The organism is Pedococcus sp. P2_E4 (genome assembly GCF_056403935.1).
In genome coordinates this window covers 1-94,117 of sequence record NZ_JBFUEO010000012.1, presented here as the reverse complement: position 1 = coordinate 94,117, position 94,117 = coordinate 1, and the positions used below count along the sequence as shown (strand labels likewise).

The 94,117-nt window shown below is 71.7% G+C and carries 96 protein-coding genes and 1 pseudogene; 20 read left to right on the top strand and 77 right to left on the bottom strand.

The features are described 5' to 3' along the window. Together AC1DV7_RS08425 and AC1DV7_RS08420 are read left to right on the top strand one after the other, a co-directional pair. Positions 1-804 (top strand): HNH endonuclease signature motif containing protein (locus tag AC1DV7_RS08425; protein WP_477596468.1); only part of this gene is annotated, 804 nt, incomplete at its 5' end. Positions 805-1,037: 233 nt separating this feature from the next. Next, a complete protein-coding gene (locus AC1DV7_RS08420) occupies positions 1,038-1,424 on the top strand; it encodes a hypothetical protein (RefSeq protein ID WP_477596467.1) in 387 nt (128 codons plus the stop codon). 99 nt (positions 1,425-1,523) lie between these two features. Here AC1DV7_RS08420 and ispG read toward each other — a convergent pair whose 3' ends face one another. The 14 genes from ispG to AC1DV7_RS08350 form a co-directional block, all read right to left on the bottom strand. Continuing rightward, positions 1,524-2,684, bottom strand: coding sequence for a flavodoxin-dependent (E)-4-hydroxy-3-methylbut-2-enyl-diphosphate synthase (gene ispG / locus AC1DV7_RS08415; RefSeq protein ID WP_477596465.1), 1,161 nt, complete (start codon positions 2,682-2,684; stop codon positions 1,524-1,526). Positions 2,685-2,731: 47 nt separating this feature from the next. Next, positions 2,732-4,096, bottom strand: a complete 1,365-nt coding sequence (locus AC1DV7_RS08410) for a M50 family metallopeptidase (protein ID WP_477596463.1) — start codon at positions 4,094-4,096, stop codon at positions 2,732-2,734. Further along, complete coding sequence (gene dxr / locus AC1DV7_RS08405) at positions 4,093-5,340, bottom strand: 1-deoxy-D-xylulose-5-phosphate reductoisomerase (protein ID WP_477596461.1); 1,248 nt, start codon at positions 5,338-5,340, stop codon at positions 4,093-4,095. The genes AC1DV7_RS08410 and dxr overlap by 4 nt, the downstream gene beginning before the upstream one ends. Positions 5,341-5,406: 66 nt before the next feature. Then, positions 5,407-5,760 carry a barstar family protein gene (locus AC1DV7_RS08400; RefSeq protein WP_477596459.1) on the bottom strand — a complete coding sequence of 118 codons (354 nt, stop codon included), beginning with the start codon at positions 5,758-5,760 and terminating at the stop codon, positions 5,407-5,409. Beyond that, positions 5,757-6,227: a guanyl-specific ribonuclease gene (locus AC1DV7_RS08395; protein WP_477596457.1), complete on the bottom strand. Its 471-nt coding sequence runs from the start codon at positions 6,225-6,227 to the stop codon at positions 5,757-5,759. Before AC1DV7_RS08395 ends, AC1DV7_RS08400 begins: the two co-directional genes overlap by 4 nt. 30 nt (positions 6,228-6,257) lie before the next feature. Then, the gene (locus tag AC1DV7_RS08390; protein WP_477596455.1) at positions 6,258-7,334 is read right to left on the bottom strand and encodes a DnaB-like helicase C-terminal domain-containing protein; all 1,077 of its coding nucleotides are present in this window, start codon (positions 7,332-7,334) and stop codon (positions 6,258-6,260) included. A gap of 116 nt (positions 7,335-7,450) precedes the next feature. Next, the gene (locus AC1DV7_RS08385; RefSeq protein ID WP_477596453.1) at positions 7,451-8,911 is read right to left on the bottom strand and encodes an NAD-dependent succinate-semialdehyde dehydrogenase; all 1,461 of its coding nucleotides are present in this window, start codon (positions 8,909-8,911) and stop codon (positions 7,451-7,453) included. Further along, positions 8,911-10,044, bottom strand: a complete 1,134-nt coding sequence (gene speB / locus AC1DV7_RS08380; protein WP_477596451.1) for an agmatinase — start codon at positions 10,042-10,044, stop codon at positions 8,911-8,913. The genes AC1DV7_RS08385 and speB overlap by 1 nt, the downstream gene beginning before the upstream one ends. A 34-nt stretch (positions 10,045-10,078) precedes the next feature. Then, the gene (locus AC1DV7_RS08375) at positions 10,079-11,356 is read right to left on the bottom strand and encodes a saccharopine dehydrogenase family protein (RefSeq protein WP_477596449.1); all 1,278 of its coding nucleotides are present in this window, start codon (positions 11,354-11,356) and stop codon (positions 10,079-10,081) included. A 4-nt stretch (positions 11,357-11,360) separates the two neighbouring features. Then, positions 11,361-12,164 (bottom strand): ABC transporter permease, encoded by an 804-nt coding sequence (locus AC1DV7_RS08370; protein ID WP_477596447.1) that lies wholly within the window; start codon positions 12,162-12,164, stop codon positions 11,361-11,363. Beyond that, positions 12,164-13,078, bottom strand: a complete 915-nt coding sequence (locus AC1DV7_RS08365; protein ID WP_477596446.1) for an ABC transporter permease — start codon at positions 13,076-13,078, stop codon at positions 12,164-12,166. Before AC1DV7_RS08365 ends, AC1DV7_RS08370 begins: the two co-directional genes overlap by 1 nt. Then, a complete protein-coding gene (locus AC1DV7_RS08360; protein WP_477596444.1) occupies positions 13,078-14,187 on the bottom strand; it encodes an ABC transporter ATP-binding protein in 1,110 nt (369 codons plus the stop codon). The genes AC1DV7_RS08365 and AC1DV7_RS08360 overlap by 1 nt, the downstream gene beginning before the upstream one ends. Continuing rightward, a complete protein-coding gene (locus tag AC1DV7_RS08355) occupies positions 14,187-15,416 on the bottom strand; it encodes an ABC transporter substrate-binding protein (RefSeq protein ID WP_477596442.1) in 1,230 nt (409 codons plus the stop codon). Before AC1DV7_RS08355 ends, AC1DV7_RS08360 begins: the two co-directional genes overlap by 1 nt. 38 nt (positions 15,417-15,454) lie before the next feature. After that, positions 15,455-16,912 carry a gamma-aminobutyraldehyde dehydrogenase gene (locus AC1DV7_RS08350; protein ID WP_477596440.1) on the bottom strand — a complete coding sequence of 486 codons (1,458 nt, stop codon included), beginning with the start codon at positions 16,910-16,912 and terminating at the stop codon, positions 15,455-15,457. A 170-nt stretch (positions 16,913-17,082) separates the two neighbouring features. Here AC1DV7_RS08350 and AC1DV7_RS08345 point away from each other — a divergent pair, with 170 nt between their 5' ends. From AC1DV7_RS08345 to AC1DV7_RS08330, 4 genes are all read left to right on the top strand, one after another. Continuing rightward, on the top strand, positions 17,083-17,568 hold the full coding sequence (locus AC1DV7_RS08345) for an Lrp/AsnC family transcriptional regulator (protein WP_477596438.1): 486 nt from the start codon (positions 17,083-17,085) through the stop codon (positions 17,566-17,568). A gap of 47 nt (positions 17,569-17,615) precedes the next feature. Next, positions 17,616-19,001 carry an aspartate aminotransferase family protein gene (locus AC1DV7_RS08340; RefSeq protein WP_477596482.1) on the top strand — a complete coding sequence of 462 codons (1,386 nt, stop codon included), beginning with the start codon at positions 17,616-17,618 and terminating at the stop codon, positions 18,999-19,001. 165 nt (positions 19,002-19,166) lie between these two features. Continuing rightward, a complete protein-coding gene (locus tag AC1DV7_RS08335; RefSeq protein ID WP_477596436.1) occupies positions 19,167-20,435 on the top strand; it encodes an NAD(P)/FAD-dependent oxidoreductase in 1,269 nt (422 codons plus the stop codon). 14 nt (positions 20,436-20,449) lie between these two features. Further along, positions 20,450-20,839: a pyridoxamine 5'-phosphate oxidase family protein gene (locus AC1DV7_RS08330; RefSeq protein ID WP_477596435.1), complete on the top strand. Its 390-nt coding sequence runs from the start codon at positions 20,450-20,452 to the stop codon at positions 20,837-20,839. A 53-nt stretch (positions 20,840-20,892) separates the two neighbouring features. Here the strand turns inward: AC1DV7_RS08330 and AC1DV7_RS08325 are convergent, their stop codons facing one another. Together AC1DV7_RS08325 and AC1DV7_RS08320 are read right to left on the bottom strand one after the other, a co-directional pair. Beyond that, the gene (locus tag AC1DV7_RS08325) at positions 20,893-21,174 is read right to left on the bottom strand and encodes a hypothetical protein (protein WP_477596433.1); all 282 of its coding nucleotides are present in this window, start codon (positions 21,172-21,174) and stop codon (positions 20,893-20,895) included. Between the two features lie 19 nt (positions 21,175-21,193). Then, entirely contained in the window at positions 21,194-22,192 is a 999-nt protein-coding gene (locus tag AC1DV7_RS08320; protein WP_477596431.1) for an aminoglycoside phosphotransferase family protein, read from the bottom strand. 33 nt (positions 22,193-22,225) lie between these two features. On the opposite strand from AC1DV7_RS08320, the gene AC1DV7_RS08315 reads away from it, so the two are divergent. Then, positions 22,226-23,371, top strand: a complete 1,146-nt coding sequence (locus AC1DV7_RS08315; RefSeq protein ID WP_477596429.1) for an LOG family protein — start codon at positions 22,226-22,228, stop codon at positions 23,369-23,371. Positions 23,372-23,400: 29 nt separating this feature from the next. Next, positions 23,401-23,790 (top strand): VOC family protein, encoded by a 390-nt coding sequence (locus tag AC1DV7_RS08310; protein WP_477596427.1) that lies wholly within the window; start codon positions 23,401-23,403, stop codon positions 23,788-23,790. Between the two features lie 182 nt (positions 23,791-23,972). On the opposite strand, the gene purU is transcribed toward AC1DV7_RS08310, so the two are convergent. From purU to pyrH, 6 genes are all read right to left on the bottom strand, one after another. Continuing rightward, positions 23,973-24,857, bottom strand: coding sequence for a formyltetrahydrofolate deformylase (gene purU / locus AC1DV7_RS08305; protein WP_477596425.1), 885 nt, complete (start codon positions 24,855-24,857; stop codon positions 23,973-23,975). A gap of 9 nt (positions 24,858-24,866) precedes the next feature. Then, a complete protein-coding gene (locus tag AC1DV7_RS08300) occupies positions 24,867-26,090 on the bottom strand; it encodes a monooxygenase (RefSeq protein ID WP_477596423.1) in 1,224 nt (407 codons plus the stop codon). Between the two features lie 19 nt (positions 26,091-26,109). Then, a complete protein-coding gene (gene rlmN / locus AC1DV7_RS08295) occupies positions 26,110-27,342 on the bottom strand; it encodes a 23S rRNA (adenine(2503)-C(2))-methyltransferase RlmN (protein WP_477596422.1) in 1,233 nt (410 codons plus the stop codon). A 62-nt stretch (positions 27,343-27,404) separates the two neighbouring features. Beyond that, positions 27,405-28,415 (bottom strand): phosphatidate cytidylyltransferase, encoded by a 1,011-nt coding sequence (locus AC1DV7_RS08290; RefSeq protein WP_477596420.1) that lies wholly within the window; start codon positions 28,413-28,415, stop codon positions 27,405-27,407. Between the two features lie 61 nt (positions 28,416-28,476). After that, positions 28,477-29,034 (bottom strand): ribosome recycling factor, encoded by a 558-nt coding sequence (frr, locus tag AC1DV7_RS08285; RefSeq protein ID WP_477596418.1) that lies wholly within the window; start codon positions 29,032-29,034, stop codon positions 28,477-28,479. Between the two features lie 84 nt (positions 29,035-29,118). Continuing rightward, positions 29,119-29,811, bottom strand: a complete 693-nt coding sequence (gene pyrH / locus AC1DV7_RS08280) for a UMP kinase (protein WP_477596480.1) — start codon at positions 29,809-29,811, stop codon at positions 29,119-29,121. Positions 29,812-30,035: 224 nt separating this feature from the next. On the opposite strand from pyrH, the gene AC1DV7_RS08275 reads away from it, so the two are divergent. Next, a complete protein-coding gene (locus tag AC1DV7_RS08275; protein WP_477596416.1) occupies positions 30,036-32,000 on the top strand; it encodes a M13 family metallopeptidase in 1,965 nt (654 codons plus the stop codon). A 2-nt stretch (positions 32,001-32,002) separates the two neighbouring features. Beyond that, positions 32,003-32,854 (top strand): arylamine N-acetyltransferase family protein, encoded by an 852-nt coding sequence (locus AC1DV7_RS08270; RefSeq protein WP_477596415.1) that lies wholly within the window; start codon positions 32,003-32,005, stop codon positions 32,852-32,854. Between the two features lie 58 nt (positions 32,855-32,912). Here AC1DV7_RS08270 and AC1DV7_RS08265 read toward each other — a convergent pair whose 3' ends face one another. The 3 genes from AC1DV7_RS08265 to rpsB all read right to left on the bottom strand — a co-directional run bounded on the left by AC1DV7_RS08265 (position 32,913) and on the right by rpsB (position 35,155). Further along, entirely contained in the window at positions 32,913-33,107 is a 195-nt protein-coding gene (locus AC1DV7_RS08265; protein ID WP_477596413.1) for a hypothetical protein, read from the bottom strand. A gap of 170 nt (positions 33,108-33,277) precedes the next feature. After that, positions 33,278-34,105, bottom strand: coding sequence for a translation elongation factor Ts (gene tsf / locus AC1DV7_RS08260; protein ID WP_477596411.1), 828 nt, complete (start codon positions 34,103-34,105; stop codon positions 33,278-33,280). A 48-nt stretch (positions 34,106-34,153) separates the two neighbouring features. Next, the gene (rpsB, locus tag AC1DV7_RS08255; RefSeq protein WP_477596410.1) at positions 34,154-35,155 is read right to left on the bottom strand and encodes a 30S ribosomal protein S2; all 1,002 of its coding nucleotides are present in this window, start codon (positions 35,153-35,155) and stop codon (positions 34,154-34,156) included. A gap of 289 nt (positions 35,156-35,444) precedes the next feature. Between rpsB and AC1DV7_RS08250 the strand changes: the two genes are divergently transcribed. The 4 genes from AC1DV7_RS08250 to AC1DV7_RS08235 all read left to right on the top strand — a co-directional run bounded on the left by AC1DV7_RS08250 (position 35,445) and on the right by AC1DV7_RS08235 (position 39,655). Further along, positions 35,445-36,308, top strand: coding sequence for an SGNH/GDSL hydrolase family protein (locus tag AC1DV7_RS08250; protein WP_477596408.1), 864 nt, complete (start codon positions 35,445-35,447; stop codon positions 36,306-36,308). 157 nt (positions 36,309-36,465) lie between these two features. After that, positions 36,466-37,701, top strand: a complete 1,236-nt coding sequence (locus AC1DV7_RS08245) for an MFS transporter (RefSeq protein WP_477596478.1) — start codon at positions 36,466-36,468, stop codon at positions 37,699-37,701. Between the two features lie 22 nt (positions 37,702-37,723). Continuing rightward, positions 37,724-38,881, top strand: a complete 1,158-nt coding sequence (locus AC1DV7_RS08240; RefSeq protein ID WP_477596406.1) for a pyridoxal phosphate-dependent aminotransferase — start codon at positions 37,724-37,726, stop codon at positions 38,879-38,881. A 126-nt stretch (positions 38,882-39,007) separates the two neighbouring features. Further along, positions 39,008-39,655 carry a murein hydrolase activator EnvC family protein gene (locus AC1DV7_RS08235; protein ID WP_477596404.1) on the top strand — a complete coding sequence of 216 codons (648 nt, stop codon included), beginning with the start codon at positions 39,008-39,010 and terminating at the stop codon, positions 39,653-39,655. Between the two features lie 48 nt (positions 39,656-39,703). Here AC1DV7_RS08235 and AC1DV7_RS08230 read toward each other — a convergent pair whose 3' ends face one another. From AC1DV7_RS08230 to AC1DV7_RS08175, 12 genes are all read right to left on the bottom strand, one after another. Then, positions 39,704-40,489 (bottom strand): DUF3152 domain-containing protein, encoded by a 786-nt coding sequence (locus tag AC1DV7_RS08230; RefSeq protein ID WP_477596402.1) that lies wholly within the window; start codon positions 40,487-40,489, stop codon positions 39,704-39,706. A 231-nt stretch (positions 40,490-40,720) separates the two neighbouring features. Next, on the bottom strand, positions 40,721-41,611 hold the full coding sequence (locus AC1DV7_RS08225) for a tyrosine recombinase XerC (protein ID WP_477596476.1): 891 nt from the start codon (positions 41,609-41,611) through the stop codon (positions 40,721-40,723). Positions 41,612-41,690: 79 nt separating this feature from the next. Next, positions 41,691-42,812, bottom strand: coding sequence for a DNA-processing protein DprA (dprA, locus tag AC1DV7_RS08220; protein WP_477596400.1), 1,122 nt, complete (start codon positions 42,810-42,812; stop codon positions 41,691-41,693). Then, on the bottom strand, positions 42,809-44,344 hold the full coding sequence (locus AC1DV7_RS08215) for a YifB family Mg chelatase-like AAA ATPase (RefSeq protein WP_477596398.1): 1,536 nt from the start codon (positions 44,342-44,344) through the stop codon (positions 42,809-42,811). Before AC1DV7_RS08215 ends, dprA begins: the two co-directional genes overlap by 4 nt. Further along, complete coding sequence (locus AC1DV7_RS08210) at positions 44,341-44,712, bottom strand: YraN family protein (protein ID WP_477596396.1); 372 nt, start codon at positions 44,710-44,712, stop codon at positions 44,341-44,343. The genes AC1DV7_RS08215 and AC1DV7_RS08210 overlap by 4 nt, the downstream gene beginning before the upstream one ends. A gap of 151 nt (positions 44,713-44,863) precedes the next feature. Next, positions 44,864-45,181: a DUF2469 domain-containing protein gene (locus tag AC1DV7_RS08205; protein ID WP_477596394.1), complete on the bottom strand. Its 318-nt coding sequence runs from the start codon at positions 45,179-45,181 to the stop codon at positions 44,864-44,866. Beyond that, positions 45,178-45,924: a ribonuclease HII gene (locus AC1DV7_RS08200; protein ID WP_477596392.1), complete on the bottom strand. Its 747-nt coding sequence runs from the start codon at positions 45,922-45,924 to the stop codon at positions 45,178-45,180. Before AC1DV7_RS08200 ends, AC1DV7_RS08205 begins: the two co-directional genes overlap by 4 nt. Positions 45,925-45,928: 4 nt before the next feature. Continuing rightward, complete coding sequence (lepB, locus tag AC1DV7_RS08195; protein WP_477596390.1) at positions 45,929-46,981, bottom strand: signal peptidase I; 1,053 nt, start codon at positions 46,979-46,981, stop codon at positions 45,929-45,931. Next, positions 46,978-47,721: a signal peptidase I gene (gene lepB / locus AC1DV7_RS08190; protein WP_477596388.1), complete on the bottom strand. Its 744-nt coding sequence runs from the start codon at positions 47,719-47,721 to the stop codon at positions 46,978-46,980. Before lepB (AC1DV7_RS08190) ends, lepB (AC1DV7_RS08195) begins: the two co-directional genes overlap by 4 nt. 71 nt (positions 47,722-47,792) lie before the next feature. Further along, positions 47,793-48,152 carry a 50S ribosomal protein L19 gene (rplS, locus tag AC1DV7_RS08185; protein WP_477596386.1) on the bottom strand — a complete coding sequence of 120 codons (360 nt, stop codon included), beginning with the start codon at positions 48,150-48,152 and terminating at the stop codon, positions 47,793-47,795. Between the two features lie 310 nt (positions 48,153-48,462). After that, positions 48,463-48,687 carry a hypothetical protein gene (locus AC1DV7_RS08180; protein WP_477596384.1) on the bottom strand — a complete coding sequence of 75 codons (225 nt, stop codon included), beginning with the start codon at positions 48,685-48,687 and terminating at the stop codon, positions 48,463-48,465. Between the two features lie 53 nt (positions 48,688-48,740). Continuing rightward, positions 48,741-49,811: a LacI family DNA-binding transcriptional regulator gene (locus tag AC1DV7_RS08175; protein WP_477596383.1), complete on the bottom strand. Its 1,071-nt coding sequence runs from the start codon at positions 49,809-49,811 to the stop codon at positions 48,741-48,743. 189 nt (positions 49,812-50,000) lie between these two features. On the opposite strand from AC1DV7_RS08175, the gene AC1DV7_RS08170 reads away from it, so the two are divergent. Next, positions 50,001-50,759 carry an ABC transporter permease gene (locus AC1DV7_RS08170; RefSeq protein WP_477596381.1) on the top strand — a complete coding sequence of 253 codons (759 nt, stop codon included), beginning with the start codon at positions 50,001-50,003 and terminating at the stop codon, positions 50,757-50,759. 80 nt (positions 50,760-50,839) lie between these two features. After that, on the top strand, positions 50,840-51,679 hold the full coding sequence (locus AC1DV7_RS08165; RefSeq protein WP_477596379.1) for a ceramidase domain-containing protein: 840 nt from the start codon (positions 50,840-50,842) through the stop codon (positions 51,677-51,679). On the opposite strand, the gene trmD is transcribed toward AC1DV7_RS08165, so the two are convergent. The 24 genes and pseudogenes from trmD to ftsY form a co-directional block, all read right to left on the bottom strand. Beyond that, positions 51,663-52,886, bottom strand: a complete 1,224-nt coding sequence (gene trmD, locus AC1DV7_RS08160) for a tRNA (guanosine(37)-N1)-methyltransferase TrmD (protein WP_477596377.1) — start codon at positions 52,884-52,886, stop codon at positions 51,663-51,665. The two genes, AC1DV7_RS08165 and trmD, sit on opposite strands and share 17 nt — an antisense overlap. A gap of 2 nt (positions 52,887-52,888) precedes the next feature. Further along, positions 52,889-53,530 (bottom strand): ribosome maturation factor RimM, encoded by a 642-nt coding sequence (gene rimM, locus AC1DV7_RS08155; protein WP_477596375.1) that lies wholly within the window; start codon positions 53,528-53,530, stop codon positions 52,889-52,891. An 87-nt stretch (positions 53,531-53,617) separates the two neighbouring features. Beyond that, on the bottom strand, positions 53,618-54,463 hold the full coding sequence (locus AC1DV7_RS08150; RefSeq protein WP_477596374.1) for an alpha/beta fold hydrolase: 846 nt from the start codon (positions 54,461-54,463) through the stop codon (positions 53,618-53,620). 127 nt (positions 54,464-54,590) lie between these two features. Beyond that, positions 54,591-54,833, bottom strand: a complete 243-nt coding sequence (locus AC1DV7_RS08145; RefSeq protein WP_056915145.1) for an RNA-binding protein — start codon at positions 54,831-54,833, stop codon at positions 54,591-54,593. A gap of 2 nt (positions 54,834-54,835) precedes the next feature. Further along, the gene (gene rpsP, locus AC1DV7_RS08140; protein ID WP_477596372.1) at positions 54,836-55,396 is read right to left on the bottom strand and encodes a 30S ribosomal protein S16; all 561 of its coding nucleotides are present in this window, start codon (positions 55,394-55,396) and stop codon (positions 54,836-54,838) included. 201 nt (positions 55,397-55,597) lie between these two features. Next, a complete protein-coding gene (locus tag AC1DV7_RS08135; protein WP_477596370.1) occupies positions 55,598-56,602 on the bottom strand; it encodes a phosphotransferase enzyme family protein in 1,005 nt (334 codons plus the stop codon). Then, entirely contained in the window at positions 56,599-58,140 is a 1,542-nt protein-coding gene (locus tag AC1DV7_RS08130) for an SDR family NAD(P)-dependent oxidoreductase (protein ID WP_477596368.1), read from the bottom strand. Before AC1DV7_RS08130 ends, AC1DV7_RS08135 begins: the two co-directional genes overlap by 4 nt. Beyond that, a complete protein-coding gene (locus tag AC1DV7_RS08125; protein WP_477596366.1) occupies positions 58,137-58,601 on the bottom strand; it encodes an RrF2 family transcriptional regulator in 465 nt (154 codons plus the stop codon). The genes AC1DV7_RS08130 and AC1DV7_RS08125 overlap by 4 nt, the downstream gene beginning before the upstream one ends. Before the next feature lie 68 nt (positions 58,602-58,669). Then, entirely contained in the window at positions 58,670-58,996 is a 327-nt protein-coding gene (locus AC1DV7_RS08120) for a TOBE-like domain-containing protein (protein WP_477596474.1), read from the bottom strand. 30 nt (positions 58,997-59,026) lie between these two features. Then, positions 59,027-59,680: pseudogene (locus tag AC1DV7_RS08115) on the bottom strand (sulfate/molybdate ABC transporter ATP-binding protein); the annotation flags it as partial. Further along, a complete protein-coding gene (gene cysW / locus AC1DV7_RS08110) occupies positions 59,677-60,483 on the bottom strand; it encodes a sulfate ABC transporter permease subunit CysW (RefSeq protein ID WP_477596364.1) in 807 nt (268 codons plus the stop codon). The gene cysW and the pseudogene AC1DV7_RS08115, both read right to left, overlap by 4 nt. After that, positions 60,480-61,361, bottom strand: a complete 882-nt coding sequence (cysT, locus tag AC1DV7_RS08105; RefSeq protein ID WP_477596360.1) for a sulfate ABC transporter permease subunit CysT — start codon at positions 61,359-61,361, stop codon at positions 60,480-60,482. Before cysT ends, cysW begins: the two co-directional genes overlap by 4 nt. 3 nt (positions 61,362-61,364) lie before the next feature. After that, positions 61,365-62,414 carry a sulfate ABC transporter substrate-binding protein gene (locus AC1DV7_RS08100; RefSeq protein ID WP_477596358.1) on the bottom strand — a complete coding sequence of 350 codons (1,050 nt, stop codon included), beginning with the start codon at positions 62,412-62,414 and terminating at the stop codon, positions 61,365-61,367. Positions 62,415-62,627: 213 nt separating this feature from the next. Continuing rightward, positions 62,628-63,719 (bottom strand): amidohydrolase family protein, encoded by a 1,092-nt coding sequence (locus tag AC1DV7_RS08095; protein WP_477596356.1) that lies wholly within the window; start codon positions 63,717-63,719, stop codon positions 62,628-62,630. A gap of 23 nt (positions 63,720-63,742) precedes the next feature. Continuing rightward, on the bottom strand, positions 63,743-64,564 hold the full coding sequence (locus AC1DV7_RS08090; protein ID WP_477596354.1) for an alpha/beta fold hydrolase: 822 nt from the start codon (positions 64,562-64,564) through the stop codon (positions 63,743-63,745). Then, positions 64,561-66,183, bottom strand: a complete 1,623-nt coding sequence (ffh, locus tag AC1DV7_RS08085) for a signal recognition particle protein (protein ID WP_477596352.1) — start codon at positions 66,181-66,183, stop codon at positions 64,561-64,563. Before ffh ends, AC1DV7_RS08090 begins: the two co-directional genes overlap by 4 nt. 78 nt (positions 66,184-66,261) lie before the next feature. After that, on the bottom strand, positions 66,262-68,637 hold the full coding sequence (locus AC1DV7_RS08080; protein ID WP_477596350.1) for a [protein-PII] uridylyltransferase: 2,376 nt from the start codon (positions 68,635-68,637) through the stop codon (positions 66,262-66,264). 143 nt (positions 68,638-68,780) lie between these two features. Beyond that, positions 68,781-69,119, bottom strand: a complete 339-nt coding sequence (locus tag AC1DV7_RS08075) for a P-II family nitrogen regulator (RefSeq protein ID WP_477596348.1) — start codon at positions 69,117-69,119, stop codon at positions 68,781-68,783. Continuing rightward, positions 69,116-70,534 carry an ammonium transporter gene (locus AC1DV7_RS08070; RefSeq protein ID WP_477596346.1) on the bottom strand — a complete coding sequence of 473 codons (1,419 nt, stop codon included), beginning with the start codon at positions 70,532-70,534 and terminating at the stop codon, positions 69,116-69,118. The genes AC1DV7_RS08075 and AC1DV7_RS08070 overlap by 4 nt, the downstream gene beginning before the upstream one ends. Before the next feature lie 229 nt (positions 70,535-70,763). Further along, positions 70,764-71,411, bottom strand: a complete 648-nt coding sequence (locus tag AC1DV7_RS08065) for a maleylpyruvate isomerase N-terminal domain-containing protein (protein WP_477596344.1) — start codon at positions 71,409-71,411, stop codon at positions 70,764-70,766. A gap of 51 nt (positions 71,412-71,462) precedes the next feature. Next, positions 71,463-72,353, bottom strand: coding sequence for a hypothetical protein (locus tag AC1DV7_RS08060; protein ID WP_477596342.1), 891 nt, complete (start codon positions 72,351-72,353; stop codon positions 71,463-71,465). Continuing rightward, complete coding sequence (locus AC1DV7_RS08055) at positions 72,350-72,811, bottom strand: hypothetical protein (protein ID WP_477596340.1); 462 nt, start codon at positions 72,809-72,811, stop codon at positions 72,350-72,352. The genes AC1DV7_RS08060 and AC1DV7_RS08055 overlap by 4 nt, the downstream gene beginning before the upstream one ends. Positions 72,812-72,962: 151 nt before the next feature. Beyond that, complete coding sequence (locus AC1DV7_RS08050) at positions 72,963-73,991, bottom strand: WD40 repeat domain-containing protein (protein ID WP_477596338.1); 1,029 nt, start codon at positions 73,989-73,991, stop codon at positions 72,963-72,965. Positions 73,992-74,064: 73 nt separating this feature from the next. After that, a complete protein-coding gene (gene ftsY, locus AC1DV7_RS08045; RefSeq protein ID WP_477596336.1) occupies positions 74,065-75,279 on the bottom strand; it encodes a signal recognition particle-docking protein FtsY in 1,215 nt (404 codons plus the stop codon). A gap of 160 nt (positions 75,280-75,439) precedes the next feature. Here ftsY and AC1DV7_RS08040 point away from each other — a divergent pair, with 160 nt between their 5' ends. Beyond that, positions 75,440-77,590: a SpoIIE family protein phosphatase gene (locus AC1DV7_RS08040; RefSeq protein WP_477596472.1), complete on the top strand. Its 2,151-nt coding sequence runs from the start codon at positions 75,440-75,442 to the stop codon at positions 77,588-77,590. After that, positions 77,587-77,937: an STAS domain-containing protein gene (locus tag AC1DV7_RS08035; RefSeq protein WP_477596335.1), complete on the top strand. Its 351-nt coding sequence runs from the start codon at positions 77,587-77,589 to the stop codon at positions 77,935-77,937. The genes AC1DV7_RS08040 and AC1DV7_RS08035 overlap by 4 nt, the downstream gene beginning before the upstream one ends. Positions 77,938-77,942: 5 nt before the next feature. Here AC1DV7_RS08035 and AC1DV7_RS08030 read toward each other — a convergent pair whose 3' ends face one another. From AC1DV7_RS08030 to AC1DV7_RS07980, 11 genes are all read right to left on the bottom strand, one after another. Beyond that, on the bottom strand, positions 77,943-78,218 hold the full coding sequence (locus AC1DV7_RS08030; protein ID WP_477596333.1) for a hypothetical protein: 276 nt from the start codon (positions 78,216-78,218) through the stop codon (positions 77,943-77,945). A 62-nt stretch (positions 78,219-78,280) separates the two neighbouring features. After that, complete coding sequence (gene smc, locus AC1DV7_RS08025; RefSeq protein ID WP_477596470.1) at positions 78,281-81,850, bottom strand: chromosome segregation protein SMC; 3,570 nt, start codon at positions 81,848-81,850, stop codon at positions 78,281-78,283. 235 nt (positions 81,851-82,085) lie between these two features. Next, entirely contained in the window at positions 82,086-82,445 is a 360-nt protein-coding gene (locus AC1DV7_RS08020; protein WP_477596331.1) for a chorismate mutase, read from the bottom strand. Then, the gene (locus AC1DV7_RS08015) at positions 82,442-82,633 is read right to left on the bottom strand and encodes a hypothetical protein (RefSeq protein ID WP_477596329.1); all 192 of its coding nucleotides are present in this window, start codon (positions 82,631-82,633) and stop codon (positions 82,442-82,444) included. The genes AC1DV7_RS08020 and AC1DV7_RS08015 overlap by 4 nt, the downstream gene beginning before the upstream one ends. 148 nt (positions 82,634-82,781) lie before the next feature. Next, positions 82,782-83,078: an acylphosphatase gene (locus AC1DV7_RS08010; RefSeq protein WP_477596327.1), complete on the bottom strand. Its 297-nt coding sequence runs from the start codon at positions 83,076-83,078 to the stop codon at positions 82,782-82,784. Positions 83,079-83,180: 102 nt separating this feature from the next. Then, positions 83,181-84,062 (bottom strand): bifunctional DNA-formamidopyrimidine glycosylase/DNA-(apurinic or apyrimidinic site) lyase, encoded by an 882-nt coding sequence (mutM, locus tag AC1DV7_RS08005; protein WP_477596326.1) that lies wholly within the window; start codon positions 84,060-84,062, stop codon positions 83,181-83,183. Positions 84,063-84,096: 34 nt separating this feature from the next. After that, a complete protein-coding gene (gene rnc, locus AC1DV7_RS08000) occupies positions 84,097-84,897 on the bottom strand; it encodes a ribonuclease III (RefSeq protein WP_477596324.1) in 801 nt (266 codons plus the stop codon). Positions 84,898-84,931: 34 nt separating this feature from the next. Beyond that, positions 84,932-85,126, bottom strand: coding sequence for a 50S ribosomal protein L32 (gene rpmF, locus AC1DV7_RS07995; RefSeq protein ID WP_477596323.1), 195 nt, complete (start codon positions 85,124-85,126; stop codon positions 84,932-84,934). A 1-nt stretch (position 85,127) separates the two neighbouring features. Then, a complete protein-coding gene (locus AC1DV7_RS07990; RefSeq protein ID WP_477596321.1) occupies positions 85,128-85,721 on the bottom strand; it encodes a YceD family protein in 594 nt (197 codons plus the stop codon). A gap of 136 nt (positions 85,722-85,857) precedes the next feature. After that, on the bottom strand, positions 85,858-86,355 hold the full coding sequence (gene coaD, locus AC1DV7_RS07985; RefSeq protein ID WP_477596319.1) for a pantetheine-phosphate adenylyltransferase: 498 nt from the start codon (positions 86,353-86,355) through the stop codon (positions 85,858-85,860). A gap of 40 nt (positions 86,356-86,395) precedes the next feature. Beyond that, positions 86,396-86,950 carry a hemerythrin domain-containing protein gene (locus AC1DV7_RS07980; protein WP_477596317.1) on the bottom strand — a complete coding sequence of 185 codons (555 nt, stop codon included), beginning with the start codon at positions 86,948-86,950 and terminating at the stop codon, positions 86,396-86,398. Positions 86,951-87,097: 147 nt separating this feature from the next. Between AC1DV7_RS07980 and AC1DV7_RS07975 the strand changes: the two genes are divergently transcribed. Continuing rightward, on the top strand, positions 87,098-87,394 hold the full coding sequence (locus tag AC1DV7_RS07975) for a hypothetical protein (protein WP_477596316.1): 297 nt from the start codon (positions 87,098-87,100) through the stop codon (positions 87,392-87,394). Positions 87,395-87,581: 187 nt separating this feature from the next. On the opposite strand, the gene rsmD is transcribed toward AC1DV7_RS07975, so the two are convergent. The 4 genes from rsmD to AC1DV7_RS07955 form a co-directional block, all read right to left on the bottom strand. Then, entirely contained in the window at positions 87,582-88,157 is a 576-nt protein-coding gene (gene rsmD, locus AC1DV7_RS07970; protein ID WP_477596314.1) for a 16S rRNA (guanine(966)-N(2))-methyltransferase RsmD, read from the bottom strand. A gap of 49 nt (positions 88,158-88,206) precedes the next feature. Beyond that, positions 88,207-88,995, bottom strand: a complete 789-nt coding sequence (locus tag AC1DV7_RS07965; RefSeq protein WP_477596312.1) for an alpha/beta fold hydrolase — start codon at positions 88,993-88,995, stop codon at positions 88,207-88,209. 82 nt (positions 88,996-89,077) lie between these two features. After that, complete coding sequence (locus AC1DV7_RS07960) at positions 89,078-91,438, bottom strand: ATP-dependent DNA helicase RecG (protein ID WP_477596310.1); 2,361 nt, start codon at positions 91,436-91,438, stop codon at positions 89,078-89,080. Between the two features lie 2 nt (positions 91,439-91,440). Beyond that, positions 91,441-93,126 (bottom strand): DAK2 domain-containing protein, encoded by a 1,686-nt coding sequence (locus tag AC1DV7_RS07955; protein WP_477596308.1) that lies wholly within the window; start codon positions 93,124-93,126, stop codon positions 91,441-91,443. Between the two features lie 237 nt (positions 93,127-93,363). Here AC1DV7_RS07955 and rpmB point away from each other — a divergent pair, with 237 nt between their 5' ends. After that, entirely contained in the window at positions 93,364-93,558 is a 195-nt protein-coding gene (gene rpmB / locus AC1DV7_RS07950; RefSeq protein ID WP_055814433.1) for a 50S ribosomal protein L28, read from the top strand. A gap of 65 nt (positions 93,559-93,623) precedes the next feature. On the opposite strand, the gene AC1DV7_RS07945 is transcribed toward rpmB, so the two are convergent. Further along, positions 93,624-94,117 (bottom strand): thiamine-phosphate kinase (locus AC1DV7_RS07945; protein ID WP_477596306.1); only part of this gene is annotated, 494 nt, incomplete at its 5' end.

Genomic DNA, 94,117 nt, shown 5'->3' with positions numbered 1-94,117 from the left:
CGCCGTCTGCGGCCCGCGCTGCTGGCCAAGTACGGGCGGGACGGTCAGCTGCAGCTCGAGCAGGACGCCGCGGCCCGGTTCGTGAGCTTGTCGCAGCCGGTCGAGGACGGCACCGGGATCGCGGAGTACCGGCTGGTGCTGGATGTCGCGGGCAGGGCGGTGCTGGAGGCGGCGCTGGGGCCGTTGTCGGCGCCGCGGCCGGTCGACGGCGAACGCGACCTGCGCAGCTCCGACCGGCGCCGCGGCGACGCCCTCATCGCGCTGGTGCGCCGGGCGGTGGCCGCCGACGTCAGCGTGGGCAAGAACAGCAAGACGACCCTGTTCCTGACGATGGACTGGGCGTCCCTCCGTGAGACGACCGGGGCCGCGACCACGCTCGGTGGGCTCGACACCGGCACCCACCTCGCGCCCGAGACGGTCCGCCGGCTCGCCTGCGACGCCTCCGTGGTCCCGGTCGTGCTGGGGTCAAGGGGTGAGGTGCTCGACCTGGGCCGCACGGTCCGGTTCTTCACCCCGGCCCAGACCAGACGCCTGTGGCTTCGCGACGGCGGCTGCACCTACCCCGGCTGCGGAGCCCCACCCGCCTGGACCGACGGTCATCACCTGGTGCACTGGGCCGACTTCGGCGCCTCGGACCTGGCCAACGCCGCCCTGTTGTGCGAGCGGCACCACACCACCGTCCACCAGCGACGCCTCGCCGGGCAGGTCGTCACGGGTCCCGAGGGTGAGCGGGTGCAGTGGGACCTGACCCGCGGCTCCTACGACCAGCTGCTCGCCCGGCGTGCCGCGCAGGAACCAGCGTGACCCCGCCCCACACCCCGCCCACCCCGGCGGGGCAGCCGGCATGCCACGACGACGCTCTGATGAGCCGACATCTGCGCCCGTGGGGGCTACCGCCGGTCGTGGCCCGGGCTCGATGGCGGTGGAGCACTGTTGGCTTCACCACGCCCGTGCCGCCGCGGCCCGGACAGCGGCCTGGGCGGATGTCCAGAGGGGTGGCGACAGACTCCTCCTGCCGTACCGCGATCATGAACCTCATGGAGGAGCAACAGGCGCCGCAGTCGGCCGAGGGTGAGGCGAAGGTCATCACGCTCTGCGGCTCGACCAGGTTCGAGGCTGAGTTCGCGGAGGTCAACCGGCGGCTCACGATGCAGGGCTGCGTCGTGATCAGCCTCGGGATGTTCAGCCTCCCCGAGCTCCCGGACTACGACTGGGCGACCGACAGCTCGGACCTGAAGGGGCGCCTCGGCGCCCTGCACTTCCAGAAGATTCGCATGGCCGACGAGGTGTACATCGTCGATCCGGGCGGCTACGTGGGTGAGTCGACCCGACGGGAGATTGCCTACGCGGAGTCACTCGGCAAGCCGGTGCGGTACCTGAGTCGCGAACGGTCGGCTCGAATGGGAGACAGCCCCCACGAGTGAGTCCGACGGGCCCCGCGTCCCGGCCGCCACACGTCAGCTCGCCGCAGCGTTGGCTCGCCCGCAGCGTTGGCTCGCCGCAGCGTCAGCGAGCGGGGTGGATCAGCCGACGGTGACGCTCGGTGCGCCGGCGCTCTCCCCGTCGATGGGCTCGCCCATCTCCTCGGCGATGCGCATGGCCTCCTCGATGAGCGTCTCGACGATCTGGCTCTCGGGAACGGTCTTGACGACCTCCCCCTTGACGAAGATCTGGCCCTTGCCGTTGCCGGACGCGACGCCGAGGTCGGCCTCACGGGCCTCCCCCGGGCCGTTGACGACGCAGCCCATGACGGCGACGCGCAGCGGGACCGTCATGCCCTCGAGCCCGGCGGTGACCTCGTCGGCGAGCTTGTAGACGTCGACCTGCGCCCGACCACACGACGGGCAGGACACGATCTCGAGCTTGCGGGGCTTGAGGTTCAGCGACTGCAGGATCTGGTTGCCGACCTTGACCTCCTCGACGGGCGGTGCGGACAGCGACACCCGGATCGTGTCACCGATCCCCTTGGAGAGCAGGGCGCCGAAGGCCGTCGCCGACTTGATCGTCCCTTGGAACGCCGGTCCCGCCTCGGTCACCCCGAGGTGCAGCGGCCAGTCGCCCCGCTCGGAGAGCATCTCGTACGCCTTGACCATGACGACCGGGTCGTTGTGCTTCACGGAGATCTTGAAGTCGTGGAAGTCGTGCTCCTCGAAGAGCGACGCCTCCCAGACGGCCGACTCGACGAGCGCCTCCGCGGTGGCCTTGCCGTACTTCTCCAGCAGTCGCGGGTCGAGCGACCCGGCGTTGACGCCGATGCGGATCGAGACGCCGGCGTCCTTGGCCGCCGCGGCGATCTGCTTGACCTGGTCGTCGAACTTGCGGATGTTGCCCGGGTTGACGCGCACCGCCGCACAGCCGGCGTCGATCGCCGCGAACACGTACTTGGGCTGGAAGTGGATGTCGGCGATGACCGGGATCTGCGACTTGCGGGCGATGGCCGGCAGCGCCTCGGCGTCGTCCTGGCTGGGGCACGCCACGCGCACGATGTCGCAGCCGGATGCCGTGAGCTCGGCGATCTGCTGCAGCGTCGCGTTGATGTCCGTGGTCGGGGTGGTGCACATCGACTGCACGGAGATGGGGGCGTCGCCGCCGACCTCGACCTTGCCGACCTTGATCTTGCGCGTCTTGCGCCGGGGGGCGAGGACGGGAGCAGGAGCGGACGGCATACCGAGCGAGATGGTCATGGGTGGAGTATCCCCCAGCGCGATGCGGGAGACCGAACTGGGCGGCGTTAGCCGCCCAGCTTGATCGGCTTGACGAGGTCGGCGTACACGAGCAGCACGGTCATCACGATGAGCACGGACGACACGGCGTACGCGAGCGGCATGGCCTTGGCGACATCGACGTGACCGGGGTCCGGGCGGCGCAGCAGCTTGGACGCGCCGCGCTTGAGGCCCTCCCAGAGCGCGCCCGCGACGTGACCGCCGTCCAGCGGGAGCAGCGGGATGAGGTTGAACACGAACAACGCCATGTTGAGCGAGACGAGCAGCTGGAGCAGGAAGGCGAACGGCGCGATGCCGTTGTCGCCGATCCACGAGATGCGCCCCGAGCTGGCCTCGCCGGCCATCCGGCCCACGCCGACGACGGAGACCGGGCTGTTGGGATCGCGCTCGCCCGACCCGAACGCGGCCTGGAACACCCCGGTCATCTTCTGCGGGATGTGCAGGATGACGCCTGCCGTCTGGCTCAGGCCGGTGCCGACGAGCTCGGGCACCACCGTGATCGGCTGCCGCTCGATGGCGGTCGGGGTGGCCGAGCTGACGCCGAGGAACCCGGCGTCCACGACCACGGGCTGCCCGTCGGCGTCGACCAGTGGGGTGCCGTCGGGACTCACCTGCTGCACGGTGTTGCGCACCGGCGTCGCGGTGAGCGTGACCTGGGAGCCGTCGCGCTCGACGACGATGGGGACGGACCGGCCGACCAGCGGGCGGATGATCTTGCCGACGTCGACGGTGCGCTCGATGGGCTGGCCGTCGATCGAGACGAACCGGTCGCCAGGGCGGATGCCCGCGGCAAAGGCCGGCGTCTTGGGATCGGAGGCGGCACAGGTGGTCTTGGTGTCGGCCTGGCTCGCGGGCACGACGCACTCGCTCACCGAGGCCACCTCGGCGCCCTTCTGGGGCGTGAGCACGCCGTACAGCGTGACCAGCCCGGTCAGCAGCACGACGGAGATGACGAGGTTCATGAACGGGCCGCCGAGCATGACGACGACCTTCTTCCAGACCGGCAGCTTGTAGAAGACGCGGTCCTCGTCGCCGGGCCTGATCTCCTCCAGGCTCAGCTGGCGCGCCTCGTCAGCGAGCTGGGAGAAGCGGCCGGTGCTCGAGACCCGGATGGTGCCCGCAGCGTCGCCGGGTCGCGGCGGGAACATGCCGATCATCCGGATGTAGCCGCCGAGCGGGATCGCCTTGAGCCCGTACTCGGTCTCGCCGCGGCGGGTCGACCACACGGTGGGGCCGAAGCCGACCATGTACTGGGTGACCTTGACCCCGAACTTCTTGGCGGGCACCAGGTGGCCGATCTCGTGCAGCGCGATCGAGGCGCCGACGCCGAAGGCGACGAACAGCACGCCGAGGATGTACAGCAGGACGGTCACGCAGTGCTCCCATTGGTGGTGCCGACAGCCGTGGCGGCGGCCGAATCTGTGGTGGGCAAGCCGAGGACCTTTCGTGCGCGTTCGCGCGCCCAGGCATCGGCGCGCATCACGTCCTCAACGGTCAGGTGCGCGGTTTCGCTCCCGGAGTCGTCGGCGTGCTCGGCCACGACCCGCTCGACGGTGTCGACGATCTCGACGAACCCGAGGTGCCCGTCGTGGAAGGCGTCGACGGCGACCTCGTTGGCGGCGTTGTAGACGGCCGGATAGGTGCCGCCCGCCATGCCCACCTGACGTGCAAGGCGCACCGCCGGGAACGCCTCGTCGTCGAGCGGCTCGAAGTCCCACGACTGCGCCTGCGTCCAGTCGACCGGAACGTCCACGTCGGGCAGCCGCTCGGGCCATGACAGGCCGAGCGCGATCGGGACCAGCATCCGCGGCGGCCCGGCCTGCGCGATCGTCGACCCGTCGACGAACTCGACCATCGAGTGGATCATCTGCTGCGGGTGGACGACGACGTCGATGCGGTCGAAGGGGATGTCGAACAGCAGGTGCGCCTCGATGACCTCGAGCCCCTTGTTGACCAGGGTGGCGGAGTTCGTGGTGATGACCCGTCCCATGGAGAAGTTCGGGTGGGCCAGCGCATCGGCGGGCGTCACGTCGCGCAGCGAGGGGCGGCTGCGCCCACGGAACGGACCGCCGCTCGCGGTCACGACCAACCGCCGGACCTCCTCGGCGCGCCCCCCGCGCAGGGACTGGGCGATCGCCGAGTGCTCCGAGTCGACCGGCACGATCTGGTCGGGACGCGCCGCAGCCTTGACCAGCGGTCCCCCGACGATGAGCGACTCCTTGTTGGCCAGCGCCAGCGTGGACCCGGCGGCGAGCGCCGCGAGCGTCGGGCGCAGCCCGATCGCGCCGGTGATCCCGTTGAGGACCACGTCGGCCCCGGACCCCGCGGCGGTCACCGCCGCGTCGTCCCCCACCACGACGTGAGGGCGGTATGCCGGCCTGCCGGCTGCCGCGGCATACGCACCGATCGCTGCGGTCACCGACTCGGTGGTGCCGGTGGCCACTGCCACGAGGGGCACGTCGAAGGCGACCGCCTGCTCGGCGACGAGGGCCAGGTTGGACCCGGCCGACAGGGCGGTGACCCGGAAGCGCTCGGGGTTGCGCGCGATCACGTCCAGGGCCTGGGTGCCGATGGAGCCGGTCGAGCCGAGGACGGCGACGGTGCGCGGGGAGGTCACTGCTTCATTGTCCCACGGGCGAGTGGGCCCGGAGGGCGCGTCGGGTGACCCGGCGGCCGACCACGGTCACTCGACCACCGTCACGTGCAGCCTGGGGTGGTCCTCGGCCACCTCGTCGAGCACACCGCAGATGCCCTCGTAGGCGCGCGGGTGGTCGGCGCGCATCGTCGCGACGCCGGCCCAGACCAGGTGGCGTGGAGGGCCGTCCCGGCTGACCGCCTCGGCCAGGTCGTGCAGGGAGTCGGCGAGGGCGTCGAGGTTGTGTCCGAACCACTCGGGCAGCCGAAGGGCCACACCGAACTCGGCGATGCTCTCGCGCTTGGTGGGCCGCGCCGAGACGACGACCACGTCCTCCCCCGCGTCGCGAGCCTCGTCGATGACCTCGCGCAGGCTCGTCCCGGGTCCGAGCACGCGCATCATGGCTCCTCCTGGATCACGCTGAACGAGTCGTAGTGGTCGTCGCTCCAGTAGCGCAGGCCGTCCTTGCCGGTGACGATGCGCCGGGCCCCACGGTCGTCCTCCTCCGGTGTCGGGACGGTGTACTCGTGGTACCAGCCGGTCGCCCTGCGCGGCAGGATCCGCTCGCGGTTCTGGAAGACCACGCCGTCCCGCGAGTACGGGAAGGGCCCGCCCGCGGCGATGAGCACGAGGGTCTCACGGGCCTCCACCGGTAGGGCTGACACGGCGACCACGGGCAGCCCGCTGGCGTCGCGCGGAGCCGACGACGACGACTGCGCCAGCGACGGCGACAGAGACGGCGACGACGACAGAGACGGCGACGACGATGGACCCTGACCCTGACCGGACCAGAACCACAGCCCGACGAGCAGCACCGCCGCGACGGCCAGGAGGCCGATCCCGGCGGTGCGGCGCTGGCTCGCGGACATGCGGTCACGCTATTGCACGCGGCCGACGGCTCACTCGCGGAAGACGCGCTCCTCGATCAGCTGCTCCTCGACGACCCGGCCCTCGGGCTCGAACCGACCCTGTTCGAACCGCTTCTGGAACTCCAGCTCGAGGTGGTCAGCACCACTGCGGTTCTTCTCGATCGACATGACGACCCAGTGGCGGAACCGCTCGGCGTTGCCGAGGTGGTAGACGAGGTGGTGCTTGGCGACGATGTCGTACTTGTCGTTGAGGAGCAGGACGACGTCGGACTCGTACGCGAGGGCCGACGAGCCACGGAGGTCGTGGACGCGCATCCGCTTGCCGGACGCCAGGCTGCCCTTCTCGGCTGCCACGATCGCGAGGACGGGGACCTGCAGCTCGAGGGCCATGTCCTTGAGGCGCTCGACCACGACCGACACCCGCTCGTCCTCGCCACCGGCGATGCCGGGTACCGGGACCTTCTGCAGGTAGTCGACCAGCACGAGCGGGGGGCGCCCGTCGCGCCGGGTCACGTCGATGACGGCGGAGCGGATCACGTCGAGCGTCGTGTGGGAGCCGCTGGAGGTGTGCACGTGCAGGCGGTCGCCGTACCGCTCGAGCGCCGCGACGGCCTCGGACCCACCGACGGTCTCGGAGAACCGCTCGGCCATGCTGTGCGCGACGCTGTGACGTGCCTCGAACCCGGCCCGGATCTTGGCGAGGCCGACCGCGTCGGTGCCGGCGATGGTCCCCGCCTCGATGGCGAGCAGTCGCTCGAGGATGCTGTGGGCGTCGTGCTCGTAGGAGAAGAGGATGGCCGCCCGGTTGGCCACCACGGTGTTGCGCAGCATCTGCAGCGCCATCGCGGTCTTGCCCAGTCCCTGTGGGCCCCCGAGCAGGACGAGCTCACCGGAACGGAAGCCCCCGGACAGCGCGACGTCGAGCGCCCCGAACCCTGTCGGCCACACGCGGGCGCCGGCGGAGCGGCCACTGCGCAGCTTGTCGTCGGTCTCGGTGAGCACGTCGGTGAGCGAGCGCAGCCGCCCTCCGCGGTCGATCCGGTGGGTGTCCACACCGTTGACCGGTGTCGGCTCGGCGCCCGTTGCGGCTTCCTCGGCGATCGTCATGGGGCCGATTGAACCCCTGTTGCCGTCGACTGGAGGCGTTTTCCCGGCAACATCCACCGTTCGTCCAAGGGGTGCCCGAGGTCGGGCCTCCTTGCTCGAAGACAGCAGATCCGGTCTTACGGGGCGATCCCGACATAGGTGGTCTCGAGGTACTCCTCGATGCCCTCGAAACCACCCTCGCGGCCGAAGCCCGACGCCTTGACGCCACCGAACGGGGCGGCCGGGTTGGAGATGATGCCCTGGTTGATCCCGATCATCCCGTACTCGAGCGCCTCGCTGACCCTGATGACCCGGCCGAGGTCGTTCGTGAACACGTAGGACGCGAGGCCGTACTCGGTGCTGTTCGCCTTGCGGATGGCCTCGGCCTCGGTCCGGAAGGTGCCGATCGGGGCGACCGGACCGAAGATCTCCTCGCTCATCATCCGCGCCGACATGGGCACGTCGGTGATGACCGTGGGCTCGAAGAAGTAGCCCCGCCCCTTCACCTGGCTGCCGCCCGTGAGGACCGTGGCGCCCTTCCCTCGGGCGTCCTCGACGAGCTCACTGACCCCGTCGCGCGCCTTGGCATCGATGAGGGGGCCGACGTCGACGCCCTTCTTGGTGCCCTTGCCGACGGTGAGCCCGGCCATCCGGGCCGCGAACTTGCGCGCGAACTCCTCGGCGACGTCCTCGTGGACGAAGAACCGGTTGGCAGCGGTGCAGGCCTCGCCGATGTTGCGCATCTTGGCGAGCATCGCCCCGTCGACCGCCTTGTCGAGGTCGGCGTCCTCGAACACGATGAAGGGGGCGTTGCCGCCGAGCTCCATCGAGACCCGCAGGAGCTGCTCGGCGGACTGCTCGACCAAGCGCCGCCCGACACCGGTCGACCCCGTGAACGTGAGCTTGCGGAGCCGGGGGTCGCGGATGAGCGGCTCCATGACCTCACCGGTGCGGTGGGTGGTGACGACGTTGAGGACACCGTCCGGCAGTCCGCAGTCACGCATCAGCTGTGCGAGCGCCAGCATGGTGAGGGGGGTCTGGCTGGCGGGCTTGACCACCATGGTGCAGCCAGCTGCGATCGCCGGGCCGATCTTGCGGGTTCCCATGGCCAGCGGGAAGTTCCACGGCGTGATCATCAGCGTCGGCCCGACGGGCTTCTTCATCGTCAGCAGCCGGGTCGCGCCGTTGGGCGCCGTCGACCAGCGACCGTGGATGCGCACCGCCTCCTCCGAGAACCAGCGGAAGAACTCCGCGCCGTACGTCACCTCGCCCCGGCTCTCGGCGAGGGTCTTGCCCATCTCGAGGGTCATGAGCGTGGCGAACTCCTCGGCGCGCTCGGTGATCGCCTCGAAGGCCGCGCGCAGGATCTCGCCGCGGTCACGCGGTGGGGTCGCCGCCCAGTCGGCCTGTGCCGCCACCGCCGCGTCGAGCGCGGCCAGGCCGTCGGCCACAGTGGCGTCGGCCACGTGGGTGATGGTCGCCCCGCTGGAGGGGTCCTCCACCGCGATGGTCGCGCCGTCACTCGAGTCGCGCCAGGCGCCACCGATGAGCAGTCCCTTGGGGACCGAGTCGATGAGCGCCTTCCGGGTCGTGGCCATCAGTCCGTGCCTCCGTCGTGGTCGTGGGAGTCGTCGTGGGAGTCGTCGCGGGAGTCGTCGTGGGAGTCGTGCGTGCCGTGGGTGTGGTGGTGCGGGATGTGGCCCTGCGGTATGGCGCCGTTGCGTCCGGCGAGCAGGGGCTGGGAGGGGTCCCAGCGGGTCCCGTCGCGCTCGTCCTGGCGCTTGCGCGCGATGGCCGACAGGGCCTCCAGCACCACGCGGTTGGCCAGTGCTGCCGTGATGTCGGCGTGGTCGTAGGGGGGACTGACCTCGACGAGGTCGACGCCCACCACGGGGAGCTCGAGGCAGATCCGCCGCACGGAGTCGAGCAGCTCGCGGGCGGACAGGCCACCGGGCTCGGGCGTGCCGGTGCCCGGGGCATGGCCGGGGTCGCAGACGTCGATGTCGACCGAGAGGAAGACTCCCTCGCACTCGTCCGTCGCGATGGCGAACGCCTCGGTGAGGCACTCCTGCAGGCCGCGGTGGACGATCTCGGTCATCTCGAAGGACCGCATCTGCTGCCCGGCCATCCAGTCGAGCGTCTCGGGCGGCGGCCAGTAGCCGCGCAGCCCGACCTGGAGGAACCGGTCGCCGCGCAGTGCACCGGACTCGATGAGCCGCCGCATCGGCTGGCCGTGCCCCCAGAGCGACCCGAACTCGATGTCGCCGGTGTCGGCGTGCGCGTCGAAGTGGATCATCGAGACCCGGCCGTGGCCCAGCGCGTTGGCGACCCCCTTGGCGTCGGGGAACGCGATCGAGTGGTCACCGCCCAGGACGACCGGGATCGCGCCGGCGCGGGCGACCTTCTCGACGGCCGCCTCGAGCTTGGGCAGCGACGCCTCGATGTCGCCGGAGTACATCTCGACGTCGCCCGCGTCGACGACCCTGAGGTCGACGAGCCCATCGGTGCGCAGGGCGAGGGACGGCCGCGACCCGTCGTGGGGCAGGTAGTCGGTCATCCGGATCGCCTGCGGTCCGAACCGCGTCCCCGGCCGGTGCGAGGTCCCGCCGTCGAACGGCGCACCGAGGATCACGACGTCGGCGTCGGCATACGAGCTCGCGTCGTCGAGGTCGCAGCGGTCGACGCCGAGGAAGGTGAAATCGGGGCCGTACTGCTGGCCGTATCTCGTCATGGAACCAACCTAGTCCCGTTGCAGGCCATGGGGATCAGCGGTCTTCCATGCCCCAGGGTGAGCCGTATCCCTCGGGCTTGGGTGCCTTGAGGAGGTCGAGGAAGGGGACGGCGTCGAAGGCCTCGGGGCCGAGGACGCCGCTGCCGGACCACGTGCCGTTCGCGATGAGCTCCAGGGCCACGACGGGGTTGACGGCGGTCTGCCAGACGACGCACTGGGCACCGTAGTCGCGCATCGTCTCCTCGTTGTCGGACACGTGGTACAGGTAAGTCGAGCGGGGCTCGCCGTCCTTGCCGGTGCCGGTGACCCACACGCCCGCGCAGGTCTTGCCCTTCATCTGCGGGCCGATGGTGGCCGGGTCGGGCAGCACCGCGGCGACCACGTCGCGCGGCGACACCTGGACACCCTTGACGGACACCGGGTCGGTGCGGTCGAGGCCCAGCGTGTGCAGCGTCCTGAGGATGGTGATGAGCTCGTCGCCGAGGCCGTACTTGAAGGTGACCCGCCGCGCGTCGAGCCAGCGCGGCATCAGCAGGACCTCCTCGTGCTCGACGTGGACGCACTCGACCGGGCCGATCCCCTCGGGGAACTCGAACACCTCCGGCTCGCTGAACGCGGGCAGCGTGAAGAAGCCCGCCTCGCGGTCTCCCCCGGCCGCCTGCGCGCGGTCCCTCTCCCAGACGACGGGCGGGTTGAGGCACTCCTCGATGATCGTCCACATGGAGAACCCCGGCGCGAAGGTCTCGTTGCCGTCGGCGTCGTGGACGGCCAGGTTGGCGCCGTCGCGGGTGCCCAGCTCGTCGATCTCGGAGAACAGGTGGTCTGCGGCATAGCGCGCGAAGACGTCCGAGAGGCCCGGCTCCACCCCCATGCCGAGCAGCGCCAGCCGACCCGACTGCTCCCACTCCCCCGCCATCGCGAACTGCTCGTCGCCGAGCTTGACGTGCGCCTTGGCATACGGCTCGTCCGGGTGCCGGCGGGACAGGCTCATCGCCATGTCGAGGTAACCGGCGCCGGCCGCCAATGCGCCGCGGAAGATCGGCATGACGAACCGCGGGTCGACCGCGTTGAACACGTGCGTGGCATCGTGCTCGCGAGCCAGCGCCGCCACGGCCTGCTCGTCCGAGGCGTCGACCCGGGCAGCGACGAGCCGGGACTCCCCGGGGCGACGGGCGGTGGCGGCAGCCACCGTCGCCTCGGCCCGCGACAGTTCGTAGTCGGCGACGACGAGCAGCTCGAAGAAGTCGCGTTCGACGGCGATGCGCGCGGCAGCGTCACCGACGCCACCGGCGCCGATCATGAGGATGCGCATGGGCTCAGGCTTCCTTCTTCTGACGACGCGCACCGAAGACCTGCCCGCCGAGGACGATGAACAGTGCGAGGAGGAACATGACCGTGCCGATGACGTTGACCTGCACGGGCGCACCGCGCTGCGAGGCGCCCCAGACGTACATGGGGAACGTGATGGAGCTGGGCGAGGCGTTGAAGTTGGTGATGATGTAGTCGTCGAAGCTCAGGGAGAACGCGAGCAGCGCACCTGCCGCGATGCCTGGGGCGGCCAGCGGGAACGTCACCCGCAGGAAGGTCTGCACCGGTGAAGCTCCCAGGTCCGCGGCGGCTTCCTCGAGCCGTGGGTCCAGTGTCGCCACGCGGGCCTTGACCGCCACCACGACGAACGAGACACAGAACATGATGTGGGCGATGAGGATCGCGGTCGCTCCGGCCGGGATGCCCATCATGAGGAACAGCGTCAGCAGGCTGGAACCCATCACGACCTCGGGCGTCGCCATCGGCATGAAGATGAGCAGGTTCGTGCCGGAGCGGCCGCGGAAGCGGTAGCGCCCCAGCGCGAAGGCGATCATGGTTCCGAGCAGCGTGGCGGACAACGAGGCGATCACCCCGATCCGGAGGGAGAGTCCGAGCGACTCGCAGATCCCCTGTGCGGCGCACGGATGCGCCCACGCGTCCGTCGAGAACCGCTCCCAGTTGTAGTTGTAGCGACCCACCGGGTCGTTGAACGAGAACACGGCGACCACGAGGTTCGGGATGAGCATGTACGCGAGGATGACCAGCGCGACGAAGGCCAACAGGTGGCGACGCACCCAGGTCACGGCGCCCATCAGACCAGCTCCTCCGTGCCGGCCTGGCGAACGTACAGCGCGACCAGGGTGACGATCAGGACGAGCAGCACGAACGACAGGGCCGCAGCGAGCGGATAGTCGAGCACCCGGAGGAACTGGCTGTCGATGACCTGTCCGATCATGACCGTCTGGGTGTTGCCGAGCAGGCGGGAGTTGATGAAGTCACCGGCTGCGGGGATGAAGGTCAGCAGCGTGCCGGCCACGACACCGGGGAGGGACAACGGCCAGGTGACCCGGCGGAAGGCCTGCCAGGGCGAGGCGTACAGGTCACCGGCAGCCTCCACGAGGCGCGGGTCGAGGCGTTCCAGCGAGGCGTAGAGCGGAAGGATCATGAACGGCAGGAAGTTGTAGGTCAGTCCGCAGATCACGGCGAACTTCGACGCCAGCAGGGTGTCGTTGTTCGTGAGGCCCACCGCCTGCAGCAGCGTCGTGAAGCCGGTGGACTGGGCCAGCTCGGTCACGGGACCGTTGTCGGACAGGATCGTTCGCCAGGCCAGCGTGCGGATGAGGAAGCTGGTGAAGAACGGCGCGATGACCAGCACGAGCAGGATGTTCTTCCACCTGCCCGCCTTCTGGGCGATGAAGTAGGCCAGCGGGTAGCCGATCAGGAGCGTGAGCACCGTCGCCAGCCCGGCATACCCGAGCGAGCGCAGGAGGTGCGGCCAGTAGCGCTGGATGGCGTCGGCATAGATGCCGACGTTGCCCGTGAACACGTACCCCTCGTCGACGTTGCCTTCCTGCAGCGACTGGGACCCGAGCGTGAGCATGGGCACCACGAAGAAGACGAACAGCCACAACAGACCCGGGGCCAGGAGGGCGTAGGGGACCCATCGCCCGCGTCGGACCGGCTTGTTGACCTTGGTGCCGGCGCCGATCGCCGCGACCTCGGCCACTACCCCTCCTCCTCGACGCCCGCGTCGGCGGCCTGGGCGGCGTCGAGGGCGAAGCCGTGCTCGGCCGCCCACGAGATGGTGACGTCCTCACCGTGCCTGGCGCGGCTCGACCCGTCGTTCTGCTGGACGACGGTGAGCTCCTTGCCCCACGGCATACGCACGAGGTACTGCGTCGCCACGCCCGTGAACGACACGTCGGTGACGGTCCCGCGCAGCCGGTTGGGTCCGCCGTGCTCACCGATCCGCAGCTTCTCCGGCCGCACGCCCAACCAGATGTCCTTGGTGGAGTCGGGCAGGTGGTCGGCCGCGACCGTCAGCTGGTGGTCGTATGCAGTGACGGGCACCTCACCGTTGCTCGCCGCCCCGGTCACGGTCGCGCGCAGGAGGTTGGACTGGCCGAGGAAGTTCGCCACGAACGTCGACGCGGGGTTCTCGTACAGGGTGGCCGGATCCCCGAGCTGCTCCACGCGGCCGGCGTTCATCACCGCGATGGTGTCGGCCATCGTCATGGCCTCCTCCTGGTCGTGGGTGACGTGGATGAACGTCAGCCCCACCTCCTGCTGGATGCGCTTGAGCTCGATCTGCATCTGGCGGCGCAGCTTGAGGTCCAGGGCTCCCAGCGGCTCGTCGAGCAGGAGCACGTCGGGGCGGTTGACGACGGCCCTGGCCAGCGCGACCCGCTGCTGCATGCCGCCGGACAGCTGAGCCGGCTTGCGTCGAGCCACCTCGCTCAGCTGGACGAGCTCGAGGGCCTCCTTGGCCTTGGCCATGGCGTCCTTGTCGCCGCGACGCTTGAGCCCGAACGCCACGTTGTCGATGACGCTCATGTGCGGGAAGAGGGCATACGACTGGAACACCGTGTTGACGTTGCGCTGGTGCGCCTTGGTCTCGGTGATGTCGGTGCCGCCGATGTGGATGCGGCCACCGGTGGGCTGCTCCAGCCCCGCCACCATCCGCAGCGTCGTCGTCTTGCCGCAGCCCGACGGACCAAGGAGCGCGAAGAACGACCCCTCCGGAATGGTCAGGTCCATGGGGTGCACCGCGGTGAAGGAGTCGAACGCCTTGGTGAGCCCGACAAGCCTGAGGTCGCCGCTGGTCTGCTGCGCCATCAGCCGGTGGTGAGGGTCGAGAACTGCTGGTTGTACTTCGTCTCTTCGGCCGACGACAGCCCCCGGAACACGTGAGACCGGGAGAGCACGTCCTCGCTCGGGAAGATCAGCGGGTTGTCGGCGGTGTCCGGGTCGTCCTTGGTCAGGGCCTCCTTGGTGCCCTTCACCGGCGGGATGTAGTTGACCCAGGCCTCGACCTGCGCCATGACGGCCGGGTCGTAGTAGTAGTCGATGAGCTTCTCGGCGTTCTTCTTGTGCTTGGCGAGCGCCGGGATGACGAAGTTGTCGGACCAGAGGGTGAATCCCTTCTCCGGCAGGGCGTATCCGACGTCCTTGTTGGAGAACTGCAGCTGGACGACGTCACCGGTCCAGGCCACGCAGGCGGCGATGTCGCCCTTGGTGAGGCCGTCGGTGTAGTCGTTGCCCGTGAAGCCCTTGATCTGGCCTGCGTCCTTCGCCTTCTGGATCATCGCGATGGCGGCCTCGAAGTCCGCGTCGGTGAACTTGGCCGGGTCCTTGCCCTGCTCGAGCAGCACCAGCCCGACCGTGTCGCGCATCTCGGTGAGCAGCGTGACCTTGCCCTTCAGGGCGGGGTCGGTCAGCAGCTGGGTCATCGTCTCGATCTTCTTGCCACCGGTCGCCTTGAGGTTGTAGGCGATGCCGGCGAAACCGCTCTGCCAGGGCAGTGAGTACACGCGGCCAGGGTCGAACTCGACGTTCTTGAGCGAGGCCTCGAGGTTGGCCTTGCCGTTGGGGATGTTGGCGTAGTCGAGCTTCTGGACGTAGCCCTGACGGATCAGGCGCGCAACCATCCAGTCGGTCGAGCACCAGACATCACGTCCGGTGTCCTGTCCCCCGGCCAGCAGGGGCCGGACCTTGGCGTAGAACTCGTCGTTGTCGTTGTAGTCCTCGGTGTAGTTGACCTTGATGCCGCTCGCCTTCGTGAAGGCGTCCAACGTCGGTCGGCTCTTCTCGTCCTCGGAGACGTCGATGTACTCCGTCCAGTTCGACCAGTTCACGACCTTCTCGGTGTCGGACATGTCCTGGGCTGCCTTGGCCGACGGGGCGGCGCTGGCGCTGCCCGAGCTGGCGGGGCTGCGCCCCTCGGACCCGCAGGCGGCCAGGGCCATGGCCCCGAGCCCAGCGGCGCCTGCCATGAGCGAGCGACGCGTGACGAGGCCGCGGATGAGGGCCGGCGACAGCGTAGGCGGGGGGGTCTGGTCGTTCATGGTCACTCCTGCAGGGTGTGGGCGATGAAGGGTCGGGGTCAGCTGTCGATGTTGGCCATGACGTGCTTGATGCGGGTGTAGTCCTCGAACCCGTACATCGACAGGTCCTTGCCGTAGCCGGACTTCTTGAAGCCGCCGTGCGGCATCTCGGCGACGATCGGGATGTGCGTGTTGATCCACACGCAGCCGAAGTCGAGGGCCTTGGACACCCGCATGGCACGACCGAAGTCCTTGGTCCAGACGCTGGACGCGAGGCCGTAGTCGACACCGTTGGCCCAGGCGATCGCCTCGGCCTCGTCGGTGAACCGCTGCACCGTGATGACGGGTCCGAAGATCTCGTCCTGGATCGCCTCGTCGTCCTGCCGCAGGCCCGACAGCACCGTGGGCTCGAGGAAGAAGCCGTCCCCGAGGCCGGTCAGCCGGTTGCCGCCCGCCGCGACCTGGGCGTGGGAGGGCAGGCGGTTGATGAACCCCTGGACGCGCTCGAGCTGGTTCGCGTTGTTGACCGGGCCCAGCAGGGCGTCCTCGTCGTCGGGCAGACCGACCTTGGCCGAGCTCTTGGCGTACTCGCCGAGCGCCGAGACGAAGTCGTCGTGGATGTGGGGGGCCGCGAGCACGCGGGTGGCCGCGGTGCAGTCCTGCCCGGCGTTGAAGTAGCCCGCGACGGCGATGCCCTCGACGGCTGCCTCGATGTCGGCGTCGTCGAAGACGATCACCGGCGCCTTGCCGCCCAGCTCGAGGTGCACGCGCTTGAGGTCGCGGCTGGCACTCTCGGCGACCTGCATCCCCGCCCGCACCGAGCCCGTGATGGCGACCAGCGCGGGGGTCTTGTGCTCGACGACCGCCCGGCCGGTCTCGCGGTCGCCCGTGACGACGTTGAAGGTGCCTGCCGGCAGGAACTCCGAGGCGATCTCGGCCATGAGCAGGGTCGTCTCGGGCGTCGTGTCGGACGGCTTGAGCACGATGGTGTTGCCCGCGGCGAGGGCGGGACCGATCTTCCAGACCGCCATCATCATCGGGTAGTTCCACGGCGTCACCTGGCCCACGACGCCGATCGGCTCGCGCCGGACCCAGCTCGTGTGGCCCTTCATGTACTCCCCTGCCGCGCGGCCCTCGAGCACGCGCGCGGCGCCGGCGAAGAAGCGCAGCTGGTCGACCATCGGGGGAACTTCCTCCGACGCCGTCAGGGCCCAGGGCTTGCCGGTGTTCTCGGCCTCGAGCCTGACGAACTCGTCGGCCCGCTTCTCGATGGCGTCGGCGAACTTGAGCAGCGCCTGCTGCCGCTCGCTGGGGGTGGTCTGTCCCCACTCCCCGAAGGCCTTGCTGGCGGACGCGTATGCCGCGTCGACGTCGGCCGGCGTCGAGACCGGGGCCGTGGCGACCACCTGGGCGGTCACGGGGCTGACGAGGTCGGTGGTCGCGTCGGTCTGCGCCTCCACGTACTCGCCGTTGATGAAGTTGCGCAGGACGCGGGGGGCCGCGGACGTGGCAGTCACTGGTGCTCCAATGCGGATCGGGTACTGATTCCGGTGCTCGAACTGTATCCACACCACGATGGATTTCAATAGGTTGAGGCAGAGTTTCTGCTGAAACCGTGGCCAAGTCGGTATCAGTGCCACTGATTCCGTCGTGTTGGGACTTGCGCAGACGCGCCGGGAGGGACACCATGACCAGCGTGACCCGACCTACTGGCAACAGCACCGATGTGCGCCTCGACGACGTGTCGAAGGCGATCATCGAGCAGCTGCAGGAGGACGGGCGGCAGTCCTACGCGACGATCGCCAAGCGCGTGGGGCTGTCCGAGGCGGCGGTGCGCCAGCGGGTGCAGCGCCTCCTCGACCAGGAGGTCATGCAGATCGTGGCGGTCACGGACCCGCTCCAGGTCGGGTTCCACCGCCAGGCCATGATCGGCATCCGGGTCGACGGCGACCTCCTGCCGGTGGGCGACGCCCTCACCGCGATGTCGGAGGTGTCCTACGTCGTCACGACGGCCGGCTCGTTCGACCTGCTCGCCGAGGTCGTCTGCGAGGACGACGCGGAGCTGCTCGAGCTCCTGACCCGCCGCATCCGCACCCTTCCCGGGGTGCAGACCACCGAGACGTTCGTCTACCTGAAACTCAACAAGCAGCACTACAACTGGGGTACTCGATGACCACTGACCTGTCCATCTTCGAACCGTCCAGCGACTCGCACACGCCGATGGGCACACTGCACAGCGAGGCGGCGCGCGACCACCTCTGGATGCACTTCACCCGCCACTCGGTGTTCGAGGACCGCTCGGAGGGAGGCCTCGGCCACAGCGTGCCGATCATCACCCGCGGCGAGGGCCACAAGATCTGGGACGACCGCGGCAACGAGTACATCGACGGCCTCGCCGGGCTGTTCGTCGTGCAGGTCGGCCACGGTCGGGCCGAGCTCGCCGAGGCGGCCGCCAAGCAGGCCAAGGAGCTCGCCTTCTTCCCGCTGTGGTCGTACGCCCACCCGCGCGCCATCGAGCTCGCCGAGCGCCTCGCCGCGGGCGCCCCGGGCGACCTCAACCGCGTCTTCTTCACGACCGGTGGTGGCGAGGCCGTCGAGACGGCCTGGAAGCTCGCCAAGCAGTACTTCAAGCTCACCGGCAAGCCCACCAAGCACAAGGTGATCAGCCGTGCGGTGGCCTACCACGGTACGCCGCAGGGAGCCCTGTCCATCACCGGCATCCCCGCCGCCAAGGAGATGTTCGAGCCCCTCGTGCCCGGCGCCTTCAAGGTCCCCAACACCAACCACTACCGCGCGCCGGAGCACCTGCGCGACGACGAGAAGGCCTTCGGCCGCTGGGCTGCCGACCGCATCGCCGAGGCCATCGAGTTCGAGGGCCCCGACACCGTTGCCGCCGTCTTCCTCGAGCCGGTCCAGAACTCCGGTGGCTGCTTCCCGCCGCCGCCCGGGTACTTCGAGCGGGTCCGCGAGATCTGCGACGAGTACGACGTGCTGCTGGTGTCCGACGAGGTGATCTGCTCGTTCGGCCGCATCGGCTCGATGTTCGCCTGTGACGACTTCGGCTACGTCCCCGACATCATCACCTGCGCCAAGGGCATGACCTCCGGCTACTCCCCCATCGGCGCGATGATCGCGAGCGACCGGCTGTTCGAGCCGTTCAAGCAGGGCACCACCTACTTCCCGCACGGCTACACCTTCGGTGGCCACCCGGTCAGTGCGGCGGTCGCCATGGCCAACCTCGACATCTTCGAGCGCGAGGGCCTCAACCAGCACGTCAAGGACAACGCCCCGAAGTTCCGGGCGACGCTCGAGAAGCTCCTCGACCTGCCGATCGTCGGCGACGTGCGCGGCGCCGGGTACTTCTACGGCATCGAGCTCGTCAAGGACAAGGACACCCGCGAGACCTTCAACGACGCCGAGGCCGAGCGGCTGCTGCGCGGCTACCTCTCCAAGGCTCTCTTCGACGCCGGCCTGTACTGCCGGGCCGACGACCGGGGCGACCCCGTCATCCAGCTCGCTCCCCCGCTGATCATCGGCCAGACCGAGTTCGACGACATCGAGTCGAGGCTGCGCTCGGTGCTCAAGGACGCGCAGCAGCACCTCTGACCGGCCACCGCCGTGACCCAACCTGTCTGGTGGGGTGAGGGGCAGGAGGGTCCGGATGCCGCATCGCTGGCATCCGGGCCCTCCTCGCGACCGCAGCCCCACCCGCCCACCCGCGCGTCCGGGCCTGCCTCGGCCGCGGTCCCCCCGCGCGCCGACGTGGTGATCGTGGGCGGCGGGTTCACTGGGCTCTGGACGGCGCACTACCTGCTCCAGGCGGAGCCGTCACTCGACGTCCTCGTCCTGGAGGCCGAGCACGTCGGGTTCGGCGCGAGTGGCCGCAACGGTGGCTGGGTCTCGGCACTGTGGCCGGTCGGCCCGGAGTCGCTCGCGCGTCGACACGGGCGCGCCGGCGCCCTCGCCATGCTGGAGGAGCTGCGCCACACCGTCGACGAGGTCGGGGCCGCCACGGAATCCGCGGCGGTCGACTGCGGATTCCGCAAGGGCGGCACGCTGTCGCTCGCGCGCTCGTCCGCGCAGGTCGCCAGAGCCCGCACCGAGGTCGCCCACTCGGACGGGTGGGGCATCGGCACGGTGTGGCTCGAGGCGGCGGCAGCCCGCGAGCGCCTGGCCGCGAGCGACGTGCAGGGGGCGACGTTCAACCCGCACTGCGCCCGCGTCAACCCTCGGCGGCTCGTGGACGGGCTCGCGGACGCCGTGCGCGCCCAGGGGGCGCAGGTGGCCGAGGGGGTCCGCGTCACGCGCATCGAGCCCGGGCAGGTGCACCTGGACGGTGGCGGCCGCGTGGCTGCCCGGCACGTCATCCGCGCGACGGAGGCCTGGACCCCGTCCCTCCCCGGTGAGCGGCGGACGGTCGCGCCCGTCTACTCCCTCATGGTGGCCACCGAACCCCTGTCTGCAACGCAGTGGGCCGAGATCGGCCTGGCCGAGCGCGAGGTGTTCAGCGACCACCGGCACGTCATCATCTACGGCCAGCGCACCGTCGACGACCGGCTGGCGTTCGGCGGCCGGGGGGCGCCCTACCACTACCGGTCGCGGATCCGTCCGGAGTTCGACCACGATGCCCGCGTGTTCGCCGACCTGCGCGCGACCCTGACCGGCCTGCTTCCCCAGCTCGACGGTGTGGAGTTCACCCACGCGTGGGGCGGACCCCTGGGCATCGCGCGTGACTGGAACCCCTCCGTCGGCCACGATCCGTCGACCGGGCTCGGCTGGGCCGGCGGCTACGTCGGTGACGGCGTCGCGGCGACCAACCTCGCTGGGCGCACCCTCGCCGACCTCGTGACCGGCCGCCATACCGCGATCACGCAGCTGCCGTGGGTGGGGCACCGGAGCCGGCGCTGGGAGCCCGAACCATTGCGCTGGGCCGGGATCAACGCCGGGCTGCGCCTGGCCCAGGCGGCCGACCACGAGGAGGCGCGCACGGGCCGACCCGCCAGGGTCGGCCGGCTGCTCAGCGCCCTCACCGGGCACTAGGCCAGACTGGCGCCGTGTCCACCGATCCCGCCGACCTGTCCGCCGCGGCCCTCGACTTCGTCACCGTGCGCCATCTCGCGACGCTCACCACCCTGCGACCGGACGGGTCGCCCCATGTCGTCCCCGTGGGCTTCACGTGGGACCCAGACCGGTTGGTCGCGCGCGTCATCACGAGCGGCAGCAGCCGCAAGGCCAGGCACGCCGCGCAGGGCGGTCGCGCCGTGCTCTGCCAGGTCGACGGGCGCCACTGGCTGTCCTTCGAGGGAACGGCCAGTGTGCGCACCGACGAGGCCTCGGTGCGCGAGGCAGAGCAGCGGTATGCCGCGCGCTACCGGGTGCCGCGCGACAACCCCGAGCGCGTGGTGGTCGAGATCGCCGTCGACCGCGTCCTCGGGAACGTCTAGGGCTCTGCTCCCCGGCGTCGGGTTTCGGCGTCCCCGGGACTGGTGGGCCGCCCTCAGGCGCCGTCGAATCCGCTGAGCAGGAGGAAGTACACCACTACGCCCACGGCGGCCGCGGCCACGCCATACGCCGCCCCGACCAGGACCCGCCTGCGTGTCGTGCCGGCAACGAAGCCGGGCAGCGCCGCACCGAGGACACCTCCGAGCAGCGCCACCACGGCCACGTCGACGGGCAGGATCCAGTTCTCGTTGCCCTGGTCGTCGAGGAAGGTGGCGGCCAGGGGAAGCGCGAGGACACCGGCCGCCAGCAACAGCACCCACCCGAGAACCTTCGTCACGGTCTCAGGCTAGTGCCCGTCACGGCCCCTGTTCCGGGTCTTCCGGCGGGAACGGCTCGTGCGCCAGCCGCAGGTAGTACAGCGGCGAGTCACCCCACTCCTGCAGCTCGGCCGGCTGCGCGCCCTCGACCGCTCCGAGCCACGTGAACGAGCGGTTCACCGCGTGCGTGACCATGGCCGGCACCATGAGGGCCTCGAGGGAGTCCCGGTCGACGACGTCGGACCAGACCTCGGCATACGCCCCGAGCAGTGACTCCCACGGATGGTGGGTGACCCGGGTGGAGTAGCCGTACGGCACCGCGAGCACCTCCAGGACGTGGGCCCACTGCGCGTCCCCGAAGTCGAAGAAGCGGAGCCCGTCGCGCGTGGCGAAGACGTTGCGCGGGTGCAGGTCGCCGTGCTGGAGGCTCGACGGCAACGGGGCCTCGAGCAGTGCCTCGACGGCCTCGTCGACGACCCGCGAACGCGAGGTCAGCGAGTCGGCCTCGTCCACCGTGAGGTGTGACGGGTGGTCGGGGGCGAGAGAGGCCAGCTGCTCGATGAGCCAGGCGTAGCGCTCGGGCACGGTGGCGGGTGAGCAGTCGGGCAGCCCGTCGCCGACGAGCACGGCACCGTGCCCGGCGAGCTGCCGCTGCAGTCGCGCTGCCCCGGCGACGACGTCATGCCAGTCCTCCAGGGACGCCTCGTGGCTGTCGCCCAGCGTGAGGCCACGGTCGGCGGTCAGCATCCAGCCACGGGCCGCGTCGATGGCGAGCGGCGCCTCGACCTCGTGCGGCTCGAGCTGCGAAAGTCGTTGGTGCACAGCGGGTTCGAAGGCTGCGCTCGGGCAGTTGGCCTTGAACCAGACCAGCCCCTGGTCGGTGCGGACCACGAGCTGGGTCGCCCACGGCCGGACCCGCCGCTGCTCGATGTCCCCGGTCACCTGGCGCCCGACGCGGTCCAGCTCGGCCGTGATCCACTCGCCCGCCTCCCGGCGCCACCCAGCCGACGCCACGTGCTGCGAGAACGCCTCGGTCATGGCGGCCAGCCTAGAGCCGTCTATTGTCGCGACATGGCTGCGCCGCAGGGGCACCCCGGGAACGAGATCGAGAGCCTCCTCGACCTCGACGCCGCGCTGGCCTCGGGTCAGCCACTCACCGGGTACCGGTTCCAGGACCTCGACCTCACGGCCTACGCGGACCAGCTGATGCAGCGCACCGACGTCGCGGGCCTCGTGGTCCTCGGCGGGCGCCTGCCGCCCGAGCTCGACGCCCACCTGCGTGCCCATCGCGCGCTGATCTTCCCGACCGACCCCGCGGCTCCGGTCAACCCCTACCGGGCCTCGCTCTACTCGCCCGACGAGCTCTACGCGGGGCTCGCCGAGCACGGGTACGACTCCACTCCTGACGCCCTCGCGTACCACTGGTTGCGTGACGGTGCGGTGCGACGCGACGCCTTCGTGACCCTGCTGCGCGCGATCCACGACGACTCGATCGGCGACGCCCTCGACGAGTTCGTGGGTGGGCGGCCGGTCGTCGGCGTCATGGGCGGGCACGCGCTGGCGAGGGGCACGAGCGCGTATGCCGGTGCGGCAGGGCTCGGTCACGACCTCGCCGCCGCCGGGCTCGTGGTGGTGACCGGGGGTGGCCCGGGTGCGATGGAGGCGGCCAACCTCGGAGCCTTCGCCCAGCAACGGCCGGCCCTGGACGAGGCGCTGGGACAACTGGCCGCGGTCCCGTCGTTCCGGCCAGACATCGCCGCCTGGGCCTCCTTGGCGCTCCAGGTGCGGGCCGACCTGCGGGCGGCCCACGCCGTCGAGCGCACCGCGAGCAGCCTCGGCATCCCGACCTGGTTCTACGGGCACGAACCGCCGAACGTCTTCTGCGACGGCATCGGCAAGTACTTCTCCAACGCCATCCGCGAGGACGGCCTGCTGGCCCGGTCGACCGCAGGACTCGTGGTGCTCGAGGGCGCGGCCGGCACGGTCCAGGAGATATTCCAGGCCGTCACTCCCCTGTTCTACGCCGCGGCCGACGCCCCCCTCGCGCCGCTCGTCCTCGTCGGTCAGGAGTACTGGACCGACACGGTGCCTGTCTGGTCGGCCCTTCGAGCCCTGGGGCAGGGCCGCGACATGGCCACCGTCGTCCACCTGGTCGACACCTCCGACGAGGCCACCGCGATCGTGCTCTCGGACCCGGCCCCGCGCCGGACCACCTGACCGCACCGGGGGTGCGCAAGGATGCAGGGATGCCGATGCGTCTCAGCCTCGTGACCCTCCTCGTCCGCGACTACGACGAGGCCCTCGAGTGGTACTGCGACCGAGCCGGGTTCGAGCTGGTCGAGGACACCGACCGAGGTGATGGCACGAGGTGGGTCGTGGTCCGTCCGCCCGGCTCGGCCGGCACTCAGCTCTTGCTCGCCCGGGCGAGCAGCCCCGAACAGCTCGCCAGGGTCGGCGACCCGGGTGGCGGTCGGGTCATGCACTTCCTCGCGACCGACGACTTCGCCGGGGACCACGCGCGGATGGTGGCCGCCGGCGTCCAGTTCCGCGAGGAGCCACGCCACGAGCCCTACGGCGACGTGGCCGTGTTCGAGGACCTGTACGGCAACCCCTGGGACCTCATCCAGCCCCGCTGAGCGTGCGGCCCCGCGAGACCCGCGGAGCGAGGGGTGCGCCCGGAGGGCCGTGGAGGGCCTGCCGGGAGCACCGGAGCGAAGCGGAGGTGCGGATGGAGCCCCGAGGGCGCACCCCTCGCGACAGCTTGACCGCTGGACCTGAGTCAGTTGCTGCCCAGTCAGCGGCCTGAGTCAGTGGGCGCTCAGTCGAAGACGATGGTGCGCCGCCCCCGCAGCACCACGCGGTGCTCGGCGTGCCAGCGCAGCGCGCGGGCGAACGCCATCGCCTCCAGCTCCTGCCCGACCGAGGCGAGCTCGGCCGGGCTCATGCGGTGGTCGACCCGCCGGAAGTCCTGCTCGATGATCGGCCCCTCGTCGAGGTCGGCCGTCACGTAGTGCGCCGTCGCGCCGATGACCTTGACCCCGCGGTCGTGCGCCTGGGTGTACGGCTTGGCCCCCTTGAAGCTGGGCAGCAGGGAGTGGTGGATGTTGATGATCCGGCCCGGGAAGTCGGCGCACAGGCCGGCCGAAAGGATCTGCATGTACCGCGCGAGCGCGATGGTGTCCGCCTCGTAGTGCGTCACCAGCCGGCGCAGCTCGGCCTCCGCCGCAGGCTTGGTGTCGCGCGTGACCGGGACGTGGTGGAACGGGACGCCGTGCCACTGTGCGAGGTCACGGAAGTCCTCGTGGTTCGACACGATCGCCGGCACCTCGATGGGCAGCGACCCGCTCTCGACCCGGAACAGCAGGTCGTTGAGGCAGTGCCCCTGCTGGCTCACCATCACGAGGACCCGGCGGCGGCGCGAGAGGTCCTGCACGGCATACGTCATCGCGAACTCGGCGGCGACGTCGCCCATGGCGGCGCGCAGTGCGTCGATCGGCAGCGGTGAGCCCTCGCGCAGCAGGTGCATCCGAAGGTGGAACTCCCTCGAGCTCGTGTCGGCGAACTGCTGGCTGTCGAGGATCGTCATCGACTGCTCGAGCATCACCCCCGACACGGCATGGACGATGCCACGACGGTCGGGGCACGAGACGGTGAGGACGAACTCGCGTCCCCCGGTCGGCGGGGCGCTCTGCTCTGGCTGCACGCGGACAGCCTAGGGGCGGGTGACCATCACGATGCCGAGGCACATCTCGTCGGTGGTCCCCTCGCCCCACACGACGTACCGCTCGGGCTGCCCGGCGAACGCCGGCAGCTTGTCGCGCAGGCTCTGGTCGTGGGTGCACGACACGGTGAGGGTGTCGCCGGGACCGACCTTGACCGCGGGGTCGACGGGGCGGCTGCCCTGGTCGTCGAAGTCCCAGATCGGGATGTCGAGGATGGTCCGCTCGTCGGCCTTGCCCTGGTTGACGGTGACCGAGATCTTGGTGCCGAGCAGGTGCATGTGGCCGGCGACCGCGCGGATGGTCTGTTCCTGCGTCACCGGCCGGGTGCAGGTCTGCGTGGGGCCGGCCTTGTTGCCCGGGCAGAGCAGGTGCAGCCCGTCGCCGGTCCGGCCCGCGAGGGGCCCGAAGCGCTGCTGCACGTCGGCCATCGCGGCCTCCCGGTCGCACAGCCGACCCGTCTTGCCGCGACGGCAGGGCACCTCCACGGGTGCAGGCATCAGCACGGTCTGCAGCGTGCTGCGCGTGGCGTCGTCCTTGACGATGCGCAGCTTGGCCGCGCTCGTGTCGGGCGACCGCCCGGCGAGCAGGTTGTAGTGGACCTGCATGACGATCCTCGAACCGGCCGCGAGCGGCATGCCGAGATCGGGGGCGAGGACGCGTTCGCCTCCGCCCGGAGCCCAGGCGCCGAGCCACGGAGCGCTGTTGAGGCCCGCGCCCTGGCTCTCGATGCCGGTGCCGCCGAAGCACGTCCAGCCCTGGCCCGCCTGCTGGCGGTCCCGTTCCTCGGCGGCGGCCACCTTGTCCGGCGGCACCCGGAACAGGATGACGTGGTGGACGACCTGGGGGTTGCCGGGCAGGACGTTGATGCCGGTCACCATGGAGCGGGTGGTGATGCCCGGGTCGAGCAGGAAGCAGCGGTAGTCGTCGGTGCCCGGGGCCGCCGGCGCCTTGGGCGTGTAGGCCGAGGGCATCCGGAGCGTCACGAAGCGCTCGCCCTTGCGCAGGGCGGCCTCCGGCGGGGCCGTGGCCGAGCCGTGGTCGTGACCGCTCGTCGTGCCCGACTGCCCCTCGGTTGCGGTGTCGGTCGCCGTGCCGGTCACCGTCGAGGACGACCCCGCGGAGGGTGCGGCGGCGGGCTCGGTGGCGGGGCCGGCGCACGCTGCCAGCAGCACCACGCCGAGTATGGCGCCGAGGCGCGTGGCAGTGGACCTCACCGCCCGAGCATAGGCAGGTTCAGGCGGTGGCTGCTGCGAGTTGGCCGCAGGCGCCGTCGATGTCCTGCCCGCGCGTGTCCCGGATCGTCGTCGGGATGCCGTGCGCGCGCAGCCGCTCGACGAACTGCTGCTCGACGCCGGGCCGGGAGGCGGTCCACTTCGAGCCCGGCGTGGGGTTCAGGGGAATCGGGTTGACGTGCACCCAGCCGCGGCCACGGGCGTTGAGCTTCTTCCCGAGCAGGTCGGCGCGCCAGGCGTGGTCGTTGATGTCCCGGATGAGGGCGTACTCGATGCTGACCCGGCGGCCGGTGGCCTCGTAGTAGCGGTGGGCGGCGTCGAGTGCCTCGTCGACGCTCCAGCGCGTGTTGATGGGCACCAGCTCGTTGCGGAGCTCGTCGTCGGGGGCGTGCAACGACAGGGCGAGAGTCACCGGGATGCCCTCGGCGGCGAGCTTGTCGATCGCCGGGACCAGCCCCACGGTGGACATCGTGATGCCCCGCGCCGACATGCCGAGGCCGTCGGGGGTGGGGTCGGTGAGCCTGCGGATCGCGCCGATCGCCGCCTTGTAGTTGGCCAGGGCCTCCCCCATCCCCATGAACACGACGTTGGAGATGCGGGTCGGGCCGCTCACCTCCGGGGCGACGTCGTCGGCGTCGCCGAGGCCTGCGTCGTCGGCGTCGCCGAGGGCGGCCTCGTCAGAGGTGCCCACACCGGTGGCGAGCTCGCCACGCCGCAGCATCCGCGCGGCATACACGACCTGCTCGACGATCTCGGCGGCACTCATGTTGCGCGTGAGGCCGGCCTGGCCGGTCGCACAGAACGGGCAGTTCATGCCGCACCCGGCCTGGCTGGAGATGCAGATCGTGACCCGCCTGGGGTAGCGCATCAGCACCGACTCCACGATCGCCCCGTCGTGCAGGCGCCAGGCCGACTTGATCGTGGCGCCGTCGTCGGCGGTGCGCTGGACCAGGGGGCTGAGCAGCGTCGGCAGAAGGTCGGCGACGAGGTCGTCGCGGATCGCCTTGGGCAGGTCCGTCATCTCGTCAGGCGACTCGACGAGCCGCTCGAAGTAGTGCGTCGACAGCTGCTTGGCCCGGAATCCCTTGTGCCCCAGTGCCTCCACGGCCTCCTTGCGCTCGGCCGGTGAGAGGTCTGCGAGGTGCCGCGGCGGCTTGCCGCGACGGGGGGCGCTGAAGGTGAGCTGGCCCGGCTGGGGCCGCTCGCTCGTGGGCTCGGGGAGGTCCGTTGTCATGGTCCGCCCAGTTTCGCAGTTGGCGGGGCGGTCCGCCCAATCGCGGGCTGGGTGCGGGCGTCTCAGGTGACGGGGACGATCGCGGCGAGCAGCGCCCAGGCGATCGGCGCCACGAGCACGAGCGAGTCCAGCCGGTCCATGATGCCGCCGTGGCCGGGCAGGATCTGGCTCATGTCCTTGATGCCGAGGTCACGCTTCACCGTGGACTCGGTGAGGTCGCCGACGGTGGCGGCGACCGCCACGCATGCCCCCAGGACCGCCCCGCCCCACCAGGGGCCGTCGATGAGCTGCGGCACCGCGATCGCGCCGCCGACCACACAGGTGAGGACCGAGCCGGCGAAGCCCTCCCAGGACTTCTTCGGGCTGACCGACGGCGCCATCGGGTGCTTGCCGAACAGGACCCCGAAGGCATATCCGCCCACGTCGCTCAGCACGGTGACGAGGATGAACGACACGACCCGTCCGACCCCGTCGTCCGGTGCCAGGAGCAGCGCGGCGAAGCCGGCCAGGAACGAGGGGTAGACCGCGACGAAGAACCCACCTGCGATGTCGCGCACCGCATCCAGCACCCCGTCGGCGATCCGCCAGAGCAGGATGCCCACACAGGTCAGCCCGAGCGTCACGACGAGCGCCTGCCCGCCACCGACGTAGGCCGACATGATCATGCTGACCGACCCGACGAGGCTCGGCACGAGGGGCACGTTGATGGCGACCTGGGCCAGGGCCCGGCGCAGCTCCCACACGCCCAGGCAGATCGCGATCGCGATGATGCCGAGCATCAGCTCCTTGCGCAGCAGCAGCGACCCGACGATGAGGATGCCGAGGCCGACCCCCACGCCGATGGCCGCGGGGAGGTTGCGACCCGCTCGCGACGGCTTCGCCTCGGGTCCGCGACCGGCCCCAGTCCGCCGTGCCCCCTGGGCCGATGCATCGCGAGCGGTGTCGTCGCCGGTGCCGTCGCCGGTGCCGTCGCCGGATCCGGAGCCGCCGGAACCGCTGCCACCCGGACCCGCGGACGCCGAAGTGCCGTCGCGCGCTTGGCGACGGGCGCTGCGGGACTCGGGCGCGTTCACGGTCGGGTGCTCACCTGGGCGTCGTTGGCTGGTGGAGTGGGTCTGGTCGGTCGAGGCTTCCTCAGATCTCGCGGAGCTCGGCTTCCTTGCCCTTGAGCAGCTCGTCGATGCTGTCGATGTACTTCTTGGTCGTGGCGTCGAGCTCCTTCTCGCCACGGCTGCCGTCGTCCTCGCCGACCTCGCCGTCCTTGACCAGCTTGTCGATCTCGTCCTTGGCCTTGCGGCGCACGTTGCGGATCGACACCTTGGCGTCCTCGCCCTTGTGTCGCGCGAGCTTGATGTAGTCCTTGCGGCGCTCCTCGGTGAGCTGGGGCAGGACGCAGCGGATGACGTTGCCGTCGTTGCTGGGGTTCACGCCCAGGTCGGAGTCGCGCAGCGTCTTCTCGATCTCGTGCATCGCCGACTTGTCGAACGGGGAGATGAGGATCGTGCGAGCCTCCGGCGTCTGGAACGACGCGAGCTGCTGCAGCGGCGTCGGGGCGCCGTAGTAGTCGACCATGAGCTTGTTGAACATGGCCGGGGTCGCGCGACCGGTGCGGATGCCCGCGAAGTCCTCCTTCGCGACCTCGACGGCCTTCTCCATCTTCTCCTCGGCCTCGAGGAGGCTCTCTTCGATCATGTTCGGCTCCTTCGGTGGCGGCCCCGTGGGGGCGCGCCGGTCATGGTGTGGTCAGTCTGGTGCACGGGGCGTATGCCGGGGGGTTCACCCTGCGGTGACCAGCGTGCCGATCCTCTCACCACGCAGCGCCTTGACGACGTTGCCCTCGCCCTCCATGCCGAAGACGACCATCGGCAGCTTGTTCTCCATGCAGAGGCTGAAGGCAGCCGCGTCGACGACGCGCAGGCCCTGCTGGAGCGCCTGCGAGTAGGTGATCTCGTCGAGCTTGCGGGCATCGGGGTTGGTGCGGGGGTCGGAGTCGTAGACGCCGTCGACGCCGTTCTTGCTCATGAGGACGGCGTCGCACTTGATCTCGAGGGCGCGCTGGGCGCTCACGGTGTCGGTCGAGAAGAACGGCATGCCCGCACCGGCGCCGAAGATGACGACCCGGCCCTTCTCGAGGTGGCGGATGGCGCGGCGCGGGATGTACGGCTCGGCGACCTGTCCCATCGTGATGGCCGTCTGCACGCGCGTCTCGATGCCTTCCTTCTCGAGGAAGTCCTGCAGCGCGAGGCAGTTCATGACGGTGCCGAGCATGCCCATGTAGTCGGCTCGGGTGCGGTCCATGCCCTGCTGCTGCAGCTCGGCGCCGCGGAAGAAGTTGCCCCCACCGATCACGACGGCCACCTCGATGCCGCTGCGCACGGACTTCGCGATCTGCTGGGCGATGCCGCGGACCACGTCGGGGGCGAGCCCGACCTTTCCGCCACCGAACACCTCGCCGGACAGCTTGAGCAGGACCCGGCGGCGGTGGGACGCAGGAGCGGTGACGGAGGGCGACTCGGGCCTCTCCTCGAGGGTCTGCTCCGGGGCAGCGGTCACGGCGGTCCTCCTGGGTGGTGCGGGCGGTCACCCGATCTTTCCACACGAGACCCGGGCTCCTGTCGGGGACGCCGCACGACGTGGCAGGGTTGCCCTGACGCCCACCGGCCCCACGGACCCCACCGAAGGAGAACCACCCCATGGCGAAGTCAGGCATCCTCCCCGGCCACCGCGACGACTCGGTGCGCCCTCAGGACGACCTGTTCGGGCACGCGAACGGCACGTGGGTCCGCGAGACCGAGATCCCGGGCGACCGCGGCCGGTACGGCACCTTCGACATGCTCCGCGAGCAGTCCGACGAGCGGGTCCGGATCATCATCGAGCGGGCTGCGGCCGACGAGACGGCCGAGGCCGGCTCCCCCGCCCGCAAGGTCGGCGACCTGTACAACTCGTTCATGGACGAGGCCCGCGCCGAGGAGCGCGGCCTCGACCCGATCCGCGAGCACCTCGCCCGCGTCGACGCCGTCGGGAGCACCGGCGAGCTGTGCCGCACCATGGGCGCGCTGCAGCGCATCGGCGTCCCCGGGCTCGTCGAGATGGGGGTCGCCCCGGACGCCAAGAACCCCGACGAGTACGTCGTCTACCTCGGCCAGGGCGGGCTCGGCCTCCCTGACGAGTCGTACTACCGCGAGGAGCGCCACGAGGCGGTCCGCACGGCATACCTGCCGCACGTGGCCCGGATGCTCTCCCTGGCCGGCATCGGGGACGGGTCCACGGACGAGAGCTCGCCCGCGGCCCTCGTGGTGGCGCTCGAGACCCGCCTGGCCGGCAGCCACTGGGACAACGTCGCCACCCGCGACGCCGTCAAGACCTACAACCCGTACGCCTGGTCGGACCTGGCCGCCCTCGCGCCGCACGTCGACTGGCAGCAGTGGGCGGACGGCCTCGAGGCCGGGGACGCCCTCGCCCGCGTCGTGGTCGGTGAGCCGAGCTTCCTCGAGGGCGCCTCGGCGGCGCTCGACGAGGTCGGCCTCGACGCCTGGAAGGCCTGGCTGAGCTTCCACGTCGTGCGCTGGGCCGCCCCGATGCTATCCCGCGAGCTCGTGGACGCCGAGTTCGACTTCACCGGGCGGGTGATCTCCGGGCTCCCCCAGAACCGCGACCGCTGGAAGCGGGGCGTCTCGCTCGTCGAGGGCGCGATCGGCGAGGCCGTGGGCCAGCTGTATGCCGCGGAGTACTTCCCGCCCGCGGCCAAGGAGCGGATGCTCGAGCTGGTCGGCAACCTGGTCGAGGCGTTCCGGCGCTCGTTCGAGGGGCTCGACTGGATGGGTCCGCAGACGCGCGCCCAGGCCCTCGAGAAGCTCGCGTCCTTCCGCCCCAAGGTCGGCTACCCCGACGCCTGGCGCGACTACTCGGCGCTGACGATCGACGACGACCTGCTCGGTAACGTGACGAGGGCCTCGGAGTTCGAGCTCCAGCGCCAGCTCGACAAGATCGGCACCCCGATCGACAAGGACGAGTGGCTGATGCTGCCGCAGACCGTCAACGCCTACTACCACCCGCTGATGAACGAGATCGTCTTCCCCGCGGGCATCCTGCAGCCGCCGTTCTTCGACCTCGAGGCCGACGACGCCGTCAACTACGGCGGCATCGGAGCCGTGATCGGGCACGAGATCGGGCACGGCTTCGACGACCAGGGCTCGCGCTACGACGCCACCGGCGCGCTGCGCGACTGGTGGACCGAGGACGACCGCGAGCGCTTCGACGAGCGCACGCAGGCCCTGATCGACCAGTTCAGCCAGCTGTCACCCGTTGCGGCGCCCGACGAGAAGGTCAACGGCGCCCTCACCGTCGGCGAGAACATCGGCGATCTCGGCGGCCTGGCGATCGGCTACGCGGCCTACCGGATCGCGACCGAGGGTGGTGCGCCTCCTGAGCTCGACGGCTTCACCGGCCCACAGCGGTTCTTCCTCGGCTGGGCGCAGGTCTGGTCGGGCAAGGCGCGGCCCGAGGAGGCCAAGCGCCTGCTCGCGATCGACCCGCACTCCCCCACCGAGGTGCGGGCCAACGCCGTACGCAACTGCGACGAGTTCCACGAGGCGTTCGACGTGCAGGAGGGCGACGGCATGTGGCTGGCGCCCGAGCAGCGGGTGCGCATCTTCTGAGAGTGGGTGCTGCCCTGGTGACCACCGACGACCCGTGGGTGACCGACCATCTCGACCTGCCTGCCTACCTCGCGCGGGTCGGGGTCGGCTCGCGCCCACCGTCGCGCGCCGCCCTCGACGAGCTGCACGCTGCCCACGTGCGCACGTTCTCGTTCGACAACGTCGACGTCCTGCTCGAGCAGCACGCTGGTGTGGGGCTCGACGCGGTGCAGGCGAAGTTCGTGGGTCGCGGGCGCGGCGGCTACTGCTTCGAGCACTCGACCCTGTTCGCCGCCGTCCTCGAACGCCTCGGCTACGACGTGCGCCGCCACCTCGGACGGGTGGGCGACCCCGCCGCCGCGCCACGCACCCACATGGTCGTGGAGGTCCGGCTCGACGGGCTGCGACTTCTGGGCGACCCGGGGTTCGGGATGAGCCTGCTGCGCCCGATCGTGCTCGCCGACGGTGTCGAGGAGGACCACGGCGGGTGGCAGTACCGCGTCGACGGCGTGTCGGACGACGACGGCGGCCCCGCGTGGCGGATGTCGCGGCACCGCGACGGCGGCTGGGAGGTCATGCACACGACCGACGAGCTCACGGTGCGTCCCATCGACGTCGCCATGGGCCACCACTTCACCAGCACCGGGCCGGGGTCCCACTTCCGCACCGGGCTGATGGTGACCCGGCACCGCCCCGACGACCATGTGTCACTGACCTTCGAGACCCTCACGGTGCGGCGACCCGGCCAGCCGACCGAGCACCGGCCGCTCGGGGCGGGAGAGCTCGAGAGGCTGCTGCACGACCTCGGTGGCGGCCTCACCGACGACGAGGTCGGCCGGCTCCTCGAGCACCCCGCTCGGCCCGCAGCCGGCTAGCTCCCGCTCCCGGGGGCGCGCCGGGCGGTCGGCGTCGAGGCCGAGGTGCCGGGGTCGCTCAGAAGCCGGCGTTGCGGAGCATGAACTCGGTGTCGGTGTCCCGCCCGCCGCGCGGGTCCGGACCCGGGTCGACGTCCTGGGTGGTGCGCAGGTCCTCGGGCTTCACCCGTTCGGGGAGCGTGCTGAAGTCCGGCAGCTCGCGCCAGACGTCACTGCGGTGGCCCTGGTGCTCGGTGCGTGCGTGCTTCCCCATGGGCCGAGTATGCCTCGCCCCGTCCCGAGAAGACACGTCCCGCCCGCGTAGGTGCGCCACACCCGGGCGCGCCACGACCAGGTGCGTCAAAAAGGTGCGTCGAAAAACAGGTATGCCGCCCGCTCTGGTGAGCGGGCGGCATACCGGGTGGTGCGTGGTGCGGTGGGGCGTCAGTTCCCGACGCGGTAGCGCGCGAAGGACGTGGCCTGCGAGCCAGCCTCCTCGAGCACCTTGGCGACGGTCTTCTTGGCGTCCTTGGCGAACGGCTGCTCGAGCAGGACGTTCTCCTTGAAGAAGCCGTTGACGCGACCCTCGACGATCTTCGGGAGCGCAGCCTCGGGCTTGCCCTCCTCCTTGGCCGTGGCCTCGGCGACGCGACGCTCGTTCTCGACCGTCTGGGCGTCGACCTCGTCACGGGTCAGGACCGTCGGGCTGAACGCGGCGATGTGCATCGCGACGTCGCGCAGCGTCGACTCCTCGCCCTCGCCACCGACCAGGACGCCGATCTGCGCAGGCAGGTCGGGGCTGGTCTTGTGCAGGTAGGACACGACGACCGGGGCCTGCACGCGGGACACGCGCTTGACCTCGATCTTCTCGCCGATGGTCGCGTTGGCATCGTCGAGCAGCTCCTGGACGGTGCGCCCGTCCTCGAGCGTGCTCTTGAGCAGCGCGTCGGCGTCGGCCGCACCCGAGGCGGCGGCCTGGGCGAGGACCTGGTCGGCCAGGGCGATGAACTTCTCGCCCTTGGCGACGAAGTCGGTCTCGCACAGGACCTCGACGAGCGTGCCCACGCCGGCCTCGGACCTGGCCGTGACCAGACCGTTGGACGTGGTGCGACCCTCGCGCTTGGTGACGCCCTTGAGTCCCTTGACGCGCAGGATCTCGGTGGCCTTGGCCTGGTCGCCGTCGGCCTCGTCGAGGGCCTTCTTGACGTCGAGCATGCCGGCGCCGGTGGACTCGCGCAGGGCCTTGATGTCAGCGGCGGTGTAGTTCGCCATGTGTGTCTCTCAGCTCTTTTCGTTCAGAGATGGGTGAGTGGTGCCAGCTCAGGCGTTGGCGTCGGCGTCGGCGCCGGTCGCAGCCTCGGCGGGAGCCTCGACAGCGGCTTCGGCAGGAGCCTCGACGGCCGGGGCCTCGGCGGCCGGGGCCTCGGCGACAGGCGCCTCGGCGGGGGCCTCCACAGCAGCCTCGGTCGCGACAGCAGCCTCGGTCGCGTCAGCGGCAGCGGTCTCACCGGCAGCCGGGGCAGCGGCGTCGGCAGCAGCGGCAGCGTCGCCACCCAGCAGCTCGCGCTCCCACTCGGCCAGCGGCTCGTCGCCCGCGACAGTGCCCTCGGCCTGCTCGCCGGACTTGCCGGAGCTGCGGGCGATGAGGCCCTCGGCGACGGCGTCGGCGATCACGCGGGTGAGCAGGGTGACGGAGCGGATGGCGTCGTCGTTGCCCGGGATCTTGTAGTCGACCTCGTCGGGGTCGCAGTTGGTGTCGAGGATCGCGATGACCGGCAGCCCGAGCTTGCGCGCCTCGTCGACCGCGAGGTGCTCCTTCTTGGTGTCGACGATCCACACGGCCGAGGGAACCTTGGCCATGGTGCGGATGCCACCGAGGGTCTTCTCGAGCTTGTCGCGCTCCCGCTTGAAGATCAGGAGCTCCTTCTTGGTGTAGCCCGACGCCGCGACGTTGTCGTAGTCGAGCTCCTCGAGCTCCTTGAGGCGCGTGAGGCGCTTGGAGATCGTGTTGAAGTTCGTGAGCATGCCACCGAGCCAGCGGTGGTTGACGTACGGCATCCCGACACGCGTCGCCTGCTCGGCGATGGGCTCCTGGGCCTGCTTCTTGGTGCCGACGAACAGGATCGAGCCGCCGTGGGCGACGGTCTCCTTGACGAACTCGTAGGCGTTGTTGATGTACGTCAGCGACTGCTGCAGGTCGATGATGTAGATGCCGTTGCGCTCGGTCATGATGAAGCGCTTCATCTTGGGGTTCCAGCGACGGGTCTGGTGCCCGAAGTGGACGCCGCTCTCGAGGAGCTGGCGCATGGTAACGACGGCCATGCCGTGGTCTCCTTGTGTCGTTGTCAGTTGCGTCGGACTCCGCCATCGGTGACGGTGTCCTGCCTGGCGCCTGCGACGCACCCCACCGGCATGTTCGCCGGACTGCTGTGGTGCGCGCCTGTTCGGAGGTTTCCTCGTCACAGGTGGGAAGACGCGCGAATTAGGTCCTCGCGTGCGAGCACACGATGACCGTCGTCCATCGTACGTGCTGAGGGCCCCGGCGACGAAATCGGCGACTACGCCGAAAACCCGATGTGCGGCGCCGCCCGGAGACCCGATGATCACGGACATGACGCGCCGCGTCGTGAAGGCCCTCGGGGCCGCCGCCCTGGCGTCGCTGCTGGCCGGGGCCTGCGGCGCCGCGGTCACGCCCGAACCGGGCCGTTCGAGCTCCTCTCGACCGGTGCCCTCCACGTCCACGCCCGCGGCTGCGTCCCCCACCGCGACCGGACTCCCCTCGGGGACCATCCTGCTCGGGCTGGGCGACTCGGTCCCCGGCGCGGGTGGCCCGTGCAAGACCATGGGCGACTTCTGCCGCAGCTACGTGCTGGTGCTGGCGGACCTGGCCACGAAGGCCCTGGGCCGACCGGTGACCGCGGTCAACATGGCCTACAACAACGACGTCACGTCGGCCTCGATGCTGCTCAGCGTCAAGACCGACCGCGCCATGCGCGAGGCCATCGGCAAGGCGGCCATCATCACCATCCAGGTCGGCAACAACGACTGGCAGGGCCCCTGCCACTGGCCCGGGGCCGCCTGCCTCGAGGAGAACCGGTCGGCGGTGGTCGGCACCATCGGCAAGGCACTGGACGAGATCGCGGCCCTGCGCGCCGGATCCATGGCCGGGGTGCGGGTCGTGGCCTACGCCGACACGACGTGGGAGACCGACGACCTCGCCGACGCCTGGGGCTTCGACAAGGACACCCAGACCGCAGCGTTCCACGCGATGTTCACCAAGGCCCTGAAGGCCCTGAACGCCTCGACGTGCCAGGTGGCCAGGGCCCACAAGGCCGTCTGCGTCGACCTGCTGCCGGCCCTCAACGGGCCCTCCGGGTCGAAGGCGCCGGGCCTGGGCGGGATCCACCCCGACGCGGCTGGCCACGAGAAGATCGCCGCCGTCATCGCCAAGGCAGGTTTCGCCGACGTGAAGTGACTCCTCACGCGATCTCTCACGCGATCTCTGATCGTGCCGTCGGCTCCCTGGCGTGACCGGCCCGAAAAGCCGGGTCGCTGCGCCCCGGACGCCCTCGCTAGGTTGGTCGGTCGTGAGCGCAGTCAGCCGGGTCGTCGACGTCGTCGCGCCACCGCGCATGGGACACGGCTTCCGCTGGCTCCTCTCGTCGTCGTGGGTCAGCAACATCGGCGACGGCATCGCGCTGGCGGCCGGACCCCTCCTGGTCGCCTCGCAGACGCGCAACGCGGTGCTCGTCGCCCTGGCGGCCTTGCTGCAGCGACTGCCCTGGCTGCTGTTCGGCCTGTGGGCCGGGGCGATCGCCGACCGCCTCGATCGCCGCGTCGTCGTCATCGTCGCCGACCTCCTGCGGGCGCTCGTCGTGACGGCGCTGACGGTCGCCATCGTCACCGGTCGGGTGTCCATCGCGATCGTGCTCGCCGCCATGTTCCTCTATGGGGTGTCCGAGGTGTTCGCCGACACCACGACCGGAACGCTGCTCCCGATGCTCGTCGACAAGGCCGACCTCGGCACCGGGAACGCGCGACTGCAGGCCGGCTTCCTGACCGCCAACCAGCTCGTCGGACCACCGCTGGGGGCGTTCCTGTTCGCCGCGGGCATGGCGTGGCCGTTCGTCGTCCAGGTCGTGTGCGTGGGGCTCAGCGTGCTGCTCGTGGCCCGGATCGCGACCCCCAAGGGAGGGGTGCGGGGCACTCCCGACAGCCACGTCCGGCGTGACATCGCCGAGGGCCTGCGCTGGCTCCTGGGCCACGCGGCGATCCGGACGCTGGCCCTGGTCATCCTCGCGTTCAACATCACCTGGGGTGCCGCCTGGTCGGTCCTTGTCCTCTACTCCCTCGACCGGCTTCACCTGGGGGAGGTCGGGTTCGGGCTGCTGACGACCGCTGCGGCCGCAGGTGGCCTGGTCAGCACGAGCTGCTACGGCTGGCTCGAACGCCGCATCCCCCTGGCCACCCTCATGCGCGGCTGTCTGCTGCTCGAGGTGCTCACCCATCTCGCCCTCGCCCTGACCACTGCGGGCTGGCTGGCCATCGCGATCATGGTCGTCTTCGGTGCCTACGCGTTCGTCTGGGGCACCGTCTCCAGCGTCGTACGCCAGCGCGCAGTGCCGCAGGAGTTCCAGGGGCGGGTCGGCAGCGTCTACGTCGTCGGGCTGTTCCTCGGCCTCGTCATCGGCCAGGGGCTGGGCGGGGTGTTGGCGCAGCGATGGGGACTGACCGCGCCGTTCTGGTTCGCCTTCGTCGGCTCCGGCGTCACCCTCGCCCTCGTGTGGCGGCAGCTGGCCCACATCGCCCACGCCGACGAGTCCTCGGCTGAGTCTGACGACGGGAAGTCATCCGACCCCGCGAGGTGAGCACCCGGCATACAGTCGGCGCATGTCGCGACCGCCCGGCAACCCGGCTCTTGTCCCGTTCGGCACCACGATCTTCGCCGAGATGAGTGCGCTCGCGGCCGAGCACCAGGCCATCAACCTCGGTCAGGGCTTCCCCGACACCGACGGGCCGCAGGCCATGCTCGACGCGGCCAAGGCGGCCATCGACGGCGGACGCAACCAGTACCCGCCCGGACCCGGCGTGCCGGAGCTCCTCGACGCCGTCGCCACGCACCAGTCGCGGTTCTACGGGCTCACGGTCGACCCGCGGTCCGAGGTGCTCGTGACCGTCGGGGCGACCGAGGCCATTGCCGCGACGATCCTCGCCCTGTGCGAGCCGGGTGACGAGGTGGTCACCTTCGAGCCCTACTACGACTCGTATGCCGCCTCGATCGCCCTCGCCGGCGCCGTGCGCCGGACGTCCGTGCTCCGGTTCCCGGACTTCGCCGTCGACGAGGAGTCGCTGCGGGCAGCCTTCTCCACAAGCACCCGGCTGGTGCTCCTCAACACTCCCCACAACCCGACCGGCAAGGTGTTCAGCCGTGCCGAGCTCGACCTGATCTGCTCTCTCGCAAGGGAGTTCGACGCCTGGGTGGTCACGGACGAGGTGTACGAGCACCTCGTGTTCGACGGGGCCACGCACGTCCCGGTGGCCACGCTGCCGGAGATGCGGGACCGGACTCTGACCATCTCGTCCGCAGGAAAGACGTTCTCGGCCACCGGGTGGAAGGTGGGGTGGGTGACCGGCCCCGCCGCAGCCGTCGCGGCCGTTCGCGCCGTCAAGCAGTTCCTCACCTTCGTCGGCTCCGGCCCGTTCCAGCCGGCCGTCGCCGTGGCCCTCGGGCTCGAGGACGACGTGTATGCCGGGCTGGCCGGCTCGCTGCAGGGCAAGAGGGACCTGCTCGTCGGCGGGCTGCAGGCGGCCGGACTGCAGGTCTCGGTGCCCGACGGGACGTACTTCGTCGTGGCCGACGCGGCACCGCTGGGAGCGCAGGACGCCCTGGCGTTCTGCCGCGAGCTGCCGAAGCGGGCAGGCGTGGTCGCGGTGCCGGTGTCGGTGTTCCACGACGACGCCGAGGCGGCACGGACGTTGGTGCGGTTCGCGTTCTGCAAGCGGGACGAGGTCCTGCACGAGGCGGTGGCGCGGCTCGGTCGCCTGTGACCGGCTACTGACCCGCCGTGGCGCTGCCATCCGTGCGCGTCCACAGGCCCCCCGCCCGGGCGCCGGCTCTCCACAGGGTGGCTCGAGCGACTGGAGCCGATCCACCCTTCACGTGACGCTGTCCGGGTGACCACCGCACCAACAGTCCTCGTCCCCCTCGCCGCGCTGCTCCTGGTGGCGTCGGGCACCTCGCCCCCCACGTCACCACGCGCCGCTCCCCCGACCTCCGTCGGTGTCGTCGCCCACGACGTTGCGCGGCCGGCGGCGCTCGGCGCCCTGGCTCCCCGTCCTGGCGCGGCGGCGACCTCGCCGCAGCTCCTCAAGACACCATCGACGTCGACCTCGCCCGTTGTGCTGCCGCGCGGCCGCTGGGTCTGGCCCTTGGCACCGCGCCCGGCCGTGGCGAGACCTTTCGCAGCGCCGACGAGCCGGTACGCAGCCGGCCATCGAGGCGTCGACCTCGCAGCCCACCAGGGTCAGCCAGTCCTGGCCGTCGACGCCGGCACCGTCACGCACGTCGGCGTCATCGCCGGTCGAGGCACCGTCTCGGTGCTGCACACCTCAGGTCTTCGCTCCACCTACGAACCGGTCGTCGCGGCCGTGCACCGCGGGGATGTGGTTGCGCGAGGTGATCCCCTCGGGACGGTCTCCGACGTCGCCGGGCACTGCACACCGCAGACCTGCCTGCACCTCGGCGCCGTGCGGGGTCGCACCTACGTCGACCCGCTGCAGCTGCTGGGGATCCGACGAGTCAGGTTGTTGCCGCTGGAGTAGCGACCCAGGCGACGGCAGGATTCGTCGTGACCGCGACGCCTTGGGCGATCAGGCCCCGGACGGGTAGGGCCACGGGGCGCAGCCGCCGAGGCTCAACGTCTGCTGGACCATGATCGGGGCCCGCTTGCCCTTGCCGGGGCAGGAGCGGTGCTGGTGGCCGAGGCCGTGACCGACCTCGTGGTTGATCTGGTAGATGCGGTACCGCGCGATGTCGTCGCCGTAGCTGTCGTCCCCGAGCGCCCACCGTCGGAAGTTGAGGACCGAGCGCTCGCCGTTCCAGCACGAGACCTGCGACAGCGTCCGCATGGGGGCGCACAGCTGGTCGGTGAGCCCCGGGCTGGCCAGGGTGACCCGGATGTCGACGTGGTCGCCGGCCTTGGCCTGGGCCGGCGTGACGTTGACGAAGCGGACCCCGTCGACCTTCTGCCAGCCGCGGGAGTCGAGGAGGACTGACTGCACGGTGGCGGCGACCTCGGCGGCGTCGACACCCAGACCGCCCTCGACCTCGACCGTGTAGCGGACGGTCCGTCCTGTCGCCGCGGGCTCGACCCGAGGGACCGCCACGACGGAGATCTTGCCGTTGCCTCGCTGAGGGACCGTGGTCTGCTCTGGCCGGGCCGACTCGGTGCCGCTGGAGCCGTCCTGGGCATTCGGCGTGGTGGGGCTCGACGAGGGCGACTGGCCGGAACCGGCGGTCTGCGCCGTGGCAGCGACCCCCGGGAGGGCGTCGACCGCAGCGGCCACGTCGTCACGACCCAGCACCTTGGTGGCGACGAAGCCCGTCACGCCGAGCGCGAGGAGGACGGTCACCGCGATGGTGCGCCGAAGCCGCACCTGTCGACTCGGGCGTCGACGGTGTCGGCTTGGGGGCCGGTGCGGCCTGGTCTGCACGCTCACGACTGCGGTGGGGCACCTTTCCTGGTCTGGTCCCTCGGGCACGATGCAGCTCGCGCCACTCTGTGCGCCCCCAGTTTCGCGCAATCGGCGGCCTTGCGCGTCGCGGCACGCCCGAGGGTTTGCCGCACGGGTGCCCCGGAGGTGGCGGCCAGCACCTGAACCGCCTGCTCACGCACGAGGATGTGCCTGCCGATAGGACGCCTTGAGCCGGTCGACCGAGACGTGCGTGTAGATCTGGGTGGTGGCCAGGCTCGCGTGCCCCAAGAGCTCCTGCACGAGTCGCAGGTCGGCCCCGCCCTCGAGCAGGTGGGTGGCAGCGCTGTGCCGCAGCCCGTGCGGCGAGATGTCTGGCGCATCGGGAACGTGCGTGAGGAGCTCGTGGAGTGCCGATCGGATCTGGCGCGGGTCGGCCCGGCCACCGCGGCGGCCCAACAGGAGCGCCGGACCGCTGGCTTCCGTCCGGACCTGAGGGCGCCCGAGCTCCAGCCAGGCGACCAGGGCCTCGCGCGCGGGGGCGCCGAAGGGCACCGTGCGCTCCTTGCCGCCCTTGCCCATCACGCGGAGGACACCCGTGGACAGGTCGACGTCGTCGATGTCGAGACCGGTCAGCTCGCCCACCCGGATGCCACTGGCATAGAGCAGCTCGAGGGCCGCCCGGTTGCGAAGGTGCATCGCGTCCTGGTCGTCGCTGGCCACGGCGGCGACGTCCAACAGGGCCACGGCATCGGACTGGCGCAGCACCTCGGGGAGGTGCCCGGCGCGCTTGGGCGCGACCAGCCGGAGGGACGGGTCGGTGGGAATGCGCCCCGTCCTGACAGCCCACCCGAGGAAGGTGCGGGCAGCCGCACTGCGCCGGGCGATCGTCGAGCGGGCTGCCCCGCGTTGGGTCATGGCAGCCAGCCAGGCCCGCAGGTCGCGCAGCTGGATCGCGGCGAGGTCGGTGACGTCCTGCTCGGCGGCGAGGAAGTCCATCAGGCTCCGCAGGTCTGCGAGGTACGCCCGGGTGGTGTGCTCCGAGCGCCCGCGCTCGCTGCGCAGGTGGCGCTCGAAAGCGACCATCGCGTCCTGCCCTCCCTCGCTCACGCCGTCACCGTCGCAAATGCCCACGCTGCGCACAAGCCGCCACCCCGCAGCCGTGTCAGCCTCGCCCCCGCGGCACCTTGCACCAGCCACTCGGGGTGCGCCGCACGAGTCCGTGCGACTCGAGCTGCCCGAGTGATGAGAGCACCTCGGCCACCGATCGTCCAGAGCGCCTCGCCACTTCTGTCGGGTGCAGCCCAGCCCGAAACCGCAGTGCCGCATGGACCGCGGCCTGAACCTCGTCGAGGTCGTCCCCGGGACGCATCGGTCCACGTCGCGGCTCAGCGACCTCTCCCATCGCACCAACGAGCTCGGCGACCTCCTCGGCGTCGGTGACGAGGACCGCGGCGCCGTTGCGGATCAGCTGGTGGCAGCCGGCCGACACCGCCGACTCCACCGACCCGGGCATCGCACCGACGACCCGGTGGTGCTCCGCCGCGGTGCCGGCCGTGTTGAGGGAGCCGGACCGCAGACCGGCCTCGACGACCACGGTCCCCTGGCTGGCCGTGGCGATGAGCCGGTTGCGGGCGATGAACCGCGAGCGGGTCGGAGCCCAACCGGGAGGCACCTCACTGACGACCAGCCCCTCGGCGACCAGCCGGGCATAGAGGTCCTGGTGCCCGCGCGGGTACGGACGGTCGACCCCGCCGGCAGTGAACGCCACGGTGTCGCCCTCAGCCGTCAGCGCACCGCGGTGGGCCGCACCATCGATGCCGTACGCAGCCCCGGACACCACCGTGAAACCGCGTTCGGCGAGCCCAGAGCCAAGCTCGACCGCCTGACGTGTGCCGTAGGGGGTCGCAGCCCGTGCCCCGACGATTGAGACGCTGCGGGCGCAGACGTCGGCGAGGATGAGCGGGCCACGCACCCACAGGCACCAGGGTGGGGCCGCCAGGTCGTCAAGCCCGGTGGGCCACTCGTCGTCGCCGGGCACCACGATCCTCGCCTTGAGGCGGGCGGCCACCCCGAGGTCACGAACGACGTCCAGGTCCGAGAGCCGCGGCGCCACCCGACGTCCGAGTGCCGTGCCCGCGTCGAGCGAGTGCAACGCCTGCTCGGCCCCGACCTGGCGTGCGAGCGTCGTCGCCGCGATGTCGCCCGGCTCCACGAGCGAAGCCCAGGCCAGTCGGGCTGCGCGGTCCCCGGCCGGCACCCGGGTCAGCGGGTCGGTGGCGGTCACGCGGCGACCGCATCCTGGTTGCGCAGCGTGAGGGCCGCACCGAGGTCGGCGCGGGTCGGCGACGGCCGGCCCCGGAGGTCGGCGAGGGTCCACCCCACGCGCAGCACCCGGTCGTAACCACGCAGCGTCAGGTGACCACGGTCGAGCGCCGCATCGAGGTCGACGGTCACCGAGCGCTGGAGCCGCCACTGCCCGCGACGCAGCCGGGACCCCGGCACGTGGGCGTTGAGAGACCACCCGCACCCGGCCCACCTGCGGGCCTGGGCGTCACGGGCAGCAGCCACCCGGGTCGCCACGACGGCGCTCGCCTCCCCGGGAGTGCCGGCTAGCGAAGATCGGGTGACCGCGGGCACCTGCACCTGGAGGTCGACCCGGTCGAGCAGTGGACCCGAGAGCTTGCCGAGGTAGGACCGCTTGGCCATGGGCGTGCACATGCAGGCCGCCGCCTTGCCGAAGCCCAGACCGCACGGGCAGGGGTTGGCGGCCATGACCAGCTGGAACCGCGCGGGGAAGCGCACCGCTGACCGTGCCCGCGCGACCACCACCGACCCCGACTCCAGCGGTTGGCGCAACGACTGCAGCGCCCCCGTCGAGAACTCGGGAGCCTCGTCCAGGAAGAGCACCCCGTGATGGGCTTGCGAGATCGAGCCGGGTCGGACGGCAGAGCTGCCACCGCCGATGATGGCCGCCTGGGTCGCGCCGTGGTGCGGCGCGACGAACGGTGGGGCTCCGCCGATCTCGATCTCCTCGGCACTCACGCCGAGCAGGGAGCGCACCGCCAGCACGTCGATGGACTGCTCGTGGGTGAGTCGCGGCAGGATCGAGACGAGCCGCTCGGCGAGCATGGTCTTGCCTGACCCGGGTGGGCCCACGAGGAACAGGTGGTGACCACCGGCAGCCGCGAGCTCGAGCGCCAGCCGCGCCTCCTCCTGACCGATCACGTCGGCCAAGTCGGGCGGCGCAGGCGGGTCCACCGCAGCCACCGGGGTGGCGCCCACCACGCCGACTGCCAGTGGGCCTGGCCGCTCGTAGGCAGCCACCAGGTCTGCCACGTGTCGCACGGCGTGGACCCGCACCCCGGGCACCAGGGCAGCCTCGGCGGCGTTCTCCACCGGCACGACGACGTCGAGGTGGCCGGCACGCACCGATGCGAGCACCGCCGGCAGGACACCCCGAACCCGGCGGATCGTGCCGTCGAGACCGAGCTCGCCGATGTGCACGACACCGGCAACCTTGTCGACGGGCAGGAGCCGCAGGGCCGCGAGGACCGCGACGATGATGGGCAGGTCGAACCCGCTGCCGTTCTTGGGGATCGAGGCCGGTGACAGGTTGACCGTGATGCGTTCCTGCGCGAGCGACCGGTTGAGGCTGGCGGTGGCGGCCTTGACCCGGTTGGGCGCCTGGGCGCAGGCCGTGTCGGGCAGGCCGCCGAGCATGAACGCCGGCAACCCGCTGGAGACGTGCGCCTCGACCTCGACGACGGACCCGGTCAGGCCCTCCAGCGTCACCGAGCGGGTCGTGCCGAAGCTCATGGCTGCACCCCCACCAGGTGGCGCACGACGGCCGGGCCGGCCGCGGGGCGGAGCACCCCGACGATGTCGATGCGGATGCGTCCCGAGTGGGTGTCGTGCTCGCGCAACCAGGCCACCGCGAGCCTGCGCAGCCGTGCTGCCTTGGCTGCCGTGATCGCCTCGAACGGGTCGCCGAACCGCACACTGCGTCGCGTCTTGACCTCGCAGAACACCAGGCAGTCGCCGTCGCGGGCCACCAGGTCGAGCTCGCCGTGGACACACCGCCAGTTGCGGTCGACGACCTGCATGCCGCAGTCCTCGAGGTAGCGCGCCGCCAGCCGCTCGCCATAGCGACCCAGCGTCCGTCGAGGGTCCGTTCGTTCTGCCATGCCCCGAGCCAACCGGCTGATGCACGGGCACAGAACTGGCGTGAGTGAACCTGTGGACGGGGGCGCGTCGGCAGGCGCCTTGTGGACAGCGACGCCGTCGGCAGCGGAGCGCGGGCCATGCGGCCGCACGACGAGCCCGAGGGCGGGTGACCTAGAAGCCGGACCCCTTGGGCAGCTCGAGGTCGGACTTGGCCAGCTCCTCGACGTTGACGTCCTTGAAGGTCACCACCCGCACCTGCTTGGCGAACCGGGCCGGCCGGTAGATGTCCCAGACCCAGGCGTCCTGCATGGTGACGTCGAAGTAGACCTCACCGCCGTCGGACCGCACCTTCACGTCGACCGAGTTGCACAGGTAGAACCTGCGCTCGGTCTCGACCACGTGCGAGAACAGGCCGACGACGTCGCGGTACTCGCGGTAGAGCTGCAGCTCCATCTCGGACTCGTACTTCTCGAGGTCCTCTGAACTCATCGCGCGCTCATCTCCTGCTCCACTGGCCCTAGGTCCCCATCTTCTCCCCCGACACCCGGCAGCCGCCACGACCTGCGGTGCAGGTCGGTGGCGCCGTGCGCCTCCAGCGCCGCGAGGTGCTCGGGCGCGGCATACCCCTTGTTCTCGTCCCAGTGGTATGCCGGGTGCGCGGGCGCCGCTGCCATCATCAGTCCGTCGCGCTCGACCTTGGCCAGCACCGAGGCGGCCGCGACCGAGGAACACTTGAGGTCCGCCTTGATCATCGTGGTCACCGGCGGCGTGACGGGAGCGGTCTGCGACGCGAAGGCGAACAGGCCGACCTCGTCGGGGGCGGTCAGCCAGTCATGGTTGCCGTCGAGGATGACGAGGTCCGGGGTCACGCCCACCGACGCGAGCGCACGGCAGCCGGCCAGCCGCAGGGCGGCGATGATCCCGACCTCGTCGATCTCGGCCGGGGAGCTGTGCCCGACCGCGTAGGCCAGTGCCCAGCGGCGGATCCGCGGCACCATGGCCACGCGCGCCGCGGGGGTGAGCAGCTTGGAGTCCTTGACGCCGGTGGGGGCACTGCGGCAGCTCTCGTCGATGAGGACGACGCCCACGCTGACCGGTCCGGCCAGGGCACCACGACCGACCTCGTCCATGCCGGCGAGCACGCGGTGTCCGTCGCGCTGCAGGGCGCGCTCGACACGCAGGCTCGGCCGCCGACCGGGAGCCGGGCGACGAGTGGTTGACGACGCGGGCACGACCTCAGTCTCCCCCGTGGTCCCGGGGGGTGGGCGGCGGGCCCAGCCCGACGGTGGCGGGCGACCCGACGGTGGCGGGCGACCCGACAGTGGCGGGCGACCCGACGGTGGGGGGCGCGTCGCCACCGGGCGCCTCGCCACCGCCCTCAGTCGTCGCCGGCGAGGTGCTCTGACCGGGAGCGGTCGTGGGCGACTGCTGGGGCTGCGCGGGGTCGGTGGCCGAGGGCGCAGGCACGCGGGCGAAGGTGTCGGTGGGGTTGGACAGCCACACCAGGTGGTCGAGAGGCCACACGAGCGCCACGGCCCGCCCCACGATGAGCCGCTCGTCGACCGAACCCTGGCTGCCGTCGTCGTCGGGGCTGTCGTGGAAGCGCGAGTCGGAGGAGTCCGAGCGGTGGTCCCCCATGACCCACACCCGCCCACTCGGGACCGTGATGTCGAAGTCGCGCTCGCTCGCTGCGTCGCCCTCGTGGATGTACGGCTCCTTGACGGGCTCGCCGTTGACCGTGAGGCGGCCACCCTCGTCGCAGCACACGACCCGGTCTCCGGGCAGGCCGATGACGCGCTTGATGAGGTGGTTCTCGGCCGTGTCAGGCAGCAGGCCGACGAATGTCAGCGTCTCGCGGACGAACGTCGTGAGCTGTCCACGCTGCTGCACGACCGGCGCCTCGACCCAGTCGCCGGGGTCGGCGAACACGACGATGTCGCCCCGTTTGAGGTCGACCGGGCCGGGCGTGAGCTTGCTGACGATGACCCGGTCGTTGACCTGGAGGGTGTTCTCCATCGACCCCGAGGGGATGTAGAACGCCTGGATCAGCCAGGTCTTGACGATGAACGACAGGACCAGCGCCATGCCGACGACGATCGCGAACTCCTTGACCGCCGCGCCCAGCACCTGGAGTCCACCGGGCCCCGGGGGCCCCGCGTCCGAGGGCCCCGCGTCCGCGGGCTGGGCGTCCGTGACGCCGGGCGCATCCGTCGTGGGCGGCGTGGTGGCGAGGCCATCGGCCGCCGCCGACCCTGCCGTGGCCGAGCCGCGGTCCTCGTGACCGGTCACTGGGCCGCCACCCGGGGGATGTCGGCGATCGAGGCGGGGGTGTCGAACCCGCCGATCCGCGTCAAGGGCCAGTAGGTCGCACCGGCCCGGCCCACGACGTCTGCGATCCGGACGGTGCCGCCGCCGGGGTCGCCGAGGTGGGCGCGCGAGTCGGCGCTGTTGCTGCGGTGGTCGCCCATGACCCACAGCCGGCCGGCCGGGACGATGATGTCGAAGGTGAGGTCGCTGGGCACATCCCCCTCGTGGAGGTAGCGCTCGGTCAGGGGGACGTCGTTGACGGTGAGCCGGCCGCCGCTGTCGCAGCAGACCACGTGGTCACCCGGCAGGCCGATGACCCGCTTGACGAAGTCCTGCTCGCCGAGGTCCACGCCGATCAGGTTGGCGGCACCGCCGACGACGCTGCCGACGATGCCGTCCGACTGGTGCGGGGTGCGGTCGGCCGCGGCGAAGGTCGTCGTCCCGTCGAAGACGACGACGTCGCCTCGGCGCACCGCGTCACCGTCGATGAGCTTGTTGACCAGGATCCGGTCGCCGGGCTCGATCGTGGGCTCCATCGACCCGCTGGGGACGTAGAACGACTGAACGAAGAAACCCCGCACCAGCATCATCACGACCAGCGAGATGCCCGCGAGCAGCAGCCACGAGGGGCCGCCCTGGGGGCGCTCGGACGCAGCCGCCGCGTCAGAGACGTCTGACGCGGCGGCCGGGTCCTGCTGGGGTGGTACCGGTCCGGGGTTCATCGATCCGGAGCCTAACTCTCAGAGCTGGGTGGGCGCGTGCGGGGACACCCCACGACGGGAGATCAGTCCGCTCAGTTGGCGGGAGTGGTCTCGCGCTTCTCCTTGATCTTGGCAGCCTTGCCGCGCAGGTCGCGCAGGTAGTAGAGCTTGGCGCGACGGACGTCACCGCGGGTGACGAGCTCGATGTGGTCGATGATCGGCGTGTGCAGCGGGAAGGTGCGCTCCACGCCGACGCCGAAGGAGACCTTGCGGACGGTGAAGGTCTCGCCGATGCCCCCACCGTGGCGACGGATCACGACGCCCTTGAAGACCTGGACGCGCGAGCGGGTGCCCTCGACGACCTTGACGTGGACGTTGACGGTGTCACCGGCGCGGAAGGCCGGGATGTCCTCGCGCAGGGAGGCCTTGTCGATCTCGTCGAAACGCTGCATGGCAGATTCGCTTTCTTCTCGGCGCCACAGGTCGCCCAGGGTGTTGGTGGTGCTGCTGATGGTGGTTCGCGCCGTGTTGCGTGACCGACCACGTGGTCGGGACACTGCCCGGTCACTCCCCCTGCGGCAGGGGTCGCTGGTCACGCGGGCGCGAGGAGCCATTCTGCCACGGGCAGGCCTCCCGGCCGAAATCCGTCGGCGCCGGTCGGGCCTGGGGGTGGCAGGCACGGGTATGCCGCGTGGCCGGGCCACGCGGCATACCCGCCCCTGTGGGGGCTCGCGGTGCGGTGTCGGCGCCGCGACCCGCCAGTCAGGCGCCAGCGTGCGCCGGACGGCAGGCCGGGTCGATCCGGTCGGCCCAGCGGCGCTGGACCGACGCCGTGCTGCGCAACGTGGTCGCGAACGAACGGCGCACGGTCCCGCGAGCCGGACGGGTGCTGAAGCCGTCGTCGACGACGGGGGCGTCCGGCCGGGCCGACCGGGCCAGGGCCGCGCCTGCGTTGCTGTTGATGGTGAGGGCGATGTAGTCGCTCATGTCCTTCTCCCTTCGGGGTGCGATGGTGCTGTTGTTTGACGCTGACGGGTCCGTCAGCGCGTCTGTGGCGTCGTGGCAGGTCCGGTGCTGGACCGCACGACGAGCTCGGTGGGGAGCACGATGCGGCGCTCGGTGTAGTCGGGGTCGAGGAGCATGCGACCGGCGATCCGTCCACGCTCGGCGATCGGCTGGCGCACGGTGGTGAGGCCGGCGTCGGCCGCCGCGGGCACGTCGTCGAAGCCGGACAGTGACACGTCCCGACCGGGTGTGAGGCCGCGCTGGCGCATCGCCTCGAGGACGCCGAGGGCCAAGACGTCGCTCACGGTGATGATCGCGGTGGGCCGGTCGTGGCGGTCGAGGAGGTAGGCGCCTGCAGCCCGTCCGGCCTCGACCGAGTTGTGGCCGGGGGGCGCCACGGTCCGCACCGTGACGTCGGGTCCGAGCCCTTCGCGGAAGCCGTCGTAGCGGTCCCACGAGAACGACATGGAACGGTGCTTCACGTCGTCGACCTCGACCACGGCAGGCGAGTCGACCTTGCTGTCGACGACGATGCCGACGTTGCGGTGGCCCAGCAGCCGGAGGTGCTCGCCGACCTGCCGTGCCGAACCGCGCTCGTCGATCAGCACCAGCCCGTCCATCCGGGGGTCCTTGTCGTCGGTGGCGACCATCCGCAGGCCCCGCTCGACGGCGATCTCGCGGGCCGGGTGGCCGATGTCGAGGCAGTAGGCCAGGACGCCGTCGACGACCGCCGCACGCATGGCCTCGGCGCTCGCCTCCACCTCGTCGGGGCGCTCGGGGTCGAACGGCATCAGCGGGATCAGCAGCAGCCCGGTCTGGAACTGCTCGGCGACCTCGGCGAGCCCCGCCAGCATCCCGACCGAGTAAGGGTCGGAGAACGCGTAGCTGAGCCGCTCGGTGAAGACCAGGCCGATGGCGCGGGCCCGCTGGGACCGCAGGCTGCGTGCGGCCGGGTTGGGCCCGGCATACCCGAGGGCCTTGGCGGTCTCGAGCACGCGCTGGCGCACCTCGGCCGAGAGCTGGTCGGGCTTGTTGTAGGCGTTGGAGACCGTCGAGATGGAGACGCCGGCTGCCTCGGCGACGGACTTGAGGGTGACGTTCCCCATGGCTTCTGGCCTCCTTCTTGGGTGTCCGGTTCAGGTCCGGCTCGGTCTGGAACTGCTTCTGGATCGTTGTACTAAATCGTTCAAGTAGAACGATACAGAAAACATTCCCGATCGGCCGGACCATTTCCGAGCAGAGTCGTCGCCGGCGTCCGCACACCCCACGGGCCGCCGCCGCATACGGTGACGCCTGTGAGCATCGACCCCGGATGGCCCGTCGCGCTGGCGCTGGTCCTGCTGCTGCTCATCGCGGTGGCGGCGCACCAGGTCGCCGGGTACGGCCTGGTGCGCCCCGTGCTGGTGGCTGCCGTCCGCGCGATCGCCCAGCTCGGCATCGCCGCACTGCTGATCGCCGCGGTCGTGGACAGCCTGCCGCTGTCGGTCGCGCTGGTCGGCGTGATGTTCGCGATGGGGGTCCTGACGACCAGCCGCCGGGTCGAGGCGCCGCGCGCCTGGCGATGGGCGGCCCTGGCGATGGCGGCCGGCGTCCTGCCCGTCGTGGCTGTCGTCCTGGGCACCGGAACCATCCCGGCGAAGGGCATCGCGCTGATCCCGGTCGTCGGGATCATCGTCGGCAACGCGATGACGGCCCACACCCTGGTGGGACGCCGGGCGTTCGCCGCGCTGAGGGAGGAGCGCAGCCAGTACGAGGCCTGCCTGTCCCTCGGCCTGCTCCCCCGCCAGGCCGTGCTCGAGATCATCCACCGCCGCGCCCCCGAGGCCCTCCTGCCCGGCCTGGACCAGGTCAAGACCACCGGGGTCGTCACGCTGCCAGGAGCGTTCATCGGTGTGATGCTCGGCGGCGGGACGCCCGTCCAGGCAGCCACGGCACAGGTGCTGGTGCTCTTCGGGATCATGGCCGCCCAGACCGTCACCGTGCTCGTCGCGGAACACCTGGTGGCCCGTCGCCTGCTGGTGCCCGCCGACCTCGCCACGACCCTGGTGGACTAGACGAGCGACGCGCGGCACCCCGAGGGGCCGGTCGATCCGGTGACCCGCTCCGCGAGCCGTCCGGCGGCATACTCGGCTCCATGCCCACGGACGCGCGGCGGGACCTGCGCCCTCTCGCGCTCGCCGTCGTGGTCGCCGTCGCCTCGACCCTGCTGCTGTGGCTCGCCGTGGTCCAGGGCTGGCTGGGTCCGGACGTCGGTCGCGGTGACCGGTTCTGCGAGGCGGCCCGCGATGCCGTGGTCCTGCAGCCCGCCAACACCTTCAGCAACGCCGGCTTCGTGGTCGCGGGACTGGCCGTCGCGTGGCGGGCGGGTTCGGCACGGACGACGATCGCCCCACACCCCGGGCTGGCCGCGGCGTACGGCGTCGTCGTCGTCCTGCTCGGGCCCGGGAGCGCGGCGATGCACGCGACGCAGAGCGCGCTGGGGGGCCATCTGGACCTGCTGAGCATGTACCTCGTGGCGGCGTTCGCCGCCGCGTACGCCCTGACCCGCGTCCTGCGGCGCGGCGGCGGGTTCTTCACGATGACGTTCGTCGCGGTCGTGGCCGTCTGCGAGCTCGTCGAACGCATCCCCGGCCACGTGCCCGTCGTCGACATCGCCGCCAACCTGGCGTTCGGGGCGTTCCTGCTCCTCGCCCTCGCCGGCGAGCTCGTCCTGTGGCGCCGCGACGCCGCGTCGCGCCAGGCCCGCTGGGGGTTTGCGGCGGCAGGGGCACTGGCGCTGGCGTTCGCCATCTGGAACCTCGCCAAGGACGGCTCGCGGTTCTGCCACCCCGACTCGCTCCTGCAGGGACACGCCGCGTGGCACCTGCTGTGCGCGGTGGCGGCCTACGCCCTGTACCGGTTGTACGCCAGCGAGCGCGCCGGCACCGAGCCGGCCCGCGGGCGTGCCGCCGAGCGGGTCAGCGGCGTGGCTTGAGCAGGTCGACGGTGCCCGGAAAGGCCCCCTCGCCCGGCTGCACCCGGTAGCCCGCCTTGCGGTAGATGCGCAGGTTGCGGTCGCTGCGTGCCCCCGTGTTGAGCCGGTATGCGGTCGCGCCAACAGGCGCGCGCGCCTCGGCGAAGGCGAGCAGCGCGCGGCCGAGCCCCCGCCCCTGCAGGTCGGGGGCCACCATGAGCCGGCCGATCTGCCAGACGGTCGGTTGTGCCGCATCGAGGCGTCCTCGCACCGAGGCGACGAGACGGCCACCCGAGCGCCAGGTCCAGGTCTGCCAGTCAGCGAGGGCGGCGACGACCTCGTCGAGCGTCTCGACCAGCGGCGGGATCGTGAGCGAGTCGTTGGCCTGCGCCTCGGTGACCCAGCACGCACGGCCCAAGGTCATCAGCTCGGGGGCGTCGGCCACCGTGGCGGCCTGACCGTCGAGCCGCTGGAGGCCGTCGGCCCCCGGCCCGGACACGTCCACCGCCTGCGCGGCGTGCAGCAGGTCGGGCCGGCGGGCGGCGGTGCGCTCGAGCCGCTGCTGGTGCCGCCAGGAGGCGATCGCACCGTGGTCCCCCGACAGCAGGACGGGCGGGACGTCTCGGGTGACACCGGGAGCCACCTCCCACGACGCCGGCTTGGTGTAGACGGGGTACTCGAGCAGTCCGTCCTCGTGGGACTCCTCGACGAGCGAGTCCGCGTTGCCGATGACCCCGGGCAGCAGCCGGGCGACCGCCTCGACCATCGCGAGGACCGCCACCTCGCCACCGTTGAGGACGTAGTCCCCCAGCGAGACGACCGACACCCCGAGCCCGAGGTCCTGCGCGGCGAACTCGTAGACCCGCTCGTCGATGCCCTCGTAGCGCCCGCAGGCGAAGGCCAGCCACGGCTCGTCGGCGAGCTCGCGCGCCATCGCCTGCGTGAACCGCACACCACCCGGCCCGGGGACGACCAGCCGCGGGCGGGCGCCGTCGGCGCCCGAGGCGACCACGTGCTCGAGGGCCTCGGCCCACGGCTGCGGCTTCATGACCATGCCCGCGCCCCCGCCATACGGGGTGTCGTCGACGCTCTGGTGTCGGTCGTGTGCGAAGTCGCGCAGCTGGTGCACCCGCAGGTCGAGCAGCCCGTCCCGGCGCGCCTTGCCGATCAGCGAGAGGTCCAGCGGCGCGAGGTACTCGGGGAAGATCGAGACGACGTCGAGCCGCACGGTCACGCCCCGGCGCGGGGGTGGGAGCCGGCGTCGGCGGAGTTGGAGGCGGGGTCGGTGCCGGTGTGGGTGGAGTCGGGGTCGGTGTCGGTGGTGTCGGTGTTGAGGTCGAGCAGGCCCGCGGGCGGGTCGATGACGACGCGGCCACCCTCGACGTCGACCTCGGGGACGATTGCCTCGACGAACGGCACGAGCGCCTCGCCACCCCCGGCGAGCCTGACCACGATGAGGTCCTGCACGGCGCGGGTCTCGAGGCCGGCGACCTCACCGACGACGGTGCCGTCGGTCGCGACGACGGCCAGCCCGACCAGCTCGTCCTCGTACCAGCCCTCGGAGTCGTCGTCCTGCTCCGAGGTGAGGTCCGCGGCGTCCAGGAAGAGCTGGGTGCCGCGCAGCGACTCGGCGCCGGTGCGGTCCGGGATCTGCTCGAACCCGATCAGCCAGATCCCCCGGTGGACGCGCGTGGTCGCGACGGTGAGGGTCCGCGGCACCCCTGACCCGGGAGCCGCCTGGGTCGCCAGCACCGCACCTGGGGCGAACCGCGCGTCGGGGTCGTCGGTGTGCAGCTGGACGGTCACCTCACCGTGCAGGCCGTGGGGCTTGCCGATGCGGGCGACGAGCAGGGCGTCGGTGGGGGCGGGCATGGGCAGAAGTCTCTCAGGTGCGCAGCCCTGCGCCGAACTCCTCGCGCCGCCTCGGGCCCGACCGCGTCACACGGGAGCCCGAGCGCCTCAGACGGGAGCCCGGCCGGTCAACCGGTCGAGCGCAGGGTTGACACAGCCCGGGTGGTCGAGCCACGGGAAGTGTCCGGCGTCGGCCTCCACGTGGGACCACGCGCCCGGGATGGCGGCGGCCGTGGCCAGCCCCGCGCTCTCGGGCGGCATGGGACTGCCTGCTCCGATGAAGACGGCGACCGGGACCCCGATCCCGGGCAGCGCCGCCTCGAGCTCCGGCAGCACCCTGGCCAGATCGGGGAACAGGCCTGCCCCGGCAGGGAGGCTGAACTGCAGCGGAGGCATCGGCGGCGCAGCGTCGCGGGTGGCGAAGTACGACGGCCACGCGAGCCGCATCAGCTCGTCCTGGAGCTCGGCCGTCGAGTCCGCGTCGTCGATCTCGTTGAGCTCGCGCAGCCGATCCCGGTGTTCCGGCAGGGCGCGCTCGGCGATCGCCTCGTTGAATTCGGCGGCTCCCCCGTCGCCGGTGCCGCCGAGCGGGTCGATGCTGAGGACCCCGCGTACGCGCTCGGGCGCTGCGGCGGCGACGTGGAAGGCCAGGTGCCCGCCCCAGCTGTGCCCCACGACCCAGGCGCTCTGCCAGCCGATCCCGTCGAGGACGGCCACGACGTCGGTGACCGCCTGGGCGACGGTGAACGGCCCCTGGGTCGCCGACGGCTCCAGGCCGCGCTGCTGGAAGAAGGCAACCTCGTAGTCGTCGGCCAGCTCCAGAGCCAGGGCGTCGAGGTACGAGAAGGACAGGCCGGGGCCGCCGTGGAGCAGCAGCACCGGCGCCCCGCTCCCCGCTCGCCAGCCGCCGAGGTGCCCGGGCTGTGCCGGCACGCTGAAGGGGATCCGCTCCATGGGCGGAAGGTACGCCCCGCAGGCCGCCCGTGCAGCCGAATGCCCAGGTCTGCGGGGAACGACGAAGGGCCGCCGGGAGATCCCGGCGGCCCTTCGGCAGTGGTGCCTGGCTGGCGCGTGCGGCGCCTCAGCGGACCTTGTCGGTGTCGACGATGTCGACCCTGACCGTGTGTCCGCCGGCCAGGGCGCCCATGACGGTGCGCAGGGCACTGGCGGTGCGACCCGATCGGCCGATCACGCGACCGAGGTCCTCGGGGTGCACGCGCACCTCGAGCACCTCACCGCGGCGCAGCTCCTTGCGTCGCACGGCGACCTCGTCCTTGTGGTCGACGATGCCCTTGACGAGGTGCTCGAGCGCCTCCTCGAGCACGCTCAGGCCTTGTCCGCGGCGTCGGCCTCGGCAGCCTCGGGGGCCACCTCGGCTTCGACCTTGGGCTCGTCGGCCTCGGTGGTCGCCTCAGCCTTGGCCTCGGGTGCCTCGTCAGCCTTGGGCTCGTCAGCCTTGGGCTCCTCGGCCTTGGGCTCCTCGGCCTTCTTGGCAGCGCGCTTCTTCGGCGTGGTGGCGCCGTCGGTGCCCGCGTCGCCGGACTTGCCAGCGGCAGCCAGCGCAGCCTCGTAGAGGTCCTTCTTGGAGGTCTTGGGAGCCTTGACCTTGAGGGTGCCCTCGGTGCCGGGCTCACCCTTGAAGGTCTGCCAGTCGCCGGTGATCTTGAGCAGGGCCTCGACAGCCTCGGTGGGCTGGGCACCCTGGGCGAGCCAGTACTGCGCGCGCTCGCCGTTGATGTCGATGAGCGACGGCTCCTCGGTGGGGTGGTACTTGCCGATCTCCTCGATGGCCCGGCCATCGCGCTTGGTGCGCGAGTCCATGACGACGACGCGGTAGAACGGTGCACGGATCTTGCCCATGCGCTTCAGACGGATCTTGACGGCCACGTGTGTGGTCACTCCTTGTTCAGGTTGGTGAGCACGGCAAGACCGGTGGGGACACGCGGGGAGCCGAGACTCGGGGTAGGCATCCAGCCGGGAAAGAGGGCCCAGCCGAAAGGTGTACAGCCGACCATTCTGCCAGACCCGCGGGGGTGCCCTGACCACGCGCGGTGCCCCGCGCCATACGGGCAGGGTATGCGGTGCAGCTCACCCCATCGCGGCGGCAAGCACCGCCTCCAGCGCCGCGGGAGTGGGCAGGTAGCCCAGCGACTCCAGGACCTCCCCGACGGCGTGCTGACGGAGGTCGTCGGCCAGGCTGGCGTCCAGCGCCCTCTCCACCTGGGCGGCGAGGAAGTTCGGCTCCGTGCTCAGCACCATGGCGAAGGCCCCGGGCCCATCGACGCGCCCGCGACCGCCTGCGGCCCGGTACGCGGCCACGGTCGTCCGCACGGCCTGCACGTCGACAGTGCCACCGTCGACGTGCCACTGCACCAGGACCTTGGCCAGCTCGCGGCCCGGGTCGACGGGACCAGCGTCCTCCCAGTCGAGGGCCCGCAACGCCCCGTCGGGTGCTCGCAGGACGTTCTCGGGGTGCAGGTCCCGGTGCCCAACCAACAGCGGACCGGAAGGCGGCCCCGCTGCCCGGACGAGGGCGCCGTGGTGCGCCAGATCCGGGAGGCGCGCCTCGAGGGGATCGCACCACGGCATACCAGCGCTGCGGCGGAGCAGGTCGTCCCAGGTGGAGTCGTCCGGGCAGGTGGTGTACCACGGACCGGGATCCCCACCAGCCGGTGGCGCAGCCACGTGCAGCGCGCCGAGCAGCACGCCGAGCGGACCCGCGACGTCGGCCGTGGGTACGCGCACGGGTTCACCCTCGACCCACCGGCTCAGGCGGACGACGCCTCCGCCGAGCTCCCGGGGCACGGGCACCACATGGCGCCCGTCCGCATCGACCTGGTGCACGGGGACCTCCACCCCTGCCCGGGCGAAGTGGTCGAGGAAGGCTGCCTCCCGCCGGACGCCCTGCTCGTCGAGCGTCCCGAAGGGCTGCTTGAGGGCGTACCGGGCGGGACCCACCTCCAGCAGGTAGACCCGGGCCTCGGCGCCGCGGCCCGCCGGCCGCAACGCTGGGGTCCCCTCGCCGAGCCCGAAGGCCGCCCTGGCCCACTCGGCCAGCTCGCGCAGCCCAGCCGGTCCCCCGGCCCCGCTCACCAAGGGCTGGGCTCGAAGTCCTTCACGAAGCAGCCGTAGAGGTCCTCGCCGGCCTCGCCGCGGACGATCGGGTCGTAGACGCGCGCGGCCCCGTCGACCAGGTCGAGTGGCGCGTGCCAGCCCTCGGCGGCGATGCGCAGCTTCTCGTGGTGTGGGCGCTCGTCGGTGATCCATCCGGTGTCGACCGCGGTCATGAGGATCCTGTCCGTCTCGAACATCTCGCCGGCACTGGTGCGCGTGAGCATGTTGAGCGCGGCCTTGGCCATGTTGGTGTGGGGGTGGCCGGCGCCCTTGTAGCGCCGCGAGAACTGGCCCTCCATCGCCGAGACGTTGACGACGTACGCCCGCCGCGCCCCGGCCGCCACCGCTGCCCGCATCGCCGGCCGCAGCCGCGACACGAGGATGAACGGCGCGGTCGCGTTGCACAGCTGGACCTCGAGCAGCTCGAGGGGGTCGACCTCCTCGACCTTCTGGGTCCAGCTGTTGTTGCGCTGGGTGTCCGGCAGCAGCCCGCCCGCGTCGACCGCGGTGCCGGCCACGTGCGCCTCGAGGCTGGCATGGCCCGCGGTGAGCGCCATCGACGTCATCGAGGCCGCGGAGCGCTGCGCCAGCGCCAGGGCTGCGTCCTGCTCGGACTCGCCCTCGTGGTGGGCGACCTTCTGGTCGCGCAGGGTACCGATGAGGTTGGCCGGGTGCGCGTCGCTGATCCGGTCGAAGGTCACGAGCTCCGGATAGGTGACGTCGCGCTCCAGTGGCACCGACTCGCCGTCGACGAGGTGGGAGTAGGAGCCCGGCGAGCGCCGCACCGTCTGGGCCGCGTTGTTGATGAGGATGTCGAGCGGGCCGGCCGCGGCGACCTCGTCGGCGAGGGCCACCACCTGCGTCGGGTCGCGCAGGTCGATGCCCACGACCTTGAGCCGGTCGATCCACTGCGCCGAGTCCTCTTGTGCCGCAAAGCGTCTCGCGGCGTCGTGCGGGAACCTGGTGGTGATGGTGAGGTGGGCTCCGTCGCGCAGCAGCATCAGCGCGATGTACATGCCGATCTTGGCGCGACCCCCGGTGAGCAGGGCCCGCTTGCCGGTGAGGTCGGCGCGCTGGTCCCGCTTGACGTGGCTCGTGGCCGCGCAGTCGGGGCACAGCCAGTGGTAGAACGCGTCGACGGTCGTGTAGTCGGCCTTGCAGATGTAGCAGCCGCGCGGCTTGAGCAGCTCGCCGACCGTGGCACCGACCGGCGGCACCGTCAGCAGGATGCCCTTGGTCTCGTCGTCGATGCGCATCGGCGAGCCAGTCGCGGTCTGGGCGAGCAGCGCCTCGTCGTGCTCGATCTGGGGCGCCTTGGCCTCGCGGCGGCGTGCCTTGCGTACTTGCTTGTACATCCGGCCGGTTGCCCGCTTGACCGTCTGGATGTCGGGGTGGTCGGCGTCGAGGGCTGGCAGCTGCTCGAGCACCCGCAGCGCCGTCGCCAGGTCCGCGGGGTCGATGCCGTCAGGACGACCAGTGCCCTCGGCGCCGTCGGCGCCCCGGGTCTCGGGGGTCACCGGCTGCGCCACGCGTCAGGGTCGGCCGCGAGGGCGGCGACCCGCTCGGGGAGCTCACCGGAGAGCACGTCCGCCAGGCTGGTCTCGTCGAGGACCGAGCGCAGGCTCGCGCGCACCGCGACCCAGATGGTGGGGAGGTGCTCGGCGACCCCCTCGTATGCGGTCTCGTGCGGCCGCAGGCCGCGCACCTCCGCGAGCGGCCCGTCCACGGCCCGGAACACGTCGCCCAGGGAGATGTCCCGCGGTTCACGGGTGAGCGCATAGCCGCCGCGAGCGCCTCGGGTGCTCTTGACGAGTCCCGAGGAACGCAGGTCGGACACGATGGCCTCGAGGAACTTGCGCGGCAGGGTCTGGCGGTAGGCCAGCGTCTCGACGCTCACCGGGCCGGCCGACTCCGTCGCCGCCTCGGCGAGGATCAGCATGGCGCGCACCGCATACTCCGTGCGCGCCGAGATGTCCACGTGCGCATTCTGTCGTATCGCGCGGGACCCGCCGCACGCGGTCCGGGAGCGCGCCCAGGCCTGGCCGCTCAGATGGCGAGGGCGGGGTCCGTCTCTGCCCCGTCGGGCGCGTGGGTCGTGCGGGCGAACACCGTCTCGCCGGGCACGAGGGCGAGCTCGTCTGCCTCGGCCCGGGTGACCTGCGCGGCGAACCGCTCCCCCGAGTCGGCCCGCAGCTCGATGCGCACCTCGAACCCGAGGCGCACGACGCGTTCCACCACGGCCTCGATGACGCCCGGTGACCCGCCCACCCGGGCGTCGAGTGCCCTCGCCCGCTCGCGGCTGCGGTCGAGCGCGATGTCGTGGGGTCGCACGAGCTGGCCCCCCAGCCGTGCCACCGACCCGAGGAAGGACATCACGAAGTCGTTGGCCGGGCGGTCGTAGAGCGACACCGGGTCCCCGACCTGCTCGATGCGCCCCTTGTTGAGCACCGCGATCCGGTCGGCGACGTCGAGCGCCTCCTCCTGGTCGTGGGTCACGAGCACCGTGGTCACGTGCACCTCGTCGTGCAGCCGGCGCAGCCACTGCCGCAGGTCGGCGCGCACCTTGGCATCGAGCGCCCCGAACGGCTCGTCGAGCAGCAGCACCTCGGGGTCCACCGCGAGCGCCCGGGCGAGGGCCATCCGCTGGCGTTGCCCGCCGCTCAGCTGGGCGGGATAGCGGTGCTGGAAACCGTCGAGCCCCACGATCTCGAGCAGGTCGGTCACCTTGCGCGCGACCTCGTGCTTGGGTCGCTTGCGGATGGTGAGGCCGAAGGCCACGTTGTCCCGCACGGTCATGTGCTTGAAGGCGGCGTAGTGCTGGAACACGAAGCCGATCCCGCGCTTCTGCGGCGCGACCCCGGTGACGTCGCGGCCGCCGATCACGATGCGGCCGCCGTCGAGGTGCTCGAGCCCGGCGATCGAGCGCAGCAGCGTCGACTTGCCCGAGCCACTCGGGCCGAGCAGGGCGGTCAGCGTCCCGGCCGGGATGTCGAGCGTCACGTCGTCGAGTGCGGCGAACGAGCCGTAGTTCTTGCTGGCACCGGTCACGGTGATCATGTCGTGCTCCTCTTGCGGTCGAGCAGGGTCATGCCGAGCAGGGTGAGCACGGCGATGCCCATGAGCAGGGTCGAGGCGGCGTACGCGCCATACGTGTTGTGGTCGTCGATGTAGCGCGAGTGGACCAGCAGGGTGAGCGTCTGGGACACGCCGGGGAAGCCCGAGCTGACCATGATGACCGCGCCGAACTCGCCGAGCGACCGCGCGATCGTCAGCACGACCCCGTAGGTGAGTCCCCACCGGATGGCGGGCAGCGTGATCCGCCAGAAGGTCTGCCACGAGCTGGCGCCCAGCGTGGCGGCGGCCTGTTCCTGCTCGGTGCCGATCTCGTGCAGCACCGGCTCGACCTCGCGGACGACGAACGGCAGGGTGACGAACAGGGTCGCGATCACCATGCCCGGCAGCCCGAAGATCACGCGGAAGCCCAGGCTCTCGACCCCACCGAACCAGCCGCCGGCGCCCCACAGCAGGATCAGCGAGACGCCCACGACGATCGGCGACACCGCGAACGGCAGGTCGACGACGGCCTGGATGAGCCCGCGGCCGCGGAACCGTCCGCGCACCAGGGCGAGCGCGGTCGCCCCCCCGAACAGGACGTTGAGCGGCACCACGATCGCCACGATGAGCAGCGACAGGTTGAGAGCCGCGATCGCAGCCGGCGTCTGCACCGAGGCGAGGAACTCCCCCAGCCCTGGGCTGAACGTGCGCCAGAGGATCAGCACGATCGGCACGGCGAGCAGCACGACGAGGTAGCCCAGGGCGACGGCGCGCAGGCCCAGCCGGGCCGGTGTCGAGGTCCTCACGCCGACTCCTCCTCACGGCGCTGCGCGCGACCTGCGGCGAGCCGCAGGACGAACAGCGTGACGAACGCGATCGCCAGCAGCGCCACCGAGACGGCAGCGGCGTTGACGGGTCGGTCGATCTCGATCTGCTGCTGGATGTACTGCGACGCGACCTGGGTCTCGCGCGGGATGTTGCCGCCGATGAGCACGACCGAGCCGTACTCGCCGATGGCCCTGGCGAAGGCCAGCCCGGTGCCGCTGATGACCGCCGGCGCCAGGGTCGGCAGCACGACCCGCCGGAAGGTCGTCCAGTTCGACGCACCGAGCGAGGCCGCGGCCTCCTCGACCTCGCGGTCCGCCTCGATGAGCACCGGTTGCACCGACCGCACGACGAACGGCAGCGTGACGAATGCCAGCGCCACGACGAGTCCGGGCTGCGTGGCGTTGAGGTGGATGTCGATGGGGCTGTTCGGCCCGTAGAGGGACAGCAGCACGATGCTCGCGACGATCGTGGGCAGCGCGAACGGGAGGTCGATCAGCGCGTTGACGACCCGCTTGCCCCGGAAGTCGTCACGCACCAGCACCCAGGCGATGAGCGTCCCCATGACGGAGTTGATGACCGCCACCACCGCGGCGGCGAGCACGGTGACCCGCAGCGACGCCAGGGCGACGGGCGCCGTGACCGCGGACCAGAAGCCCGACCAGCCCTCGCCGAACGAGGTGACGGTGAGGGCTGCGAGCGGGAGCAGCACCATGACGCTCAGCCACAGGCCGACCAGGCCGACACCGAGCGGTCGGCCGAAGGCGCGGCGCTGGCGAGGGCTCTCGGGACGCGGCGGCAGGGACGCCACCTCGGAGGTCGAGGTGCCGTCCCTGCGCGTGGTTGCCGTGGCCGTCATGCGCTACTTCGTCGCCTTGTCGTAGATGGTGGCGATGGCGCCGGTCTCCTTCTTGAACAGCGAGCCGTCGACGGTCTTCCAGCCACCGAGGTCGTCGATCGTCCAGAGCTTGCTCGGCTGGGGGAAGTCCGCAGCGAACTCCTTCGCGACGGTCTGGTCGACCGGGCGGAACCCCGCCTCGGCCCACAGCTTCTGCGCCTCGGGCGTGAACAGGTAGTCGTTGAAGGCCTTGGCCTTGTCGAGGTTCTTGCTGCCGGACAGCACCGCGGTGGGGTTCTCGATCTTGAACGTCGTCGGCGGCGTCACGTGCTCGACGGGGTCGCCGCTGCGCTCGGCGAACAGCGCCTCGTTCTCGTAGCTGAGCAGCACGTCGCCGGTGCCCTGCAGGAACGTCTCCGTCGCCTCGCGGCCCGACTTCGGCTGCACCTTGACGTGACCCGTCACGAGCTTCTCGATGAAGGCGAGGCCCGCCTTCTGGTCCTTGCCGCCGTCGCTCTTGGCGGCATACGGGGCCAGCAGGTTCCACTTCGCGGAACCGGAGCTGAACGGGTTGGGCGTGACCACCTCGACAGCCGGCTTGAGCAGGTCGTCCCAGTCCTTGATGCCCTTGGGGTTGCCCTTGCGCACGACGATCGTCACGACCGAGCCGAACGGAATTCCCTTGTGCTCACCCGCATTCCAGTCCTTCGCGACCAGACCCGCGTCGACGAGGCGGGTGATGTCGGGCTCCACCGAGAAGTTGACGAAGTCGGCGCTGGCCCCGGCGGCCACCTTGCGCGACTGGTCGCCCGAGGCGCCGTAGGACTGCTGGAACTGCACGCCCTTGCCGGCGGCGGTCTTGTTGAAGGCGGGGATCACCTTGTCGTAGCCGACCTTGGGAACCGCGTAGGCGAACAGGTTGATGGTGCTCGTCTTGACGGCGGCGTTGTCGGCGTCCGCGGCCGCTCCGGCCACGTCGCTGGCTCCCCCACCTGCACAGGCGGTCATCACCATCGCGCCGACGGTCGCGGCGGCGGCCAGGGCGAGGCGGGGGTGACGGCCGAGTGACCTCATGGGGGTGCTCCTTCGTTGCTGTGGTCGGATCCGCACGGTTGCGAATCTCCTATGTGACAACTAGGAGTTTGGATAGCCTCGCGTTATTGGTCAAATAACACTGGCTTATGTCTCACCCTGTGGATGGCCTGGACGCATCGCCCGTATGCCGCGTGGGCGCGACAGGGCCGCGCGGACGCCGGACCGCGCGGCACCGGGCGCGAGTCCTGCGGCTCAGGACAGGTCGCGGCCGCGCAGGACGATGTGCTCGGGAGCGGCCAGCGCGCGGATCTCGCGCCGGGGGTCGACCGCGTAGACGACGAGGTCGGCATCGGCCCCCTCCTCCAGTCCCGGGCGGCCGAGCCACGCGCGGGCACCCCAGGTCGCGGCGGCCAGCGCCTCGTCGGCGGACAGGCCGGCCTGCGTGAGCTCCCACACCTCTTCGGCGACCAGGCCGTGGCGCAGGGACCCCCCGGCGTCCGTGCCGACGTAGATGGGGATGCCCGCGTCGTGGGCCGCCCCGATCGTGGCGTAGCGGCGCTCGTGCAGCGCCAGCATCCGGGCGGCGTAGTCGGGGAACTTCGCCCGCGCCGGCTCGGCGATGGCGGGGAAGGTCGCGATGTTCACCAGGGTGGGCACGATCGCGATGCCCTGCTCGGCGAACTGGCCGATGGTCTCGTCCTCCAGGCCGGTGGCGTGCTCGATGCAGTCCGTGCCAGCGGCGGCGAAGTCGTACAGCGACGCCTCGCCGAAGCAGTGGGCCGTCACCCGGGCCCCCTCGTCGTGGGCGGCGGCGATGGCGTCCGTGAGGACGTCGACCGGCCAGCAGGGCGTCAGGTCACCGGCCTCCCGGTCGATCCAGTCCCCCACGAGCTTGACCCACCCGTCGCCGGCCCTGGCCTCGAGCCGCACGCGCTCGACGAGCTGGTCGGGCTCCACCTCCCACGCGTAGTTGCGGATGTACCGTCGGGTCCGGGCGATGTGCCGACCGGCCCGGATCACCTTGGGCAGGTCCTCGCGGTCGTCGATCCACCGGGTGTCGGCCGGTGAGCCGGCGTCGCGGATGAGCAACGTCCCCGCCTCGCGGTCGGCCACCGCCTGGGCCTCGGCGGTGGCGTCGTCCACCGCCCCGTGGGGGTCCAGCCCCACGTGGCAGTGCGCGTCCACCAACCCCGGCAGGACGAACCCGTTCAGGGTCTGGACGTCGGACCCCGCCGACGTCGGCCGCTCGAACGTGAGCCGCCCCCCGACGACCCAGGCCTCGGGACGGACCTCCTCGGGTCCGACGAGGATCTCGCCCTGCAGGTGCAGCACCGGTGCCGTCATGGCCCCGACCCTAGCGAGCGGTCTCAGCCCTTCGCCCGCCCACCGGCGGCGACGAACCGGCGCAGCGCCTCGACCACGACGTCCGGCGCGTCCGAGTGCACCCAGTGGCTCGCGCCCTTGACGCCGAGCTGACGCACGCGGGGGAAGAGCTCGCGCATGGGACCCGCGTCCTCGGGCGTGATGTAGCGGGACTCCGAGCCGGCGATCCACAGCACCGGCCCGTGGAACGGGTGCACGGTGCCCGCCTCGATCGGCCAGTCAGCGATCCGCGACGCGCTGCCGTGTGCGGCATCCGCGGCGACCATGGCGAGGTTGGACTGCCAGCGCCACGAGTCGCCCTCGCGCCGCAGGTTCTGCAACAGGAAGGCCTTGACCCCTGGATCCGGCTCCTGGAAGAGCCGCTCGGCATCCGCCCGGCTCCGCAGCTGGTCGAGGGGCAGGTCCTGCATCTCGCTGATGTAGCCCGCGAACCGGTCGAGGTCGCCGTAGTGCTTCGGGGCGATGTCGACGACGACCAGGCGGTCGACGAGCTCGGGCCGTGTCAGCGCCAGAACCATCGCGACCTTGCCGCCGAGGGAGTGGCCGACGACCATCCACGACGCCTCGGGGTCGATGCCGCGCAGGGTGTCGGCGACGGACGCGGCATACGACTCGAAGGAGAACTCGGCCGACCACGGGGACCGGCCGTGGTCGGGGAGGTCGACGAGCGTGCACCGCGCAGCGGTACCGTCCGGGCCGGCGAGCGCCTTGGCGATCTGGGCCCAGTTGCGGCCCTGCCCGAACAGGCCGTGCAGGAACGCCACCCGAGGCCCGGCCGTGCCGACCGACAGGGTGTGGAGGGTCACCGGCCGAGGAACTTCTCGAAGCCCGGGGGAAGGTTGGCGGGGTCGAAGTCGGTCGCAGCGCCCGCGTCCCCGGACGCACCGTCGCGGCCGAAGGCCGAGCCCGGGTTGCCCGTGCGGGCCCCCTCGGATGCGCGGGTGGCGGCAGCTCGCTCCTCGGCGGCGCGCTTGGCGGGGTTGCCGGACTTGGACTTCTTGCCCTGCGGCTTCTGCGGTCGACCCTTCTTGCCGGGGCCGCCCATGCCAGGCATGCCGGGCATCCCGGGCATGCCACCACCGCGGGCGAGCTGCTTCATCATCTTCTGGGCGTCGGTGAAGCGCTCGAGCAGCGCGTTGACCTCGGACACCTGGACCCCGGAGCCCTTCGCGATGCGGGCCCGGCGCGAACCGTTGATCTGCTTGGAGTGGGTGCGCTCGAACGGCGTCATCGAGCGGACCATCGCCTCGACCCGGTCGAACTCCTTGGGGTCGAGGTTGTCGAGCTGGGTCTTCAGCTGCCCCATGCCCGGCATCATGCCGAGCATCGACTTGAGGCCGCCCATCTTCTTCAGGGCCGACATCTGCTGCAGGAAGTCGTCGAAGGTGAAGTCCTCCTCGGCGAGGAACTTGCGCTGCATCTCCTCGGCCTGACTGCGGTCGAAGGCCTTCTCGGCCTGCTCGATGAGCGTGAGCACGTCGCCCATGTCGAGGATCCGCGACGCCATCCGGTCGGGGTGGAAGACCTCGAAGTCCTTCACACCCTCGCCGGTGGACGCGAACATGATCGGGCGTCCGGTGACCGAGGCCACCGACAGCGCGGCACCACCACGGGCGTCGCCGTCGAGCTTGGACAGCACGACACCGGTGAAGTCGACGCCCTCCTGGAAGGCGAGGGCCGTGTCGACGGCGGCCTGGCCGATCATCGCGTCGATGACGAACAGGACCTCGTCGGGCTGGATCGCCGTGCGGATGTCGGCGGCCTGCTGCATGAGGTTGGCGTCGACGGCCAGGCGTCCGGCGGTGTCGACGATGACGACGTCGTGCTGGGCGCGGCGGGCCTGCTCGATGCCTGCGCGGCTGACCGAGACCGGGTCGCCGAACGAGCGCGTGCCCTCACCGGTCGGGCCGACGGCGTCGTGACCACCGACGTTGCCGCGCTCGGGGGCGAACACGGGGACGCCGGCGCGCTCACCGACGACCTCGAGCTGCGTGACGGCGTTGGGGCGCTGCAGGTCGGCGGCCACGAGGAGGGGCGTGTGGCCCTGCTCCTTGAGCCAGCGGGCCAGCTTGCCGGCGAGGGTGGTCTTACCGGCACCCTGCAGACCCGCGAGCATGATGACGGTGGGTGGGTTCTTCGCGAACGTGATGGTGCGCGTCTGGCCGCCGAGGATGCCGACGAGCTCCTCGTTGACGATCTTGACGACCTGCTGGCCGGGGTTGAGCGCACCCGACACCTCGGCGCCGAGGGCCCGCTCGCGCACCGCGTGGGTGAACGCCTTGACGACCGGCAGCGACACGTCCGCGTCGAGCAGCGCGAGCCGGATGTCTCGGATCGTGCTGTTGACGTCGGACTCGCTGAGCCGCCCCTTGCCCCGGAGGTTCTTGAAGGTGGCTGTCAGGCGGTCGGAGAGTGAGGTGAACACGGGCCCAAGGTTAATCGACGGCAGGTCGTGTGCCTGACACGCAGTCCTGGGCCCGCGTCAGGCACTCGACCTCAGGGGTCAGGCCGGGACTGCGCCGTCGCAAGTGTCGATGACGACCGACACCGTCTGGGCCACCTTGGCCGGGGTGAGCAGGCGACCACCGAACTCGGTGACGTAGAAGGTGTCGAGGGTCTGGCCGGCATACGTGGCGATGTGGGCCGAACGCACCGACAGGCCGGCCTTCGCGAACGCCATGCCCAGCTCGTGCAGCAGCCCCGGACGGTCCTGGGCACGCACCTCGATCACCGTGGCTTCCTCTGACGCGTGCGGCACCACGAGGGCCCGGGCCTGTCCCGGCGACCCCGACGACGCGCGCGAGCTCGGCTGCGTCGCGAACTGGCGTCGCCGGTCGAGCAGGCCGAGCGGCGCCCTGTCCCCCTGGGCCAGCCGCTCGAGCCCGCGCACGATGCGCTGCTCGTCCGGCGGCTCGTTGCTGGGGCTCTCGACGTGCCACTCGTTGGCGGCGACACCGTCCAGCGTGCGCAGGATGGCGGTGCGGACCACGAGCCCGTAGGCCGCGAAGAGCCCTGCGGTGTCTGCGAAGAGGCCCAGCCGGTCGCGGTCGAAGACGTCGATCCGGTAGGACCCGCCCTGTGGCCGCACGATGACCCGCGGCTCCCCGGCCGCCACGGACTCGAGGTCGGCGTCGGAGACGGCGGCGGTCTCGGCAGGTGGCGGCACCGCGCCCTCCTCCCAGCCCGAGTGGGCGGCGTCGGCGAGCTGGCGCAACAGGGTGGCCCTCCAGTCCGTCCAGGCTTGCGGGCCCGCGGCGCTGGCATCGGCCTCGGTGAGGGCGAGCAGCAGGTCGAAGACCTCTCGGCTCCCCACGGCGGCGGCCCGGGCGGCGGTGACGGTGCCCGCGTCCTGGTGGTCGCGGCGCGTGGCGAGGTCGATGAGGGTGAGGTGCTCGCGGACCAGCAGGGTGATGGTGGCGACGTCGGCCTCGGGGTAGCCCAGCCGGCGCGCGATGGTTTCGGCGATGGGGGCCCCGGTGGCGGAGTGGTCGTGCGCGCCGCGGACCTTGCCGATGTCGTGCAGCAGCGACGCGAGGAGCAGCAGGTCGGCCCGGTGCACGCCGCGGACCAGCCCGCCTGCCAGGACCACGGTCTCGACGAGGTGCCGGTCGACCGTGTGCCGGTGGACGGCGCTGCGCTGCGGGCGCGAGCGCACGGCGGCCCACTCGGGCAGCCACCGGTCGACGATCCCCGCTTGGTCGAGGCCCTCCCACACGCCGACCAGCCCGGGGCCGGTCGCCAGCAGGTCGGCGAACAGGTCGCGGGCGATGACCGGCCAGGGGTCGGTCAGCTCAGGCGTCTGGGTGGCGAGGTTGGCGAGCGTGGTCGGGGCGATGGGCAGGTTGTTGCGGGCCGCCACCACGGCCGCACGCAGCGGCAGCAGCGGGTCGGTCGCGAGGGCGTTGCGTGGCCCGAGGACGACCTCGCCGTCGTGCTCGTACATGCCGAACCCGAGCGGGTTGAGCTGCGGGCGCCGCGGGCCGACCCGCAGCGTGCGGGCTCGTTGCGACTGGCCGGCGCGGCGCACGGTGCCGTCGAGCGCGAACGCGATCGTGCGGGAGGCGTCCGCGACCTGGGTCAGCATCTCGTCGGCGTCGGCGTGGCCGAGCAGGGCGGCCACCCCGTCGTGGTCCTCGCGGGTCAGCCGGTCGCGTCCCTTGCCCGTCGTCACGTGCACGGCGTCGCGGACGTCGAGGAGCAGCTGGTGGGCGACGTCGACGTCGCCGTGCGGTCGGTCGGTCAGCCAGGCGGCGACGAGGGCGTTGAGGACGGTCATGTCGCGGAGGCCGCCGTGGGCTTCCTTGAGGTCCGGCTCGAGGCTCTGGGCCAGGTCCCCGTGCCGGGCGTGCCGCGCGTGGAGGGTCTCGACCAGCTGGGGCAGCCGCTTGCGGGCGTTGGCCCGCCAGTCGTGGCTCACGGTCGAGCGCGCGGCAGCGACGACGTCGGCGTCGCCCGCCACGCAGTCGAGGTCCAGCAGCCCGACCGCCGCGGTCAGGTCACCGGCGGCGACGGTGCGGCACTGGCTGACGGTCCGCACCGAGTGGTCGAGGCGGACACCGGCATCCCAGACGGGGTACCAGATGGAGTCGGCGAGCTTGCGCAGGTCCTCTCCCCCGAGCGAGCGGCCGTAGTGCAGCAGGACCAGGTCGATGTCGCTCAGCGGGCCTGCGTCGCCGCGGGCCAGGCTGCCGACCGCGGCCAGTGCCATGCCCTCGGTGGAACGGGTGCCGAGGGCGACCTGCCACACCTGCGTCAGCCACTCCCGCGTCATGGCGCCGATCGCGGTGCGCCGGGCCGGGCCGGCACCCGGGACCGTGAACCCGCGCGTGCCGGCCAGATCGAGACGGCGGGCCGACAGGTCGGTCTGCTCGATGGTCATGGCCCCAGCGTGCCCGTTCGACGTTTCGGTTCGTGGGTCATCGTGTTACACCCGTGTTAGCGGTGCCGGTCACCCACAGCGGTATGCCGCCCGCTCGAGGTGAGCGGACGGCATACCGGTGGTGCGTGGGTGGGGTGGCGCGGTCAGAGGGCGTCCACGCCCTTCTCCCCGGTCCGGACCCGGACCACGTCGTCGACGGGGACGGTCCAGATCTTCCCGTCACCGATCCGGCCGGTCTGGGCGGCCTTGAGGATCACGTCGGCCACCGAGGCGGCGTCCATGTCGTCGACGAGGACCTCGACGCGCACCTTCGGCACGAAGTCGACGGTGTACTCGGCACCGCGGTAGACCTCGCTGTGTCCACGCTGGCGGCCGTAGCCGGACGCCTCGCTGACGGTCATGCCGGAGATGCCGTAGGCCTCCAGGGCCTCCTTGACCTCGTCGAGCTGGTGGGGCTTGATGATGGCGGTCACGAGCTTCATGCGGTTGCTCCCTCGTGCGTCTTGGGGGTCGTGGTCTGGGCCGTGGTGATCGACGAGCCGGCGCCGAAGCGTCCGCCACCGAAGCCACTGAGCTCGTAGGCCGACTCACCGTGCTCGGTCTGGTCGATGCCGTCGGACTCGACGTCCTCGTCGACCCTCCAGCCCATGACGGCCTTGAGGGCCAGTGCGATGACTGCCGTCAGGATGCCGGAGATGAGCAGAGAGGCGAAGGCGATGACGATCTGGACCACGAGCTGCTTGGCGCCGCCACCGTAGAACAGGCCGCTGCCGGTCGCGAACAGGCCCGCGCCGATGGTGCCCCACAGACCGGCGACCAGGTGGACACCGACCACGTCGAGGCTGTCGTCGTAGCCCAAGCGGTACTTCAGGCCGACCGCGAGGGCCGAGAGGCCACCGGCGACGGCACCGAGGATGAGCGAGCCGACCGGCGACAGCGCGCCACACGCCGGGGTGATGGCCACGAGGCCGGCGACGACACCCGAGGCGCCGCCGATCGAGGTGGCGTGGCCGTCGCGGACCTTCTCCACGATCAGCCAGCCGAGCATCGCGGCGCACGTGGCGGCGGTGGTGTTGAGCCACACCGTCGAGGCCAGGCCGTCGGCCGCGAGCTCGGAGCCGGCGTTGAACCCGAACCAGCCGAACCACAGCAGGCCAGCACCCAGCATCACGACCGGCACGTTGTGCGGACGCATCGGCTGCTTGCCGAAGCCGAGCCGCTTGCCGACGATCAGGGCGAGCACCAGGCCGGCGATACCGGCGTTGATGTGGACGACCGTGCCACCGGCGAAGTCGATCGGCAGGACGTCGGCGACGCCGTCGGTCGCACCGAAGAGCTTGGCCGACAGACCACCCTCGGCACCCGAGAGGACGCCGCCGCCCCACACCATGTGGGAGATCGGGAAGTAGACCAAGGTGGCCCAGGCGCCGGCGAAGACCAGCCAGGTGGAGAACTTCACGCGGTCGGCGATGGCACCGCTGATGAGCGCCACGGTGATGACCGCGAAGGTGAGCTGGAACCCGACGAACACGGTCTCGGGGATGAACACGTCGACGCCGAAGACGTCGATGAGGCGGGAGCCGTCGTCACCGATGACTCCCTTCAGGCCGAACAGGTGGAAGGGGTTGGCGAACAGCCCGGCGATGTCGCCGGTGCCGTCCTGCAGGTTGCCGAAGGACATGGAGTAGCCCCACAACACGTAGATGACACCGACGACGCCGAGCGCCCCGAACGACATCATGATCATGTTGAGGACGGACTTGGCTCGGGTCATTCCGCCGTAGAACAACGCGAGTCCGGGGGTCATGAGCAGGACCATGGAGGCGGCGACGAGCATGAAGGCGGTCGCGGCCTCGTTGATCGTGGGGTCTGCCGCTGGCAGCAGTGCTGGAGTCATGCCAGAAACTGTGACCGTCGCCGGTTTCGCGCGATGCCCACCTTTGTTACGCGCGTGTTAGCGAATCCTCACATCGGTAAGCAACAGGTAAAGGCCCACCCTGCGTCCCACATCGTGGACCCGCGCGTCCCACCTGCCGTGCCAGCCCGCCCACCGGGTGGCGACCGGTATGCCGGGTGGCGACCGGTATGCCGGGTGGCGACCGGTGTGCCGGGTGTGCCCGGCCGCGTCAGAACGCCGAGATCGTCCGTGGGGCGCGTTGCGGGCGGCTGAGCGCCCTGATCAGGTTGGTCGCCCCGTGCCGGCGGGCCGCGACGCCCGTGAGCAGCGCGAACACCGGGCCAAGGGCGGCATCGGGATAGGTGGGGGTCGCGAGCCCGACGCTCGAGGCGAGGTCGTCACCGTGGACGACGAGCTCCATCAGCCGCGTCGTGAGGAAGTCGTCGGTCGCCAGGGCCCAGCCCTGCCACGGGATGAACACCGTGTCGGGGTCGCGGGGCACCGCCAGCACCGCTGGCAGCTGGGCCAGCCACTCGTGGCCGAGCTCCAGGACGACGTCCGGGCCCACCTCGGCAGCGGCGTTGTCCTTGTCGGTCTGCTCCGGGTCGGTCTGACCCGCCTGCGAGTCACGGACCCAGCTCGCCCGCTCGTAGTGCTGGAGCAGGGCGATGACCTCGGCGTCGGCCGGGGTCTGGGTCTGGAGCAGTCGCACGGTGTTGCCGGCCTGGGCGAGCAGGTGGTGGGTCAGGCCACCGACGGTCATGCCCGCGCACGAGCTCTCGCGGGCCCAGGCGTCGCGGACCTCGTCACGGTCGGCGAGCCGGAGGGAGGCCTCGACGGTCTCGAGGAACGCGGTGGCGAGCGAGGGCGTGGTCACGAGACCGACGATACCCAGTGCGAGCCCAGGGTCTGTGATGGATCCGCCACGTCAGGGCAGCGCAGATCCTTCAAACTCTCGGGCGTCCCCCGCCCTGTCGCCCGGGGCACCGCGGCGGCGGGCGAGGCGCTCACGCAACCACGCGGCATACCGCTCGAGCGGCAGGAAGGCGAGCATCATCACCAGGTGCGGCCAGAACGCGATGGTGATGGCCCCATAGGTCATCGCGTGGAACACGAACCACCCGGCCACGACCCGCTGCCGCCACTTCTGGGACAGCAGGAAGATCACGGGCGCCGTGAGCTCGGCACCCATCAGCACCCACTGGAACGCATGCAGGGTCCACGGCACCTCGAGCAGCCACTGCGCCATCGGCGTGCCTCGCCGGACCACTGCGCGCACCATCGTCGCGGAGTTGACCCAGTCCCAGCCGCCGAACCGGATCTTGGCCCACGCCGAGAGGAAGTAGGTGGCGATGGCGGCCAGCTGCACGGCGCGCAGGGCGAACCCCGCCGCCTCGGACCGGCGCTGGTCGGACAGGTGCGCGATGCCGACGGTGGGCAGCAGCGCGAGCGCCACGACGAAGTCGGCCCGGTCGTGGTCGACCTTGCCGTAGGAGAAGGCCACGTACTGGTACCAGACCCAGCAGATCGCGACGGTCCAGCCGAGCAGGCGCGGGGCCCGTCCCGTCCGGGCCGCGAGCGCCGCGAGCACGCACCCCCACTTCAGGACCTGCACGAGAACGACCGTCGCGGCCGGCAGGTGCAGCAGCTGGCCCATGACCAGCGGCTCGTACCAGACCGGGTCCGCCCAGCCGTGGTACCAGCCGGAGGTGTGCAGGCGCAGGACGTCGACGATCACGAACGCGAAGACGAGCGGCCGCAGCGTCGCCACCCGCGCCAGCGGTACGGGCTCGAACAGCCACCGCTGGGCCGGGCTCACGGCGCGCTCCACTCGGCGAGCACCTGGGTGCGGACCTCGCCGGTCGGCCTTCGGTCCACGACGACGATCTGGCGTCGCACGACGCGCAGGGCGGTCCAGGCCGGGGCCCCCGGCCTCAGCTCGGCGTGGCTGGTGGCGAGGGTGCCCAGGCGCGACGGGTCGCCCACGATCTGCGGGATGCGGCCCTCGATCTCGGCCCGGTTGAGCCCGACGTTCTCAGGTGTCAGGGGAGCGCGGACCCACTCCCCCGGGGCGTCCGAAGTCTGCACCTCGATGCCGGTCGAGATGACGGACCCGGTCGCGGCCTGCGAGGTCGAGAACATCCGCCAGGGGCTGAACGGCCACCAGTGGTCGTCGCCCACGAGGGACCCGGCGCAGAACAGCGCCGTGAGCGTGAGGACCACCAGGGTCCGCCACGTTCTCGCGACTGCCGAGAGCCGCACCACCCCCTGTTCCACGCCGTCAGGTTAGGCCATCGCAGACCCCTGAGGGCTCAGCCGATCGCCGCGGCGAACAGGTCGCGGTGGGCGGTGAACCACTGCGCGTCACGACGCAGCCGCTCCGCGTGACCTTCGGCCACCCGGCCGCCGGTGAGGACTACTTCGCGCGTCATCGGCCGCGGCTCCGGCGGGCGAGCCGAGCGGCCAGGAGGGACAGGGCCACCAGCAGCACCGACCCACCCAGCCCGAGGGCCAGCTGTCGGCCGTCCGCAGCCGGGGAGCGAGGGGTGGCGCCCGCGCCTGCTGTCGACGGCGGCTCGGTCGTGGTTGGTGGCCCGGTCGGGGTTGGTGTCCCGGTCGGCGTCTCCGTCGCCGTCCCGGCGGGTGCTGTGCTGGTCGCGCCCGCGTCCGCGCCGGGTGCGGGGACGCTGATGCGGTACAGCCTTGAGCCGACGCCCTCGCTGCCGACCAGCAGGTCCTGTCGCCCCGGTGCCAGCGCGAGGGTCTCGCCCTGTGGCTGCGAGGGGAGGGCCTGCCGTGCGGTGGCCCGCCAGGTGGCGGGGTCGATCAGCTGGAGGGTGGTGTAGCTCCGCACGGCCAGGGCGGATCCGTCGTCGAGGTAGACCGCGTCCGTGACGAGCGCGGGCGCGGCGGCCACGCGGGTCAGCCGGTTGACGCCCCGGCGGCTTGGGGTGGCCGGCAGCGCGTAGATCCCGGCGGAGCCGTCGGTCGCCTTGGCGACGAGGTGGATGCGCCCCGAGACGGGGTGGACGGCCAAGGCCTCCGCGTCGTGCGGACCGTCGGGGTAGGACAGCTCCCACGAGTCCGAGCCGCCCGAGGTGTCGCCGAGCGCGGGCTCCTGGAACGAGTAGACGCGCACGGTGTCGCGAGACCCGGCGTTGTCGCCGATGTCCGCGACCAGCATCCGCCCCTGGGCCGTGACGGCGAGCGCCTCCACGTCACGGACCGGGGCCCCGAAGGTGTGCACCCCGGTGGTCTCGCCCGTGCGGGTGTCGACCGCGAAGACGCGCGCGGTGTCGCCGGAGTCGTTGACCGTCCAGATCGTGTGCGGGTGGGCTCGGCTGAGCGCCAGACCCGAGGACTCGCTGATCCGAGGGTCGCGCAGCTGCACCTCGCCCTCGGAGCCGGCCTGCGCGGCGAGCGACGACGACGGCATACCGAGGGCGGTTGCGGCCACCACGGCAAGGCCAGCGCAACCCCGGACTGCCACCCCGCGATCGGCGATCACGCGCGACGCCACGCGCCCCGGATCAGGCAAGGATCGCGTCGACGAAGGCCTCGGGGTCGAACGGCGCCAGGTCGTCGGGCCCCTCGCCGAGGCCGACGAGCTTGACCGGCACCCCCAGCTTGCGCTGGACGGACACGACGATGCCGCCCTTGGCGGTGCCGTCGAGCTTGGTCAGGACGATGCCGGTGACGTTGACGACCTCGGCGAAGACCTCGGCCTGGCGCAGGCCGTTCTGGCCGGTCGTCGCGTCGAGGACGAGCAGCACCTCGTCGATCGGGCTCTGCTTCTCGATGACGCGCTTCACCTTGCCGAGCTCGTCCATGAGGCCGACCTTGTTGTGCAGGCGTCCGGCGGTGTCGACCAGGACGACGTCGGCCTCGAGCTCGGCGCCCGCCTTGACCGCGTCGAAGGCGACGGCGGCCGGGTCGGCGCCGTCGCGGTCCGAGCGCACGGTGGGCACGCCGACGCGGGCACCCCAGGTCTCGAGCTGGTCGGCGGCAGCGGCGCGGAAGGTGTCGGCAGCACCCAGGACGACGTCCTTGTCCTGGGCGACGAGCACACGGGCGAGCTTGCCGACCGTCGTGGTCTTGCCGGTGCCGTTGACGCCCACGACGAGGATCACCGCCGGGCGTCCGTCCACGCGCGAGTCGGCGAGGGAACGGTCGAGAGTGGGGTCGACGAGCGAGAGCAGGTCCTCGCGGAGCCACCCGCGGACGGTGTCCTCGTCGGTGGCCCCCTCGACCTTGACCCGGGCCCGCAGCTTGTCGACCAACTCGGTCGTGGCCTCGACCCCCAGGTCGGAGCCGATGAGGGTGTCCTCGACCTCCTCCCACGCGGCCTCGTCGAGCTTGCCGCGCGACAGCAGGGTCAGCAGGCCCTGGCCGAGGGCGGTGTTCGAGCGGGCGAGCCGGGCGCGCAGCCGCTGGAGGCGTCCGGCCACGGCGTCCGGGCGCTCCAGCGTGGGCGTCGGCGTGGGCTCGGGCAGGGTCTCGGGCGCCGGCAGGGTGTCGACGGACCCCGCGTCCTCGACGGAACGCTTCGGCGCATCCCGGGGCGGCGTCGCATCGTCACCGACGCCGGGCAGCACGTCCCGGTCGGGCGCGGACGGCGCCGACGGCGTTCCGCGTCCGCGTCCCGCTCGACCCCGGACGAGTCCGAGCAGGACTCCCCCGAACAGCACCAGCAGTGCGACGGCGACGGCGATCCATTCCCAGAGCTGATCAATCACGCGCGCCATCCTCTCATCCGGGCAGCCGCGCGCCGTCCACCCTCCGCGGGCACACCGCGTGGATTGCCCCCTCACGGCCCCGAATCGGTTCTACGATCTCAGCCATGCCCCGTCGTGTGCAGCCGCGCGGGCCCCGGTGACAGGCCGCGCCGCAGTGGCGGGGCTCGAGGTGGGCCCGTTGGCGCAGTCGCGCGCCTGGCGGGGCACGCTGCTCGCCGCCAGCGTGGTCGGCGTGGCCTACTACCTCGGAGCGCGCCTCGGCCTGGGCCTGTCGCTCGTCGAGCACAACGTCACGCCCTTGTGGCCGCCGACCGGAGTCGCCCTCGCGGGCTTCCTGCTCTTCGGGCGGCGCATCTGGCCCGCCGTCGCCCTCGCGGCGTTCGCGGCCAACCTGCCGATCCACACCGGCGTGCTGCCGGCAGCCGTGACCGCGGTCGGCAACACCGCAGCGCCCCTCGTGGCGGCCCTGCTGCTGGAACGTCTCGGGTTCAGGCGACAGCTCGACCGGGGACGCGACGCGATGCTGCTCGTCTTCCCCGCCGCGCTGGGGAGCATGCTCATCAGCGCCACCGTCGGGACGGCGACCCTCGTGGCCTCGGGCGTCATCGACGCGAGCCGCTGGCTGTCGGCTGCTGCCGTCTGGGGGACCGGCGACGCCATGGGCGTGCTCGCGGTGGCGCCGTTCCTGCTGAGCCTCGCCCTCCACCGGGACGCCACGGACTGGTCGCCCCGGCGGTGGGTCGAGGCGGTCGCCGTCCTCGTCGTCGTCGCCGCAGTGTCGGCCTGGGTCGTGACGGACGACCTGCCAATCCTGTTCCTGCTGTTGCTCGTGCTCGGCCTGGCCGCCTGGCGGCTCCAGGTGCGCGGGGCGGCACCCGCGGCGCTGCTCGCCTCGCTGGCCGCGACCTGGGCGGCTACGCACGACCGTGGCCCGTTCGTCGGCAGCTCCCTGGTCGAGCAGATGGTCACCCTGCAGGCCTTCAACTCCGGAGTGGCCATCACGTCCTTCTGCCTCGCTGCCCTGGTGAGCGAGCGTCGCCGGACCGCCGCTGCCCTCCTTGCCGCGACGACCGAGCTCGAGGCACGGGTCGAGCAGCGCACTGCCGACCTCGTGACCGCGAACTCCCGTCTGCTGCAAGAGATCCAGGGTCGATCCGAGGCCCAGGAGCAGCTCAGCCGTGAGGAGAGCCGCTCCCGGCGGGAGCACCAGATCGCCGAGACCCTGCAGCGCAGCCTGCTGCCCGACCAGCTGCCCGTCATCCCCGGCGTCGACCTGGCTGCGCGGTACGTCCCCGCCACCGCGGACGTGCACGTGGGCGGGGACTGGTATGACGTGGTGCACCTCCCCGGCGGCCTGATCGGTCTGGCCATCGGGGACGTCGCCGGACACGGGCTGCAGGCCGCGGCGACGATGGGCCAGCTGCGGATGGCGTTGCGTGCCTACGCCCTCCACGACTCGTCCCCCACGGCAGTGCTGCACGGGCTCCACCAGCTGGTCGCCCAGCTGCCGATGCCCGAGATGGCCACGTTGGCGTACCTGCTGCTGGACCCTGAGAACGGCACCCTTCGCTACGCGAACGCCGGCCACCCGCCCCCGGTGGTCGTCAGGAACGGCGGCGTGAAGTTCCTCGACGACGCCCTGTCGCCACCCGTGGGCGTCACCGCCGACGGGCAGCTCGAGGGCAGCTATCCCGAGGCGAGCACCGTGCTGGCGCCCGGGTCCACGCTCCTCCTGTACACCGACGGGCTGGTCGAGCGCAGGGGCGTGTCGATCCAGGACGGGCTCGACCGTCTCGAGGTGCACGCCCACGCCCACGCCGAGGCAGAGCTGGACGAGCTGTGCGACGGGGTCCTGGCGGCGTTGGTTGACGGTCACGCCAATGCGGACGACATCGCCCTCCTGGCCCTGCGCACCGCGAGGGCCTTCGACGGGCCGCTCGACCTGTCGGTCCCGGCGAGGCCTCCGTCCCTCGTGCACGTGCGCCGGACCTTGCGACGGTGGCTGCGGGAGACCGGTGCCACCGGTCCGGTCGCGGGCGAGCTGATCGCGGCGTGCGGCGAGGCGTGCGCCAACGTCGTGCAACACGCCTACGAGGGCGAAGCGGGGTCGTTGCGGGTCGTGGCATCAGTGACCGACGGCGCAGTCGTCATCGAGGTCACCGACCACGGTCGCTGGAGGCCGGGCGCGGAGCGTGGGGGTGGCTGGGGCATGCAGCTCATCGAGGCGCTCACCGACGGCGTGGAGGTCACCACCGGACCCACGGGCACGACGGTCTCGATGACCAGACGGCTCGCAACGGACGAGGGAGGAGCCTCGTGAACGAGCTCGCGCAGGTGCGCTCGCACGACATACCCAGCGGTTCCGTGGTCACGGTGGTCGGGGAGGTGGACCTGTCCAACGCGAAGGCGGTGTTCGACCGGGTCATGGCGCTCGTGCGACCCGAGGCGACGCTGGTCGTCCTCGACCTCTCGCCGACGGACTACCTGGACAGCTCGGGCATCGCCCTGATCTTCCGCCTCGCCGAGCGCCTCCGGGTCGGCCGTCAGGAGCTACGGCTGGTCGTGCCCACCGCGGCGGCGATCCGGGCGGTGCTCGACATCACCGCGGTGGACCACGTCGTGCCCGTGCACGCGAGCGTCGCGGAGGCAGTCCCCCTGAGCGACTGAGGGGTTCAGCTGGCGCGGTGGCGCCCGGTGTCGTCCGCACTCGTGGTGCTCACCGAGCCCACCGAACCGACGGTGTCGGTGACCTTGTCCTTGGCGGTGCTCAGGGCGTCGCCGGTCTTCTCGATGGTGTTCTCGGTCTTTTCCTTGACGAGGGCGACGAGGTCCTCACCTTGCGCGGTGAGCAGCTCGCGCCCCTCACGACGCGCCGGGATGGCCACGACAGCGACCACCGCGACCGCCAATGCGACGCAGATGAGCATGCCGATGATGAGGGCGACCATGGGTCTAGGGTGCCCTGCTGGGGACCCAATCCTCAAATCGACGCGCGTGGTTCGCGGGCCGGTCACGCGCTCTGGGCGACGTCCCTGATCCGCTGGGAGACCACAGTGGTCACACCATCACCACGCATCGAGACGCCGTAGAGCGCGTCGGCGACCTCCATGGTGCGCTTCTGGTGCGTGATCACGATGAGCTGGCTGGAGTCGCGCAGCTCCTCGAAGAGCGTGATCAGGCGCCCGAGGTTGGCGTCGTCGAGGGCGGCCTCGACCTCGTCCATGATGTAGAACGGGCTGGGCCGGGCCTTGAAGATCGAGACCAGCAGCGCCACGGCCACGAGGGACCGCTCGCCACCGGACAGCAGGCTGAGCCGCTTGATCTTCTTGCCCGGGGGCCGCGCCTCGACCTCGATGCCCGTCGTGAGCATGTTGTCGGGGTCGGTCAGGGTCAGTCGTCCCTCGCCGCCGGGGAACAGCCGGCTGAAGACGCCCTCGAACTGCGCAGCCGTGTCGTGGAAGGCCTCGGTGAAGACCCGCTCGACGCGCTCGTCGACCTCGCGGACGATGTCGAGCAGGTCGCGCTTGGACTTCTTGAGGTCCTCGAGCTGCTCGGTGAGGAACTTGTGGCGCTCCTCGAGTGCGGCGTACTCCTCGAGGGCCAGCGGGTTGACGCGGCCGAGCGCACTGAGCGAGCGCTCGGCCTTGCGCAGCCGCTTCTCCTGGACGTCGCGGACGAACGGCGCCGGCTCGGGGACGGTGTCGGGGTCGTCGTCGGGACCAGCCACGAACGGGACGAGCTGGTGGGGACCGAAGTCCTCCATGAGCGCCTCGGGGTCGATCCCGAGCTCCTCGACGGCCTTGGCCTGCAGGGCCTCGATGCGCAGCCGCTGCTGGGTGCGGGCGACCTCGTCGCGGTGGACGGAGTCGGTGAGGTCGCGCAGCTCGTCCTGGAGCGCGGACACCTCGCGACGGACCAGGGACAGTGCCTCGTCGCGCTCGGTGCGCTCGTGCTCGGCCCGGGCCCGCTGTGCGGCGGCGGTCTCGAGGGCGGAAGCGATGAGCGTGCTCGCGTATGCCGCGCCGCGCCTGACGGCCTCGGCCACCGTGGCCTCGCGCTTGCGGCGCTCCTGGCGGGCTGCCAGTCGCTGGCGGGCGGCGAGCTCGTTGCGGGCGGCGCCCTCGAGGGAGTCGGCACGGCCCTTGAGGGCCCGGGCCCGCTCCTCCTTGGTGCGCAGGGTCAGGCGCAGCTCGGTCTCGGCGGCGCGTCCGCGGCTGGCCTCGAGCTCGAGCCGGTCGCGCTCGTCGGTGCCCGGCTCCTCGACGTCGGTGGGCTCGGCGCTGGCCTCGTCGAGGCGCTCGGTCAGGCCCGCGAGCTCGGCCTTGTCGGCCTCGAGAGCCGCGGTGGCGTCCGCGATGGCGCGCTCGGTGCGCTCGGCCTCGGCCTTGGCGGACCGGACGGCCGCGCCGAGGTGGCCGAGGCGCTCGGCGACGGCGGCCATCTTGGCGTCGGAGTCGTGCAGGGCCTCCAGGGCCGCCTCGACGTCGTCGTTCGCAGCGCGGTGCTGCTCGAGTGCGGCGGAGAGCGCGAACCTGGCCTGCTCGCCACGACGGGTCGCGTCCGCGATGCGGTCGCGCGTCTCGTCGACGGCCGACTGGATCTCGATGAGGCTGGGCGCGTGGCTGCTGCCACCGCGGACGAAGCCCGGGGCAAAGACGTCGCCGTCGGCCGTCACGGCGGTGATCCCCTGGCCGGAGGCGACGAGGGCGGCGGCGAGGGCGGGGTCGTCGACGAGCGCGACCCGGTCGAGCAGCTGCTCGACCGCGGGGCGCACGGTGGCCGGGGCCTCGACGACCTCACGGGCCCAGACCGCGCTGCCCTCGAGCGCCGGCCACGTGGATGGGTCGCTGCTCGTGGCGGTCTGGCCGACGAGGAAGGCGGCGCGTCCGGCGTCGTCGTCGCGCAGGGTCCGCAGGGCCCGAGCCGCGTGGTCGACCGACTCGACGGCCAAGGCGTCGCCGGCCCACCCGAGGGCGGCGGCGACAGCGGCCTCGTGGCCACCCTTGACCTGGAGGAGGGACGCGACCGAACCGACGATGCCGTGCTGGCTGTCGGAGGCGGCGAGCAACGTGGCGGCGCCGTCCTTGCGCGAGAGGCTCAGCTCGAGCGCCTCGAGTCGTGCCGTGGCGCTGGTGCGGTCGCGTTCGGCCAGCCGCTCGGCCTCGCGGTGCGTCTCGACCTGCGCCTCGAGGGTCTCGAGGACGGCAGCGGCCTTCTCGTAGGTCGAGTCGAGGCCCTCCTCGCCCTCCTCGTCGACGGCGACCGACGCCTCGAGTGCGGCGAACTCCTTGTCGGCGTCCTTGGCCCGGGCGAGCGACTGCTCGACGATGCCGCGCAGGCGACCGATCTCGGCCTCGCCGGCCTCGATGCGGGACCTGCGGGCGCCCACCTGTCCGGCGAGCTTGGCCAGGCCCTCGCGGCGGTCGGCGGCGGCGCGGACGAGCCGCTGGAGGCGTTGCTGCTCCGCGGCATACGCGGCCTCGGCAGCCTCGCGGGCAGCGACGGCACCCTGGAGCGCGGTCTGCGCCTCGCGCACCTCCGCCTGGAGGGCGGCCTCCTGGTTGCGTGCCTCGGCAGCCTGGGCGCGCAGCTCCTCGGGGTCGCGACCGGAGGTCTGCTCGTCGGCGGTGTCCTGGCTGAGCAACCGGACGCGTTCGGCGGCCAGTGACTCGGAGGAGGTCAGCTTGTCGCGCAGCTGCTGGAGCGCGAACCAGCGCTCCTGGGCTCGGGTGAGCTCGGGAGCGGCGTCCTGCGCCTGCTGCTCGAGCGTGGCCAGCCGGCTGCGGCGGTCGGCCAGGCCGTCCTCGACCTCGGTGCGCTTGGCGATGAGCGCCGACTCGTCGGCGACCTCCTGCTCGAGCGTCGAGGTCAGCTGGACGAGGTCGTCGGCGACCAGCCGCAGGCGGGCGTCGCGGGCATCGGCCTGGATGACGGCGGCCTTGCGGGCTGCCTCGGCCTGGCGACCGAGCGGGCCGAGCTGGCGCCGGATCTCACCGGTGAGGTCGTGGACGCGGGTGAGGTTGGCCTCCATGGACTCGAGCTTGCGGAGCGCCTTTTCCTTGCGCTTGCGGTGCTTGAGGACCCCAGCTGCCTCCTCGATGAAGCCACGGCGCTCCTCGGGCGTCGCGCGCAGGACCGTGTCGAGCTGGCCCTGGCCGACGATGACGTGCATCTCGCGCCCGATTCCGGAGTCGGACAGCAGCTCCTGGACGTCGAGCAGCCGGCAGGGGGTGCCGTTGATGGCGTACTCGGAGCCGCCGTTGCGGAACATCGTCCGGGCGATCGTCACCTCGGTGTAGTCGATCGGGAGCGCGCCGTCGGTGTTGTCGATGGTGAGGCTGACCTCGGCGCGGCCGAGCGGCGCACGACCGGCGGTGCCGGCGAAGATGACGTCCTCCATCTTTCCGCCGCGCAGGCTCTTGGCGCCCTGCTCGCCCATCACCCAGGCGAGGGCGTCGACGACGTTGGACTTGCCGGAGCCGTTGGGGCCGACGATGCAGGTGACCCCGGGCTCGAGGCGCATCGTGGTCGCCGAGGCGAAGGACTTGAAGCCCTTCAGGGTCAGGCTCTTGACGTACACGAGCGGGTCGGCTCCTGGGTGAGATGCGGGGTGCTGCTGCGTGGGGGTCTGTGCGTGGGCCACCCTACCTGCGTGCGGAGCGGGTTTCGGGCACCTCGGACCGTCCTGCGTTGCCTGTGACTCGTGTGACAGGAGTGACCACACCGCACGACTTCCTGCTGGCAGATCGGCATGGGAGCCCGGACATCGCTGCCGGTGCCGACGACGAAGCACCGCGTCGGGACGAGGTGGGCCCTCAGCCCTGGGCGATCGCCTCGTGGTGGTGGATCACCTCGGCGATCACGAAGGCCAGGAACTTCTCGGCGAACGTCGGGTCGAGACCGGCGTCGTCCGCGAGCGCGCGCAACCGCGCGACCTGCCGCTCCTCGCGCGCGGGGTCGGCCGGCGGCATACCCTCTCGCGCCTTGAACTCGCCCACCTGCTGGGTGCACTTGAAGCGCTCGGCGAGCAGGTGGATCAAGGCGGCGTCGATGTTGTCGATGCTGGCGCGCAGCCGCACCAGCTCGTGCGGTGTGCCAGCCTCGGCGCCGTCAGGCGCTGCGCGGTGAGGCGCGGCGCTGTCGGGCGCGGCGCTGTCGGGCGATGGGGAGCTCACCCAGCAATCGTAGGTGCGCCCGCTCCGACGACGTCCGGTTGTCTCAGATCCTCGCGGAGCGCGTCGTTGTCACGCTGGAGCCGGTCCACGAGGGTCTCCAGGTCGCGGACACGGCGACGCAGTTCGAGGGTTTCGAGCATCAGTCGCTGGTCGTAGGCGACGCGGTAGCCGACCAGGGCCTTGGCCATGCGGGCTCCTTCCACAGGCGGCACTCATCGCCGGCCTGGGTCTGCCGTAAGGGGGCGTCTCTCAGCGTGACAGCCCCGCGCACGCGGGTCAATGCCGGCGGCCTGCCGTGCGCCCAGCGGGACGGGTCGTTCCCTCGCGGAACGGGAGCTACTTCTCGAAGAACCCGACCAGGTCGTCCTTGGGCGGACCCCACGTGGCGGCGCAGGTGTGCACCTCACCGGGTCGGCGGTGCTGGCTCGGCTTCTCCTCCAGGAGGGTCACCAGCTCGCGCACCTTGTCGGGGTCGCCCTGGGCCACGATCTCGACGCGTCCGTCCCCCGCGTTGCGGGCGTGGCCGACGAGACCGAGCTCCAGGGCCCTCGCCCTGGTCCACCACCGAAAGCCCACACCCTGCACGCGCCCGTGCACCCAGATGACCGCACGCTGCGGACTGCCCGTGTCCATCGCACCACCTCCGAGTCGTCTGCTTCATTTGTACAACCCGCAGACCCGGCTGTCAGGTGCCGGACGTCAGTGCCGGATGGTGCCGGACGTCAGTGCCGGATGTCAGGGGCCGATCGTCACCCGTGCCACGCGGGGCCGGGGCTGGCAGCGCGGGCACGAGAAGGACGAGCGGTTCATGAACGCCTCGCGGCGGATCGGCGTGCCACACCGGTCGCACGGGCGGCCCTCCTGGCCGTAGGCGTGCAGCGAGCGGTCGAAGTACCCGGACGCGCCGTTCACGTTGACGTACAAGGCGTCGAAGCTCGTGCCGCCCTGCCCGAGAGCGGCGAGCATCACCTCGCGCGCGTGGTCGACGATGCGCGACAGGGTCGGCTTGGTGAGCGAGGAGCAGAGCCGCTCGCCGTGCACCTGCGCCAGCCAGAGCGCCTCGTCGGCATAGATGTTGCCCACCCCGGAGACGAGCGACTGGTCGAGCAGGGCGCGCTTGACGGCGGAGTCGCGGGACTTCATCCGGCGCACCACCGAGCCCTGGTCGAACGCCGCCTCCAGCGGGTCGGGGGCGATGTGCGCGATCGTCTCGGGGACGAGTGCGTCCGTCAGCTCGGACAGGGCCATGCCGCCGAACGTGCGCTGGTCGACGAACCTCAGCTCCGGCCCTCCGTCGGCGAAGACGAAGCGGGCGTGCAGGTGCTTCTCGTCGGGTGCGGCGGGGTCCTCGACGAGCAGCTGGCCGCTCATGCCGAGGTGGGCGAGCAGGGCCTGCCGGGACCCGTCCGGCGCGGCGAGGACGAGCCAGAGGTACTTGCCGCGACGACGGGCGGACTCGACGTGGTTGCCCGCGACCCTGGCGGCGAGGTCGGCGGGCCCGGGCAGGTGCCGGCGCGCGACGCGGGCGCCGTGGAACTGGGCGGACTCGATGGTCCGACCGACCACGTGGTCGGCCAGGCCGCGACGGACCACCTCGACCTCGGGGAGCTCGGGCACGACGCCTCTCCTGTGCGGTATGCCGGGTGCTCGCCTAGGAGGGCGAGCCCGCCGTGAGGTCGGCGGCGTCGGCTGCCTCGGCGGCGTCGGAGGCGTCGGCGCGGGCCGCCGTGAGCGCGCGCCAGGCGAGCTCGGCGGCCTTCTGCTCGGCCTCCTTCTTGGAGCGGCCGGTGCCGGACCCGAGCACGACGTCTCCCACCACGGCATTGGCGTGGAAGGTCTTCTCGTGGTCGGGGCCCTCCTCCTCGACGCGGTACTCGGGGACGCCGCTGGACGAGGACGCCGCGAGCTCCTGCAGGCTGGTCTTCCAGTCGAGCCCGGCGCCGAGCGTGGCCGAGGCGGCCATCAGCGGGTCGAGCAGGTGGTGGACGAGGGCGGCGGCGGCCGGCATGCCCGACGACAGGTAGACGGTGCCGATGACGGCCTCCATCGTGTCGGCGAGGATCGAGGCCTTGTCGCGGCCACCGGTGCTCTCCTCGCCGCGGCCGAGCAGCAGGTGCTCACCGAGGCCGAGGGTGCGCGCGACGTCCGCGAGCGCGCGCATGTTGACCACCGCGGCGCGCAGCTTGGCCAGCTGGCCCTCGGGCAGGTCGGGGTGCGTGGTGTAGAGGGTGTCGGTGACCACGAGCCCCAGCACCGAGTCGCCGAGGAACTCGAGGCGCTCGTTGTTGGGCAGGCCGCCGTTCTCGTAGGCGTACGAGCGGTGGGTCAGGGCACGCAGGAGCAGCGGCTCGTCGACGGGGGCGCCGGTCACCTCGGTGAGGTGCTGGGCGAACTCGTCGACGGGCCGCTGGCTCGCGCTGTCCGTCGCCGGAGGCTGGGAGGTCTCGGGCACGGACTGAGTGGAACTCACGCGGGGATCAGGGAAGTCAGCCCTGGTGCTCGGTGCGCTCGGCCGGCGTGTAGTGACGGCCCTTGTAGTAGCCGCACGACGGGCAGGCCACGTGGGGCTGGGTCGGGGCCTTGCACTGGGGGCACGTGGTCAGCGTGGTCGCCGTCGTCTTCCAGTTCGCGCGACGCGAACGGGTGTTGGAGCGCGACGTCTTCCGCTTCGGGACAGCCACGTCAGTTCCTCTTCTCTTCGATGATGCTCTGGGTAGTCGTGCTGTCGGCAGCCAGCGCGGAGAGCGCGGACCACCGGGGGTCGATCACATCGTGCTGGTGGCCGGGGTCGTCGGCCAGGCGCGCTCCACACTCGGAGCACAGCCCGGGGCAGTCGTCCCGGCACACCGGCTTGAACGGCAGTGCAGGCACCACCGTGTCACGGAGCACGGGTTCGAGGTCGAACAGGTCGCCCTCGAGGGTGTGCTCGTCGGTCTCGTCGTCCTCGGCTCCCACCTCACGGTGGTGGGCCGCGCGATCGGCGTAGGCGAACAGCTCCTGGAAGGTCCCGTCAGCGGGATAGCTGACCGGCTCCAGGCACCGCACGCAGGCGCCGGTTGCCGTGGCACTGACCGAGCCGGTCACCAGCACGCCCTCGACCACGGACTCGAGCCGGAGCTCGAGCTCCATCGGGGAGCCCTCGGGCACCGCGATGACGTCCGTGCCGAATTCGGCAGGCGCCTCGACCGTACGCTGGAGGCGTTCCATCGAACCGGGTCGCCGACCGAGCTCCTGGGTGTCGAACACCAGGGGCAGGCGGGGGTCGAGATGGTTCATGGCTCCAGCAAGGGGTCGAGTGACTCGGTCACGCCACGAGGTGGACGTAGACCGACGCACGAGATTACCGGAGCGTCACCCACTCCCCCAAATGCGCGGTGCACGCCGGTGCACCCGGAGGTCGTGGGAGCTCAGGTCACCGAACCCGCAGGCGCTCGAGCAGCGCGTCGCGGACGTGGTCACTGACCAGGCCGGTGATGTCGCCACCGAGGCGAGCGACTTCCTTCACCAGCGAGCTCGAGATGTGCTCGAGGCTCGGGTCGCCGGGCAGGAAGACCGTCTCCACCCCGGTCAGGTGCCGGTTCATCAGCGCCATCGGGAGCTCGTACGCGAAGTCCGTGCCACCGCGCAGCCCCTTGACGACGGCCGTGGCCTCGACATCGCGGCAGACGTCGACCAGCAGGCGGTCCGCGAAGGTCTCGACCCGCACGCCCGGGAGGTCGGCGCAGGCCTCGGCGACCAGCTCCTGCCGCTCCTGCGCGCTGAACGTCCCATGCTTGGCCGGGTTGTGCAGCACGGCCACGACGACCTCGTCCCACAGGTCGGCGGCGCGACGGATCACGTCGACATGGCCCAGGGTCACCGGGTCGTAGGAGCCGGGGCAGACGCACCGCCGGGTCTGGTTGCTGGTCACACGGGAACGCTAGCAGCGCGCCCCCCGTGCCCTGTGGTGGTCACTCCTCCTCGTCGTCCGCAGGGAGCAGGCCCTCGCGGTGCGCCCGGGCGACGATCGCGCGGACGTTGGTGATCGAGCCGGCCGCCTCCTCGAGCAGCTGGTTGCGCCGCGTCGCCCAGGCGACACCGAGCTCCTGGCGAACGTCCTCCGACACCTCGGTCCGGGCCGGGTTGAGGATCGTCTGCTCCTCCTCGCCGATGTGGTGGTTGAGCGCCGTGGCGAGCTCCTCGACCGCGTCGTCGAACTTCTGGGTGTCCGTGCCCTTGCACTCCAGCAGCGCGAGCAGCGCCTCGTTGCCCTCGGCGTGCTCCTCCTCACCGTGCTCCGCCTCGTGCTTGGTGATGGCGCGCTTGCGGTTGAGCTGGGAGTACACCTTCTCCTCCTCGGCCTCGCCGTGCGCGATGAGGACGTGGGCCAGCGCCTCACGGGCGGCCTCGCGGTCGGCGGTCGCGTCACGCAGCTCGCGCAGGAGGGCCTCGAACAGGCGGTGGTCGTCGAGGATGAGGTCGACGACGTCGCCGCTGGTGGGACGGGGAATCTCGGGTGTGGTCATGTCCACACCCTCTCCCACCTGCGGGTTCGTCGCACGGCGGGGGTCGCCTGGGGTGCCGCGTCCCACCCAGCGGACACCGAGTTTGTGGTCGCGTGCGCACCTGCGACACGGTGGAGACGTCCTGACCTCCATCGGAAGGAGAGCCCCGTGCTCACCCTCACCGAGAACGCCAGCACGATCGTGAAGACCATCGTCGACCAGAACCTCACCACCGAGGACGCCGGTCTGCGGTTCAGCCAGGAGGGCGCCGACAGCGGCGGCCTCACCGTGACCACGGCCGAGCAGCCCCTGCCGGGCGACGCGGTCGTCGAGCAGGACGGCGCCAAGGTCTACCTCGACGAGACGGCCTCCGTCGCCCTCAGCGAGCAGGTCCTCGACGCCAACGTCGACGAGACCGGTGGCGTGCAGTTCAGCCTGGTGCCGGCGGCTCCGCCCACGACCTGAGCGACCCGGCACTGCGCGGCGGCAGCTGCGCTGCGACCCGACCGCCCCGTGCGGTCGCGGTCGCGGCGCGGCTGCCGTTCTGCGTGGCGGAGTTCTGCGTTCCTGCCGACGTTGCCGCGGGCGCGTGACGTTGCCGTGGGTGCACTCGCGGCAACGTCACGCGAGCGCGGCAACGTGGCCTGCGGCGTCAGGCGACGACGTCGGGCTTGCGGGGGCCGACGAACCAGATCTTCGTCTCGCCGTAACGTCGTTCGTCCTCCCGCTCCCACTCCCCCGGCCAGCGCGGCTCGGGCGACCGTGACGACCGCTCGACGACGACCAGTGCGTCAGGGTGCAGCCACCGGTGCTCCACCAGCAGCGCGAAGTCGGCGGCCAGCTCCTCCTCGCCGAGGTCGTACGGCGGGTCGCTGAAGACGAGGGTGCACGGGGTCGGTGGCGGGACCGCGAGGGCCCGCTGCACCGTGGTCTGGCGGACGGAGATCCCCGGTATGCCGACCGCTCCGGCGTTCTGGGACGTCACCTTCGCGGCCCGCTTGTCGGACTCCACGAGCAGGACCGAGGCGGCCCCGCGGCTTGCGGCCTCGAGGCCGAGGGCTCCCGACCCGGCATACAGGTCGAGCACGTGGGCACCGAGCAGGACGTCGAGGTGCTCGAGGCGCGAGAACAACGCCTCGCGGACCCGGTCGCTGGTGGGGCGGGTGCCCGAGCCGGCCGGCGTCGCGAGGCGGAGGCCACCGGCCCGCCCACTGATGATCCGCGTCACGGCGGCAAGGTAGCAGCGCGCGCCGACGCGGGGCTCATCCTCCGGGCGCTCAGGGTGCGTGCACCTCGGGGTCGTCGCGGAGGACGTCGAGCAGGAGGGTGAGGACGGCGTCCGGTCGCTCGAGCGAGGGCAGGTGGCCCGCCCAGTCGAGCTCGACCCACTCGGCGCCGGGGATCTGCTCGCCGAGGTGGCGGGCGATCGTGCGGAAGTGGCCGAGGTCGTGCGCGCCGGACACCACCAGCGTGTCTACCGCGAGCGCCGTCGGGTCGACCTCGATCCGGCGGATCGACGGTGGCGGGTCCTGCTCGTCGGCCGCGAGCTGCACCTCGAACGCGCGCCGCTGCATCGTCGCGACCCGTTCGCGGACGTCCGGTCCGGCCTCCGGCCCGACCCAGGTCTGCACGTTGAGCGCCGCCGCTCCCCCGATGTCACCCGCCTCGAGCAGCCGACCCTCCTCGTCGCCGAACGCCTCGAGCGCGGGGGCGTCCGCGTCCGACGGCTCGAGCCCGCGATAGGCGGGGCACAGCAGGACGAGCGAGGACACCCGGGCCGGATGCGCGGTGGCGAGCTCCATGGCCACACGCCCGCCGTACGACGAGCCGACGACGGCGGCACTGTCGACCCCGAGCGAGTCGAACAGGGCGTCGAGGTCGTCGGCGTCGGCGTACTCCTCACCGGGCTGTGGCGAGTCGCCGAACCCCCGCAGGTCCGGGCGGATCACGCGGAACGAGTGGCTCAGGGCCGGCACGAGCGGGTCCCACATCCTGCGGTCGGTCACGGCCGAGTGCAGCAGCAGGACGGGGTGGCCGGAGCCGACTTCGTCGTGGGAGAGGATCACGGTTCCGAGCCTAGGGCGGTCGGCGCGGATCGCGCGCCTGCATATGGGTGGTCTCGGGCCGGCCTGGGCCCCCGGGAGGCCCTCAGCCGCGCTCGAGGAAGGCAGTCTGCTCCTCGTCGACGAGCTCGGCCACGGCTGACGCGAGCTCCGGGCACGCCTCGAGGTCGGGGTCGGCCTCGACGAGGGCCGCCGCGTCCTCGCGAGCCTGGAGGATGACCTCCTCGTCACGCACCAGCGACAGGAACCGGAAGCTGCCCCGACCCATGCCGCGGGTGGACCGGCCGCCACCGCTCTGGCGTCCGCTGAGCAGGTCACCGGTGCCGCGCAGCTCGAGGTCGAGCTGGGCGAGGGCGAAACCGTCCGTGGTGGCGGCCACCGCGTCCAGCCGTTCGCGAGCCCCACCGTCGGCCTCGGCCCCGGTCATGAGCAGGCACAGGCCCGGGTGACCGCCACGACCGACGCGGCCACGCAGCTGGTGCAGCTGGGACACACCGAACCGGTCGGCGTCCATCACGACCATCACGGTCGCGTTCGCCACGTCGACACCGACCTCGATGACCGTGGTCGAGACGAGGACGCCGGTCTCGCCCCGGGTGAACCGCGCCATGGCGGCGTCCTTGTCCTCGGGGGTCATGCGGCCGTGCAGCACGTCCACCGTGATGCCGTCCAGTGCCGGCGAGGACCGCAGCTGGTCAGCCACCGCGAGGGCGCTGGCCCAGGCACGCGGCGCGACCACGTCCTCGCCGGCAGGCGCGTCGCCGCCCCGGCCTCCGCCGGCGTCCCCGCCCCCGGCGTCACCCGGGTCGACGTCAAGGTCACCGTCGCCGAGGTCACCGTCGCCGAGGTCAGCGTCATCGGGCGACCCGTCACGCAGCGCCCCCGAGCCCCGGCGAGCCGGGACCTCGCGGACCTCCTCGTCGAGGACCTCGCCACGCGCGTCCGCGGCGTCCCCGATCCGGGGGCACACGACATACGCCTGGCGGCCGGATCGGACCTCCTCGGCGATGCGCGCCCACGTGCGCTCGACCCAGCGGGGGTTGTCGGTGGGCACGACGTGGGTCGTGATGGGCGCACGGCCCCGGGGCAGCTCGGTCAGGGTCGAGGTCTCCATGTCGCCGAACACGGTCATCGTCACCGTGCGCGGGATCGGTGTGGCCGTCATGACCAACACGTGTGGTGGCTGTTTGGCCTTCTCTCGCAACGCATCTCGCTGTTCGACGCCGAAGCGGTGCTGCTCGTCGACGACCACCAGCGCGAGGTCCTGGAACTGCACGTGCTCCTGGATGAGCGCGTGCGTGCCGATGACGATGCCGGCGTCACCGCTGGCCGCGTCGAGCAGTGACTTCTTGCGGGTGGCGGCCGACTGGCTGCCGGTGAGGAGCACCACGCGGGTGCCGATGTCGCTGCCCCCGAGCATGCCGCCCTCGGCCAGCTCGCCGAGCATGGTCGTGATCGAGCGGTGGTGCTGGGCGGCGAGGACCTCCGTCGGGGCGAGCAGCGCGGCCTGACCACCCGCGTCGACCGCGGCCAGCATCGCCCGGAGCGCGATGACCGTCTTGCCCGAGCCGACCTCGCCCTGGAGCAGCCGGTTCATCGGGGTGTCGCCCGACATCTCGCGGGCCAGGGTCGCGCCGACCTCGCGCTGGCCGGCGGTGAGCTCGAAGGGCAGCCTGGCGTCGAAGGCGTCGAGCAGCCCACCGGGGCCCGGGGTCCGCGCGACCGCCGTGTGCTCGCGGGCGAGCCGGGCCCGGCGCTGCGCCATCAGCGTCTGCAGGACCAGCGCCTCCTCGTAGCGCATCCGCTGCCGCGCCCGATGGACCTGCGCCATCTCGGTCGGGACGTGGATGCCGCGCATCGCCTCGAGCCGGCCGGGCAGCCCGTGCCGGGCCCGCAAGGTGGCCGGGACCGCGTCGGGCAGGTCGTCGAGCTGGTCGAGCGACAGCCGCACGCACTCGGCGACGGCCCAGTTCTGCATCCCCTTGACCTGGAGATAGACCGGGATGGGTCCGCGGTCGGTGGCGCCTTGGCCGAGCCCGCCGTGCATGAGCTGGTATGCCGGGTGCGCCAGCTGCCAGCGCCCGCGGTACATCCCGACGGTGCCGGCGAACAGGGCGGTGGTGCCGGGCACGAGGGCGTCCCGGTGGCCCCACGCCTTGAAGAAGACGAGGTCGACCTCGTGCGCCCCGTCGGTGATCGTGACGGTGAGCATCTCGCCGCGGCGGTTCTTCATCGACCGGGTGCTGGCGGTCTTGACGGTCGCCACCGCGACGACGTACATCCCGACGTGCAGCGTGCCGAGGTCGGCGGTGTGCTCGAGGTAGCGCCGGGGCCAGAACTCCAGGAGGTCGCCCACCACCGTGATGCCGCGGTGCTTCGCCAGCTTGGGCGCCGCGGTGGAGACGAGCTGCGAGAGCCGGGTGGACTCCGTGACGACACCGACCACGCCTACTCGACTCCCAGCAACAGCGGGTAGTGCGGTTGGCCGCCGTCGATGACGCTCACCTCGACGTCGCGGTGCCCTCGCTCGATGCGGGCGCCCAGCTCGTCGGCCAGCCCAGCGGGGGCGTCGGCCCCACCGATGACGGTGACCAGCTCTCCGCCGCTCGACAGCAACCGTCCCACGACGTCGATCGCGACCTCGGCGAGGTCGTCGCCCACGATGACGACGTCTCCGGCCACCACGCCGAGGATGTCGCCCGGGTTGCACGGGCCGGCGGAGGTGAGCGCCTGCTTGCTCGCGACCGCGACGGCCCCGTGCCTGGTCGCCGCGGCGGCGTGGCTCATCGCCGCGGTGTTGCGCGCCGCCGACTGCCCAGGGTCGAAGACGGCGAGCGCGGCGAGGCCCTGGACGGCCGTCGCGGACCGGACCACGTGCAGGTCGAGGCCCTCCTGCGCCGCCGCGCTGGCCGCGGCCTCGGCGGCCATCACCGTGTCGCGGTCGTTGGGCAGGACGATCACCTCGAGCGCGTGGGCACCGCGTGCCGCCGCGAGGAGCTGGCCGGCCGACGCCCGACGCCCGGGTCCGCTGTCGATGACGTGCGCCCCGGCCTCCCGGAACACCTCGGCCAGACCGGGCCCCGCCGCGCAGGCGACCACGGCCACCCCCGTGGCCGGCGGCTGGCCCACCTGGTCGGCGAAGTGGGTGACGCGGACGCGGTAGGGGCGACCTGCGTCCAGGCCTGCCTCGATGGCAGCCCCGACGTCGTCGACGTGCACGTGGATGTTCCAGAGGTCGGGGCCGCCGACGACGAGCAGCGAGTCGCCCAGCCCGTCGAGGGTCTCGCGCAGCGTGGCGGCTCGCTCCTCGTCGGAGTCGCGCAGGAGGTACATGACCTCGTAGGCCGGGCCGCCCGGCTCCAGGTCTGCCTCTCCGGTGGGGGCGCCGCCGGTCGCCCCGGTCGGGGTGACGACCCCGCCGACCTGGCTCCAGTCCTCGCGGCGGCGCATCGCCAGGTCGCCGGCGAGGGGCTCGAGCCGGTCGCCGACGTGGGTGCCGTCCTGGCGCACGACCCGAGCCAGCGCCTCGAGGACGAGCAGGTAGCCCGCGGCGCCGGCGTCGACCACTCCGGCACGTTCGAGGGCGGCGAGCTGGTGGGTGGTGGCCTTCAGGGCGTCGCTGGCCGCGTCGAGGGCCTCCTCGGCGACGGCGGGCAGGCCGCGCTCGACTGCAGCGGCCCCGGCCTGCGCCGCGGCCCGAGCGACCGTGAGGATCGTGCCCTCGGCGGGCCGGGTGACGCTGGCGTAGGCGCGCTCACTGGCACGGATCATGCCGTCGGCGATCGTGGCTGCGTCGGCCTCCTCGACCCCTCGCTCGGCGATGGCCTCGGCGAACCCGCGCACGAGCTGGCTGAGGATGACCCCGGAGTTGCCCCGCGCAGTCAGCAGGATGGCGCGCGCCAGGGCGGTGCACTCCTGCTCGAGGCTGGCCGCGCCGAGGATGCCGGCCTGCTCGTGCTCGGTGCGCACGGCGTCGAGGGCCGCGTCGAGGCTGAGGTAGAGGTTGGTGCCGGTGTCACCGTCGGGGACGGGGTAGACGTTGAGCGCGTCGATCTCTGCCCGGCGTGCGGCGAACGCGGCCCGCGCGAGCACGGCCCAGCGCCGGGCGTCGTCGGCGGTGATGGCTTCGAGCACGCTGGAAGGCTAGTGCCCACGACTGTCACGACGCGGGGAACACCGTCGATGCGCGCGCCTGCCGTGGGCGGTCGACGGCCCCGCCGGCGCGGTCCCGGGGCTCGTTTTGGTCGTTGCGGTGCCCCTCGGCTACGCTTGACCGGTTCCCGTGGACCTCCGAGTCGCTGGCCTGTGCCCGCGCAGCGAGACACCAGGGAGCCACCCCATTCTTGTACGTATCGATTTCAGGAGAACCCCGTGGCTGCCAACTGCGACGTCTGCGGCAAGGGACCGAGCTTCGGTCACAACATCTCGCACTCGCACCGCCGCACCAAGCGTCGCTGGAACCCCAACATCCAGCGTGTCAAGGCTCTGGTCGGTGACGCGGGCGTGACCCCGAAGCGTCTCAATGTCTGCACCTCGTGCCTCAAGGCCGGCAAGGTCAAGCGCTGACCCAGCCCTGCGGCATACCGAATCAAGCCGGACTCCCTCACGGGGAGCCGGCTTTTTTCATGCCCTCACACGCTGAAGTGGTCCCAACCGCGCGCTGACTGAGGCTCACCGTCGAGGGTGATCGCCTCGCCTTCCTCGACGCGGCCGATGACGCGCCATCCGGTCGGGGGCTGCCCGGGGAACGTCGCGAGGAGGCTGTGCTCCTCACCACCGGCCAGGACGCACTCCAGCGCCTGCTCCCCCACGACCTCCGTCAGCGGGTCGACATCGGGCGCGAGCAGGGCGGTCTCGAGCGCCAGGCGGACGCCACTGGCCCGCGCGATGCGGTCGCCGTCGCGCAGCAGCCCGTCCGAGAGATCCAGCATCGAGGTGGCCCCCGCATCCGCGGCCTGCGGCCCCGCCGCGATCGGTGCCTGAGGACGCAGGTGATGGCCCAGGCAATCACGGCGTATGCCGGGTGCGCCGCCCAGCGGGTCGGCGCCGGCCTGGAGCAGCGCGAGCCCGGCCCCGGACCGGCCGAGCGTCCCGGCGACGGCGAGGACGTCGCCGGGCCGGGCAC

What these genes read in the sequence shown, in the direction of transcription:
- AC1DV7_RS08420 (WP_477596467.1), top strand. Translation starts at nt 1,038, where the DNA reads ATGGAGGAGCAACAGGCGCCGCAGTCGGCCGAGGGTGAGGCGAAGGTC.
- ispG (WP_477596465.1), bottom strand. Translation starts at nt 2,684, where the DNA reads ATGACCATCTCGCTCGGTATGCCGTCCGCTCCTGCTCCCGTCCTCGCC.
- AC1DV7_RS08400 (WP_477596459.1), bottom strand. Translation starts at nt 5,760, where the DNA reads ATGATGCGCGTGCTCGGACCCGGGACGAGCCTGCGCGAGGTCATCGAC.
- AC1DV7_RS08395 (WP_477596457.1), bottom strand. Translation starts at nt 6,227, where the DNA reads ATGTCCGCGAGCCAGCGCCGCACCGCCGGGATCGGCCTCCTGGCCGTC.
- AC1DV7_RS08390 (WP_477596455.1), bottom strand. Translation starts at nt 7,334, where the DNA reads ATGACGATCGCCGAGGAAGCCGCAACGGGCGCCGAGCCGACACCGGTC.
- AC1DV7_RS08385 (WP_477596453.1), bottom strand. Translation starts at nt 8,911, where the DNA reads ATGGCCACGACCCGGAAGGCGCTCATCGACTCGGTCCCCAAGGGACTG.
- speB (WP_477596451.1), bottom strand. Translation starts at nt 10,044, where the DNA reads ATGACGAGATACGGCCAGCAGTACGGCCCCGATTTCACCTTCCTCGGC.
- AC1DV7_RS08375 (WP_477596449.1), bottom strand. Translation starts at nt 11,356, where the DNA reads ATGCGCATCCTCATGATCGGCGCCGGTGGCGTCGGTGACGCTGCCGCG.
- AC1DV7_RS08370 (WP_477596447.1), bottom strand. Translation starts at nt 12,164, where the DNA reads ATGGGCGCCGTGACCTGGGTGCGTCGCCACCTGTTGGCCTTCGTCGCG.
- AC1DV7_RS08360 (WP_477596444.1), bottom strand. Translation starts at nt 14,187, where the DNA reads ATGGCGCAGCAGACCAGCGGCGACCTCAGGCTTGTCGGGCTCACCAAG.
- AC1DV7_RS08355 (WP_477596442.1), bottom strand. Translation starts at nt 15,416, where the DNA reads ATGAACGACCAGACCCCCCCGCCTACGCTGTCGCCGGCCCTCATCCGC.
- AC1DV7_RS08345 (WP_477596438.1), top strand. Translation starts at nt 17,083, where the DNA reads ATGACCAGCGTGACCCGACCTACTGGCAACAGCACCGATGTGCGCCTC.
- AC1DV7_RS08340 (WP_477596482.1), top strand. Translation starts at nt 17,616, where the DNA reads ATGGGCACACTGCACAGCGAGGCGGCGCGCGACCACCTCTGGATGCAC.
- AC1DV7_RS08320 (WP_477596431.1), bottom strand. Translation starts at nt 22,192, where the DNA reads ATGACCGAGGCGTTCTCGCAGCACGTGGCGTCGGCTGGGTGGCGCCGG.
- AC1DV7_RS08315 (WP_477596429.1), top strand. Translation starts at nt 22,226, where the DNA reads ATGGCTGCGCCGCAGGGGCACCCCGGGAACGAGATCGAGAGCCTCCTC.
- AC1DV7_RS08310 (WP_477596427.1), top strand. Translation starts at nt 23,401, where the DNA reads ATGCCGATGCGTCTCAGCCTCGTGACCCTCCTCGTCCGCGACTACGAC.
- rlmN (WP_477596422.1), bottom strand. Translation starts at nt 27,342, where the DNA reads ATGACAACGGACCTCCCCGAGCCCACGAGCGAGCGGCCCCAGCCGGGC.
- frr (WP_477596418.1), bottom strand. Translation starts at nt 29,034, where the DNA reads ATGATCGAAGAGAGCCTCCTCGAGGCCGAGGAGAAGATGGAGAAGGCC.
- AC1DV7_RS08275 (WP_477596416.1), top strand. Translation starts at nt 30,036, where the DNA reads ATGGCGAAGTCAGGCATCCTCCCCGGCCACCGCGACGACTCGGTGCGC.
- AC1DV7_RS08265 (WP_477596413.1), bottom strand. Translation starts at nt 33,107, where the DNA reads ATGGGGAAGCACGCACGCACCGAGCACCAGGGCCACCGCAGTGACGTC.
- tsf (WP_477596411.1), bottom strand. Translation starts at nt 34,105, where the DNA reads ATGGCGAACTACACCGCCGCTGACATCAAGGCCCTGCGCGAGTCCACC.
- rpsB (WP_477596410.1), bottom strand. Translation starts at nt 35,155, where the DNA reads ATGGCCGTCGTTACCATGCGCCAGCTCCTCGAGAGCGGCGTCCACTTC.
- AC1DV7_RS08250 (WP_477596408.1), top strand. Translation starts at nt 35,445, where the DNA reads ATGACGCGCCGCGTCGTGAAGGCCCTCGGGGCCGCCGCCCTGGCGTCG.
- AC1DV7_RS08245 (WP_477596478.1), top strand. Translation starts at nt 36,466, where the DNA reads ATGGGACACGGCTTCCGCTGGCTCCTCTCGTCGTCGTGGGTCAGCAAC.
- AC1DV7_RS08240 (WP_477596406.1), top strand. Translation starts at nt 37,724, where the DNA reads ATGTCGCGACCGCCCGGCAACCCGGCTCTTGTCCCGTTCGGCACCACG.
- AC1DV7_RS08225 (WP_477596476.1), bottom strand. Translation starts at nt 41,611, where the DNA reads ATGGTCGCTTTCGAGCGCCACCTGCGCAGCGAGCGCGGGCGCTCGGAG.
- AC1DV7_RS08215 (WP_477596398.1), bottom strand. Translation starts at nt 44,344, where the DNA reads ATGAGCTTCGGCACGACCCGCTCGGTGACGCTGGAGGGCCTGACCGGG.
- AC1DV7_RS08210 (WP_477596396.1), bottom strand. Translation starts at nt 44,712, where the DNA reads ATGGCAGAACGAACGGACCCTCGACGGACGCTGGGTCGCTATGGCGAG.
- AC1DV7_RS08205 (WP_477596394.1), bottom strand. Translation starts at nt 45,181, where the DNA reads ATGAGTTCAGAGGACCTCGAGAAGTACGAGTCCGAGATGGAGCTGCAG.
- lepB (WP_477596388.1), bottom strand. Translation starts at nt 47,721, where the DNA reads ATGAACCCCGGACCGGTACCACCCCAGCAGGACCCGGCCGCCGCGTCA.
- rplS (WP_477596386.1), bottom strand. Translation starts at nt 48,152, where the DNA reads ATGCAGCGTTTCGACGAGATCGACAAGGCCTCCCTGCGCGAGGACATC.
- AC1DV7_RS08180 (WP_477596384.1), bottom strand. Translation starts at nt 48,687, where the DNA reads ATGAGCGACTACATCGCCCTCACCATCAACAGCAACGCAGGCGCGGCC.
- AC1DV7_RS08175 (WP_477596383.1), bottom strand. Translation starts at nt 49,811, where the DNA reads ATGGGGAACGTCACCCTCAAGTCCGTCGCCGAGGCAGCCGGCGTCTCC.
- AC1DV7_RS08165 (WP_477596379.1), top strand. Translation starts at nt 50,840, where the DNA reads ATGCCCACGGACGCGCGGCGGGACCTGCGCCCTCTCGCGCTCGCCGTC.
- rimM (WP_477596375.1), bottom strand. Translation starts at nt 53,530, where the DNA reads ATGCCCGCCCCCACCGACGCCCTGCTCGTCGCCCGCATCGGCAAGCCC.
- AC1DV7_RS08150 (WP_477596374.1), bottom strand. Translation starts at nt 54,463, where the DNA reads ATGGAGCGGATCCCCTTCAGCGTGCCGGCACAGCCCGGGCACCTCGGC.
- AC1DV7_RS08120 (WP_477596474.1), bottom strand. Translation starts at nt 58,996, where the DNA reads ATGTCCTTCCTCGGGTCGGTGGCACGGCTGGGGGGCCAGCTCGTGCGA.
- cysT (WP_477596360.1), bottom strand. Translation starts at nt 61,361, where the DNA reads ATGACGGCCACGGCAACCACGCGCAGGGACGGCACCTCGACCTCCGAG.
- AC1DV7_RS08100 (WP_477596358.1), bottom strand. Translation starts at nt 62,414, where the DNA reads ATGAGGTCACTCGGCCGTCACCCCCGCCTCGCCCTGGCCGCCGCCGCG.
- AC1DV7_RS08095 (WP_477596356.1), bottom strand. Translation starts at nt 63,719, where the DNA reads ATGACGGCACCGGTGCTGCACCTGCAGGGCGAGATCCTCGTCGGACCC.
- AC1DV7_RS08080 (WP_477596350.1), bottom strand. Translation starts at nt 68,637, where the DNA reads ATGACCATCGAGCAGACCGACCTGTCGGCCCGCCGTCTCGATCTGGCC.
- AC1DV7_RS08075 (WP_477596348.1), bottom strand. Translation starts at nt 69,119, where the DNA reads ATGAAGCTCGTGACCGCCATCATCAAGCCCCACCAGCTCGACGAGGTC.
- AC1DV7_RS08070 (WP_477596346.1), bottom strand. Translation starts at nt 70,534, where the DNA reads ATGACTCCAGCACTGCTGCCAGCGGCAGACCCCACGATCAACGAGGCC.
- ftsY (WP_477596336.1), bottom strand. Translation starts at nt 75,279, where the DNA reads ATGGCGCGCGTGATTGATCAGCTCTGGGAATGGATCGCCGTCGCCGTC.
- AC1DV7_RS08030 (WP_477596333.1), bottom strand. Translation starts at nt 78,218, where the DNA reads ATGGTCGCCCTCATCATCGGCATGCTCATCTGCGTCGCATTGGCGGTC.
- AC1DV7_RS08015 (WP_477596329.1), bottom strand. Translation starts at nt 82,633, where the DNA reads ATGGCCAAGGCCCTGGTCGGCTACCGCGTCGCCTACGACCAGCGACTG.
- AC1DV7_RS08010 (WP_477596327.1), bottom strand. Translation starts at nt 83,078, where the DNA reads ATGGACACGGGCAGTCCGCAGCGTGCGGTCATCTGGGTGCACGGGCGC.
- AC1DV7_RS07990 (WP_477596321.1), bottom strand. Translation starts at nt 85,721, where the DNA reads ATGAACCATCTCGACCCCCGCCTGCCCCTGGTGTTCGACACCCAGGAG.
- AC1DV7_RS07980 (WP_477596317.1), bottom strand. Translation starts at nt 86,950, where the DNA reads ATGACCACACCCGAGATTCCCCGTCCCACCAGCGGCGACGTCGTCGAC.